The organism is Amycolatopsis sp. NPDC005003 (genome assembly GCF_053600695.1).
The window spans coordinates 1-113,881 of sequence record NZ_JBSGAI010000018.1; the positions used below are offsets into that span (position 1 = coordinate 1).

Genomic DNA, 113,881 nt, shown 5'->3' on the forward strand with positions numbered 1-113,881 from the left:
GCGCGGCCGGGGTGGCGGCGCGGCCGGGGTGGCGGCGCGGCCGGGGTGGCGGCGCGGCGGATGGGGTAGCGGCGGGCGGCGAAGATGGGCGGCGGCCGGGCGGCCTGGAGGCGCGGCCTCGCCCATGCGCCCCAAGCGCCCCAAGGCGGCCTTGGTTGCGTCTGGCGCACCGAAGGCCTCTTCGGGCGCTCGGTCAGCTCGCCCGGATGATCCCCAGCCCCAGCGGGGTGATCTCGTGGATCTGCGACTTCCCCGACCGGTTGCTGCTGATCAGCCCGCTGGCCCGCAGCACCGACGCGTGCTGGCTCGCCGTCGCCGGGGAAATGCCCGTCAGGTCCGCCAGCTCGCTCGTGTTGCACCTCGTCCTCGCGATCGTCACCAGCACCCGCGCCCTCGTTTGGCCGAGCAGCGCCGCCAGTGACGGGCCCGGCTCCGCGTCGCTGTCGAAGCGGGGGTGGCTGATCGAATACACCAGCGCCGGCGGCAGGAGGGGGTCCTTGTACGTCGTCGGCATGCCGTGGGCGAAGAACGCCGGGATCAACCTCAGCCCGCGGCCGTCGAGGTGCAGCTCCTGGTCGATCGGGAACCGCACCCGCAGCACCGGCGGCGACCACGTCACCTCCGGGTGCAACGTCGAGAGCAGCAGCTGCGGCCCGCCGCGGTCCAGGTTGGCCTGCAGCCGCTGGCGGTCACGGGCCACCGCCCGGCGCACCGTGGCCCAGTCCGGCGCCACGCACTGGCGATAGTAGTCGTGGAGGGCCGTGCCCAGCCGCCGCAGCTCGCGCTGCTCGCCGTCGCCCACCCGGCGCAGCCACGCCGGGACGTGGGTGCCCTGCGCCGCCAGCTCGGCGACGTCGGCGGCCAGCACCGGCGGGGGCGTCTCGAGCACCGCCGAGATCCCGTCGCCGATCGTGCGGGCGCCGGCCGGGGTGAGGAAGTCCGGGCAGTAGCCGTACGGCGGGACGGCGGACATCAGCAGCCGGCCGGACTGGGGGACCGCGGACCGTGATCCCCGCCGCCAGCGGCCGAAGAACGGCTCACCCTCCGGCCGCCGGATGCGGTAACTGCTCATCAGCAGCTCCCACATCGGGTCGGCGTCCTCGGCGATGGTCACCTTCGCCAGGTCCGCTTCCGTGAAGTGAATTTTCAACATCGCCCGCGACCCCCTTTCCCGGCCGAGGGTAACGGGCACCGCGGGGGCACCCGACAGGGGTCACGCGACCGCCGGAAATTCACGCACCCGGGCCGGAATTCCACACGGTTTGGCGAGCTGTCTTCACCCTCCGCAAGGGTAAAAAGCCGCGCCGTGGCAGTTCACGCTGTGTGATTGGTGCGTACGGGGGAAACGACCGGCATTCCTTGACAACACCGCCGTCTCCGGAGTTACGTCGTCGGCTGAATTCCGCGGAAAAGGAACCGGAAATCGTTCTCGGGCCACCGGTACGAATCGAGCCACGCCACCGATGAAAGAAGACGAACCCTCGTCCCGCCGTTCCGTCGCCTCCTGGAATCCCGGCAGCTGGCGGTTGCGCACCAAGATCTCCGTAGTGCTGTTGCTGCCGGTACTGGTCGCCCTGCTGCTGGCGGGTGGCCGGGTGCAGGCCGAACTCGCCCGTGCGGGCGGGCTCAGCGCCGTCCGCGACCAAATGCCGGTCGTGCAAGGGATTTCCGAACTCGCCGGGCTGGCCGACGACGAGATGATCCACGACGGCGCGGCCGCGCAGACCGCCGCGGTCGACGAAAAAGCCGCCGTCGTGCGCCACGACGCCGCATTTTCCCAGCTCAACCCGGCGCTGGCGCGGTCATTGGAAGATCAGCTCGGGAAATTGGCCGACCTGCGGCAGCAGTCCGGTTCGCCGGCCGCGAAAACCGCGGCTTACCACGACTTCAGCGTCTCGCTCAGCGAGGTGATCGGCGGTATCGCCGAGCAGGCCGGGAATGGTGGTCTCGACGCTGCCGCGGCCATCACCGAATCGTTGGTGCAGTTGAGGACCAGTCTCGCCGGTCAGCAGGCATTGGCCGGCCGGTCCGAAGGCACTTCGGTGGCGGCCGCCGAGCGCGCCGCGGCCGAGGAAACCGTACTCACCGGACAGATCCGGCGCGCGCTGCCCGCCGGCGCCGCGGCCGCCCGGTTCGCCGCGGCGACCAGTCCGGGCGCCGGCGGTGCCGAGGCGAAGCGCACGGTGCTCGGCACCATCCTCGCCGAGCAGGTGAAAACGCTTTCGGACGCGGTCGGCGCGCAGACCAACACCGCCCGGTCCGACGCCCTTCGCGACGCCGCCCTGGTGATCGCGTCGCTCCTCGGCGCCCTCGCCATCGCCCTCGCCGTGGCCCGGTCGGTGGTCGCCCCGATCCGGCGGCTGCACGCCGCCGCGCTCGACACCGCCCGGCGCCGCCTGCCCAGCACCATCGAGCGCATCCGCGAAGGCGAGGACGTCGACTGGCGGACGACCGCCCCGCTCCCGGTCGACTCCGAGGAGGAGATCGGACAGCTCGCCCGGGCCTTCGACGACATGCACCGGCAGGCGGTGCGGCTGGCCGTCGGCGAGCAGGCCGAGATGCGGATCCAGGTCAGCGAGATGTTCATGACGCTGTCCCGGCGCAGCCAGTCGCTGGTGGAGCTGCAGCTGTCGGTGATCGAGGACCTCGAAGCCGACGAACAGGACCCGCAGCGGCTGGCCGAGCTGTTCCAGATCGACCACATCGCCACCCGGCTGCGGCGCAACGGCGAAAACCTGCAGGTCCTGGCGGGTGGCCGGCCGGTGCGCCGCGACGTCGGGCCGGTCGCGACGGTCGAGCTGCTGCGGGCGGCGACGTCGGAGGTCAAGGACTACCAGCGCGTCTCGCTCGGCAACGCGCCGCGCGGGTCGGTGCAGTCCGAGGCCGCGGCGGACGTCGTGCACATCCTCGCCGAGCTGCTCGAGAACGCCATCCGGTCGTCCCCGCCGGAGGAGCGGGTGGTGCTCACCGCCGACCGCGGCTTCGACGGCGGCCTGCTGATCGAGGTCGTCGACGTCGGGCTCGGCATGACCCGCGAAGACCTCGACGCGGCGAACGCCCGGCTGGCCGCCGGGGCCTCGGTGACCCCGGAGACCACCCGCCGGATGGGCCTGTTCGTGGTGAGCAGGCTGGCCGCGTCGCACGGGATCACCGTCCGGCTGCGGCCGACGACCACGCGGACCGCGAGTGCCGGCATCACCGCCAGCGTGCACGTCCCGGGCGTGCTGATCCTGGTCGACCTGCCGCCCCGGGCCGTCCCGCCCACCCCGGCCCCGGCGGTCAACGGCTCGGCCAACGGCACCGCCCGCCACGAGCTCGAACCCCGGTGGCCCGCCGAGGAACCGCCGCCGGTGGCGGACCCGCCGACGCCGATCTTCGACCAGATGCTGTCGCACTGGTTCGCCGAAGCCCCGGCGACCCCGGCCCGGCCGGGTGCCTGGGCGACGCCGACCGACCAGGTCCGGCAGGCCGCGGAAGCCGCGGTCGGCACCCTCGACGACGTCGAGTTCACCGACTCGGGGCTGCCCGCGCGGACGCCGGGTGCGCAGCTCGCACCCGGCGCGGTCGCTCCGCGCCCGCCGCAGCCGGAGGGGTCCTTCCGCGACCCGGCCGCGGTGCGGAACAACCTTTCCCGCCACTACAGCGGCATGCGTGCGGCCCGGCACCGGGTCGCGGGCGAGCCCGGGGCGGAGCAGTGATGAGCACCCGGCAAGAAGGAGCGGAAGTGGCCGAGAGGTCCCGGAACTGGCTGGTCTCGGCGTTCACCCAAGAGGTGCCCGGCGTCGCGCACGCCGCGCTGGTCTCGGCGGACGGGCTGCTCGTGGCGGCGAACGAAACCCTGCCGCGCGACCGCGCGGACCAGCTCTCGGCGATCGCGTCCGGCCTCTCCAGCCTCGCGCTCGGCACCGCCGACCTGTTCACCGCGGGCCGGGTGGTGCAGTCGGTGATCGAGATGGAGCACGGCTTCCTGCTGCTGATGAACGTCGGCGACGGCTCGAACCTGGTGGTGCTGGCCAACCCGGGCTGCGACATCGGGCTGGTGGGCTACGAGATGACGTTGCTGGTGGACCGGGTCGGGAAGGTGGTCGAGACACCGGCTCGGCCCGCGGCCGCGCCGGGGGCGGCCCGGTGACCGAAGGCCGGCGACGCGAGGGCGGGCGGCACGCGGCGTCGCTGGCCCGCCCCTACGCCTGGACCGCCGGGCGCACCCGGCCGACGGTCGACCTGGCGGTGGAAGCCCTCGTGGAGACGACGGCGGAGGGCCGTACGGCACCCTTCAGCCCGACCAACCCCCTGGCCGTGGTGACGCAGTTCTGCCTGCACCAGCGGTCGGTGGCCGAGGTCGGCGCCCACCTGGGCGTGCCGCTCGGCGTGGCCAGGGTGCTCATCGGCGACCTGCTGATCGCCGGCCACGTGTCGATCCGCGACACGCTCACCGCGGACGCCTCCTGGGACGAACGGAACGACCTGCTCGAAAGGGTCCTCAGTGGACTACGTGCGCTCTGACAGTGCTGCCAAGAACGGTGCCTCCAAGAACGGCGCCTCTCCGGGCCGGATCACCTCGGCGAAGATCGTGGTGGCCGGCGGCTTCGGGGCCGGCAAGACGACCTTCGTCGGTGCCGTTTCGGAAATAGATCCGCTGCGGACCGAAGCCCTCATGACCACCGCGTCCGTCGGCGTGGACCGGGCCGAAGACGTGCCGGGGAAGTTCGCCACCACGGTCGCGATGGACTTCGGCCGGCTCACCCTCGCCGAAGACCTGGTGCTCTACGTCTTCGGCACGCCAGGCCAGCACCGGTTCTGGTTCATGTGGGACGACCTCGTCTGCGGTGCGGTGGCGGCGATCGTGCTGGTGGACACGCGCCGGCTGGCGGACTCCTTCGCCTCGATCGACTACTTCGAGTCGCGCGGCCTGCCGTTCCTGGTCGCCATCAACCAGTTCCAGGACACCCGCCAGCACGGGCCCGAGCAGGTGCGCGAGGCACTGAAGATCCCGGCCGCGGTGGAGGTCGTCACCTGCGACGCGCGGTCGCCGGAGTCGACCAAGCGGACCCTCATCGCCGCGGCCGAGCACGCGCTCGCCGAGCACCACGCACCCAGATCACGGAAAGCCTGAAGGAGCCCGAAAATGCCCATGGACCACGAAGACTTCGCGATGGGCAACTGGCTCGTCGTGCTCGCCTACCTCACTTCGGTGGTGGGGTGCGCCCTCGGCCTCGCCTGCACGCTGCAGGCGCGGTCCACCGACAGCCCGCGCGTCCGGTTGACCTGGCTGGCGCTCGCGGCGGTGTCGATCGGCGGCGTCGGCATCTGGGTCATGCACTTCATCGCCATGCTCGGGTTTTCCACGCCCGGCCTGCCGGTGCGCTACGACATCCTGCGCACGGCGCTGTCGGCGGTCCTGTCGGTGGCGGCGGTGTTCTGCGGGCTGCTGGTGTTCGGCGTCCGCAACCGGTTCGCGTGGCGGCGGCTGCTGCTCGGCGGCCTGCTGACCGGGCTCGCGGTGGCGGTCATGCACTACACGGGGATGTGGGCGGTGCAGGTCAAGGGCACGATCGGCTACGACCCGACGCTGGTGGTGCTGTCGGTGGTCATCGCCGTGGTCGCGGCCACCGCGGCGCTGTGGTTCACGGTCGGGCTGGACAAGCTCCTGCCCCGGCTGGCGGCGGGCCTGGTGATGGGCGCGGCGGTCACCGGCATGCACTACACGGGCATGGCGGCGGTGCGCCTGCACCTGGACCCGGGCGCCCCCGACCCGTCCGGCACGGAGGTGTTCTCGTTCCTGTTCCCGGTGTTCGTGCTGGCGGCGCTGGCGATGGCGGTCCCGATCTGCGCGGTCCTGATGGCGACGGCGAGTTCGGAGGCGCCCCGGCACACGACGGTCGCGTCCTAGTCCGCCGTGGACCTGGTGGGCACCGGGAACCGGTCGGGGCTGAAGTGGACCAGGATCGCCGTCGCCGTGGCGCAGACGACGTCCCCCGCTCTGAGTTCCCCGCCGGCGTGGAGCTTGCGGCCGTCGCGGCGGACGAGCCACCCCTCGGCGGTGAGCGGCACCGCGTACGGCGTCCCGTGGTGGTAGTCGACCGTCAGTGACGCCGTCATGCCGGGGAAGCCGGCCGCGGCGGTGGCGCGGCCGAGCACGTGGTCCAGGACCGCGGCGACCCAGCCGCCGTGCACCCGCCCGGGCGGGCCTTCGTGCGCGGCACCGAGGAGGACGTCGGCGCACACCGACTCCGGTCCCACGCGCACCCACGACAGGGGCGGTGCCAGCGGGTTCCCGGGCCCTTCCAGGGGGTTGTTGATGCTCAGGTGCCCCCCACCGTCGAGGGCGGCGAGCAGCAGCGGCTTCGCGCCGCCGGCCGCGCGGAGCGCCTCGGTGACGGCTTCGACGCGGCGGGCCGCGGCGGCGAGGTCGGCTTCGTCGTCGCGTACGCAGACGGAGGCTTCGATCAGCTCGCGGATCCGGGAGCCGAGCAGGGCGCGCCCCGGGGGTACGCCGTCGACGATCGGAAACGGATTCTCGGACATCGCGCTCCCCGGGACTGGAACTAGAACACGTTTCAGTCTAGCAGGGGGTTGGTCGGCGGTTGCGGGTTGCGTGGTGAGCCGGGCCGGTGGTGCGCCCGCCGCCGTCAGAGCTTGCCGCCTGCCACTGGGGGCATGTTCGGTGCGTCGCCTTCCGCGGCGTCCGCCTCGCGGAACAGGTGGTTCTCGACCTCGAACAGGTTGCCGCCCGCTCGCTCGACCACCGTGAGCAACGTCGACATCTGTGCTACCTCCTCCACCTGCTCCTTGAGGAACCAGTGCACGAACTGCTCGCCCAGGTAGTCCTCCTCCAGCCGGGCGGCCTTTGCCATCGCTTCGATGTCGGCGGTCACCGCGCGTTCCTGTGCCAGGGCCAGCTCGATCGCCTCGTGCACGCTCGAAAAGTCGTTGCGCACGTCGCCGGTGCCGGGGATGGCCACCGGCTCGTCGCGGTCGAGCAGGTAGCGCACCATCGCCAGCGCGTGGTTGCGCTCCTCGATCGCCTGGCGGTAGAAGCGCTTGGCCAGCCGCGGCAGGTCGCGGGCGTCGAACCAGACGGCCAGGGCGATGTACTGCTGGGCGGCGGTGAACTCGTGGCGGATCTGCGTCTGCAGCAGTTCGGCGAACTTCCGGGTCTTGGCCATGCCCCACAACCTACGACGGATCCGGGGTGCGCAGCTACGCTCGGTGCGGTGACCAGCCTGCCCGACCTGTCCGGCACCACCGCCTGCGTCACCGGCGCCTCCGGCGGCATCGGCCGCGGGATCGCGCTCCGGTTCGCCGAGGCGGGCGCGGCCGTGGCGGTGCACCACCGCCGTCCCGGGGCCGCCGATGACGTCGTCGCCGCGATCGAAGCCGCGGGCGGGCGGGCCCGCGCCTTCACCGCCGAACTCACCGACGACCAGGCCTGTCAAGCGCTGCTCGCCGCCGTCGCGGACTGGGGTGGCCGGCTCGACGCGCTGGTCAACAACGCCGGCGTCCAGCCGGTCGAAGACCTCGGCGAACTGACCGTGCGGCGCTGGCGGGCCATGCTGGATGCGACGCTGACCAGCGCGTTCTCCTGCACCCAGGCCGCGGCCCGGCTGATGGGCGACGGCGGGAGCGTCACGCACATCGCGTCGATCGAGGCGCGGCAGCCGGCGGCCGGGCACGTCCACTACAGCGCCGCCAAAGCGGCGCTGGTGATGCACGCCCGCGGCGCGGCGCTGGAGTACGGACCGCGCGCGATCCGCGTCAACACCGTGTCGCCGGGGCTGATCTCCCGGCCCGGCCTGGCAGAGGACTGGCCCGAGGGCGTCGAACGGTGGCGCCGCGCGGCACCGCTGGGCCGGCTCGGCACGCCCGCCGACGTCGGCAACGCCTGCGTGTTCCTGGCCTCCCCGCTGGCGTCCTGGATCACCGGCCACGACCTGGTCGTCGACGGCGGGGTCACGGCCCACCCGACGTGGTGACGCCGGGGTGGCCGCACGCCCACGGCCCCGGGGATTGCGTTGCGTGTCCGACCATTGTCATTGCGTGGCGCGCGGGTTTAAGCTGTCGGCAACAATAGAATGTTATCGCTAACAGGGTAGCGAAAGTTTCGAGAATTCGTCGAATTTCGGAACCGATGGCGAAAGTTTCGGTCGCCACCGGCGCACTTCTCCCTGTCTTCAGGAGGTCCTGTGAAAGCCCGGATCCGGTCATTGCTCGCCATCGCCGTGGTGGCGCTGATCGCGCTGCTCCACGCCCCCGCCGCGGAGGCCGCCCTGCCGGGCAGCTTCCGGTGGAACTCCAGCGGGGCCCTCATCGCGCCGAAGTCCGATGCCACGCACAACATCGCCGGTATCAAGGACCCGACGGTCGTCTACTCGGGCGGCAAGTACCACGTGTTCGCCAGCACCGCGAACGCCGCGGGCTACAACCTGGTTTACCTCAATTTCTCCGACTGGTCGCAGGCCGGTTCCGCCACCCAGTACTACCTGGACAAAACCGCGATCGGCGCGGGTTACCGGGCGGCGCCGCAGGTGTTCTACTTCGCGCCGCAGGGAAAGTGGTACCTCGTCTACCAGAACGGAAACGCCGCTTACTCCACGAACAGTGACATCTCGAATCCCAACGGCTGGAGCGCGCCGAAGAACTTCTACAGCGCGATGCCGGACATCATCAAGCAGAACATCGGCAACGGCTACTGGGTCGACATGTGGGTCATCTGCGACTCGGCCAACTGCTACCTGTTCTCCTCCGACGACAACGGGCACCTCTACCGGTCGCAGACCACCGTGGCGAACTTCCCCAACGGCTTCGGCAACACGGTGATCGCGATGCGGGACCCGAACAAGAACAACCTGTTCGAAGCGAGCAACGTCTACAAGATCGCCGGCCAGAACCAGTACCTGCTGCTGGTGGAGGCCATCGGCACCGACGGGCGCCGCTACTTCCGCTCCTGGACGTCGTCGAGCATCGCCGGCACCTGGAACCCGCTGGCCGCCGGCGAAAGCAACCCCTTCGCCCGGGCGAACAACGTCACCTTCCCGGCCGGGCAGTGGTCGAAGGACATCAGCCACGGCGAAATGATCCGCTCCGGCAACGACCAGACGCTGCCGATCAACCCGTGCCGGCTCCAGTACCTCTACCAGGGCAAGAACCCGAACGCGGGCGGCGACTACAACAGCCTGCCCTGGCGGCTCGGCCTGCTGACCCAGACCAACTCGAACTGCTGACGAGAGGACGGCGATGAAAACCCGACTGCTGGCCGCGGCGGCGGCATTGGCGATCGCGTTCACCGGCTCGACCGGGGTCGCGAACGCGGAGTCGAACGGCGGGGTGCGGATCATGCCGCTGGGCGACTCGATCACCCACGGCACGGGCGTGCCCGGCGGCTACCGGATCGGCCTGTGGCAGCGCCTCGCCGCCGGCCGCTACACCAACGACTTCGTCGGCTCGCAGTTCAACGGGCCCGGCAGCCTGTGGGACCACGACCACGAAGGGCACCCCGGCTGGCGCATCGACCAGATCGACGCGAACGTCACCGGCTGGCTGCGAACCTACAACCCGCGTTCGGTGCTGCTGCACATCGGCACCAACGACGTGCTGCAGAACTACAACGTCGCCGGCGCGCCCGGCCGGCTCTCCACGCTGCTCGACCACCTCACCGCCGCCGCGCCGAACGCCGACGTGTTCGTCGCCCAGCTCATCCCGATCGGGTGGGCGAGCGGGGACGCCGCCGTGCGGACGTTCAACAACGCGCTGCCCGGGATCGTGCAGAGCAAGGTGACCGCCGGCAAGCGGGTGCACCTGGTGGACCTGCACAGCGCGGTGTCCGCCGCCGACCTCCCCGACGGCGTCCACCCGAACGCCGCCGGCTACGACAAGATGGCGGCCGTCTGGTACAGCGCCCTGCGGTCGGTCCCGGGCAGCATCGGCAACCCGCGGACCGCCGTGCTCCAGGCTTCCGGTGCGGCGTGAAGGAGACAGCGATGAAACGCGTGCTCGGCGTCCTGCTGGCCCTGGTGGTCATGGTCACCGGCCTGGCCGCGCCCGCCCAGGCGGCGGCACTGACCAGGGTGACGAACTTCGGCAACAACCCGACGAACCTGAACATGTACGTCTACGTGCCCGACCGGGTCGCGGCCAGGCCGGCGCTGCTGGTGCTGGTGCACTACTGCGGCGGCTCGGCGAGCTCGATCTTCGGCTGGAACGGCAAGGACTACGTCACCGCGGCCGACCGCTACGGGTACGTCATGGTCCTGCCGGAAGCGACCCGCAGCGAGAAGTGCTTCGACGTCTCGACGCCGAACGCGTTGCGGCGCAACGGTGGTGGCGACTCGACGGGCATCATGTCGATGGTCGCCTGGGCCAAATCGCGCTACAACGTCGATCCGGCGCGGGTCGTGGTCAGCGGGTTCTCCTCCGGCGCGATGATGACGAACGTGCTGGCCGCCCAGTACCCCGACGTGTTCGCGGCGGGTTCGGCGTTCTCCGGGGTGCCCGCCGGGTGCTTCGCGACCACGAACGGCTCGCTGTGGAACAGCACCTGCTCGGGCGGGCAGTCGATCAAGACCGCGCAGCAGTGGGGTGACCTGGCCCGGTCGATGTACCCGGGCTACACCGGCCGCTACCCGCGGATGCAGCTGTGGCACGGCACCACCGACACGACGCTGTCGTACCCGAACTTCGGGGAAGAGCTCAAGCAGTGGACCAACCTGAACGGGTTGAGCCAGACCCCGGCGTTCACCGACCACCCGCAGTCGTCGTGGACGCGCACCCGGTACGGCAACACCAGTACCCAGGCCACGGTGGAGGGCGTCAGCATCGCCGGTGTCGGGCACTCCCTGCCGATGACCGGCCAGCTGGCGTACGCGATTTCGTTCCTCGGCCTCGACCGCTGAACGCCGCTGCTGGAAGAACGGCGGAAGCGGCACCCCCAGTGCCGCTTCCGCCATCTCCGGTCACCGGCAGAACGAGACTTCCGGGTAGCCCGGCCGGTCGAGGATCGGCCGCGCCCGACCGCGCAGGTGCTGGTCGAAGAACGCGTTGACGTACGCCCGGGTGATCTCGCTCGCCCGGGCCGCCGCGTTCGGGCCGCCGATGGGGACGCCGAACTCCTCGGCCAGCAGCCCGACGTCGGTGAAGGACGCGTGCTGCGTGCCCGCCACCTCGATCCACCGCTTCCACCCGGTCATCAGCGCGTAGTCCCGCTCCCACGGCACGTTCCCCGGCGCGCACTTCGGCACCTGCTCGTGGTTGACGAACAGGAACGGCCGAGCCAGGCCCGGTGCGGTGAGCGGGAGCTCGGTCGTCCCGTCGATGTCGATCCCGGCCTTGATCCGGTTGTCGGCGACCATCGCGGGGATGGTGCTCGCGCCGCCCATGGAGTGCCCGGCCATGCCGATCCGCGCCGGGTCGATCAGGCCCGGCCGGGAGCGGAGCAGCGAGTCCAGCACGAACGAGACGTCGGCGGCCCGGCCCCGTTCCAGCTTCTGCCAGAACGCCGTGTCGTGCGGAACTTCGCAGGAAGCGCAGCCGGCGAAGTGCCCGTCGGGGAAGCTCTGGCCGGCGTTCTCGTAGGTGTGGCCGATCAGTGCGACGGCGTACCCGTGACTGGCCAGGTCTTCGGCCAGCGCGCTCAGCGTGGCGCGGGGCTTGGTGTAGCCCGGTGACAGCACGACCAGCGAGAGCCCGCGTCCGGCGGGCCGGGCGTCGTCCACCGAGTTGGTCACCATCGTGGTGAGCAGGTCCGCGGGCACGTCGAGGCCGCTGTCCTTCAGCAACGCCGCCGACTCCGCCGGCGTCAGGTACTGCGTCTTCGGGCCCTTCGACGGAGCGGCCGGGTAGAAGAGCGTGACCATCAGCTCCCGGTAGGGGACCGACGGCACCCACGGGTCCGGGCGCGAAGCGTCCTTCAGGTACACCGCCGTGCTGCCCACCGGCTTGTCCCCGGTCGGGGCGGGCAGGTACGGCGTGGACGTCCGGTCGAAGGCGACCTCGGGATACTGCGCGGACGGCTGGTCCAGCAGCGGCTGCGGCTTGCCCCGCAAGTGCTGGTCGAAGAACGCCCGGACGTACGCCGCGGTGATCGCCTGGCCGCGCGCGGCCCGGGTGGTCGCGCCGAAGTCGATGCCGAGCTGCTCGCCCACCAGGCCGATGTCGGTGAACGACCGGTGCACCGTGCCGGCCACGGTGAGCCGGCGCTTCCAGCCCGTCAGCTCGGCCCAGTTCCCCGCGCCGGTGCCGGCCCGGCCGAGGAACAGGAACGGCCGGTCGAGGCCGGGGGCGGGCAGCGGCTCGTCCGGGCCGTCGAGGTCGACCCCGGCCTTGACCCGGGGATCGGCCGCCATCGCCGCGCCGGTGCCGTCGAGCCCGGCGACGCCGATCCGGTCCGCGTCGAGCAGGCCGGCCCACGGCGAGCGGGCCAGTGCGTCCAGCACGGACGACACGTCCGCGGACCCGGCGGTGTGGGCGGCCACGGCGACGAAAACGCCGTGGCTGGCCAGGTCTTCGGCCAGTGAGGTCAGCTCGGCACGCGGCCGCCCGGCCCCGGGGAACAGGACGGCCAGCGGCAGGCGGTGCCCGGCCGGCCGCGCGTCCACCACGGCGTCGGTGCGGATGCCGGCGAGCACCGACGGCGCCACCCCGGTGATGCCGTCCTGGTGGAGGACGGCCTTCGCCTCCGCCTCGGTCATGAACGGCGCCTTCGGCCCCGCCGCGGAAGCGGCGGGGTAGAAGAGCGATACCGGCAGCGAGCGGCCGTCGACCGGCAGGGCGGTGGTGCCGACAGGCCGGTCGCCGGTCGGTTTCGCCAGCGTGAGCGCCGGGTCCGCCGACGCGGACGGCGACGTCAGCGCGAGGGTGAGTGCGGTGATCACCATGAGGCTCTTGATTCTCATCCGATGAAGGTCACTTCCGGGTAAGCGGGCGAAGGCGCGGCCAGCAACGGCTGCGGACGGCAGCGCAGGTGCTGGTCGAAGAAAGCGCTTACGTAGTTCCGCGTGACGGCCAGCGCGCGGTAGGGGTCGATCGAGTCGCCGATGTCGACGCCCAGCTGCTCGGCGAGCACGCCGAGGTCGGTGAACGACGGGTGGACCGTGCCGGAGACCATGATCCAGCGCTTCCAGCCGGTCAGGTGCGTCCAGTCGGTTTCCCAGTCGTCGTACGGCCCTGGCGCGCCCGGCGTGTAGTTGTCCATGCTGCCCATGAACATGAAGGGCCGCGAGAGCCCGGACGCCGGGATCGGGACGTGGACGCTGCCGTCGAGGTCGGCGCCGGCGCGGATGCGCGGGTCGGCCAGCATGGCCTGGGTGGTGATCGCGCCGCCCGCGGAGTGGCCGGTCATGCCGATCCGCTGCGGGTCGATCAGCGCGCCCCACTTCGACGACAACAGGAAGTCGAGCACGAACGACGTGTCCTTCGACCGGACCTGCGCGAACTTCGGCCAGAAGCCGGGCTGGTCGTCGACCTCGCAGGCGGCGCAGCCGGTGACGTGCCCGTCGGGGAAGGTCGTGGCGCGGTTTTCGTAGGTGTGGTCGATCGCCGCCACGGCATATCCGCGGCTGGCGAGGTCCTCGGCCAGTGCGGTGAGGGTCACCCGCGGCTGAGTCCAGCCCGGGGACAGCACGACCAGCGGCAGGCTGTGCCACCGCCCGGCCGGCTTCGCGTCGACGACGGCGTTCGTCCGGACCGTGCTGAAGACGTCCAAGGGCAGGCCCGGGATGTTCTGCCGCTCGAGGTTGAGTTTCGACTCGAGCGGGGTCATGTACTGCTTCTTCGGCCCTCCTCCCGAGGTCGCCGGGTAGAAGACGGAGACCATCAGCTCCCGGTAGGGCACCGACGGCACCCACGGGTCGGGACGCGAGGTGTCCTTGAGGGACAGTGAAGTGACGCCGACGGGCTGGTGCCCGGTCGGGGCGGGGAGGTAGGGCGTCGTGGCCGCCGAGGCGGGCGACGCGGACAACGTGAGCGTGAGTGCGGCGGCTACCGCGAGAGTGCGCATGATTCCCCCAGTCGGAATCGTCAGGACAGGTGGCGGAGACGGCGGAAGCAGAACCAGGTGAGCAGGGCGGTCATCGCGAGGTAGAGCGTGAGTTCGAGCCATTGCAGCGGCCAGAACCGGGAGCCCGGCTGGAACGTCAGCCGCTGCTGGTAGCCGTGGGCGCCCAGCTGGGCTATGCACGCTTCCATCGTGCCGCGCTCCGGCGGGCCCGCGCCCGGCCTCGGCGCGCAGACCTGCACGAAGTCCGGCAGCGGGTCGGCCACGTTCCCGGCCGGGTCCACGGTCTCGTTCGCCAGCACCCACGCACCGGCCGGCTGCCGCATCCCGATCTCGGTGATTCCCTGATTGTCGTTGCCGGTGATGTTCGTGATGTCCTTGCCGACGATCGCGACCGTTTCGGTTTGCGGCGGCAGCAGGTACGGGCGCACGAAGTTCGGCACCAGGACCAACACGGCGGCGAGCGTGGCGAGGGTGACGGCCATCGCGGCCACCGTCCGCTTCAGCAGCATGCCCACCGCGACGCCGAGGACGAGCGCGAAAGCCGCGTAACCGATCGGGACGATGCCGCGGGCGCCGAACACCACGGGCATGATGCGTGAGAGCATCCCGCGATCGGTTTGCGTCGCCGCGAGCGCGTCGATCGGGCTCGCCCACCACGACACCGCCCAGCCGAGCAGACCGGCCGCCACCATCGCGGCGAGCAGGCCGAAGCCGAGCTTGGTGGTGAGCCACTGCTTGCGCGTGACGGTCTGGTTCCAGACGAGACTGTGCGTGCCGCTCTCCAGCTCGCGGGTGATCATCGGCACGCCCCAGAACACGCCGATCACCGCGGGCAGCAGGTACAGCACCAGGATCGTGCCGCCGAAGAGGGTGTCCTGGTCGGAGAAGTTCGTGCGCCCGACCAGGTCGGGTCCGGTGATCGCGAGCACGACGGCGATCACGATCAGGCCGGCGAACACCGACAGCGCGGGCATGCGGAACTGGCGCCAGGTCAGCCAGGTCATCGGAGGACCTCCAGGGCGGGGCGGGCGGCGGTGGGGTTGCTCATGTATTCGAGGACGAGGTCCTCCAAGCCGACCTGCGCGACCGTCCACGCGGGATCGAGGATCGGTGCCTCGGTGCGGACGAGCACCGTGGTCTGGCGGTCGGTGTGCTTCGCCGAGACGACGTGCTGATCCGCCGGGAGCGTGTCGAGGTCGCGGCGCGGCCCGGACAGCCGGTGGTGCGTGGCGAGCAGCGTCTCCACCTCGCCGATCACCCGGACCTGCGAAGCCACCAGCACGACGAGGTGGTCGCAGACCCGCTCGAGGTCGTTGACCAGGTGTGAGGACATCACGACCGACAGCCCGTGCTCGGCGACGGCCTCCATGAGGTCCTGCAGGAATTCGCGGCGGGCCAGCGGGTCCAGCGCCGCGACCGGCTCGTCGAGCAGCAGCAGTTCGGGACGCTTGGCGATGCCGATGGTGAGCGCCAGCTGGGCGCGCTGGCCGCCGGAGAGCTTGCCGGCGTGCTGCTTCGGGTCCAGGCCGAGCCGTTCGATGCGCTTCTCGGCCAGCGAGGCGTCCCAGCCGGGGTTGAGGTGGGCGCCGAGCCGCAGGTGCTCCTCGATGGACAGTCCGCTGTAGACCGGCGTGTTCTGGGCGACGTAGCCGACCTTGGCCAGCTGGTCCGGGCCGCTGCCCGGCACCCCGCCGCACACCTCGATCGTGCCGGTCGTCGGCTCCAGCATGCCGGCCGCGATGTTCAGCAGCGTCGACTTGCCGGCCCCGTTCGGCCCGACGAGCCCGGTGACGTGGCCGGCTTCGATCTCGAGCGTGCAGCCGGTAAGCGCTTGCTTGCGCTTGTACTTCTTGCCCAGTCCCTGGGCGCGCAGGACGGTCACGCTATTCCCTCTCTGGCGGAGTCGCGAAACGTGGACATCAGCAGGGCCTCGATGCTCTCTTCGTCGAGCCCGGCCTTGCGGGCCTTGCCCAGCCAGCGGCGCAGGTCCTGCCGCAGCGGGCCCATCGCGGCGAACGAGGCGCCGCCGTTCAAGGTCGCCGTCACGAACGTGCCGACGCCGGGGCGGGCCGCGACCAGGCCGTCGTGCTCCAGCTCGCGGTAGGCCTTCAGCACGGTGTTCGGGTTGATCGCGAGGCTCGCGACCACGTCCTTGACCTTCGGGAGCTGATCTCCTTCGTTCAGCAGGCCGAGGCGCAGCGCGTGTCGCACCTGCTGGACCAGCTGCTGGTACGGCGACAAGCCGGACCTCGTGTCCAGGTGGAACTCGATCATCGGCAACTCCATTTATCTAGTTACCTAGCACTATAGCTACATGACGCCTCCGGCTGCCAGTGATCTTTTTCGGCGACGGGAGTCAACCTCGCCGCGGCTGCGGCGTCTGTGGAGGCGAAGTGATCGTTTTCCTCTCCGAAGGGACTTTTTCGTGCGTCGATTTTCTGGGGGAGGCATCGTGCGCGGCGTGGTCGCCGCACTCGGTGTCTCGATGGCCGTCGCGGCGGGACCGGCGGTCGCGTCCGCGGCACCGGCCTCCATCGACAAGGTGCCGACGCCGCAGCTGAGCTGGACCGACTGCGCGGACGGTTTCCAGTGCTCGAAGGCTTCCGTGCCGCTGGACTACGACCGGCCGTCCGGCGCGAAGATCGACCTGGCGCTCATCAAGCTGCCCGCCACCGATCCGGCGCACCGGATCGGCTCGCTCTTCGTCAACTTCGGCGGCCCCGGCGCGTCCGGCCTGCAGCGGCTGCGGGAGCGCGGCAAGTGGCCGTGGCTGTTCTCCGACGAGCTGCGCGCGCGGTTCGACCTGGTCTCCTGGGACCCGCGCGGGATCGCCAACAGCACGGCGGTCCGGTGCTTCGACACCCTGGCCGAGCAGCAGGCCTTCTTCGGCTCGTTCCCGGAGATGCCGGGCGACCCGAGCGGCAACGCGGCCTTCTACGCCAAGTCGAAGGAGCTCGCCGACCGCTGCTCGGCGAAGGCGGGCCCGATCCTCGAGCACGTCTCGACCGCCAACACCGCCCGCGACCTGGAGCTGCTGCGCCGCGCGGTCGGCGACCCGAAGCTGAACTACCACGGCATTTCCTACGGGACGCAGCTCGGGGTGACCTACGCCAACCTGTTCCCGAACCGCATCCGGGCGATGGTGTTCGACGGCACCATGGACTTCGCCGGCAACTCGACCGGCCAGAACGGCAACGGCAAGAGCGTCCCGCTGGACACCCGGCAGGACGTCGCGACCGGCATCGCGCAGACCTTCGAGCAGTTCCTGCGGCTGTGCACCGAAGCCGGCCCGAAGTGCGCGTTCTCTTCGGGTGACCCGAAGGCGAAGTGGGCGGCGCTGACGGCGCGCGCCAAGCAGGCCCCGATCGTCAGCGACGGGGAGACGTGGACGTACTCCGGCATCATCAACGCGGCGGCCGACCTGTCCGACTCGCGGGGCTGGGCGGACATCGCCGCGCTGCTGCAGCGCCTGTACGACGCTCCGGCCACGCCGGCGCTCCGGTCGGCCGCGGTCAAGGGTGAGCAGTACACCTCGAACCGGACCGAGTCGTTCAACGCCATCCAGTGCTCCGACAGCGACGTGCCGACCGACCCGGCGGTCTACAGCCGGTACGCCGAGTCGGAAGACCAGCGCGTGCCGTACTTCGGGCGGATCGCGGTGCTGGACATGATGAGCTGCGCGTTCTGGCAGGCGAAGGACACCGACCGCTACACGGGTCCGTGGAACCGCCCGACGTCGGCGGAGATCCTCGTGCTGAACAACCGCTACGACCCGTCCACCCCGCTGCACGGCGCCCGCGACGGCGCCGCGGAACTGGCGCGGGCGCGCGTGTTCGTGACCGAGGGCTACGGGCACTCCTCGATGTACGTGCCGAGCACGTGCACCGAGCAGGTCAAGCGGGACTACCTGATCTCGGGGACCTTCCCCGCGGCGGGCAAGACCTGCACGATCGACGCCAGCCCCTTCGCGGGCTGATCCTGATCACGGCGGGCCGCACTGTTGACGGTGCGGCCCGCCGTGATGAAGGCGTCCCGCGGGTGCTGTACCGAGGCCAGGCTGAGGATGTCGCGGCCGAACAGCGCCTGCGTCAGCCACACCGCGAGGACCCGGACCTTGCGTTCCCAGGTGGGCACGGCGAGCACGTGGTAGCCGCGGTGCATCAGCCACGCCGGGAGTCCTTTGAGGACCAGCCGCTTGTACTGGAAGATCCCGCGGCCCAGGCCGAGTGTCGCGACGGCGCCCAGGCTGTGGTGCACGTACGGCTTCGGCTCCCGGCCGCGCAGGGTCGCGATGATGTTGCGGGCCAGCAGTTTTCCCTGCCGGTAGGCGTGCTGGGCGTTGGGTACCGTGCGCGTGCCCGGCATCGTGAGGTCGGGCACCGCGGCGGCGTCCCCGGCCGCCCAGGCGTCGGCCACGCCCGCGATCCGCAGATCCGGGCGCACGACGAGGTAACCGCGTTCGTCGACCGGGAGGTCGGTGTGCCGTCCGATGACCGGGTTGGCGCCGTTGCCCGCGGTCCAGACGATGAGTTCCGAGTCGAACTCTTCGCCGGTCGAGAGCGTCACGTGGCCGCCCTTCGCCGACGTCACCAGGGTGTTCAGGTGGACGTGGGCGCCTCGGCGTTCCAGCTCCCGCACGACCCAGCGGCCCGGCCGGTCGGTGACCTCGGGCAGGATCCGGTCCGACGCCTCGACGAGGTGGAAGCGCAGTTCGTCGCGCCGCAGTTCGGGGTAGCGCTTGAGCAACGCCGTCGCCAGCGACAGCAGCTCGCCGAAGCCTTCGACACCCGAGAAGCCTCCGCCGACGAAAGTGACGGTGAGCAGCTTCCGCCGTTGCGCGCCTTCGGGAAGGGTGGCCGCGCGGTCGAAGGCGGTCAGCAGCCGGTCCCGGATCGCGACGGCCTCTTCGACGTGCTTGAGGCCGATGGCCTGCTCGGCGATGCCCGGCACCGGCAGCGTCCGGGTGACCGCACCGGCGGTGACGACGATCAGGTCGTAGCTTTCTTCGAAAGGTTCGCCGTCGGCCGGCTGCACGGTGACGACGCGGTGGGTGTGGTCGATGGCGGTGACCTTCCCGGCGACGACCCGGGTGCGACGCAGGTGCCGCCGCAGCGACACGGCGGCGTGCCGCGCCTCGACCGAGCCGGCCACGACCTCGGGCAGGAAGGGCTGGTAGGTCAAGTAAGGCCGCGGGTCGACGAGGGTGACTTCGGCCTCGCCACGACGCAGCTTCTTCTCGAGCTTCCAGGCGGCGTAGAAACCGGCGTAACCGCCGCCGACGATCAGGATCTTGCGCATCTCGTCCTCTTTTCTCGCTTCACCCCCTGGACGAGGTGGCGGACGAGGGTGTGACCGCGATGTGCGTCACAGCAGGGCCGCGGCGAGCTGCCGGTACTCCGCAAGGGGCAGGCGGGCGTCCGGGGTGAGCACGTGCAGGGCCACGTGGTCCGCGCCGGCCTGGTGGTGTTCGTCGACCCGCTTGCGCACGGTCTCGGCGTCACCCCATGCGACCACCGCGTCCACCAGCCGGTCGCTGCCGCCGCCCGCGAAGTCCTCGTCGGTGAACCCGAGCCGGCGGAGATTGGTGGTGTAACCGCGTTTCGCCAGGTAGAAACCCAGTCCTTGGCGGGCCGTCGCGCGCGCGGTCGCCGGGTCCGCGGCCAGGACGACCTTCAGTTCCGTGGCGAGCAAGGGGCCCTCGCCGAGCGCGGTGCGGGGCGAGGTGGGTGTGCTCGGCGGTCGTGAGGAACGGATGCGCGCCGGCGCTGCGTTCCGCGGCGAGCGCGAGCATGCGCGGGCCGGTCGCGGCCAGCACGCGGCTTCCGGCGGGGACGCCGAGCGCGTCCAGTTCGTCGAAGTACGCGACCATCCGCCGGTACGGGGACAACGCCCACTGGCTCTCTTCGCGCGGGCCGTTGCCGAGGCCCAGCAGCAGCCGGCCCGGGTGCTGCTGGGTGAGTTCCCGGTGGCGCGCCGCGATCGCCGCCGCCGGGTGCACCCAGATGTTGGCGATGCCGGTCGCCACGGTGATCCGGGAGGTCGTGCCGAGCAGGGTGGCCGCCACGGCCATGATGGCGGGACCGTTGCCCAGCCAGACCGTGCCGAAGCCCGACGCGTCGAGTTCGGCCATCGTTCCGGGCAGCCGCGCGCCCTCCTGTTCGAAGAGCCGCAGCGGGCTCCAGAGGCCGATCCGTCCGAGGTCCACGGAAGCCGACCGTAGGCGTCCCGATCTTCCGTGTCCAAGGCCAATCCGCCGAAACCGGCCTGGTTGCCCGGCGCGCGCGTCGGGCAGAATCCGGGGATGGCGTACACCGTCCGGCCCCTCGGCAGCTCGACGTGGGCGGCGTTCGCGGAACTCGTCGAGCGCAACAACGGCGTGTTCGGCGGCTGCTGGTGCCTCGGGTTCCACCCGGAACGCGCGCAGCGGGGCCCGGTGCGCCGGACGATCAAGGAGGACCGCGTCCGGACCGGCGGCGCGCACGCCGCGCTGGTGTTCGGCGAGGACGGCCTCGCGCAGGGGTGGTGCCAGTACGGCAGCCCCGGGGAACTGCCCGGCATCAAGCACCGGCGCGCCTACGACAAGGCCGCGCCGCCCCGGCCGGACTGGCGGATCACCTGCTTCTTCGTCGACAAGAAGCACCGGGGCCGCGGGGTCGCCCGTGCGGCGCTGACCGGGGCGCTCGACCTGATCGCCCTGGGCGGCGGCGGGCTCGTCGAAGCCGTCTCCGAGGTGACCGCCGGCCGGGACGCGCCGGCGAGGTTCCTGTTCACCGCCACCGTGGAGCTGTTCGAGGAGGCCGGGTTCACCCGCGGCCGGCAGCTCGGCGCGCACGCGTGGATCGTGAGCCGGGTGGTCGGCTCGAAACGACGGGGGAGAGCATGACTTCCAGGCAGGACGGCGACACGTGGGACCTCGCGTCCAGCGTCGGCGCGACCGCGACGATGGCCGCGGCGGCGCGGGCGATGGCGGGCCGCTCGGATCCCGCGCGCATCGAAGACCGCTTCGCCGAGCCGCTCGTCCGGGCGGTCGGCGTCGACCTGCTCACCCGGCTGGCGAGCGGCGAAGCGACGCCCGGCGAGCTGGTCGAGCAGGTGTGGATCGACGTGGCCAAGGTGCGGACGCGGTTCTACGACGGGTTCTTCCGCGAGGCGGCCCTCCCGCAGGCCGTGATCCTGGGCGCGGGGCTGGATTCGCGCGCGTACCGGCTGCCGTGGCCCGCCGGGACCGTCGTGTACGAGATCGACCGGCCGGAGGTGCTCGAGTTCAAGACGCGCACCCTGGCCGGGCTGGGCGCCGAGCCGGCCGCCGACCGGCGGGTGGTGCCGGCCGACCTGCGCGAGGACTGGCCCGCCGCGCTGCGCGGCGCCGGCTTCGACCCGGCGCGGCCGGCCGCGTGGAGCGCCGAGGGCCTGCTGGGCTACCTGCCGCCGGACGCGCAGGACCGGCTGCTCGACACGATCACCGGGCTGAGCGCGCCGGGCAGCCGGATCGCCACCGAGAGCCGGCCGAACCCGCGCCCGGGCGAAGAGGAGAAGACGAAGGCGGGCCTGGACCGGATCTCCGGCCGCTGGCGCGAGCAGAGCTTCGACACCGACATGGCGAAGCTGCGCTATTTCGGTGAACGCAACGAAGCGGAGCCCTACCTGGCCGGCCTCGGCTGGACGCTGACCGGGAGCACGGTCCGTGACCTGCTCGCCGCGCACGGTCTCACGCCCCTGGTGGACGACGACCTGCGCATGGGCGACGTGCGGTACGTCAGCGGCGTCCTCTCCCCCTGAGGTCGCGCCCGGCTTGACAGCGGGGCCGCCCGTCTCGCACTATGCGAACAAGTGTTCGATAAGTGTTCTGGGTTCGCCCGGTGGGCGTCTCCGGTACGAGTACGTGGTGCTGGAGGTGAGCGGCGGTGGCGGTGCCGGAGGCGCTCTCGGCCATCCCCGGGGTCCGCACGGCGGCGCAGCTGCGTGCGCCGGAAGACGGTCAGCTGCTGACGGTGCTGCCCGAGCTGGCCCGCCTGCTCCCCGGCGGCGGGTTGCGGCGCGGCAGCACGGTCGCGGTGCGCGGGGCGACCTCGCTGGTACTGGCCCTCCTCGCGGAGGCGACCCGCACCGGCTCCTGGGCGGCGGTGACGGGTCTCCCGGAACTGGGCCTGGCCGCGGCGGCGGAACTCGGCGTCGACCTGGAGCGCGTCGCGCTGGTGCCGGACCCGGGAGCGGAGCTGGTGCCGGTGCTGTCGGCGTTGGTGGACGGGTTCGACCTGGTGGTCCTCGGCCCGGCTTCGGTGCCGCCGCAGACGGCCCGCCGGCTGGCGGGCCGGGTCCGCAACCGGGGGACGGTCCTGCTGACGGCGGGAGCGTGGCCGGGCGCGGACCTGGAGCTGAGGGTGTCGGGCCGCCGTTGGCACGGCCTGACCCAGGACGGCCACGGCCACCTGCGCGCCCGCGACGTGGTGGCGACGAGCCGCGGCCGAGGCGCGGCAACGCGGCCATTGTCGGTGGGGTTGCAGCTGCCGGGCCCGGAGGGCGCGCTCACCGGCGGCGGCGGGGTGCCGGGGCAGCGGCTGGCCGAGGTGGCCGGGTGAGCCCGACGGCATGCCGAGACAGCGCGGCGGGCCGGGTCGCGGGATGATCCCGCGAGTCCCGCCCCCGATCACGCGAGTTTCGTCTTTGGTCACGCTGGTTCCGCCCCGAATCACGCGAGTTCGGTTTTTCATCACGCTGGTCGCGCGGGTTCCGCCCCGAATCACGCTGGTTCCGGGCGTGAGCACGCGAATTTCGCCCCTGAGCACGCAGGTTCCGGGTTCGAGCGCCCGGGATCGGTCTCTGAGCACGCTGGTTCCGGTCTTGCCCATGAGCGCGGGGCCGGAGCTGATCGAGCGCGTTCCCGTGGGCCGCACGCTTCCCCGCCGGCGGCAGGCGCTGGTCGCCGGATGACCGATGCGCCACGGTTGCTCGTGCTGTGGTGCCCGGACTGGCCGGTCGTCGCCGCCGGGGCCGCTGCCGGGACTCCGCCCGCCGCTCCCGCCGCCGTTTTCTCCGCCAATCGCGTCGTCGCCTGCTCCGCTTCCGCGCGGCAGCACGGCGTCGGGCGGGGGATGCGGCGCCGGGACGCCCAGTCGCGGTGTCCCGGGCTCGTGGTGCACCAGCACGATCCCGATCGCGATGCCCGGCTGTTCGAACCCGTGGCCGCCGCCGTCGAGGCGCAGGCCGTCGGGGTCGAGGTCGTGCGGCCCGGGCTCGTCGCCGTGCCCGTCGACGGCGCCGCCGGCTACTTCGGCGGGGAGGCCGCCCTCGCCGAACTGCTCATCGACGAGGTCGCCGCGCACGCCGGGGTCGAATGCCAGGTCGGCGTCGCCGACGGGCTGTTCGCCGCCACCCTCGCCGCCCGTCGATCGGCGCTCGTCCCGCGGGGAAAAGCGAAGGACTTCCTCGCGCCGCTCTCGATCGCCGAGCTGAACCAGCCGGGTGACGACCGCGGGGAGCTCGTCGACCTGCTCAAGCGGCTGGGGCTGCGCACCCTCGGCGCGTTCGCGGCGCTGGCCGAACGCGACGTCGCCGGCCGCTTCCCGAAAGCCGCCGTCACCGCGCACCGCCTCGCTCGCGGCCTCTCCGAACGCCCGCCGCTGCGCCGCGCCCTGCCGCCGGACCTCGCCGTCACCGAAACCTTCGAAGAGCCGCTGAGAAGAATCGACGAAGCCGCCTTCGTCGCGAAGACCCTCGGCGAGCGCTTCTTCGCCGGCCTGGCGAACCACGGCCTCGCCTGCACGCGCTTGGCCATCGTCGCCGTCACCGAAGCCGGCGAAGAACGCGTGCGCGTCTGGCGCTGCGCCGAGCCCCTCACCGCCCGCTCGACGGCCGACCGCGTGCGGTGGCAGTGCGAAGGCTGGCTCACCGCGCGGGACCGGCCCACCGCCGGCCTCGTCCGGCTGCGCCTCGACCCCGAGGAGGTCGTCGGCGGCCAGGCGCTGCAGCTGCAGCTCGGCTCGGTCGGCCGGGACGCCGACGCCGCCGAACGCGCCGCCCGCGCCCTGGTCCGCATCCAGGGCCTGCTGGGCCCGGACGCGGTGGTCACCCCGCTGCTGGACGGCGGCCGCGGCCCGGCCGAACGCGTCCGGCTCATCCCGTGGGGCGAGCCCCGCCGCCCGCTCGCCGCGGACCGGCCGTGGCCCGGACGCCTGCCCGCGCCGTCCCCGACGGTCGTGCCGCCCCGCCCGGTGCCGGCCGAGGTGCTCGACGCGGTCGGCGACGTCGTCCGCTGCACGGAGCGCGGCGAACTCGGCTACCCGCCGTCGACGGTCGCCGTCGAAGGGGGGCCGCCACGCCGGGTCATCGGCTCGGCCGGCCCGTGGGTGGTGCACCCGGCCCTCCCCGGCCGCCGCGGCGAGCGTCCCGTCGCCCGCGTCCAGGTGGTGCTGGAAGGCGACACCGCCGCCGACGGAGACATCGCGCTGCTGCTCGTGGTCACCGTCGGCGACGCTCCACAGTGGACGGTGGAGGGCTGTTACGACTAGAGACCGGACGCCGCACGCCGTGGTGTCGTCGTGCGCCAGGACAAAAGCGGACGCGGTCGGCCGTCAAGCCGATGCCTCGCGCGCCCGCGCCCGGTACCGACCCGGCGCGTTGCCGTGGGCACGGCTGAAGGCCCTGCTGAACGCGGGAAGCGAGGTGTAACCGACCCCGGCGGCGACGCTTTCCACCGTGTCGTCGGTGTCGCGCAGCCGGACCGCGGCGAGGTCCATCCGCCACTGCGTCAGGTAGGCCCCGGGACTCTGCCCGATCGCCGCCGGGAACCTGCGGGCGAGCGTTGCGCGGGACACCGAGATCGCCGACGCCAGGGTGGTCGCGGTCCAGGGCCGGGACGGCTCACGGTGGATGTGTTCCAGCGCCTCCCGGACAACCGGATCGGCCAGCATGCCGAGCCACGTGCCGTGCTGCTCGGCGGGGCAGGTCGCCAGCCAGGCCCGCAGCACCTGGATCAGCAGGATGTCGGCGAGGCTGTTCAGCACCGCGGCCGTCGCCAGCTGCGGGTGGGCGAGTTCGCGGCCGAGCAGGCGCACCGCGTCGTCGAAACACGCCGCGCCGGCATCGGCGCGCACGTGAACCAGCGGCGGAAGCACGCGGAGCACCTGGGTGCACACCGCCGGGTCGTGGTCGTAGTGCATGGTCACCAGCCGGGTCCGCGCCGGCGCCGACCCGATCGTGACCGTCTCGCCGGACTCGCGGGCGCGAGCGGCGCCCTCCGCGTCGCAAGCCCGGGCCGTGGCATCGGGCGCGCTCGCGAGCGTGTGCACGGTCCCGGCCGCCAGCAACACGACATCGCCGGTGGTGAGCTCGCGTGGCTCCGCGCCGTCCACGAGCAGCCACGCGCTGCCGGACGTGATGGCGTGCATCGTCTCGCCGGGGCAGTCCTCCAGGCGGATCCCCCACGTGCCACCGGCCTCGATCCGGGTACCGATGGTGCCCCGGACACCGGAAACGGCGAGCACGTCAGCCAGTACGTCCATGACCTGCACGGTACGGACAACTCTCGCGGCGTGAGACAGACGGCTAACAATCTGACTCGATTAGCCATCGTTCGCCGCTTCGCCGGCCCATACGTTGGCGGTACGGCACAACTGCGAAGAGAGGGAACAATGCAATTGCGCGGAGCCACCGCACTCGTCACCGGGGCCAACCGGGACCTCGGCAGGCACTTCGCCGAGGAACTGCTGGAGCGGGGCGCGGCCAAGGTCTACGCCACGGCACGCCGGCCGGAACTGGTCGATCTTCCGGGCGTCGAGGTGCTGCCGCTGGACGTCACCGACCCCGCGTCGGTCGCGGCGGCCGCTGCCGTGGCCGGGGACGTCACCCTGCTGGTCAACAACGCCGGAGTCTCCTACGGGGTCAACCTCGTCGACGGGGAGCTGAGCAAGATCCGGGCCACCCTCGACGTCCACGTCTACGGCACCCTGGCGATGATCCGGGCGTTCGCGCCGGTGCTGGCCGGCAACGGCGGCGGCGCGATCCTCAACGTGCTGTCGAACCTGTCGTGGCTGAGCTACGACGGGAACAACGCCTACGCCGTCGCCAAGTCCGCGGAGTGGAGCCTGACGAACGGCGTCCGGCTCGAGCTGGCCGGTCAGGGCACGCTCGTCAGCGGCGTGGTCTTCGGCCCGACCGCGACCGAGACCATGCGCACGCACGCGAGCGACGCGGTGATGAACGATCCGGTGGACGTCGTCCGGACCGCGCTCGACGGGATCGAGGCTGGCACGACCGAGATCATCGCCGACCGGTTCGGCGCGGAGGCGAAGGCCGCGCTGTCCGGGCCGCCCCGCGGATTCGTCCTGGAGACGGTTCCCCACGGATAGCGGGTGGACCCGGGGCGCCGGCCGGCGGGCAACGTCCGTGACCTCATCGGACCCCGCTAGCGGGCGAGCTGGTTCCGGCCGCAGGCGGACGGCGGGGGCAGCGCGTTCTCCGGGAAATCGCGGGCCAGCGTGGTGCAGAGCCGGTGCGTGGCCTCGTCGATGTCGACCGGCCAGAGGGTGACGGTGCCGTCCGCGGCCGCGGTGGCGAGCACGTTCCCCCGGTGGCTCCACGCGCCGCCGGTGATGTCCGCCGTGGTCCCGGTCAGGGTGGCCCAGCGTTCCCAGCCGCTGACCTGCCAGATGACGAGCTTGCTGCCGCTGCCGGTGGCGAGGTACCGGCCGTCCGGGCTGAAGGTGAGCAGGTCCGCGGCGGTGGGGAGGTCGGTGAGGTGCCGGTTCCCCACGACGTCCCGGATCTCGACCGTCGTGTTGCCGTGGGCGATCGCCAGCAGGCTCCCGTTCGGGCTGTAGGCGAGCGCGCTCAGCGGTTCGGGGCCGCGCGGTACCTGTGCGACGGGTACGCCGGTCGTGGCATCCCAGATCAGGAGGGTGGTTTCGCCGGCGACGGCGACGTGGCGCTCGTCGGGGCTGTAGGCAAGGCGCATGACCGGGAGCGGTAGGTCGACGACGGTTTTTCGGCCGGCGACGTCCCAAAAGACCGTGTGGAGACCGTCCGCAAAGGAGGTGGTGACCAGGCGAGTGCCGCCGGGGCTCAACGCCACCGCGACGGCGAGTTGGTTGCCGGGCGCCGGCCGGACGATCGGTGGGGCGCCACCCGCGAGGTCGTGGATCGCCAGGCCGCGCGCGTCGAGCACGGCCAGCCGGGATCCGTCGCGGGTGAACGCGTAGCTGCCGTGGTCCGGGGGCGGGTTCGTCAGCAGGTCGTCGTGGGAACCGTCGGTCAGCCGCCACCTCTGCACCTGGGCGACGGCGGAGGCGGTCGGGGCGGCGGCGACCAACAGGCGCCGGTCGTCGCCGGCGAAGGCGACGGCCTGCCGGGGCCCGCCGGTGAGGAACGGGAGCTTCGCGAGCTCCCAGATCCGGCTGCCGGCCCGGCCCTGGGCGACCACGGTGCCCGCGGCCGCCCACACCCGGTCCGTACCTTCCTCGCTGAGCAGCGTGGGCTGCTGCGAGTCCACGTCCCAGAGCGTGATCCGGCGGTCGAAGCCGGCGACCAGCAGCGTCCGGCGGTCCAGGAAGCCCAGGCTGCCCACCGCTCCGGTGTTCGGCAGCCGGGCGACGAGCTGCTGCGTCGTGGCGTCCCAGATCTTGACCTGGCTCTCCCCGTCGGGGATCGCGAACCGCGTCCCGGCCGGGTCGACGGCGAGCGGGCGGCCGCCGACCGAACTGCCGGAAAACTGCGCCCGCGGCGTGCCGGTGGCCGCGTCCCGCAGCACCGCGCGGTCGTACCCGGTCGTCGTGAGCAGGCCTCGGCCGTCCGGGGTGTAGGCCAGGGCTGCGGCGCTTTCGGCACCGCTGTCCGCGGGGGTACGGCTGACGAGGCCGAGTGTCCTGGCGTCCCAAAAGGACAGCGCCTGGTGGGTGTCGACGGCGGCGATCCGCGTGCCGTCCGCGCTGAAGGCCACCTCGCTCAGCGCTGTCGGCCCGGTCTCGACGTCGAGGAGAAGCTTGCCGGTGTGCAGGTCCCACAGGACGAGGACACCCGGTTGCACCGTGACGAGCCGGCCACGGTCGTGGTCGAACGCCGCTTTCGTCGTGTAGTTCTGCAGGGATTCCTTCCCCTTCGGGGCCTTCAGCACGGTGACACGCTCCCGGCGGGGGATGTCCCAGACGGCGATGCCGTCGCTCTCCTGCGACGCGAGGCGAGCCCCGTCCGCCGACAGCGCCAGCGGGGTCCGGGCCGGCAGCAGGCCGTGGCTCGCCGGGCGCCCGGCGGCGCTGAGCAGGCTGCTGCGGGCCTCCGCGGTCTCGGCGGCCGCCACCGATTCGAGGCCCAGCCGGATGGCTCGGCCGCTGTCCTGGCCGGCGATGGCGTCCGCCTGGGCGGCGAACTGGCGGGAGAGGGCGAGCTGCTGCTGTTCGGTGGCGGTCTGCCGGCTGCGCCAGGCGGCCCACGCCAGGACGAGCGTGACCGCCAGCGCCAGAGCGAGCCCGGCGGCGAGCCAGCGCAGCTGGTGGGTCCGGCGCCCGGCCCGGCGTTGCGCGGCGCGCTCGGCGTCGATGCTGGCCTGCAGGAACTCCCGTTCCCGCTGCGACATGCCTGCCTGGCGGGTGGCGGCCCATTCCCTGGCCACCGCCAGCCGCGTGCCGCGGGCCAGCGCGTCCGGTTCCCGGTTCGTCTCCTCCCAGGTGGTGGCGGCCTCGGTGAGCTGCCGGTGGACGCGCAGGCCGTCGCGGTTCCCGGCCAGCCACGCGCTCAGCCGGGGCCACGCGTCGATCAGGGCTTCGTGGGTGAGTTCGACGGCGCCGTCGTCCAGGGTGATCAGCCGGGACCTCGCCAGCCGGTCGAGGACGGCCTCGACGCGGGGGTCGTCGCGGTCGAGCTCGTCGCGGCGCACCCGGCGCTTGGTGGCGCCGGTGTCCTGGCCGGGGTCGATCAGGCGCAGGAACAGCTGCTGCGCGACCACCTGTTCGGCGCCGTCGAGGGAGGAGTACTCGGCTTCGGCGGTCTGGGCCAGCGCGCCCCGGATACCGCCGGTGGCGTGGTAGCCCGACAGCGCCAGCGTGGTTCCGCGGCGCCGGCGCCAGGTTTCCCGCAGCGCGTGGGACAGCAGCGGCAGCACCCCGGGTTCGGCGTGTGCCACGGCGACCAGCTCGGTCACCAGGGCGCCTTCGACGCTGAGCCCGGCCCGGGTGGCGGGCTTGACGATGGCGTCCCGCAGCTCGGTGGCCGTCATCGGGCCGAGCAGCAGCTGCGCTTCGGCGACGGCGTCGGCCAGCCCGCGGTGTTCGGCGCAGCGGGGGTAGAAGTCGGCGCGGACGCCGATGACGACCTCCGCGGCACCGGCGGCGGCGAGCAGGGCGTCGAGGAAGGCGGTGCGTTCGGCCGGCTCGGTGCACAGGGTGAACAGTTCCTCGAACTGGTCGACCACGACGGTCGCGCCGTCGGGCCCGGCCTGGCGCAGCAGCAGCCGCAGGGTTTCCGGTTCCGCCGTCAGCTCGTCGAGGACCTGGGCCGCCGTGGTCCCGAGCAGCGGGGCGAGCTGCAGCGCGCATTCTTCGAACGGATGCGGACCGGGATCGAACAACACCACCGCCGAATCCGCGCGGCGTGGGACGAAACCGGCTCGCAACAGCGACGACTTACCGGCGCCCGAAGGCCCGAACACCGCGAGAAAGCGATGCCGGGCGAGTTTGCCGTCCAGTTCGTCGAGCACCCGCTCGCGGCCGAAGAACCGGTAGGCGTCTTCGACCCGGAACGCCCCCAGCCCGACGTATGGTGCGTCGTCCGCCGATTCCCGTTCGCCGGGCTCGCTTTCTCCGGCGGCCAGCTCCGCGGCGAGGGCGTGCCAGGCTTTCTCCCATTCCGCTGCGTCGCCGTCGCAGGCGCGGACGTACGCGAGTGTCACCGCCAGTGTCGGCAGCCGGCGGCCGCCCGCCGCGTCGGACAGCGTGCCCGCCGCATAGTGCGCACGTTGGGCCAATTCCCGGTACGTCGGACTGCCCGCCTTTTGCCGCAGATCACGCAGACCCCGCGCGAACTGCGACAACGCGTCCCCGTCCGGATCCAGCGGACGCTCCCGCCTCGGCATGCACCGCCCCCTCCCGCCCACCGCCCATTGTTCGGGCAATGGTGTTCGGAGTCCAGGGACCGACACAGAACAACCGCACCGGGCTAGACATGGTTACGGCGATGCCACCCAGGGTGAGCGGGGCGAAGTCGCCGAGCGCGGCGCGAGGGGAGGAGCGACGCGGTGGGGGGAGGACCGGCCGGGGCGATCGTCAGGGGATCGCCCCGGCCGGGGAACCAGCGGCACGCCGAACCGACATCCGGAGGACAAGACGTCGAAATTCGGGGCAGATCCGCGCCGCGGCGGAAAGCGTTCCGGCATTCTTCTGCCCGGCCGATGACCGGTGACCGGCTGCGTAGCTGAACCCCCAGAGCAGCGGCAGCCGGTCACCGCCTCCGGTCGGCTGTCTTGGAACCCTTGCGCGGGGGAAACCTGATCGCGCAGGGAACTTCGAGTACTACGCGGCGGCGCGCGGGCGCCGTCCGGCCGCGCCGCTGTGACCGAGCCGACTTCGATCAGTCCACAGTTGACACCGGCCGGCCTCCCGCCGCAGGATCGGACCACAGTATTCGTCCATGTGTTCGAACAGTAGTCGCTGGCTTCCCCACAGCGAAAGCGGTGGGAGCCGGCTTTGGCGTTCAACAACCCGAACGTGCCGTGGTCCGAAGTGGAGCGGATCGCCTCCGGGCGGCCACCCGTTCCCGGGGACGGCAACGACGCCCCGGCGTGGTCGCGCAAGCGCGAAGGCTACGCCGGGGCGCCCGCGGACCTGCGGAACCGGCGCGGCCGGGATGACGGCGGCGACCGGATCCGGGCGCCCTACGCCGAGCTGCACGTCCACTCCAACTTCAGCTTCCTCGACGGCGCGAGCCACCCCGAGACCCTCGTCGAGGAGGCCGCGCGGCTCGAGCTCGACGCACTCGTCCTCACCGACCACGACGGCATGTACGGCGCCGTGCGGTTCAACGACGCCGCGCGGGAGCTGGGGGTGCGGGTCGGGTTCGGGGCCGAACTGTCGCTCGGGCTGCCCGGGCCGCAGGCCGGTGCGCCCGACCCGGCCGGGTCGCACCTGCTCGTGCTCGCCCGGCAGCAGACCGGTTACCACCGGCTGTGCCGCGTCATCTCCCGCGCCCAGCTCGCCGGCGGCGAGAAGGGCCGGCCGGTCTACGACTTCGACGAGCTCGCCGACGAGCTGGCCGGGCACGTCGTCGTGCTCACCGGCTGCCGCAAGGGGGCCGTCCGGCAGGCGCTCGCGCACTCCGGCCCGGCCGCCGCGCGGGCCGAGCTGGCCCGGCTCGTGGACCGGTTCGGGCGGTCACACGTCGCCGTCGAGCTGATCGACCACCGGCTGCCGCGGGACGACGCCGCCAACGACCTCCTCGACGGGCTGGCCAAGGAACTGCGGCTGCCGACCGTCGTGTCCAACAACGTGCACTACGCCCGCCCGGAAGACGCCGTCGTGGCGGACGCGGTCGCCGCCGTCCGGGCGCGGCGGTCGGCCGAAGACCTCGAAGGGTGGCGGCCGCCGTCGGGGCAGGCGTTCCTGCGGTCGGGGATGGAGCAGCGGCGCCGCTTCGAGCGCCGCTACCCCGGCGCCGTCGGCCGGGCCGCCGTCCTGGGCGTGGAAGTGGCGTTCGACCTGCAGCTGGTCGCGCCGGACCTGCCGCCGTTCCCGGTCCCGGCCGGGCACGACGAGATGTCGTTCCTGACCGAGCTGACCCGGCAGGGCGCCCGGAAGCGCTACGGCACGCGGGAGGAGAACCCGAAGGCCTACGCCCAGCTCGACCACGAGCTCGCCGTCATCGGCAAGCTCGGCTTCCCCGGCTACTTCCTCGTCGTCTGGGACATCGTCCGGTTCTGCCGGGAAGCGGACATCCTGTGCCAGGGCCGCGGGTCGGCCGCGAACTCCGCGGTCTGCTACGCGCTGGAGATCTGCCACGCCGACCCGGTCAAGTGGAACCTGCTGTTCGAGCGGTTCCTCGCGCCGGAGCGGGACGGGCCGCCGGACATCGACGTCGACATCGAGTCCGGGCGCCGCGAGGAGGCCATCCAGTACGTCTACGAAAAGCACGGCCGCTTCCACGCGGCGCAGGTCGCCAACGTCATCACCTACCGGGCGCCGTCGGCGATCCGCGACGCCGCGAAGGCGCTCGGCCACAGTCCGGGACAGCAGGACGCCTACGGCAAGCTCGTGGACCGCTGGGGCGGGGTCGCCGCCACGAAGCAGCAGGCCGCCGGGGCGATCCCGGACGACGTCCTCGACCTGGCCGCGCGGCTCGAGGACTTCCCGCGCCACCTCGGCATCCACTCCGGCGGCATGGTGCTTTCGAAGCAGCCGGTGTCCGAAGTGGTCCCGGTCGAGTGGGCGACCATGAAGGACCGCAGCGTCCTGCAGTGGGACAAGGACGACTGCGCCACCGTCGGGCTGGTCAAGTTCGACCTGCTCGGCCTCGGCATGCTTTCGGCGCTGCACCACATGATCGACCTCGTCGCCGAACACCACGGATCCACAGTGGACATCGGCAAGCTCGATCTGGCCGACCCGGCGGTGTACGACATGCTCTGCGAAGCCGACGCCGTCGGCGTGTTCCAAGTGGAATCCCGCGCTCAGCTGGCCACGCTGCCGCGGCTGCGGCCCCGGGAGTTCTACGACCTCGTCGTCGAAGTCGCGCTGATCCGGCCGGGCCCGATCCAGGGCGGCTCGGTGCACCCCTACATCCGGCGCCGCCGTGGTGACGAGGAGTGGGAACACGCGCACCCGCTGCTGGCCGCGTCACTGGACCGCACCCTCGGCGTGCCGCTGTTCCAGGAGCAGGTGATGCAGATGGCGGTCGACGTCGCGAGCTTCACCCCGGCCGAGGCCGACCAGCTGCGCCGCGCCATGGGCGCCAAGCGCTCCAGCGCCAAGATGAAGGCGCTGATGGCGCGGTTCTTCCGCGGCTGCGAAGCCAACGGCCTCGACCGCGAGCTGGCCACCCGGATCTTCGAGCAGATCCACGCCTTCTCCGGCTACGGCTTCCCCGAAGCGCACTCGATGTCCTTCGCGCTGCTCGTGTACGCGTCCGCGTGGTTCAAGCGTTACTACCCGGCCGCGTTCTGCGCCGGGCTGCTGCGCGCCCAGCCGATGGGCTTCTACAGCCCGCAGTCCCTGGTCGCCGACGCCCGGCGGCACGGCGTGCGCGTCCGCGAACCCGACATCAACACCAGCCTCGCCGGCGCCACCCTCGAACCGGACGCCGGCAGCACCGGCGGCGTCGCGCTCCGGCTCGGCCTCGCCGCGGTCCGCCACTTGGGCGACGACGTCGCCGACCTGATCGTGGCCGACCGGGATGCGCACGGTCCGTACACGAGCATCGGCGACCTGACCCGCCGGGTGCAGCTGAAGAAGAACGCCGCGGAGGCGCTGGCCACGGCCGGGGCGTTCAGCGGCTTCGGCGGCGACCGGCGCCAGGACCTGTGGGCGGCCGGCGCGGCGGCGGCGACCCGGCCCGGTCACCTGCCCGGCCTCGCCCCGGGCCTCGACGCACCGGCCTTGCCGGGGATGACGCGCCTGGAGGTGACGGCGGCGGACCTGTGGGCGACGGGTGTGTCCCCGGACAGCCACCCGGTGGAGTACCTGCGTGAACTCCTGGCCGAGCGCGGGGCGATCACGGTCGCCGAGCTCATGCGGACCGCGGACGGGACGCGCGTGTGGGTCGGCGGCGCGGTCACCCACCGCCAGCGCCCCGCGACCGCGGGCGGGATCACCTTCCTCAACCTCGAAGACGAGACCGGGATGGCCAACGTCCTCGTCTCGCCCGGGCTCTGGCAGCGGCAGCGGCTCGTCGCCCGCACGAGCGCGGCGCTGCTGATCCGCGGGCTGGTCCAAGCGGGCGAAGGTGTGGTCACGCTGGTGGCCGACCGCGTCGAAAACCTCGATCTTTCGATGCGGACCGGGCCCTCGCGCGACTTCCGTTGACTTCGGGCGCCTCCGGCGCAAGTGCAGGATCTCACTGCCGTGTCGTGATCGTGGCCGAATCGGCAGGTTGCGCTTGCGGCCGGGAGGATTCCCCGGGCGTGGACTTCGCCAGCCACAAGCCGGTGAACGCGGCGCCGGCCACGGTGACGACGCCGGCCGCGACGAAGGCACTGTCAAGGCCGGCCTCGAAGGACGCGCCACCGGATTCCCGGCTGCGGACGATCGCTCCGAGCACGGCCACGCCGAGCACCGCGCCGATCTGCCGGGTGGTGCTGCTGATGCCCGAGGCGAGCCCTCCCTCCTGCGTGCTGACCGCTTGGATGGCGGCGCTGGTCAGCGGGGACATGGTCAGTGCGAAACCGATCCCGACGACGGCCAGCCGCCACCACACGTTCCCGTAGGCGGTGTCGGCGTGCGCGAAGCCCAGCGCCAGCAGCCCCAGCCCGGCCAGCGCCAGCCCGACGGTGACCACGATCCGGACGCCGTACTTGGCGGCGAGCCGGCCCGCATACGGGCTGACGACGACCATGGCGAGGGAGGCGGGCAGAGTCTGCAGCCCAGCGCGCAGGATCGAACTTCCCTGGACGTACACGAAGAACTGGGAGAAGAAGAACGCCGAGCCCATCAGGCCGAATCCCACCACGACCATGGCCGTGTTGGACACCGTGAACAGCCGCTGCCGGAACAGCCGCAGCGGCAGCATCGGTGCCGATCGACGTGCTTCGACGGCGACGAAGGCGGCGAGCAGCACCGCCGCGGCGACGAAGCTGCCCAGGATCACCGGCGAGGTCCAGCCGAGGGAACCGCCTTCGATCAGCCCGTAGGTCAGCGCGCCCACGCTCAGGACGGACAGCACCGTCCCGGGTGTGTCGATAGCCGGTGCGCTCGGATTGCGGGACTCGATCAGGATGCGCAGACCGGCCAGCAGCAGAACCGCGCCGATGGGCGCATTGACGAGGAAGATGGCCGGCCAGCCGAAGGCATCCACCAGCAGGCCACCGGCCAACGGTCCGGCGGCCAGTCCGATCCCGCTGAATCCGGCCCACAGGCCGATCGCCTTGACTCGTTCCTGTGGAACGGGATGCGCGGCAGCGAGCAGAGCCAGCGAGGCAGGGCTCAGCGCGGCGGCACCGATGCCCTGCGCCACCCGTCCGGTGATCAGCCAGCCGATCGAAGGGGCGACGGAGCACAGCACGGACGCGACGGTGAACACCGCGACCCCGGCCAGGAACACCCGTTTGCGGCCGAACCGGTCGGCGAAGACGCCGCCGGACAGCAACAGCATGGCGACCAGCAGCACGTAGGCATCGACGATCCATTGCAGACCAGTCAGCTGGGTGTGTAACCGCAGCTGCATATCGGGCAATGCCGCACTGACGATCGTACTGTCGAGCAGCACCATGAACTGACCGAGGCAGGTCACTGTCAGCAATGCCGCCCGGCTCGATCGAACACCTCCTGCCACGGGCGATCCAGCCTTCGTCGCGCTGTCGTGTGCGGCCAACGACTTTCCTCCTCGATCGCGATGGGGCGCTCTCGCCCCGCTCGATAGTTCGACTATACCGAACTATCGAATGATGAGGTATCGTCGAGGCATGCGGCCAGTACCCCAGCCCGCGCGCGAGTCGCTGACGCTCGCGCCGGTGTTGCATGCGCTAGGTGACCCCACACGCTTGGAGTTGGTGCTGCGAGCCTGGGCCAGTCCCGAGTCGACTTGTTCCGCTCTTGCCGAGGGTTTGGAAGTGCCGCCGTCGACGCTGACCAACCACTGGCGCATCCTGCGCGAGGCCGGACTGATCAGCATGACCGTCGACGGCAGGCACCGGCGGATTCGACTACGGGCCGACGATCTACGCGACCGCTTCCCGGACCTGCTTGATCCGATCCTCCGCCTCGCCGCGGCCGAGCCACCGGACAGCGGTCAGGTGTGAGGTCGTTCCTCGATGTCCGGGACGGTTCTCGCCGGTCCGCCGGACGACATTGTGATCGCTGCCCTCGTAGGAATGGCTCATGTCGATCGTGACGCTGAGGCCGACGCCGGCCAGTCCTCGCCAGGCCGGCAGCCGCATCGGCCGTGGGTCGCTCAACGCGTCGTGCAGGTAGTGCGCCAGGCTCTCGGCCGGCGACAGGCCGGGTTCGGCGAACCCGTCACGGCGGTGCAGCCAGGCCTGCTGCACCGCCGCATCGAGCAACGCCGCCCGGGTGCGCTCGGCGTCGACCACCCGCTCCTGCGGCCCGGGGGAACGCCGTCGAGCGGGACCGGACCTGTCGCGCGCACCGAGTACGGCGGACGTCACGGGAAGCGGATCCGCCGCCAAGATCGGTCGCGCGCGGCAGATGAGCCCGGGGCGAGTTTCGAACGAGTCGATCGAGGGTTCCGGCGCCGGTGCGCGTGCCGTTGATGCAGGCCGGCCCCTTGTCGGCTTCCGTTGACTTCGGGCCCCCTCGGTGGTTCGCTCCTGAGAGCGCTCCCAGTCATCCGTTCGTGCCCGACGAAGTGAGGATGGACCTTCATGACAGCTCGACGTCTGCGCTGGGCAGCGTGGCCGGTGCTCGCCGTGCTCGCCGCGGTCATCCCGGCGGCCGGTACCGCCGGGGCGGCGACGGCGCCCACGGCGACGGTCACCGTCAACGCCCGAGCCGGGCTGGCGACCATGCCGGACACCGGGATCGGCATCAACCACGCGGTCTGGGACAGCCAGCTGGGGACCGCCGAGGTGGCCGATCTCTTCGGCGCCGCCGGTGTCCGCACCATGCGCTACCCCGGTGGTTCCTACGGCGACATCTACCACTGGAAGGACAACACCGCGCCGGGCGGGTACGTGGCGCCGAACACCGATTTCGACACCTTCATGGGCGGCGTCCGGAGAGCCGGGGCCCAGCCGATCATCATCGCCAACTACGGCACCGGTACGCCGGAGGAAGCCGCGGACTGGGTGCGGTACGCCAACGTCACCAAGGGATACGGCGTCAAGTACTGGGAAATCGGCAACGAGCTGTACGGGAACGGGCACTACGGGGCGAACTGGGAAGCGGACAACCACGCGGACAAGAGCCCGGCGGCCTACGCCAACGGCGTCGTCGCCTACGCCGACGCGATGAAGGCCGTCGACCCGGGCGTCAAGATCGGTGCCGTGCTGACCACGCCGGCGAACTGGCCGGACGCCATCGTCGGCTCCGGCGACACCGCGAGCTGGAACCAGACCGTGCTGTCGATCGCGGGCCCGCACATCGACTTCGTCATCCTGCACTGGTACCCCACCGGCTCGACGGCGGCGGAAGCCCTCGCCAAACCGGAGCAGATCGACGACATGATCTACCTGACGCGCGAGCAGATCGCCCGGTACGCGGGCCCGGACGCCGGCCGGATCGGCATCTCGATGACCGAAACCAACACGCCGGTCGGCATGAACACCCAGCCCGGCGCGCTGTTCGCCGCCGACACCTACAGCTCGCTGCTGGCGAACGGCGTGTTCACGATCGACTGGTGGGACACGCACAACGGGCCGACAAAACTGTCCACTGTGGCCGGTTATCCGGACTACGGCGACGGCGGCATCCTCTCCAGCGGCACGTGCCTGGAAGGCGGCGCCTGCGAACCGCCGCTCAACACGCCGTTCGCGCCCTACTACGGCCTGAAGATGCTGAGCACCTTCGCCCACCCCGGCGACCAGTTCGTCCGCGCCGCGGCGGACGACCCGCTCGTCGGCGCGCATGCCGTCCGGCGGCCGAACGGCGACCTCGCCGTGCTGCTGCTCAACAGGGACGCCGACCAGGCCAGGACGGTGACGCTGGACTACGCGGGCTACACACCGGCGGCGGGCGCACCGCAGGTGTTCACCTTCACCAACGGCGCAACGGCCGTTTCGGAATCGGCGTCCGGGACGAGCACGTCCCAGACGCTGCCGCCGTATTCGCTCACCACGTTGGTGCTGCACCCGGCGGCCACCGCGTCCGGCGCGCCCGGAAGCCCCGGCCGCCCGACCGGGACGGCGACCGACCGCACCGCGACGATCAGCTGGCCCGCGGCCGCGCCCGGCGCCCACCCGATCGCGAAGTACGAGGTCCACCGCCAGCTGGGTGCGGTGAGCGAGCAGTGGGGCGAGACCACGGGAACGTCGTTCGACGTCGGCAACCTGGTGCCGGGCACCCGCTACACGGTCAACGTGCTGGCGCGGGACACGGCGGGCAACGTGTCCGCGGCCTCCCCACCGCTGACGTTCACCACCGGCGCACCGGCGGCGAGCAGCTGCACGGTCCGGATGACCGACGTGACCGACTGGGCGAGCGGCTTCGTCGGCGGCATCCATGTAGCGGGCACCGGCGTGACGGGGGACTGGACGCTGACATTCAGCTGGCCGACGGCGCGCCAGAAGCTCACCGGCGGCTGGAACGGCACCTGGGCCCAGAACGGCACAACGGTCACGGTGTCGTCGTCGGCCCCGCCGGCCGCGGGGGTGGACGTCGGCTTCACGGCGGACTACGGCGGGCCGAACATCTTCCCGACGGCGTTCAGGTTGAACGGCGTCCTCTGCGCGGCGGGCTGAACTGTGTGATCACGTGGCTCGGTTGGTGCGGGCCGACCAAACCCGGCGGCCGGGAACCGACCGCCGACTGAAAATCCCACCGGAGGGGACCACGGCAAAAAGACAAAAGAATGTCCTCGCCGGACGGCAGGCTCCGGGATGACCCCTCCGAGCGCTGTCTCCTCACCTTCTGGAGGTGTGCCGCTAAGTGGTCATCCCGTCGCCTGATTGAGGCCTTTCACGGCCTCGGGCGACGGGATGACCACCCCGCTCTTTTGGTGGGGCAGGCAGGCTGGGGCTCACGGGTGGCGGATCAGCTTCTCGGCCACCCACTCCGCCACACCCTCCGGATACGGGTCCGCCAGCCCGAGCACGAAGTGCCCGAAGCCCGCCTCCGCCGCCTCGGCGATCTTTCCCCGCGTTGTCTCCGGCCGCTCGTAATCCACCGGGAGGAAGATCGACCGCGTGATCTCCGCCGGGTCGCGGCCGATCTCCGTGCAGTACTTGTCCAGCAACCGGCTTCTCGCCGCCAGGTCCGAGATGTCGCCGCCGCCTGGGATGTTCCACAGGTTTGCGTGCTCTGCCACCACTCGGAGCGTTGCGCTCGCCCGGCCGCCGATCATGATCGGGGGGTGTGGGCGCTGCACCGGCCGCGGGTTGCCGAAAGCTCCCTTCAACGATACGTGCTCGCCCGCGAAGTCGAACGGCTCCGGAGATGTCCACAAGCGACGGATCACCGTGCACGCCTCCGCCAGCGCCGCGACCGCGTCGTCCTGGCTGTGGTACGGCAGGCCGTGCCCGTCGTACTCCCGCCGGGCCAAGGGGTGGCTGGGCCGGGAGCCCGCGCCGATGCCGAAGTCGAGGCGGCCGCCCGACACGATGTCGACCGTCGTGGCGATCTTCGCCAGCATCGCCGGCGGCCGGAAGCGGTTGCTGGTGACCAAAAGGCCGATGCGCATCCGCGACGTCTGCGCCGCCAGCGCCGAAAGCAGCGTCCAGCCTTCGAAGATCGGCCCGTCCGGGTCGCCGGCGATCGGCATCAGGTGGTCGAACAGCCACGCGTGCTCGATCTCCGGCACCGTGTCCGCTTCGCGCCAGACGCGCAGGATCTCGTCGTAACCGACCTGCTGCGGTGCGGTCAGGATGCCGAAGCTCATCGGCGCCGCCGCAGGGCCGGGTCGAGCAGCGACGGCGGCGTGTCGAACTTCTCCTCCGGCGCCAAGTCCACACCGGGCGCGACGACGGCGTCGATCTCGTCGAGGACGTCCGCCGGCAGCACGGTGTCGGCCGCGGCGAGCTGGGAACGCAGGTGGTCGAGCGTCCGCGGGCCGATCAGCGCGCTCGTCACGCCGGGGTGGGCGGTGACGAAGCCGAGCGCGAGCTGGATCAGGGTGAGGCCGGCGGCGTCGGCGAGCTTGGCCAGCTTCTCGACGGCGTCGAGCCGGGCCCGGTTGGCCGGGAGGTCGAGGTCGAAGCGCTGCGGGACGACCTTCGCGCGGTTGCCGCTTATTTCCCGGCCCGCGCGGACCGCGCCCGACAGCCAGCCCGAAGCCAGCGGGCTCCAGGCCAGCACGCCCATGCCGTACTCCTCGGTCACCGGCAGCACGTGGGCTTCGATGCCGCGCTGCAGGATCGAATAGCTCGGCTGCTCGGTGACGTACCGGCCGAGGTGGTGCTCGCGGGCGGCCCACTGCGCCTGGACGATGCGGTACGCCGGGAACGTCGAGGACCCGAAGTACCGGATCTTGCCCGCGCGCTGCAGGTCGGTCAGCGCGGAAAGCGCTTCCTCGTCGCTGGTCGCCGGGTCCCAGCGGTGGATCTGGTAAAGGTCGACGTGGTCGACGTCGAGGCGCCGCAGGCTGTCCTCGAGCGCGCGGACCAGCCAGCGGCGCGAGTTGCCGCGGTGGTTGCGCTCGTCGCCCATCGGCATGGTCGCCTTCGTGGCCAGCACGAGGTCGTCGCGGCGGCCGGCGATCGCCTTGCCGACCATCACCTCCGACTCGCCCTGGCCGTACATGTCGGCGGTGTCGATCAGGTTGATCCCGGCTTCGAGCGCGGCGTCGACGATGGCGGTGGCCTCGTCCTGGGAGGTGTTCCCGATGGCGCCGAAGTTCATCGCGCCGAGCGCGAGGGTGCTGACCTGGACACCGGTGCGGCCCAAGGTGCGGTACTGCATGGAAGAGTGCCTCCGTGAGAGGATGAGCAAACGGAACGTTGCTCCGCTAACGATACGGAACATCGCTCCGCTTAGCAAGGAGGGTCGGTGGGCGAGCGCAAACCCAAGCGGGCGGATGCCCGGCGCAACGAAAAGGCGCTGCTCGACGCGGCGGCCGCGGTCTTCGTCGCGTCCGGCGTGGACGCGCCGGTGCGCGACATCGCGGCGAAGGCCGGGGTCGGGATGGGCACGATCTACCGCCACTTCCCGACCAGGGCCGACCTGATCATCGCCGTCTTCCGGCACCAGGTGGACGCCTGCACCGAGGCGGGGCCGGCCCTGCTGGCTTCGAACGAATCGCCGTACGCGGCGCTGGCGCAGTGGATCGACCTGTTCGTCGACTTCCTGGTCACCAAGCACGGGCTCGCCGGGGTGCTCCAGTCCGACAACGCCGGCTTCGGGTCGCTGCACGCTTATTTCCTGGACCGGCTGGTCCCGGTGTGCGCCGAGCTGCTCGACGCGGCGGCCGCGGCGGGCGAGATCCGGGCCGAGGTGGCGCCCCTGGACCTCATGCGCGGGGTCGGCAACCTCTGCGTCGGCGCGGACGACCCCCGCTACGACGCGCGAGGGATGGTGAAGCTCCTCGTCGCGGGGCTGCGGTGCGGCACCATGGACGGATGACGGCGTGGCGGGAGTTCGAAGCGGCGGAACCGGAGTTCGCGCGGCGGGTGCGCGCGTTGTTCGACGCGCACAAGCACAAGACGATCGCGACCCTGCGGGCGGACGGCTCGCCGCGGATCTCGGGGATCGAAACGGTCTTCGAGGACGGTGAGCTGACCTTCGGGTCGATGCCGAACGCGCGCAAGGGCGCGGACCTGCGGCGTGACCCGCGGTTCGCGCTGCACAGCGCGACGGTCGACCCCGTCGAGGGCGGGGAAGCGCAGTGGCCGGGCGAGGCGAAGATCGCCGGCCGGGTGCGCACCGAGGACGGCGAGCGGTTCGTCGCCGACGTCGCCGAGGTCGTGCACACCCACCTGAACGAGGCGGCGACGCTCCTGGTCGTCGAGTGGTGGACGCCCGAAGGCGGCCTGCGCAAGGTCGAGCGCGAATAAGCCCGGTCCGTCCGGTTCCGGATCGGCCTGTCCCCACAGATTAAGTCAACTGCTTGACTTAATCGTGGATCGTCGCCATTCTCGGGACAGGGGACATTCACCAACGAGAGGCCCGTGATGACGCCAAGCCACCCCGGATCGCTGCCGCGTTTCCCGTTCGAGGCCGCCACCGCGCTGGAGCCGCCCGCCGAGTGGGCCGAGTTCCGCGAGAAGTGCCCGGTCGCGCGGGTCGCGCTGGCCAGCGGGGACGAAGCCGCCCTGATCACCCGCTACGACGACGTCAAGACGGTCCTGTCCGACCCGCGGTTCACCCGGCCGACGCCCGCGGACAACGCGGCCCGCGTCGCCGACACCGAGTCGGGCGGGGTGTTCAACAGCGAGATGGCGTCCGTGCTGCCGCAGCACGGCGAGGCGCACCTGAAGTGGCGGCGCCTGCTCGGGAAGTGGTTCACCGCCAAGCGGATGACCGCGCTGCGGCCGGGCATGGCGGCGATGGCCGAGCAGCTCATCGACGAGATGGTCGCGAAGGGGGCGCCCGGTGACCTCAAGGCGGGCCTCGCGTTCCCGCTGCCCGTCTGGGTCATCTGCGACATGCTCGGCGTGCCGGACACCGACCGCGACCGGTTCGCCCACTGGTCCGACGTCATGCTCAGCATGACCCGCTACACGCAGGCCGAGTTCGACGCGGCGCAGGCGGAGTTCGGCCGGTACATGGGTGCGCACATCGCGACCAAGCGGGCCGAGCCGGGCGAGGACATCCTCAGCGCGCTGATCGCCGAGGGTGCCGGCTGGTCCGACGCGATGCTGACCGCCACCGGCATCGGCCTGCTCATCGCCGGCCACGAGACCACCGCGAACATGATCGCCAAGATGACGGCGATGCTGCTGGCCGACCGCAGCCGCTGGGAGCAGCTGCTGGCCGACCCGTCGCTGGTGCGCACGGCGGTCGAGGAGGCGCTGCGGGCGGACGCCAACGCGGGCGTGGGCATGCAGCGCTACCTCACCGAAGAGTTCGAGGTGGGCGGCACGGTGCTGCCCGCGGGCACCACGGCGATGTGCAGCATGGCGGCGGCCAACCGCGACGAGGGCGCGTTCGAAAACGCCGCCGTGATGGACCTGACCCGCAGCCCGAACCCGCACCTGGCCTTCGGCGCCGGCGCGCACGCGTGCCTCGGGCAGCCGCTGGCGCGCACCGAGCTCCAGGTGGTGCTGGAGGTGCTGCTGCGCAAGCTGCCGACACTGGAGCTCGCGGTCCCTGCGGACGAGCTGCGCCGGGTCGAGGGCCTCGCGGTCGGCGGGCTGCGGGAACTGCCCGTCCGCTGGTGACGCGCGGGGATTTCTGCGTGGACGGCGGCCGGCCGGGCCGGGGACGCGCGGGCTCCTTGGCGACCACGGCGGGCCGGGCCGAACGCACCCGGGCGACGAGGGAGCGGATCCTGGTCGCGGCGGAACGCCTCTACGCCGAGCACGGCGTGCTGGCCGTTTCGAACCGCCAGATCAGCGAGGTGGCCGGGCAGGGCAACAACACCGCCGTCGGGTACCACTTCGGCACCCGGGCCGACGTCGTGCGGGCCATCGTGCGCAGGCACTCCGGGCCGATCGAACGGCTGCGCCACCGCCGGCTCGAAGACCTCGACGGCCGCGCGCCGCTGCGGGAGTGGCTCGGGTGCCTGGTCCACCCCACCACCGAGCACCTGGCGCGGCTGGGCACGCCCACCTGGTTCGCCCGGTTCGCCGCCCAGGTGATGACCGAACCGTCGCTGCGCGCGGTCATCGTCGAGGAAACGCTGACGTCGCCGTCGCTGGCGCGGACCATCGCGGGGCTCTACCGGTGCCTGCCCGGGCTGCCCGCGGAAGTCCGCGCCGAACGCAACGACATCACCCGCCTCGTGCTGATGCACGCGCTGGCCGAGCGGGAACGCACCCTCGCCGAAGGCGAAGGCACCCCGAGGGCTGGCTGGCGCGACACCGCCACCGCCCTCACCGACGTACTGGCCGGGCTGTGGCTCGCGCCGGTCACCGAATGACTCCGACGAAAGGAACCGCCGTGAAGGTCACCGTGGAGGAAGCCAAGTGCTGCGGCGCCGGCACCTGCGTCATGCTCGCCCCGGACGTGTTCGACCAGCGTGATGACGACGGCATCGTCATCCTGCTCGACGAGCACCCCGCCGAAGCGCTGCACGCGGCCGTCCGCGAGGCGGCGAGCGTCTGCCCGGGTGTCGCGATCTCGGTCAGCGAGGAGGCGTGATCGGCGAGGTCCTGGTCGTCGGTGCCTCGGCTGCCGGGCTCGCGACCGTGGAAGCCCTGCGCCGCAAGGGGTACGTGGGCCGGGCGACCGTGCTGGGCGCCGAACCGCACCTGCCGTACGACCGGCCGCCGCTGTCCAAGCAGGTCCTCGGCGGCAGCTGGCCGCCCGAGCGGACGCAGCTGCGCACCGCGGACGCACTGTCCGCATTGGACACCGAGTTCGTGCTCGGCGACCCGGCGGTGCGGCTGGACGCCGCCGCGCGGACCGTCCACACCGCCGCCGGGCGGACCCTCGCCGCGGACGCGGTCGTGCTCGCCACCGGGCTCCGGCCGCGCACCCTGCCCGGGCAGGACGGCCTCGGTGGTGTCCACGTGCTGCGCACCCTCGACGACGCGCTGGCCCTGCGCGCGGACCTCGCGCCGGGCAGGCGGGTGGTGGTCGTCGGGGACGGCGTGCTCGGCGCGGAGATCGCCGCCACCGTGTGCGCGGCGGGCGTGCCGGTCACCCTGGCCGGCCCCCAGGCCGCGCCGCTGGCCTACCAGTTCGGCCCACTGGCGGCCGGGCTGCTCGCCGAGCTGCACGCGAGCCGGGGCGTCGAGCTGCGGCTCGGCTCCGCGGTCACCGGGCTGGCGGCGGACGACGGCCGGGTCACCGGGGTGCGGCTGGCGACCGGCGAGGTGCTGCCCGCCGACGTCGTCGTGGTCGCCTTCGGGGCCGCGCCGGCGACGGAGTGGCTGGCGGGCAGCGGGGTGCTGTGCGACAACGGCGTCGTGTGCGACTCCCGGTGCCGGGCGGCGGAGGGCGTCTACGCCGCCGGCGACGTCGCCCGCTGGCACCACGAGGGGCTCGACGTGCTGCTGCGGCTGGAAAACCGGACCAACGCCACCGAACAGGCGGTCGCCGTCGCGGGGAACGTCCTCGGCGAAGACCGCCCGTACACGCCGGTGCCCTACTTCTGGACCAACCAGTTCGACGCCCGGATCCACGTGCACGGCACGCCGTCCGCGGCCGCCGAAGTGTCCGTTGTGGAGGGTGAGCCGGGTGCGGGCCGGTTCGTGGCCGAATACCGCGAGGACGGCCGCGTCACCGGGGTGCTCGGGTGGAACATGCCCAAGCAGGCCCGGCTTCACTCCACGGTGACGGACTTGGCCAGGTTGCGCGGCTTGTCGATGTCGTAGCCCAGTGTCAGCGCGGCGTGGTAGGCGAGCAGCTGCAGCGGGATGGTCAGCAGGACCGGGTCGAGCTCCGGCTCGGTCTTGGGCACCACGATCCGCGGGACGTCGAGCTCGCCGAAGTCGACGTCTTCGTGGGTCACCGCCAGCACCGCGCCACCCCGGGCCTTGATCTGCTGGACCGCGGCCAGGTTGCGCCCGGTCAGTTCGTCCGACGGCACGACGGCGACCGTCGGGAGCGCTTCGTCGATCAGGGCGAGCGGGCCGTGCTTGAGCTCGGAGGTCTGGTACGCCTCGGCGTGGCGGTAGGAGATCTCCTTGAACTTCTGCGCGCCTTCGCGGGCCACCGGGTAGCCGCGGACGCGGCCGACGAAGAACAGGCTCTTCGCGGCGGCGACGGTCTTGGCGTGCTCGGCGATCTCCGGCTCGAGGTCCAGGACGGCCTTGATCTGGCCGGGCAGCGCGCGGATCGCGTCGATGATCCGCTGACCGTCCGCATTGGACAGATCGCGGACCCGGCCCAGTGCCAGCGCGATCAGCGCGAACCCGACGGCCATGTTGGTCAGCGCCTTGGTCGAGGCGACCGCGATCTCCGGGCCGGCGTGCAGGTAGACGCCGCCTTCGCAGGCGCGGGCGATCGTCGACCCGACGACGTTGACCAGGCCGGCCACCCGGCCGCCCTTGCGCTTGATCTCCTCGACGGCGAAGGCGGTGTCGATCGTCTCGCCGGACTGGCTGACCGCGATGTAGAGCGTGTCGGCCTCGATGATCGGGTTGCGGTAGCGGAACTCCGACGCGGCTTCGGCGTCGGCCGGGATCCGCGCGAGTTCTTCGATCATCGTCGCGCCGATCTGGCCGACGTAGTAGGCGGACCCGCAGCCGAGGATCTTCACCCGGGCGAACCCGCGCAGCTCCCGCGGCGTCAGGTTGAGCCCGTCGAGGCGGGCGACGCCGAACCGGTCGTCGAGGCGGCCGCGGATGATCCGCTCGACGGATTCGGGCTGTTCCTGGATCTCCTTGGCCATGTAGTGCGGGTAGCCGCCCAGGTCGAGGTCCTCGGCGTCGATGTCGATCTCGGTGGCCGGCTTGGTGGTGTCGCTCTCGTCGACGGTGAAGGTGCGGTAGCCGGTGGCGAAGACGGTCGCGAACTCGCCGTCGTCGAGGTGCGCGGCCTGTGAGGTGTGCCGGACCAGCGCGGCGAGGTCGCTGGCGACGAACATCTCCCGCTCGCCGACGCCGATGATCAGGGGCGAGCCGTTGCGCGCGATGACCAGGCGGTCCGGGTGCGCGCTGTCGGTGACGGCGATCGCGTACGTGCCGGTGATCCGCGAAACCGCCTCCACGACGGCGTCTTCGAGCGTCTCGGCGGCCGAGCGCGCGATCAGGTGGGCGAGGACCTCGGTGTCGGTCTCGGAGGTGAGGGTGACGCCGGCGTCGGCGAGCTGGGCGCGCAGCGCGTCCGCGTTGTCGATGATGCCGTTGTGGACCACGCAGATCCGGCCGTCCTCGGACGTGTGCGGGTGGGCGTTGGCCTCCGACGCGGGCCCGTGCGTGGCCCAGCGCGTGTGCCCGATGCCCGCCTTGCCGGTGAGCCGCTTGGGCAGCGCGGCGGCGAGGTTGCGGACCCGGCCGACGACGCGGTGGACCTGCGGGGTGCCCTTCGCGCCGAGGACGGCGATGCCCGCGGAGTCGTACCCGCGGTACTCGAGCCGCGTCAGGCCTTCCAGGAGGATGGGGGCGGCGTTCTGGCCGCCGATGTAGCCGACGATCCCGCACATGGGGAGACCTCTTCCTAGCCGTAGATGATGCGGCGCAACTGCCGCTCGGAGAGGACGGGCGCGGCCACCAGCCGCCCGCGGAGCTCGGCGGCGATCAGGGGGAAGATCTCGGGGTTCTTCCGGCCCTGTGCCTGCAGCTCGGCGTGCCGGCGGCGCACGTAGTCCTCGGTGGGAGTCCGGTAGAAGGCCAGGACGTCGTCGACGACGCGGGCGGCGACCCCGGGTGGCAGCCCGGTGGACGCGGCCACGCGCTCGACGATGTCGGTGTCTTCCACGCCGGCCATCATGCCTCGCCGAGCCGCGAACCCCAAATTCTTGCCCGAAATCGGGCAAGTTCTAATTGGTTGGACAGTTTCCGCGGCCCCGGGCGAGGGTGGAGGGCGTGCGACAGGACGAGATTTGGGACGCCGAGACCGCCGAGCGCTACGACACCCCGGGCGAGGGCGTGTTCGCGCCGGAGGTCGTGGAGCCGATGGTTTCGCGCCTGGCCGCGCTGGCGGAGGGCGGCCGGGCCCTGGAGTTCGCGATCGGCACCGGCCGGGTCGCGATCCCGCTCGCGGAGCGGGGAGTGGACGTGGCCGGCATCGAGCTGTCCGAGCCGATGCTCGACCGGCTGCGGCGCAAGGCAGCGATCCCGGTGGTCGCCGACGACATGGCGACGACGCGGGTCGAGGGCCGGTTTTCGCTGGTCTACCTGGTGTACAACACGATCGGCAACCTGCTGACCCAGGACGAGCAGGTGGAGTGCTTCCGCAACGCGGCCCGCCACCTCGACCCGGGCGGCCGGTTCGTGATCGAGCTGGGCGTCCCGGAGCTGCGCCGGCTCCCGCCGGGCCAGGACGCGCTGGTGTTCCGGTCCGAGGCCGGGTACGCCGGGATCGACACCTACGACACCGTGCGCCAGCACCTGGTGTCCCACCACTTCACCTTCGGGTCGGGACGGCAGGCGCGGCTGAGCCGCTGCCCGCAGCGCTACATCTGGCCGGCCGAGCTGGACCTGATGGGCCGGCTGGCCGGGTTCGAGCTGGAGTCCCGCCACGCCGACTGGGTCGGCGGGGAGTTCACCGCCGAGTCGCGCTCACACGTCTCCGTCTACCGGCTGCGCTGATCGCTTCGACCAGCGGAAGCCGCACGCTCGCGTGCGGGATGATCCCCAGCTCGGCCAGCTCGGCCTTGGCGTTCGCCGCGCCCGTGCCGGCGCGCATGATCGTGTCCGTCAAGGGAATCAGGGCTTCTTGGATCGCTCGCGCCCGATCGAGGTCACCGTCGCGGACGGCGTCGATCAGCTCGGCGGTGCGGTCGGCCGCCACGTTCGCCACGACGCTGACCAGGCCCGTGGCCCCGCACGCCAGGTACGGCAGGTTGAGCTCGTCGATGCCGCAGTAGTACGCCAATGACGTCCGGGACATCACCGTCATCGCCTCGAACAGGTCGCCCTTGGCGTCCTTGACCGCCCGGATCCGGGGGTGGCCGGCCAGCTCGGTCAGGGTGGCCGGCGCCATCGCGACGCCGGTGCGCGCGGGCACGTCGTAGAGCATCACCGGCAGCTCGGTGGCGTCCGCGACCGCCACGCAGTGGGCGATCACCCCGGCCTGCGTCGGCCGGGAGTAGTAGGGGCAGACCAGCAGCAGCGCGTCGGCGCCGGCCGCCTCGGCTTCGCGGGCGCGGCGGACGCTCGCCGCCGTGTCGTAGGTGCCGACGCCGGCGATCACGCGCGCGCGGTTCCCCGCCTGTGCCGCCACGGCCCGGACCAGGCCCGCGGACTCGGCGTCGGAAAGGGTGGGGGACTCGCCGGTGGTCCCGCCGACGACGAGGCCGTCGCATCCCGTGGCCAGCAGGTGGTCGACGAGCCGGGTGAGGCCGGGTTCGCTGAGCGCGCCGCCGGGCTCCATGGGGGTCACCATCGCGACGAGGTTGGTGCCGAATTCGGTCATGTGCCGACCGTGCCCGGCCTGACTGCTGCGGTCCAGCGATGCTTTTTTGCCGGTATTGCGTAGCCTGGCTTCATGATCGAGGTGGGTGCGCTGCGGGCGCTGCGCTCGGTGGCGGCGCTCGGGACGCTGGCGCGGGCGGCCGAGGAGCTCGGGTTCACCGCGTCGGCGGTGTCGCAGCAGCTCAAACGGCTGGAGCGGCAGGTCGGCGTCCCGGTGCTGGCGCCGGCCGGCCGCGGGGTGGTGCTGACCCCGGCCGGCCAGGCGATCGCCGACTCGGCCCCGGAGGTGTTCCACGCGCTGGAGCGCTGCGCCGAAGCCGCGCAGTCGGTGTCGGAAGGCGCGCCGCGCGGCACGCTCCGGGTGGTGGCCTTCTCGACGGCGATCCGCGGCCTGCTCGCGCCGATCATTCCCCGGCTGGCGTACCCGGAGTTGCGGGTGGAGCTCACCGAGCAGGACCCCGACGAAGGGTTGCGCAGCGTCGGCGCGGGAACGGCCGACTTCGCGCTCGTCCACGACGCCGACGGGTTGCTGCCCGCGCCCCTGCCGCCGTCGCTGGTGCGGCGGTGGGTGCACACGGACGTCGGCGACGTGGTGATGAGCCGCACGCACCCGCTGGCCGGGCTCGACGCGCCGGTGGACGCGGTGGCGCTGGCGCGGGAAGCGTGGGTGACCAGCCCGCCGGGAACCGTGTGCCACCAGTGGTTCCGGCGGTTGTTCGCCGACGAGCCCGACGTGCGTCACCGGGTCGACGACTTCGCGACGCAGCTGTCGCTGGTGGCCTCGGGTCAGGTGGTGGCGTTGATCCCGCGCCTCGCGCGCCCGCCGTTGGGGGAGAACCTGATCGCGCGGCCGTTGCGGCGGCCGCCGAAGCGGGAGGTCCACGCGGTGTGGCGGCGGAGTGCCGAGGCGAGCCCGGCGATCCGGGCCGTGCTGGCCGAACTGGGGGCGGCATCGGACGCCGCTTGAGCCGCCCGGCTCGGGGTCGTCACCCCCGGAAGGCGGCTTCGGCGCTCGGATAAGTCGGGAAGAAGTCCGCAAGGCCGATCAGCCCGAGCGTCCGGCTCAGCCGGTCCGGCACCGCGGCCAGCGCGACCCCCGCCCCCGCCGCCTCGGCGAGGTTGCGGGCCGCGATGAGCGCGGACACCCCGCTGGAGTCGCAGAACGTCACCGCGCCCAGGTCCACCACCAGCACGCCGCCGGGCGCCAGGGCCAGCGAGGCCAGCCCGGCGCGGAGGCGGGGTGCGGTGGCCACGTCGAGCTCCCCTTCGACGGTCACCACCGTGCCGGCCTCGGTCGCGCGCGTCGTGACGGAAAACGGGGTGCCGGTCACGGTCGATCGCCTCCGGGAAGCGGGATGCTCAACGCCAGCAGGGCCGTGTCGTCCTCGACGCCGTCGCCGAAGCCGGCGAGCAGGCCGGTCACCGCCGTGATCACCGCGGGGGCCGTCGTCGGCGCCAGGCCGGTCAGGTGCTCCTGCAGCTGCTCTTCGCTGTAGCGGACGCGGCCCTGCGTGCGGGCTTCGGTCAGCCCGTCGGTGTACAGCAGCAGCGTGTCGCCCGGGCTCAGGAAGACGTCCTCGGCGGCGAAGCGCGCGCGGGGCAGCGCGCCCACCAGCTGGCCGCCCGGGACGGGCAGGAACGCGGACGTGCCGTCGGCGCGGATCAGCAGCGCGGGCGGGTGGCCGCCGGTGGCCAGGGTGACCGCCGCACCGTCGTCGCCGGGCCGGAGGTGGCCCTGGATGACGGTGCAGTAGCGCGGATCCGAGCCGCGGTATTCGTGGTGCAGCACCGTGTTGAGGCGGTCCAGCACGGTGGCCGGGTCCGGGTCGTGCACCGCGGCGGCGCGCAGGGTGTAGCGCGCCAGCGACGTCACCACGGCCGCGGCGGCGCCCTTCCCGGAGACGTCGCCGAGGAAGAACCCCCAGGTGTCGCCGGTCAGCGGGAACAGGTCGTAGAAGTCGCCGCCGACCTCGTCGGCCGACGCGGGGTGGTAGTAGGCCGCGACCTGCACCCCGGGCACGTCGGCCAGCGTGGGCGGCAGCAGGGTCTGCTGCAGTGTCCGCGCGAGCCGCTGCACCCGGTCGCGTTCGCGCTCGGCTTCTTCGCGCGCCCGCAGCAGTTCCTGTTCGTAGGCCCGCCGGTCGCGCGCGTCGAAGATCGTGGTGCGGATCAGCTGGGCCCGGCCGTCGGTGCCGGTCTTGACCGTCGAGGTCACCAGCACCGGCAGCCGGCTCCCGTCCGCGGTCTTCAGCTCGAAGGCGACGCCGCCGAGCTCGCCCTGCATGCGCAGGAGCGGCGCGAAGTGCGTCTCGTGGTAGATCCGGCCGCCGACGGTGAGCAGGTCGGCGAACCGGCGCCGGCCGACGACGTCTTCGCGTGCGTAGCCGAGCCAGCCGAGCAGCGTGGTGTTGATCTTCGCGATGGTGCCGTCCAGCAGCGTCGAGAGGTACCCGCAGGGAGCGTGCTCGTAGAGGTCTTCCGCGCTGTCCTCCAAAAGGGCCGAAAACTCCGGGGCGGCACTCTCCTGACCACCCGGGCCGGGGTGGTCCTCGCACATCACGGCCCGCTCACGAACGCCGTGATCGCGGCGGCCGTCGCCTCCGGCGCACTGAGCTGCGGGCAGTGCCCGGTCGCGGCGAGCGTCACGAGGGTGCTGCCGTCGATCTGCTCGTGGGTGAACCGCCCGACCTCGGGCGGGGCGATGGCGTCGTTCGCGCACTCGAGCACCAGCGTCGGCACGGAGACCTTCGCCAGGTCGGCCCGGTTGTCGGAGAGGAACGTCACCCGGGCGAAGACGCGCGCGATCGCGGGATCGGTGCGGCAGAAGCTGTTCGTCAGCTCTTCGCCGAGCTCCGGGCGGTCCGGGTTGCCCATGATCACCGGCGCCATGGTCGCCGACCAGCCCAGGTAGTTCGCCTCGAGCGCGGCGAGCAGCTCGTCGATGTCGGCCCGGCTGAACCCGCCGCGGTAGTCACCGTCGTCGAGGTAGCACGGTGACGGCGTGAGCAGCACGAGCTTGGCGAACCGGTCCGGTTCGCGGTTGGCGGCCAGCACCGCGATCATCGCGCTGACCGAGTGGCCCACCAGCACGACGTCCCGCAAGGCCAGCTCGCGGCAGAGGGCCAGGACGTCGTCGGCGTAGCCGTCGAGGCTGCCGTAGCGCTCGGGGGTCCAGGCGGACGGGTCCGACCGCCCGGCGCCGGTGTGGTCGAACAGCACCACCCGGTACCGCGGCGCGAGTTCCGGGACGACGAGGCGCCACAGGTTCTGGTCGCAGCCGAAGCCGTGCGCGAGCAGGAGGGTGGGGCCGCCTTCGCGACCGGTGACGGTCACGTTGTTCCTGGCGCGCATGCTCACCGCGCACATCCTGCCACCGACCCCGCGGCCACGCGGGCTCAGGCGGGAGACGCTCAGCGGCGCCGCTGGGCGAAGCCGTCGAGCAGGCAGTCGAGGCCGAGCTCGAAGCGGGAGTTCGCGGTGAGGTCCGGCATGTCCTCGAGCCACGCGGCGAGCGAGTCGTCGGCCATCTCGGCCGCGTGGGCCTGCAGGTCCTCGGTCGAGCCGATGGCGAACTGCTCGAGCATCACCAGCTCCCGGCTGACGCTCATCGCCGTGCCGGTGACGTAGTTGTCCAGCAGGGAGGCGTACGCGACGGCGGGTGACAGGCCCGCGCCGTCGAGGACGGTCAGCAGGAAGGCGGCCCGCCGCAGCGTCCGGGGGCCGAACGGCGGCCGGCCGTCCACGAGCTCGGCGTACCAGCGGTGCCTGCCGATCATCGCCCACAGGCTGGTCGCGAGCCCGCGCAGGTCGGCGCGCCAATCCCCGCTGGGGGCGGGTGGCACCGCGACCTCGGCCGATACCTCGTCGAGCATCAGGTCGACGAGGCCGTCCTTGTTCAGGACGTACCGGTACAGCGACATCGGTGTCGACACGCCCAGCGCGTCGGCCACCGCCCGCATGGTCAACGCGGCGACCCCGCCGGTGTCGGCGACCTCGATGGCCGCGCGCACGACCGCGGCGCGGGTCAGCGCGTTCTTCCGGCCCGGGGGCTCCGGGTGGTGCCAGATCAGGCGTGGTGGCATGCGCGGAGTGTACAGCGTACATTTCAAGTGTACGACGTACATTGCGAGGAGGAGCGCATGCGGCTCAGGGGGATCAACTACGACACCGGCTTCGGCGGCGCCGTCGGGGACCGGTCGCGCCGGGCGTTCGAGCCCGCGGTCGTGCGTCGGGAACTGGAGATCATCGCGGCGGACCTGCACTGCAATGCGGTCCGCATCAGCGGCGACGACCCGGACCGCCTCGTCGTGGCCGCGCACGCCGCGATCGACGCCGGGCTGCGCGTGTGGTTTTCGCCGTTCCCGATGGACCTCACCCCGCCGCGGCTGACGCCCTACTTCGCGGAGTGCGCCCGCCGGGCGGAGGAGATCCGGGCGCGGGACCCGGAAACCGTGCTCGTGCTCGGCTGCGAGATGTCGCTGTTCTGCGTCGGTTTCGTGCCCGGCGCCGTCCTGTTCGAGCGGCTGCGCAACGCGGCGGATCCCGCGGCCTGGGCCGGGTTCTCCCACGAGTGGGACTTCGGCACGGTGCTGGCGGACCTCGCCGCGACCGCGCGGCGGCACTTCGGCGGCCAGCTCACCTACGCGGCCGGGGACTGGGAAGAGATCGACTGGGCGGGCTTCGACTTCGCCGCCGTCAACCTGTACCGCTCGGCGGGCAACGCGGGTGACTTCGCCCGGCACGTCCGGGACCACGGAAGCCACGGGAAGCCGCTGGTGATCACGGAATTCGGCTGCTGCACCCACCGGGGCGCGGCCGACGCGGGCGGGACGGGGTGGACGATCGTCGACTTCGAGTCCGACCCGCGCGAGCTGAACGGCGACTACGTCCGCGACGAGGCCGGTCAGGCGGCGTACTTCACCGAGCTGATGGACGTCTTCGAGGCCGAAGGGGTGCACGGCGCGTTCTGGTTCACCTTCGCCGGCTACGAATGCCTGGCCCGGCCCGAGCCGCGGCGCGACCTCGACCTGGCGAGCTACGGCGTCGTCAAAGTCCTCGACGGACGGAGCGGCACGGCGTACCCGGGTCTGACGTGGGAGCCGAAGGAGGTCTTCCGCGCCGTCGCGGCCCGGTTCAGCCGGTGAGCGCTTCCTCCCGGGTGCCCGCGACGGCCAGCGCCTCGTGCAGGCCGGTCAGCCGGAGGGTGCGGCCGACCACGCCGGCTTCGGGGGCGACGACCCGGACCCGGGTGCCGGTGCCGGCCTCGCGGCGCGCCTCGAGCAGGGCCGTGATGCCGATGGAGGCCAGGAAGGACACCTCGGACAGATCGATGACCAGCAGTTCCGGCGCGTCGGCGAGAGCGGTGCTGATGCCGTCGCCGAGCACGGGGGCGCTGAGCAGGTCGACCTCGCCGGCCACGGCCAGCACGACCGCGCCGCCGGAGTGGTGGGCCGTGACGCGCAGGAGGTCCTGGGGCCGGACCTGATGGCCTTCAGCGGTCACGCTCACCCCTGGTCTGCATGCTGGGATCCCTTCTCCGTCGCCGCTCGAGTCCACTCCGGATCGGTACTACCCCGGTCGCCCGACGACGAAACATCCGGCAACGACCCGAACGCCGGTCACCCGGCGGTCGTGCCGCCCAGCGGCATCGCGGGCAGGCCGAGCTTGCGGTGGTCCCACGACCGCGTCCGGTCGACGTCGAGGCGGACGGCGACCCGCTTGGTGAGCATGAACTCGACCATCGGCCGGACCTCCTCGCTGTACGGGCCGTTGTACCGCTCCCAGACGTTGACGCCGACCGCCCACAGCGCGTCCGGGTCGTCGACGATCGTGGCGCGGCCCTCGAGGGCGACCCCGCGCAGCGCGTCGTAGGTGTCGCCGGTTTCGACCATCACGGTGACGCGGGGGTCGCGGCGCAGGTTCACGGCCTTCTGCGACTTGGCCTTGGTTTCGAACCACAGCACGCCGTCGAGCACGGCGTACCACATCGCGACGAGGTGCGGCTGGCCCGACGGGCCGACGGTGGCGAGGGTCGCGACGCGTTGCTCGTCGAGGAACCGGCCGACCTCGTCCGCGGACATGACGACCTGCGCGCGCTGGTTCACCCGTGCTCCTCCGTGAGAGATAGTCCAGAATGAGACTATGTCTCAGAGTGAACCGGAAGGCCTGGCCGTCCGCAAGAGGCGGGCGACGAACGCGCGGATCGCGGCGTCGGCGGCCCGGCTGGCGGGACGCCACGGTGTCACCGGCACGACGGTGGACCACATCGCGGCGGACGCCGAGGTCGCCCGCGCGACCTTCTTCCGCTACTACGACACCAAGGAAAGCGCCGTGGCGGCCGGGATCACCGGCCCGTGGCTGACGCTGGTCACCGCGGCGATCGCCCGGCAGCCGGCCGAGCTGACGCCGAAGGAGGCCCTGGTGGCGGCCTTCGGCGAGCTCGCGGCGGAGTTCCCGGCGCACGAGGACGCGATCCGGGAACTGGCCCGGCTCACCCGGACTTCGGCGACGCTGGCCGCGTGGACCGCGCAGGCGTACCAGCGGTACGAGCGGGCCATCGCGGAGCTGCTGGCGCCGCGGTTCCGGGACGGCGCGGAGCGGGACCCGCGCCCCCGCATGCTGGCGGCCTTGGCGATGGCGGCGGTCCGCATCTCGCTGGACGACTGGGTCGGCGGCGAGGGCGCCCTGCCGGACCTCATCGGCCGCGCGTTGGACGCGATCTCGGTGACCGGATAGGCATCTCGGGTGATTGCCGGGGCGACACGCGTGATCGGAGGGGCATCTCGCGGTCCGGCAAGGCATCTCGCGTGTCTGGAGGGGCATCACGCGGTCTGGCAAGGCATCTCGTGTGTCTGGAGGGGCATTACGCGTGTCTGGAGGGGCATCACGCGTGATTGGGGAGGCATCACGGTGATGGTCGAACCGGGTGGAGTCAGGGCAGGGGCTCGGCTCGGTAGCGCTTGATCCGGTCGGCCAGGTCCCGCGTGGCCGCGTCGCCCGGATGCCGGCCGAGCAGCCGTTCCAGCGGGGCCAGCCGGTCCTTCGGGCGGACCGAGCCCACCTGTCCCGCCAGGTCGAGCGCCTCTTCGCCGATCCGCGTGGCCTCCTCGAAATCGCCTCGCAGTGCGTGGTTCTGGGCCAGCATGATCAACGTCAACGACCGGCTTCGGGTCATGTCGGCCCCATAGCGGTCCGCCGCCTCGGTCAGCTGGGTGACCGCTTCGCCGCTGTGCCGGGCCGCCACCGCGGTGGCCAGCTCGGTGAGGACCGTGCCGCGCATCGCCGCCATGTCCGTTTCGCGGAAGAACGCCTCCCACGGCCTCGGTTCGGGCCACGACCCCGCTTCCGCGAACGCGGCCTCGGCCTCCGCCAGCCGGCTCAGGGCGGCGTGCTCGTCGCCGTCCATCGCGAACGCCCACGCCTCGTTCGCCGTGAGGATCGCCAGCGCCCGGCGGGAATCCGAACGCCGTGCGGCCGCCCGGCCCCGGGCGAACTCGGTCAGCGCGCCGTCGACGTCGTGGCGGTGCAGGTGCACGCGGCCGAGCCGGTAGCGGATGTTCGCCACCAGGCTGTCGTTGCCCGCCTCCGCCGCGATTTCCAGCGCGCGCCCGAACCGGTGGCGCGCCTGTTCGTCGCGGCCGATGTCGAACTCGGTCCAGCCGAGCAGGTTGTGCACGTCGGCCAGCACCGTGTGCAGCCTGCTCCGCAACGGATCCGGGACCGTGCCCCAGTGCAGCAGCAGGCTCGCCGTCTTGACCACCCGGACGGCGTCCCGGCAGAACCCGCCGCCCTGCCGGTAGTCCAGCGCGCGCAGGGTTCCGACGGCCGCTTCCAGCTGGGCGACGTCGGTGTCTTCGATGCTGATCGGAAGCGGGGAGCCATCGCCCATCGTCGTCACCATGACCTCACCTCGCGCAGCGTGCACGCACGTACGGTCCGTTGCCGGCGCTAGGGAAGTACCCAAGACGGGTGCGGCGGAAACGGCCGTCACCCGGCAGGGCGCAGGCGCCGGCCGATCCGAACGGCCCAGACCATGAGTAAGCGCTTTCTCAATGGCGACTTCGGGTCGGAGAAGCGCGAAAGTTTCGGGGGTTTTCACGGCTGGTTGACGCCCGCCGCGGGCGGACCTACCGTGCTGGTACCGGTTCAAGACCGCACTCCGGCCCGCGGGCTCCTCGAACGACCTCGGCAACTCGATCGAAGGAGATCGGATGACCGTGTCCCGCAGCGCCCGCCTCGCGACGGCGGCCCTGGCCCTGGTGACCTTCGTCCTGCCCGTACCCGCGGCTTCGGCCGCGAACTCCCTCACCGTGCTGGGTGCGGACGTCTCGACCGCCCAGCGGGCGCTCGACCTCGGCGCGAAGTACACCGACGCCGCCGGGGTGGCGCGCGATCCCCTCGACATCCTCAAAGGTGCCGGCGTCAACTACGTCCGCCTGCGCGTGTGGCACAACCCGCGCAGCGGCTACAACAACAAGGCCAAAGTGCTGCAGTACGCCCGTGCGGTGAAGGCCAGGGGGCTCAAGCTCCTGGTCGACTTCCACTATTCCGACACGTGGGCCGATCCCGGCACGCAGACCAAGCCCGCCGCCTGGGCGGCGCACCCCATCGGCCGGCTGCAGACCGATGTCCACGACTACACCTATGACGTCTGCTCCGGGCTCAAAGCCCAGGGCACAACACCGGACAGCGTGCAGATCGGCAACGAGATCAACGTCGGCATGCTGTGGAACGACGGAAAGGTCGTCGACAACGACTTCACGAACCTCGGCCTGCTGCTCAAGGCCGGGTACAACGCCACAAAAGCCTGCAACGGCGGCACGCAGGTGATCATCCACACCGCCGACGCCGACAGCGACGCGCACGCCCGCTGGTTCTACGACGGCATCCGGGCGCAGGGCGTCCCGTGGGACATCACCGGCCTGTCCTACTACTGTTACTGGCACGGCACGATGGCGAACCTGGCCGGTGTGGTGTCCGACGTCCGGTCGCGGTACGGCAAGCCGGTCGTGCTCGCCGAAACGGCGTACCCGTACACGACGGCCAACGACGACAGCACGCCGAACGTCATCTCGGCCGCGCAGCCGTGCGCCGGGTACCCGGCCACCCCGGCCGGGCAGGCGGCGAACTTCATCGCGGTCCAGGACACCGCCCGCGCCGCCGGTGCGATCGGGGTCTTCTACTGGGAACCCACCTGGTACGCGGTGAACGGCAACGGCTGGGATCCGGCCGACCTCGCCGGCTCGGGCAACGGCTGGGAGAACCAGGCCGTCTTCGACCGCTCCGGCCGGGTCAACCCGCAGATCCGCTGGCGAGCCTGACCGAACTGGAGAAAACGCTTTCTCACGATTCGTCGTGCGCAGCTTAACGTTAAGCAGATTGGCCGGTTTCTGTCTCGCCGCCGGTGTTCCGACCGTGTCAGCCGTGTTACCGTGAGAGCGCTCCCAGCCTGAAACTTTCCTGTCGAGTCCTGCTCCAGGAGGTCGGTGAATGAACTGGCGATTCCTCCGTGCGCTCGTGGCCGCCTTGCTCGCGGCCACCGCTGCCGTCGCCCCCGCCGCGGCCACGCCGGCGCGGGGCCCGGACGCGCCCGCCGCGAGCGGCCTGCACGTCGACGGCACCCGGATCCTCGAAGCCACCGGCTCGCCGTTCGTGATGCGCGGGGTGAACCACGCCTACGTCTGGTACCCGGGCCGGAACCGCGCCTTCGCCGACATCAAGTCCTTCGGCGCCAACACGGTCCGGGTCGTGCTCGGCAGCGGGCAGCGGTGGGGGCCGACCCCGGCCGCCGAAGTCACCGGCGTCATCGGGCTGTGCAAGCAGAACCGGCTGATCTGCGTCCTCGAAGTGCACGACACCACCGGCTACGGCGAACAAAGCGGGGCCGCCACCCTCGACCAGGCAGCGAGCTACTGGATCAGCGTCGCCGGCGCACTCAAGGGCCAGGAGAACTACGTCGTCATCAACCTGGGCAACGAGCCGTTCGGCAACGACCAGCAGGTGAGCGCCACCTGGACGGCCGCGACGGGCAACGCCGTCAAGCGGTTGCGGGCCGCCGGGCTGCAGCACCTGCTGATGGCCGACGCGCCGATGTGGGGCCAGGACTGGCAGAACGTCATGCGCGACAACGCAAGTACGATGTTCGCGGCCGACCCACAGCACAACACCGTGTTCTCCATCCACATGTACGGCGTCTACGACACCGCGGCCGAAATCAACGCGTACTTCGACGCGTTCCGCACCGCCGGGCTGCCGCTGGTCGTCGGCGAGTTCGGGAACACGCACACCGACGGCAACCCGGACGAAGACACGATCATGGCCCAGGCGCAGGCTCGTGGCCTCGGTTACCTCGGCTGGTCGTGGAGCGGCAACAGCAGCGAGGTCGCCTACCTCGACATGACGACCAACTTCGACCCGGCCGCCCTGACGCCGTGGGGCGAGCGGTTCCTCAACGGGGCCAACGGGGTCCGGCAGACCTCGAAGGAAGCCACCGTCTACGGCGGCGGCCAGGCGGACACCCAGGCCCCGTCCGTCCCGGGCACCCCGGCCGTCTCGGCCGTGACGTCGAACAGCGCCACGCTGAGCTGGGCCGCGTCGACCGACGACGTCGGCGTCACCGGCTACGACGTCCTCCGCGCGCCGGGGGCGAGCGGAGGCACCTTCGCCGTGGTCGGCTCGACCGCGACGACGTCGTACACCGACAGCGGGCTGACGGCTTCGAGCACGTACCGCTACCAGGTGCGGGCCCGGGACGCCGCGGGCAACACCTCGGCCCTGTCCGGGGTCGCGACGGCGACGACGAGCGCGGGCGGCGGGACCGGGGCGTGCAAGGTGACCTACTCGGCCTCGAACTGGGGTGGCGGCAACGGGTTCACCGCCAACGTCACCATCACGAACACGGGCACGAGCGCGGTCACCGGCTGGACGCTGGCCTTCACCTTCGCCGGCGGCCAGCAGGTGACGCCGCCCGGCTGGGGTGCCACCTTCGCCCAGTCCGGCAGTGCCGTGGCCGCCGAGAGCCTGAGCTGGAACGGCACGCTGGCGCCGAACGCCTCGACCGGCATCGGCTTCAACGGCACCCACAGCGGATCCAACCCGGCGCCGACGGCGTTCACGCTCAACGGCGGCCCCTGCGCGGCCGGCTGACCCACCATCCACTCGGGACAACCTGGAACGGAGTAGTCATGCGTGACTTCGGCAGGCGGCTCGTGCTGGCCGCCGCGGGCGTGGTGGCGGCGGGGCTGGTGCCCGCCCCGGCCGCCGGCGCGGTCGTGCCGCAGATCGACAAGCTGAACCGCGGGGTGATCAGCGTCCACGCGGCACAGGGCAACACGGTCGGCTGGCGGCTGCTCGCCGACGACCCGGCCGGGGTGGCGTTCAACGTCTACCGCGACGGCACCAGGGTGACCGCGAACCCGGTCAGCGGGCCGACGAGCTTCGTGGACGCGGGTGCGCCCGCGGGGGCCCGGTACACCGTGCGCGCGGTGGCCGGCGGGGTCGAGCGGGTGTCCGCCTTCGCCGAGGCGGACTCGCTGGCCCTGACCAGCGGCGCCGCCGCGAACACCCGGGACGTGCCGATCCAGCCGCCGGCCGGGGGCACCACCCCGGCCGGGGAGAGCTACACCTACACCGCGAACGATGCCGGCGCGGGTGACCTGGACGGCGACGGCCAGTACGAACTCGTGCTGAAGTGGGATCCCACCAACGCCAAGGACAACTCGCAGTCCGGCTACACCGGCAACGTCTACGTCGACGCCTACCGGCTCGACGGCACCCGCCTCTGGCGGATCGACCTGGGCCGCAACATCCGGGCCGGCGCGCACTACACGCAGTTCCAGGTCTTCGACTACGACGGCGACGGCAGGGCCGAGGTCGCGATGAAGACCGCGGACGGCACCCGGTCCGGCACCGGCCAGGTGATCGGCAGCGCGAGCGCCGACTACCGCAACTCGAGCGGGTACGTCCTGTCCGGCCCCGAGTTCCTGACGATGTTCAACGGGCAGACCGGTGCCGCGGTGGCCACGGTGAACTACGACCCGCCGCGCGGCACGGTGTCCTCCTGGGGTGACAGCTACGGCAACCGGGTGGACCGGTTCCTGGCCGGGACGGCCTACCTGGACGGCGCCCGGCCGAGCCTGATCATGAGCCGCGGCTACTACACGCGCACGGTGATCGCGGCCTGGGACTTCCGCGGCGGCGCGCTCACCGAGCGGTGGAAGTTCGACTCCAACTCGGCCGGCGCGCAGTACACCGGCCAGGGCAACCACCAGCTGGCCATCGCGGACGCCGACGGCGACGGCCGCGACGAGATCGTCTTCGGCGCCATGGCGATCGACGACAACGGCAGTCCACTGTGGAACACGCGGCTGGGGCACGGCGACGCCATGCACGTCGGCGACCTGATCCCGGCCCGGCCCGGGCTGGAAGAGTTCAAGGTGGACGAGGACAAGTCCAAGCCCGCCGCCTGGATGGCCGACGCGAGGACCGGGCAGATCATCTGGCAGAACGCCTCCTGCAACTGCGACAACGGGCGCGGCGTCTCGGACGACATCTACGCCGGCAGCCCCGGCGCCGAATCGTGGTCGTCCGCGGTGTCCGGGCTGCTGAACACCGGCGGCCAGAACATCGGGCGCAAGCCGTCGTCGGCGAACTTCGTCATCTGGTGGGACGGCGACGCCCAGCGCGAGCTGCTGGACGGCACGCACATCGACAAGTACGGCACCGGCGGTGACACCCGGCTGCTCACGGCGTCCGGTGTGCACGCGAACAACGGCACGAAGAACACGCCGTCGCTGCAGGCCGACCTGTTCGGCGACTGGCGCGAGGAGGTCGTCTGGCCGACCTCGGACAACCGGGCGCTGCGGATCCACTCCACCACGGACCCGACGAGCATCTCGCACGTGTCGCTGATGCAGGACCGGGCGTACCGCGAGGCCGTGGCCTGGCAGAACACGGCCTACAACCAGCCACCGCACCCGGGTTTCGCGCTGGCGGGGTGACGGGTAACCGGCCGGCACCACGAGACGGGAGGCGGCCATGGCGATCAGGCTCGGCAGCACGGTGATCAACTGCACCGACCTCGACACCATGACCCGCTTCTGGAGCGCGGCGCTGGGCCTCGAGCCGACGTCCGAGGACGACGATTTCCGCCTGCTGCGCGGCCGGTACGTCAACCTGTCGCTGCAGCGGTCCTCGACGCCGGTGCCGAGGCGCGACCAGATGCACCTGGATCTCTACGCCGACGACCAGCGGCAGGAGGTCGACCGGCTGATCGGCCTGGGCGCGCGGTTCGTGCGCCACGTCGACGACGACCCGGCCGACGACTGGGTCGTCCTGGCCGACCCGGAGGACAACCTGTTCTGCGTCTGCGTCAAACCGGCGGAGGAGGTCCGCGACCCCGGCGCGCGGGCGGGGCGGCCGGGAGCCGGTCCGGCGGCGTAGTCTCGATCCGTGCTGAAGCCGACCTCGCGGGAGCGCGGACCGTTTTCGCCGGCCCGCGACCACGTGTGCCGGGGCTACCGGCGGCGCGGAGACTTCGTGGCCCACGCGCAGGAGTTCTTGGCCGAGGGCCTGGCGGCCGGCGAGCGGGTGCTGTACGTCGCCCCGGGTGACGAGGCCGCGCTCACCGGGCAGCTGCGGGCGGACGAGCGGTGCGACGAGGGCCTGGACCGCGGGGCGGTCCAGGTCGCTTCGGTCGACGCGACCTACGCCACGGACGCCGTCGTCGATCCGGCCGGCCAGGTCGAGCGTTACGCCGCGGCGACGTCCGAAGCACTGGCGGCCGGGTTCACCGGGTTGCGCGTCGCGGCCGACGCGACGTCGCTGGTGCGCACGCCGGCTCAGGTGGACGCCTTCGCCCGCTACGAGCACCTGGTGGACCACTACATGGCCGGCCACCCGATGTCGGCGATGTGCGGCTACGACCTGGCCGAGCTCGGCGGCGACGTCGTCGCGCAGCTCGCGTGCATGCACCCCACCGCCCACGAGGGCGGGGCCCCGTTCCACCTGCACGGTCACGCGCGGGACGGCAGCGCCGCGGCGCTCGACGGGGAGCTGGACGTGGAGTCCCGCCGGCTCTGGCCGCTGGCGCTGGAGCGCGCCGGCCTGCGGGCGGAGGGAGGCACGGTCGCCATCGACGCCGCCGGGCTGGGTTTCGTCGACCACCGGAGCCTGGTCGCGCTGGCCGGCTACGCCGAGCGGCACGCCACCACGGTGGTCCTGCGGACGAAGCTGTCCACCCCGGCCCGGCTGGTCGAGCTGCTGGACCTGGCCGGGGTGCGCGTGGAGCGGGCCGCATGAGCGAGCTTGCGAGCGAATCATCCGACACTGCGCTTCCCGCTCAGGGCGCACCGAGCGTCAGCGAGGTGTGCGCATGAGCGCCGCGGGTTACGACCACGCCGCCGTCCACTACCGCGGCCACGACGAGCTGCTCGCCGTCGCCGTGCCGTTCCTGGAAGGCGGGCTGGCCGCCGGCGAGCCGACGCTGGTGTCGCTGGAGCCGGAACGCGCCGAGCTGGTGCGCGACGCCCTGCCGCCGTCCGCGCGGGTGGACTACCTGTCCACCGGTGACCTGTACGCGCGGCCCGCCGCCGCGATCAAGTCCTACCGCGAGCTGCTGGCCGGGTTCGTCGCCGGTGGCGCGGCCGGGATCCGCATCTTCGGCGAAATCCCGCAGGCCGCGATCGACACGTCCTGGGACTGGTGGGCCCGCTACGAGTCGGCGGTCAACCACGCCTACGGCGAGTTCCCGCTGCGCAGCATGTGCGCCTACGACACCGGCACGACGCCGCGGCACGTCCTCGACGACGTGGCCCGCACGCACCCCTTCGTCGCCACCCCCGGTGGGCACCACCCGAACACCGGCTACGTCGACCCGCTGTCGTTCCTGACCGACCCGCGGCCGATGACGCCGCTGCCGATCGAGAGCACGGCACCGCGCGCCGAGCTGGCGGATCCCCGGCCTTCGGACGCGCGCCGGGCGGTGCTGGCCACCGCACCGGTGGACCTGGCGGCGGCCGAGGTCGACGACCTCGTGCTGGCGGTGAGCGAGATCGTGGACAACGCGCTCCGCCACGGCCGCCCGCCGGTCCGGGTGCGGATCTGGGCGGACGCGGGCCAGATGGTGGTCTCGGTGCACGACGCGGGGCCCGGCCCGGCCGACCCGTTCGCCGGGTTGCTCCCGGCGGACCGCAGCATCGGTGGCCGGGGGTTGTGGATCGCGCACCAGATCTGCAGCGAGGTGACCCTGCACCGCGACGACACCGGCTTCACCGCCCGCCTGACGGCGGGCCGCCCATGGTGACGCGGGGAGTTCCTGGGGCGGCCGGGATCGCTTGCCTGCGCCGCACCGGCCCGCGATCGTCGTAGCCGCGAGCCGCGAGCCGCGAGCCGCGAGCCGCGAGCCGTTCAGGCGCAGCGGGGCTGTCCCGGGCAACTCCGCAGCAGCTTGACGATCGGCGCGGCCGGCACCTTCTCGTCCGGCTCCGGCATCCCCTGCGGCCACGAAATCGACAGCGCCACCGCCGAAGAATTGTTGCCGTAGTTCGTTTCCAGCAGCGTCCGGTCCGCGTTCACCGTGTTCACCAGGTCGTACGTCCCGGTCGGGACCCCGGTGATGTCCAGCCACTGGAAGTCCACGCCGTACTTGTAGTCGTCGCCGGCGCCGACCGAAATGCCCTCCAGCACCTCGAGCGCGGTGGGTTCGTGGTGGCGGCACATGTTGCCGCGCAGGGTTTCGGCGAGGTCGGCGTCCGCGCCCGTGTCGCCCGGGAGGTTCCGCAACCGGCCGGCGTCGTGCACCCGGAACCGGTCGCCGAGGCAGAAGCCGTTCTTGCGGTCGGTGACCACCGTCCTGCCCTGCCGGGAAACCAGCGCGAAGTGCTCGAAGTTCATCAGGTGCCAGTGCTGGTGGGCGAGCGCGGGCTCGTAGTACGTGAAAGCCCCGGTTTCGCGCTGCGCCGCCGCGTAACCGCCCGGGATCGAGCCGTCCGTGCCGTTGCGCAGCGCCTGCCGGACCGTCATGGTCTCCTGCTTCGTGCTGTCGCGGCGGCCGTACAGCAGCAGCGGCCCGTCGCCGACGTTCTCTTCCGCACTGGTGAACCGCAACCGGACGGCCTTCGCCGCCGAAGGCGCGACGCAGCGGCCGTTGGGCGCGGCCGGGTCGACCACCGGGCAGACGTCCCAGGCCGTGCACAGCGGGAGTTCGCCGGAACTGCCGCCGGCGCATCCCGGCGGGGCCTGGCGGAGGTCGGGGAGCAGGAGGTTCGGCGCCGCGTCGGCACGGGGAGCGGAGGCGGAAACGGTGGCCGCGAGCGCCGCGAGCGCCAGAACCGCGAATTTCTTGAGCAACAGCGGGCCGTCCTGTCCGGTATTCCGATCGGGGTCATTCTAGGGTGTCCGCAATTCCCCGGTGCGACACCGCGGCGTCACACGATCGACTGAGTCTCCGCCGTTTGTGCGGTTCCGGTGAGTAGCGTGCGGCGAACTCATCGCCCGAAAGGACCGCACCGCATGTCGACGACCACCGCAGATTTCCGTGACGCCACCGGGAGTTCCCCGGCGGTGCGAGCCGCCGGAACGGGCGGGATCACGCTGGTCTGCGGCACGCGGCCGGAGCTGATCAAGCTCGCCCCGCTGATGCGGGTGTTCGGCGACGGGTGCGCGGTCGTCTACACGGGACAGCACTACGACCGGTCGCTGTACGCGCGCATCCGCGCGGACCTGCCGCCGTCCGACCGGTTCCACGAACTCGGCGTCGGCGCCGGCCGCCGCGGCGGTCAGCTCGGCCGGACGGTCAGCGCGGTCGACGAGGTGCTGGCGGACCGGCCGGGCCGGGTGGTGGTCGTCCAGGGCGACACGACGTCCGCGCTCGCCGGCGCGCTCGCCGCCAACGCGCACGACCTGCCGCTGGTGCACGTCGAAGCCGGGCTGCGCAGCCACGACCGGGCGATGCCCGAGGAGCACAACCGCGTGCTGATCGACCACCTCGCCGACCTGTGCTGCGCGCCGACCGAGCTCAACCGCACCAACCTCCTGTCGGAGAACGTGCCGTCCGAACGGATCGCCGTCACCGGCAACACCGTGGTCGAAGCGCTGCAGGCCGCGCTCCCGGCCGCCGAAGACCGGCGGGCGGTGCTGGCGGCCCGCGGGCTGGAGCGCGACCGGTTCGTGCTGGCGACGATCCACCGCCCGGAGAACGTCGACGACCCCGGGCGGCTGGCGGTGATCCTGCGCGAGCTGGGCCGCCTGCCGCTGCCGGTGGTGTTCCCGCTGCACCCCCGCACGGCGAAGAGCATCGAGCGGTCCGGCCTGCGGCACCTGCTCGACCCGCTGGTCGAGCTGGAGCCCCAGGCGTACCCGGCCTTCCTGGCGCTGGCCGCGGAGGCGGCGGTGCTCGTGTCGGATTCCGGTGGCATCCAAGAGGAAGCGAGTGTCCTCAAGCGACCGGTGGTGGTGGTCCGGCGCAGCACCGAGCGCCCCGAGATCGCGGGCACGTTCGGGACGCGGGTGCTCCCGGGCCCGTCGATCGGCACGGAGGTCGCCCGCTGGCTCGACGACGTGGCCGCCCACCGCGACCGCCTCCGCACCCTGCCGTCACCGTACGGCGACGGATCCGCCTCCGCCCGGATCGCGACGGCGCTGGGTGCGCTCCTCGATCAGCGGGCCGGTGCGACCGCGGGCTGATCCGCCACCAGGCTCACCACGTCGTTCGCCAGCCGGACGCTCGAGTTCCAGCTCGTGACGTCCGGGTAGACGTGGGCGGTGGTGGCCAGCAGGAGGCCGGTGCCGTCCACGGTCACCGGCGGCCGCGCGGCCAGGTAGCCCAGCGGGTACACCGGTTCGACGAAGGGTGCCTTGAACACCCGCACCTCTTCGACGTCGTCCGCGCCGAGTTCCGGGTACAGCCCGCGCAGCTGGGCCGACCAGCGGGCCGCGATCGCGGCGTCGTCGTCGAGGTAGAGCTGCGAGTCGCGGTCCGTGTAGCGCATGACGTACACGAGGTGGCGGCCGTCGCAGGTGCCGGCGAGCGCGGACATCGCGACGACCCCGTCGAACTCGGTGCCCGAACGCAGCACCGGTGTCCAGTAGTGCTCGGTGACCGGCTGCCGGAGGAAGAAAACGCCGGTGACCACGCCCTGGTAGGGCAGCTCCACCCGGGGCAGCCGGGTGGCGAGCGCGTCGTCGGCGATGCGCCGCAGCAGGGGCAGCGGCACCGTGGAGACGACCTGGTCGGCGTCCAGGACCTCGCCGCCGGTCAGGGTGAGGACCGAGCGGCCGCCCGTGCTGTGCAGCCGCCGGACCGGCGTCGAGGTGCGCACGACGCCGCCGGCCCGCTCGATCGATGCCCGCAGTGCGTCGATGATCGTCTTGTAGCCGCCGTCCGGGTAGCCGCGGGTGGCGACGTTGCGCTCGCGGCCCAGCCGCTGCCACAGGTACAGCGCGGGAACGTCGCCGAAGGCCGTCCCGAACTTCGAGCCGAACATCGGCGCGAAGAGCGTTTCCCAGACGACGTCCCCGTAGAGCCCGCGCAGCCAGTCCTCGGTGCGGAGGGTGTCGAGGTCGCGGCCCTTCCCCAGCCGGCGCAGCAGCAGCGAAACCACGCCGAAGCGCACGCGGTCGGGCAGCCGCAGCGGCGAGAAGCGCAGCAGGTCGAGGGGGGAGTTGAACGGGTGGTGGCGGCCGTCGACGACCATCCCCATCGTCGTTTCGCGCCACTGCACCGCGTCCCGCAGGCCCAGCTCGCCCAGCAGCGCCAGCAGGCTCGCGTCGGACGGCATGATGCAGTGGTAGAAGCGCTCGACCCACCGGTCGCCGTCGGCGAAGAACGTGCCGAGGCCGCCGAGCTGGTCGCTGCTTTCCAGCAGGGTCACGCGGGTGCCGCGGCGGGCGAGGCGGTGGGCGGCGGCGAGGCCGCAGATGCCGCCGCCGATGACGGCGACGTGCGCGGAGTCGGGAGGGGTCACCGGGTCACAGCTTCCGGTAGGGCGCCGGGCTCAGCCGGTCGCGGACGAGCAGTTTCAGGTATTGGACGACGGTCCGCCGCAGCTTCAGCTTGCTGGGGCCCTGCTTGCGGTCGTACCGCAGGGCCAGCGGGACCTCGGTGATCACCGGGCGGCAGTGGCGGAGCTTGAGCAGCAGCTCCACCATGCAGGCGAAGCCCTGCTCCTCGATGAGCCGCTCGCCCCAGTGCGCGGAGGCGCGCGCCAGCAGCGACGCCCGGTAGGCGCGGTAGCCGCTGGTGAAGTCCCGGACGCCGTCGACGTCGAGGGCGCGGTGGAACAGCTGTGCCGCGCCGCGGGAAAGCAGCCGCCGCCCGAACGGCGCGGTCCGGTCGTCGCCGCCCGGGACGAACCGGGAGCAGATGGCGACGTCGGCGCCGGCGGTGATCTCCGCCTGCAGCGTGCGGATCAGCGCCGGGTCGTGCGTGTCGTCGGCGTCCATCACGACGACGACGTCGTCGGGGCTCGCCTCTTCCAGCGCCGCCCGGAGCCCGGACTGCACCGCGCGGCCGAGCCCGAGGTTCACCAGGTGCCGCACGACGCGGACGTCGAGCCCGCCGTAGCCGGATTCGGCCACGGCGATCGTGGCGTCGGCGGAGCCGTCGTCGACGACCCAGACGGTGATCTGCTCGGTGCGGGCCACGTCGGCGAGCCGGCGCAGCAGCGGCGGCAGGGACGCTTCTTCGTTGAACGCGGGCAGCACGACGTGCGCCCGCCCGCCGGTCCGGCCCGCACTGCGCTCCGGTTCGGACGGTTTGGCTTCATACAGTGTGGACATTGTGGCCAGGGTGGTCTCTTCGCGCGCCACGGTTCCCCTCGTCTGGTTGTCCTCGTCTTTTGCCCGTCACCCGTCCGGAATCGGGTTTGGTGGGGCCGTCGAGTCCTATTCGGCTATGTTGTGTGGTTTCTTTAGTGGCCCCGGAAGTCCCTCGGAAGGATGCGCGTCATCAGAACTACTTGGTGTTTCCAGAAATCACCGGATCGGGTCTGGGGGTCACCCCGATCGAGTGCATTTCCGAGGCTTCTCGGAAAAATTCACTCGATCGTGCCGGTGTTGCCTCGAATGGCTGAGTCGTGAAGAAAGCGAGAATGGAACCCTCATGTCAAGTAGAGGTCGAGACCGGTGACTGAACTCAGAGACACGGTCGTCACCGAAGCGGTGCCGGCCCAGCGCCGCGTCCGGCCGGGCGACCGGCCGTCCGGCGCCGTCCGGGGCCGCCCGCTGCTCGCCCGCGTCAACGCCGTGGCGGTGCTGCTCGTCGCCGTCGACGGTGCCGCCTGGCTGGCGGCGGTGCTGCGGACCGGGCCCGGCCCGGCGTGCGCGGCGGTGACCGCCGCGGCCCTCGCGGGAGCCCGGGTGGCCGGCCGCGTCCACCGCCGCCGCCTCTGGCTCTCCTGGCTGCAGGACCTCCCGCGTTCGGTCACCGCCACCGCGCTGGCGTTCGGGCTCGTCACCGGGTTCGGCCTGGTGGCCGGGATGGACGGCGACGACACGGCCCGGATGCAGGAAGTCGTGCTCTGCTTCGCCGTGCTCAGCGAAGCCGCCCGCCCGGCGGTCTTCGCGTTCGGCCGCTGGGGGCGGCGCCGGCTGCGCCGCTGCGACCGGGCCGTGGTCGTCGGGTCCGGCCGGATCGGCGGCGAACTCGTCCGCACCATGCTGGAGCACCCCGAGTTCGGGCTGCTGCCGGTCGGCGTCGCGGCGTCCGGGCCGGAGCCGGTGCCGTCCGGCCTGCCGGTCGAGCGGATCGACGGCGACCTCACCGGGGCCATCGCCCGGCTGCGCGCGGGCACGGTGGTCCTCGCCCCCGCCGACGATCGCGACGGCGCGATCGTCGACGCCGCCATCACCGCGCACCGCCTCGGGTGCGTCACCCTGGTGCTGCCGCACCTGTTCGAGCTCTGCCCGGACGGGCCCGGCGTCGACCGGCTCCGCAGCTACCCGCTGGTGTGGCTGGGCGGCGCGCCGACCCGGCGGCCGAGCTGGTGGGTCAAGCGCGCCGTCGAGACGGCGCTGGCCGCGGCCGCGCTCGTCGTCCTCGCGCCGGTGATCGCGGTCTGCGCGCTCGCGGTCGCGGTGGAGAGCGGGTTCCCGGTCTTCTTCCGGCAGGTGCGGGTCGGCATGGACGGCGGCACGTTCGTGCTCTTCAAGCTGCGCAGCGTGCGGCAGGCCGCCGTCGACGATTCGCAGACGCGCTGGTCGGTCGCCGGCGACCACCGGGTCGGCCCGGTCGGCCGCTTCCTGCGCCGGTCCTCTTTGGACGAACTGCCGCAGCTGTGGAACGTCGTGCGCGGCGACATGTCGCTGGTCGGCCCGCGCCCGGAGCGGCCGGTGTTCGTGCACGAGTTCTCCGCCGTCCACGACCTGTACTGGGCCCGGCACCGGGTGCCGACCGGGCTGACCGGGCTGGCGCAGGTGCACGGCCTGCGCGGGGACACCTCGATCGCGGACCGCGCGCGCTACGACAACTACTACATCGCGAACTGGTCGTTGTGGCTCGACGTCAAGATCATCATCCTCACGGTGGGAGAACTGCTGTGCCGAAGGCAACGCTGATGCGCCGTCGCCCGGCGGCGTCCTGGACGGCCACCGTCGTGCTGCTCGCGAGCTGCTTGGCCGGCTGCGTCGCCAGCTCGGCGCAGGAGATCGCGGCGCCGCCGCCGAAGCCGCTCGCCCCCTGCGCGTGGTGGTACGGGATCGGCCAGCCGCCGACGTCGCGGGAGATCGAGCTGGCGGCCAAGCGCTACCAGGTCGTCGTGCTCAACGCCGACCAGGGCGCGGCGATGCGGCGCCTGCACCAGCTCAACCCGCGGGTGAAGGTGCTGGTGTACAAGGACCTGTCGAGCACGCGCAACTACCCGGGCGCGGTCGACGGCGGCCAGGACGCGGTGTTCCTGCCGAGCGGCATCGGTTACGTCGCGGCGCAGGACCACCACCCGGACTGGTTCGCCCTCGACGTCCAGGGCCGGCGGATCGAGTGGCAGGGGTATCCGCGGCACTGGCAGATGACGGTGTGGAACCCGGACTACCAGCAGACCTGGACCGACGCCGTCGTCGCCGAAGTGAAGCGCGAGGGCTGGGACGGCGTGCTGGCGGACAACGACTTCAACTCGCTGAGCCACTATTCGCCCGCGGTGCTCGCGGGCACGGCGAACGTCGCGGAGACCGACCGCAAGCTCCGCGACGGCCTGGACGCGTTCCTGGCCAAGGCGGGCGACGCCCTGGCGAACGCGAACAAGCTCCTGGTGCCCAACGTGTCCGAGACGCACCTGGTGCCGGGTCGCTGGACCGCGCACTCCCGCTTCGGCGGCGCGATGGAGGAGAACTTCGGGTTCCGCGAGAACGGCGGCACCGGCGGCCTGCTGACCTTCCGCGGCAACGAGTTCCAGGAGCTGCGCGCGCAGGCCGCACTCGGCGAATCCCTGCTGCTGCTGGTGACGCGGACGCACAACGCGCGTGAAGAGCGTTCCGGCTACGCGAGCGCGGCCCTGCTCGCGGGGCCCCGCACCTGCTGGACCCGCGCGACCACCGACGACTACCGCGACCCGGAGTGGTCCACGCTGCAGGATTCCGGGCTGGGCGAGGCGGTCGACGCGGCCAGCCGGCTGGCCAACGGCGTCTGGACCCGCACGTTCAGCCACGGCTGGGTCGCGGTCAACCCGACGGCGGCCACCCAGACAGTGGTCGCCCCGGACGGCCTGGTCAAGCCCGGCGCACCCCCGTCACCCACCCCCACCCGGACTTCCACGCCCCCCTCGACCCGCACCACCACCCCGTCTTCCCCCACGACCACCCCCACCCCGGCCCCGCTCACCCTCGAAGCCGCGGACGCGGTCGTCCTGGTGGACCCGCAGCAGCTCGTGAGGCAGGGAACCTGGCGAATCACCCGCGACGGGTTCCGCATCGGCCGCCTCTGGGCCAGCTAACCACCCCGTGTCGACCCCCCAATCACGCGAGATGCCCTCCCAATCACGCGAGATACCTCGCCAATCACGCGAGATGCCTTTCCAGACACGCGAGTTCCGCCTTCGATCACGCGAGTTCCGGCCCGGATCACGCGAGTTCCGGCCCGGATCACGCGAGTTCCGGCGACCGGTGGGGCATCACCCGTGATTGGAGGGGCATCACCTGTGATTGGCGGGTCGACACGATCCGGTCAGCTGGTCGTAGAGGTCCAGGTGACGGCGGGCGCAGGCCTCCGGGCGGTAGCGGGCGTGGGCGCGCTCGGCGAGGAGCCGGCCCAGCCGGGCCGGGTCCGGTTCCGCGAACAGCGCGCGTAGCCGCGAGGCCAGGGCCGGGACGTCGCCCGGCGGGGCCAGGAACTCCGGGCCGCCCGGGACGTCGAGCATGGCCGGGACGCCGCCGGTGGCCGTCGCCAGCACCGGTTTGCCCGCGGCCATCGCCTCGGCCACCACCAGCGGCTGCTGCTCCATTGTGGACGGCAGGACCAGTGCGTCGGCCGCGGCGAGCAGGGCGGGGACGTCCGGCCGGAAGCCGAGGAACGTCACGCGCCCCGCCAGCGGTGGCTGCCGCGCGGCCCGCTCCGCCGCCGCGCGCTCCGGGCCGTCGCCGACCACCGTCAGCCGCGCGTCGGCGGGCAGCACCCCCGGCACGGACAACGCGGCCAGCAGGTCGAGCACCCCCTTGCGCTCCACCAGAAGGCCCGCGAAGACCAGGTGCCGCACCGGGCCCCGCGGCGGGGACGGCGAGGCGGCGGCGACGCAGTTGTCGACGTGCACCAGCCGCCCGGCCGGTACCCGCAGGCGACGCCGAAGGAAGGCCCCCATCACCGACGCCGGCACGACCGTCCGGTCCAGGACGCGGGCGACGACGGCGTCCGCGGCCAGCACCGTCCGCGTGTACGCCGAGGGCCCGGCCGCCCCGCGCGCACCACGGAACCACGGCTCCGCGACGTCGTCGGGCACGCCGTGGTAGGTCTGGACCAGTGCCGGCCGGGGGCCGCGGGCGAACCGCAGGCCCGCGATCGCCAGGCCCGCGCGCCGGTCCTGCGCGTGCACGACGTCGGGCCGCCACGCCCGGATCGCCGCCCGCGCCCGGGCCGCCGCCGCGAGGTCTTCCTTGTCGGACACCGCCAGTTCCTCGTGGAGGCCGTCCAGCAGCGCGGCTCCCCGCGCGGGCACCGGCCCGAAGACGCGGACGTCGTGGCCGTCGGCGGCCAGCGTCGCGGCCAGCCGGACGGTGACGTCCACCGGGCCGCCGCGGTCCTGGGTGAGCAGATAGGCGATGCGGGTCACGGGAGACGCTCCGACGGGGTGAGTTTGTCGACGAGGGTGGCGATCTGGTCGGTCATCCGGGCCCGGTCGAAGGACAGTTCCACGCGGCGGCGGCCACGTTCGCCTTCACGCCGGGCCAGCCCGGGGTCGGCGAGGCGCGCGGCGACGGCCCGGGAGAGCAGGCCGACGTCACCGGCCGGCAGCACCGCGCCCGCGTCGGCCACGCTTTGGCGCATCCCGCCGACGTCGAACGCGACGACCGGCCGCGCGCACGCCATCGCTTCCAGCGGCACCAGCGCCATGCCTTCGGCGCGCGAGGGGAGGACGACGACGTCCGCGGCGGTGTACCAGGCCGCGGGCTCGTCGGTGTGGCCCGCCCAGCGCACGGACGCGTGCCCCGCCACCGGGTGCCGCTCGCGCCAGACCGGTCCCATGGGCCCGTCGCCGGCGAAGGCGAGCTGCGCGCCCGGCAGCTGCCGCAGCACGGCCGGCCAGGCCGACAGCAGCTGGTCCTGGCCCTTGAGCTCGGCGAGCCGGCCGAGGCAGACGGCGATGGGTGCGTGTTCGGGCAGCCCGAGCCGTCGCCGCGCCGCCGTCCGGTCGCCGGGCACGAACCGGGTGGTGTCGACGCCGTTGCAGACGACGTCCGCCTCGGCGGTCACCCCGGCGGCCCGGCCGGCGGCCAGTTCGTCGTCGCTCACGCACACGACGAGGTCGGTCCACCGCGACGCGAAGCGCTCCCACGCGGCGGACGCGCGGCGCAGGGGCCCGCTCGCGGTCTCGAAGGACCAGAGGTGCGGCTGGAACACGGTGGGGCGGCGCCCGCGCACGGCCAGCCGCCCGGCGAGGCCGGCCTTGGAGCTGTGGAGGTGGACGACGTCGGGATCGAGGTCGGTCAGGAGCCGCCGCAGCCGCAGTGCTTCGGCGAGCGAGCCGGGGCCGGGCGAGCGGCCGGCGGACCAGCCGCGCAAGTCGATTCCGTGCTCGCGCGCGCGGTCGGGGAGCCAGCCGGACGGCGGGCAGGCGATGGTTACGGACCACCCGCGGTCGCGTTGGGCGATCGCGAGTTCCAGCACGACCGCGGCGACACCCGCGGTGACCGGCTGGGTGACGTGCACGAGCTTCACCGGAGGCCTCCCCGGCGCAGCTCGGCGAGCGCACTCCGCTGCAGCAGCAGTGTCGCCCCCGCGTAGCCGGCGACGAGGACCGCGGCTTCGGCGGCCACCCCCGGCAGCGAATCCCCGACCCACCGCCCGAGCACCACCGCGGGCACCGCGCCCGCCACGCAAGCCAGCGTCACCCGCAAGAACATCCCGCCCAGCTCGGCCACCGGCGGCGCCACACCCAGCCCGGCCAGCACCCGCCACGCGACCGGCACCACCAGCCACGCGGCCGTGAGCTGCCCGGCCGCAACCGCCCCGATCCCGGCGTGCGTCAGCACCACCAGACCCACCGCGAGCAGCACCAGGTGCGTCGTCTCGAGCGCCAGGTACCGCCGGACGTGCCCGGTCGCCTTCACCGCCTGGTACCAGATCTGCAGCAGGCAGATCCCCACGCCGTACCCGGCCAGCAGCACCAGTGGGCCGGCCGCGCCCGCCCACCGTTCGCCCAGCAGCACGACGTGGCCGGCGAGCACGGCGAGCGCGAGGTACAGGCCGCCGGTCACCACGAGGACCGCGCGGGTGAACCGGGTGACCGCCCCGCCGAGCGGCGCCCCTTCGCGTCGCAGCCGGGTGAACACCGGGAAGGCCACCGCGCCGAGCACGACCGCCACCATGATGTACGGCACCCAGGCGAGCCGGTACGCCAGCGAGTAGACGCCGACCGCGTCCGGCCCGAGCACGTGCCCCACCGCGAAGTAGTCCAGGTTGACCAGCAGCGCGCCGACGACCGCGGCCGGCCCGACCACGGCCACCCAGCCGAGCACTTCGCGCGCCGCCGCGGTGTCCCAGCACGGCCGGACGCCGCCGCGGGCCAGTGCGCCGAGCAGTGGTTGCGTCACCGCCGTGGCCAGGAGCCCGAGCACCAGTGACAGCGGCCCGGCGCCGCACGCGGCGAGCACGACCGTCAGCGCCGCGCCCAGCACCGCGCTCCCGCCGTCGGGCAGCAGCCGTCGCCGGAAGTCGAGCTCGCGGTGCATCAGGCCCATCTGCACGCCGCCCGCCGCCGAGAACGGCAGGCCGAGCGCGGCCAGCCGGACCAGCCCCGCGGCGTCCGGCGTGCCGAGCAACGCCGTGAGCGGGCCGGCCGCGGCCACCAGCGCGACGGCCAGCACGGTCCCCGCGCCGACGCTCAGCGTCAGCACCGTGCCCGCCGTCCGGCGCGGGTCGCGTTCGGTGCGGCCGATGACGTCGTAGACCCCGATCGACTGGACGACCTGGCCGAGGTTCACCAGCGCCACCGCGAGCGCGACGGCGCCGAGCTGTCCCTCCGTGAGGAGGGCGGCCAGCACCAGCGTGACCAGCATCTGGCTGCTCTTGCTGACGAGGTTGACCACGCCCAGCCACAGCGAGCCGCGGACCGCACGGGTCCCGAGCGTGGCCGTCACGCGGCCCTCCTCGCGGCGACCACCGCAAGGACCCACGCGGCGACCACGGCCACGCCGTCCACGGTGACCGCCGTCCGCGACCCGAACCCCGAAACCAGTGCGGAGTCCACCAGGTACAGATGCGCGAAGGGGACGGCGAGTGCGAGGACGGCCAGTCCGGCCGCGTCCCAGCTCCGGCTGCGCCACCGAAGCGCGGCCACCACGGCCATTGCCGGGACGGCGATCAGCACGTCGCCGGGCTGGTGCACCACACAGACCACGACGGCGAGCACGGTCAGCAGGTCGGCGACGGGCTCGTTCGTCTTCCGGACGAGCAGCGCGCTCGCGACGAGCACAGCGGCCAGCACCACCAGCTCGGAGGGCGTCCAGCCGGTGACGCGGAAGAGCACCGCGGCGACGTCGATGCGTTGGGCCGTCACGGAATCCACCGCGCCGTAGGCGGTGCCGCGGGCGTGGTCCAGGTTCGCGACGATCACGTCGAGGAACGGCCCGATGCCGCCACCGCGCACCACGAGCAGGACGACCACCGGCAGGCTCGCGGCCGCGGCGATGGCGGTGCCGAGCAGGGCGACCCGCCGCGAGCCGCGGGCGAACAGCAGGACGGCCAGCGGGAAGCCGTACTGGGGCTTGAGCCAGGCGAGCGCGAGGGCGGCGGCCGCCCAGCCGGGCCGGTCGCGCCGGGCGAGCAGGGCGCCGGCCGCGCCGAGCGCGATCAGCGGGTTGATCTGGCCGACGTAGAGCTGTGCCTTCCCGACCTGGCTGGTCACGAGCAGCGCCGCGACGACGGCGGTGGTGACGGCGAAGGGGACTGGGACGTACCGCCGGACGGCGTGCGCGGTCAACGCGGCGAGCGCCACGAGCAGCAGCAGGGAGAAGAGGGTGAACGCGACGGCGCCGACGCGGTAGCCGGGCAGTGCGAACGGCGCGTGCAGCAGCAGGTGGTAGGGCTGGTAGAGGTTGAAGTCCTGGCGCACCGGCCAGTGCGCGAACATCGCGGCGGGGTCGTAGGGGTTGCCGCCGGCGAAGAATTCGCGGATGGGGAAGTAGAGGGCGTCCCGGAAGTCCTGCAGCCGCTCTTCCCCGGCGACGGCGGGGGTGGGGAGCGGGACTCGCCACGAAGGGGCAGTGGCGTGCCAGGCGCTCACGGCGCCGGCGAGGGTCGCGAGGAGCAGGACGAGACGCTGCTTCGGGGACATGCCGCGGGCGAGGAGGGCGGGCCGCCGACCGGGGCCGGTGGGGTGCTCAGTGGCGGCGGAGGCGGCGTTCTGTCTCGAAACAATGCCAGCACCACCGCCGCCAGCCGGGGTGGCCCGTTCAGCGTGGCCGCGTGCCGTGCGGTGTCTGGAGCTCATGCCAGCACCACCGCCACCAGCACGGCGTCCCCCGGCAGCACGCCCACGGCCGCCGTCAGCTCGGCCTGGTGGCGCCCCGCCGTCGTCACGGCCACCACCGAGGCGCCTTCACCGTGCTCCTCCGGCAATCCCGCCGCCAGCTTGGCCGCCGCCTCGGTCAGCTCCGGTGTCACCGGCAGCACGCGCGCCGGGCGTCCGGCCGCGCGGCACAGCACCGCCAGCCGGTCCGCCGCCGACGGGTCCTCCTCCCGCAGGACCGCCACCGGGCGGTGCACCCCCGCCGCGGCCAGCGCCCGGCGCACCGGGCCCGGTCCCGCACCACCCGGCGTCAACCGGCGCAGGGCCGCCGTCGCCAGCCCGGCCGCGATCGCGGCGACCAGCGCCAGCCCGGTCACCAGGGGAACGTCCGGCGCCACGGTGACGATTTCCGGCCGCGGGTCCAGCGTCCGCAGCTTCCCGGCCGGCGCGAGGAGGTCCGCGTCGATCATCGCCTTGCCCAGCGCCGTCGCCGTCGCGCCCGCCCGGTCCGCCGACGGCGCGCGCACCGACAGCCGGGCGAGGCCGGAGGCCGGGACCAGCTCGACCGAGACGTGCCCGGCCAGCTCGTCGGGGGAGTACCCCGAAACCGGCGCCGCGGCCTGCAGCACCGACGGGCTGCGGGCCAGCTCGACCAGCGCGGGCAAGGCCAGCGACACGACCTCGCCGTACGGGGCACCGTCCGCCGCGGCGGGCCCGGCGAGCAGGCTCACCCGGCCCTGGTACTCCTCGCCGCGCGTCAGGCCGACGAGCAGCACGAGCGCTCCGGCCACCAGCGCGACCGCGACGATCCGGACAACAGATTTCATCGGGCACCTCGGAGCAGTTCGTCGTAGGACTTCATGAGCGCGTGCGGGTCGTAGTCGCGTTCGACGGCCCGGATCCCCTCGGCGGCCGCGGTTTCCCGGGCCGCCGGGTCGAACAGCAGCGTGCTCAGCGCGGCGGCCGTGGCGGCCGGGTCGGCGGGCGGCACCACGATCCCGCCGCCGCCGGAGAGCACCCCGCCGATTCCGCCGACGTCCGTCGCGACCACCGGCCGGCCGGCCGCCATCGACTCCAGCACCGCCAGCGGCAGGCCTTCCCAGTCGCTGGTCAGCACCGTGACGTCGGCCGCGGCGAGCAGGTCCGGGACGTCCGTGCGGGTGCCGAGGAACTCCACGCGGCGGCCCAGCGCCTGCGCGCGGCGCTCGAGCTCGCCGCGCCGGCTGCCGTCGCCGGCCAGCCACAGCACGGCGTCGCCGTCGACCGCGGCCCAGGCGTCGAGCAGCACGTCGTGCCGCTTCTGCGGTTCGAGCCGGGCCAGGCAGAGCGCGACCGGCGTCCGCTCCGGAACTCCCAGTGAGGCGCGGATCTCCGCGCGGCCGAACACCGGCGGGCCGGGGAACACGGCGTTGGGGATCACCACCGGACGCTCGAGCCCCGCCGCCGTCAGCCGGTCCGCGGTCGCGGTGGAGACCGCGACGACCCGAGCGGACGTGCGGCGCAGGATCCGGGCCGCGGCGGGGTAGTCCTCGTCGGCGACGCCGTGGAAGACGGTGATCGGCCGCCGCCCGGCAAGGCGCGCCACCAGGCTCGCGCCGACGTTGTGGGCCAGCACGACGTCGGGCCGGAACCGCGAAACCGCCCGGCGGGTCGCCCAGGCGGCCTTCAGCACGCCCGCCTTGCTGCGGCGGGCGAGCGGCACGGGGAACGCCGGCGTGCCGGCCGCGGCCAGCGCGTCGGCGCGGAAGCCCCCGCCGCTGGCGACGGCGGACACCCAGCCGTACTCCTCACCGCGGGCCACCATGCCGGCCACGAGCGTCTCCGCCCCGCCCGCCCCCAGCTCACTGATCACGTGCAGCACCCGCATCGGCGCTTCCCTCTCCTTCTCGGGCTTCGGTCGCGACGGCGAGCGCGGCCAGCGACCACAACGGCAGGTAGTACTGCTCGGACAGGAACGTGGAGGTGACCAGCACGGCGAGCAGGGCCGCCTGGATCGCGACCGCTTCCGTCCGCCGCGGCCCGGCACCGGCCAGCCGGACCGTCCGCTCGCTCGCCACCGCGGCGGTGCCGAGCACCCCGGCGAACAGCGCGAACCCGGGCAGGCCGAGTTCCGCGGCGACCTCGAGGTACATGTTGTGCGCCACCGGGGTCTGCTCGTCGACCTCGGCGTTGTGCGACTCGGCGGCGTAGTGCTCGCGGAACCCGCCGGGGCCGACGCCGAGCACCGGGTGCGCGGTCAGCATCCGGGCCGCCGCCTGCCAGCGCAGCTCCCGCGTGTCCACATTGGACGCGGCGATGAAGCTCTTCTCCTGCAGGGCCCGGTCCAGCTGCGGCCCGGCGAACAGCAGCGCCCCCAACCCCAGCCCGGCGACCGCCACCGCCGCGGCGGCGAGCACCCGCCACGGCAGCACCCGGCGCAGCAGCAGCCAGCCGACCGCGGCGGTCAGGCCGAGCCCGCCGCCGCGCGAGAACGTCGCCGTCGCGCCGGCCACCAGGACGATGCCCGCGACCGTCAGGACGAGCCCCCGGCCCCGGCGGTGCAGCGCCGCGAGCAGCGGGACGGCGGCGACGAGGAAGTAGGCCAGGTCGTTCGGGTCCGGCTGCGGGCCGCTGGCGCGGGCTTCGCCCTCGGCGACCAGGCTGTAGAGGGCGCCCGCCCCGGCGACGGTGGCGCCCGCGGCGGCGGCGAGCAGCAGCCACCGGATCGGGACCTCCCGGCTCGCGACGTCCGCGAGCACCGCGGTGACCACCAGGAACGGCAGCCAGCGCAGGGTGTATTCGGCGGTGAACCCGCCCGCCGCGTGCACGGACGCGGTCGCCGTAAGCACGACGGCGAGGAGCGCGAGGACGGCGTGCAGCGGGGTGGGGCGGGGTGGTTGCCGCCGCCGGATCCGCACGGCGAGCCAGGCCACGGTGAGCAGCGCGGGCGCGACCTTGCCGAGCTGGCTCTGCACGGTCGTCAGGTAGCCCTCGACCGGCGCCAAGGCGACGGTCGCGCAGGCGAGGGCCCGCAGCAGGGCGGTCTCGCGGCTCTCGCGCCGGGAAGGCCTGACGAGGAGCGTCATCTGCCGGCGTCCAACCTGGTCACCGGCCGGGTGCGCCGCACGGTCGTCCGGCGGACGTACTCCCCGGTGCCGACGACGTCGAAGTGCTCCCGCAGCGCGGAAAGCACCCAGCCGAGCCAGGCCACCTTCCGCTCGCCCGTGGCCGCCATCCCGGGGAAGAACTCCATCCCGGGCGCGTCCGCGGCGCCGAGAACGTCGGTGGGGTGCAGCAGCAGCGAAGGGGACACCCCGCGGGCGAGGCAGAGCCGCAACGCCGTCCGGAAGTACGCCCGGGCCAGCCGCGGCGAGATCGCGTGCAGCTGCAGGAGGTACGAACCGTGGATCGGCGTGCGCAGCAGCGGCATCGTCGTCACCGGGAGCTCGACCAGGGTGCGGCCCACGCACGTCTGCCAGCGATAGGCGTGCACCGGCGCCAGCACCCGCGAGACGCCGCCGAACAGCTCATCGAGCCCTTGGTCCTGGGTCTGCGCCGTGCGGTTGTGGTACCGACGGGCCAGCGGGCCGATCCACGTCGGCAGCGTGCTGGCGTCGTAGGCGTAGCCGCGTTCGGCGAGCAGCTCGACCAGGTCGCGCGTGACGCTGTAGCCGGGGCCCCGGAACCCGCTCGGCCGGGGTGCGCCCGCGGCGGTGATCGCTTCTTCGGTGCGGCTCAGCTCGTCTTCCAGGCGCTCGCGGGAGTAGCGGTGCAGCCAGGGTTCGTGGCCGAAGGAGTGGTTGGCCACTTCGTGCCCGGCCGCGGCGATCTCGGCGACCGCCTTGGCGCCGTCTTCGCGGACGACGTCGGCGCCCACCACGAAGACCGTCGTGGTCAGGCCCTGCTCGCCGAGGATCTCCAGCAGCCGCGGCACCGCGGACGGCAGGAAACTGGGCCGGTCGCGCCAGCCGGGGTCGCCGTGGGTCTTGAGGTAGGCCCACAGGTTGTCGAGGTCGACCGAGACGCTCGCGAGCGGCCGCGGGGTCACGCGGCTTCCCCGGCGAGGGCGGGCGCGGTGGCGCGCGACTGCACGCCCAGCAGCAGGACACCGCACACGACGACCGCGAGGCCGGTGGCGACCCAGGCCCCCTTCCCGGCGACGACGTGGTCGCCGAGAGCGGCGATGCCGGTGACCGACGCCAGCACGATCGTGGTCGCGTCGGCGGTGGCCACGACCGCGGCCGCGGGCCCGCGCTGCAGGGCCGCCGCCATCGACGCCTGACCGAGCACCGCGGCCGCCAGCATCAGCCAGGTCAGCGGATTTCCCGGCAGGGCAGCGAGATCGAGGTGCGCGAGGGTCCGGCTCGCGACCGCCACGACGGCGAACGCGACCCCGGACAGGACCGCGGCCGGCAGGAACGTCCCCGCCCGGCCGGCGGGGATCATGGCCAGCCCGGTGCCGAGCACGACGACCGCCAGCACGGCGACCCCGGCCGGTGGGAGGTCCGTGGCGACCGAGGCCGACGAGGACCCGGCGAGCACGACCAGCCCGGAAGCCAGCAGCACCAGCGTCATCGCCTCCCCGGTGCGGATCCGCCAGCCGAGGACGGCGACGCCGAACGCGGTCGCCAGCCCGATGGCCGACGACGACGCGGCCTGCACCAGGTACAGCGGCAGGGAAGCGCGCGCGAAGAACGCGAGCGCGAACCCGCCCACCTGGCCGGCGAACCCCAGCAGGTACAGGCGATCGGCGGCGAGCCGGGCCAGCAGGCCCAGGCCCGCACCCGGCCGGTTGCCTGCCCTTCGCGCGGCGACGCTCTGCGCGACGATCCCCACCGCGTAGAGCACCGCGGACGCCACGAGCACCGCGTAATCCACCACGAACCACTCCTCACGTCCCGCACCGCGTCCCGGGTGACTCGGCAAAGCGTAGGAACGCGGAGGTGTCTTCACTTTCGAAGGATGGGATTCCGCAATTCGTCACGCTCCGACACTGATTGGCGGGCGGGAGGCAACCCCAAAGCGTGACGCATCGCGATGTCCCGATCGACGGAACACGTTGCGTAGCAACGGTTCGGTTTGCGCCCGTGCAGCTTCAGGTCGTCGCCGGGGCCGCGCCTGGCGAGCCACCCGTTCGAGCTACCCGAACCCCGGTCAGGGGTTCGCGCACCCCACACGATCGGTGAACCGGCTGGAAGCCCCCGCGGCCCGTCAGTACGTTTCTGCCACCGAGGCGCCGGAAATGGATTGGGTGCCGCCTTCGGCAATTGTCTTATCGAGGAGAATCCATGTTGAAGAAAATCGGCTTCGTTGCCGCCGCCATGGCTGCCGGGGCATTCGTGACCGGTGGGATCGCGGCCGCCGGGACGCCGGACGAGGAGCACGGCCGCCACCACGGCTACGACCACACCGGCCAGGTCGGCCTGGTGAACCTGAACGACACCGACGCGCTGCACAACGTCCAGGGCACGCTCGGGTTGTGCCACAACAACGTCAACGTGCTCGGTGTTCAGGTGCCGGTCCAGGAATCGCTCAACGGCATCGGCGTGCCGATCCTGTCGCCGGGCGCCGGCGAGGCGGAGGGCGAGGCGCCGTACAACTGCGCGTCCGGCGGGCTCGCCGACGGCGGCACCAGCCAGGGCGACTGAAGGCTTCCGCTCCGGCGGAAGAAACGATTTCCGGAAGCGGCCACAGCGAGCAGTTCGGCCTAGTCCCGATGCACGACGTCGCCCGGGGCCGCTGACCGACCCGGTGGGAAAAAGCCGTCGCGCGGACACTCGTCCGTGCGGCGGCTTTTCGCTGCGCAAAAACGTGCCCGGTGAACGGCTGCGAGCCGGGGGCTGCTGGGAACCGGCGAGGACAGGCGTCGCCCGGCTGCGGGTTCGGCTGAGGGGTTCAGGCCTCGCCGGTTCACCAGCCGGAACCCGCCCCCGGGGTCGAGGGGAACGAGTTCCGTGTGTCCGAGCCTACGGCTTCCCCGCTATTTCCGTCGCGGTTCTTCGGGTGGTTGTGGCATGAACGAGTGTGCGAATACGGCCGGTGTTTCGTGAAACGCTTTTTCCGCGATAAACCTCGCTTACCCGATCGGGCCAATCACTGCCCGGTCAGCGGCTTGTGGCGCACACCCGATGGTGGCGCGAAGTGGAATTGATTCCTTTCTCTCAGTACGTTTTCCTCATGCGGGACGGAGAACACACACCTCGCCACCGTCCTGTCCGATGCACCTGTCAAACGAGGAGAAGAAATGCTGAAGAAGGTTGGAATCGTCGCGGCTGCCATGGCGGCCGGCGCTTTCCTGGCCGGCGGTGTCGCGGCCGCCGACACGCCGTTCGACCACGACCACCACGGTGGCCACACCGGGCAGCTCGGCCTGCTCAACCTGAACAACACCGACGTGCTGCACAACGTCAACGCCGTGCTCGGCGTGTGTGACAACAACATCAACGTGCTCGGCGTCCAGGTGCCGATCCAGAACTCGCTCAACGGCATCGGCGTGCCGATCCTGTCGCCGGGCGAGCACGAGGCCAGTGGCGAGAACCCGGAAAACTGCGCCTCGGGCGGCCTCGCCGACGGCGGCACCAGCCAGGGCCACTGAGTCCCCGCGCCACGGCCGCCCGTTGTGTGTGCGGATGCCGGCCGGGGCGCGGAGTCCGGCGCCGCGCCTGACGTCGTGCGACGTGCCCGGAACAGGGAGCGAGCTGCACACTCCGGTTCCCCGTTCCGGGCACGCAGCGACCCGGCGCCGACGCCGGCACGGGTGGGACCGGCCACCGGGCGGAGCCGGTGCGCCGGCCCCACCCGGCGCACAACCGAAAACCGTGAAAAGAAGACAGCCGCGACCGGATTCCGGTCGCGGCTGTCTTCGTGCCTAGCGGCGGCCGAGCAGTCTCGCGACGACCCCGCGGCGGCGTCTCGGCTCCGGGATGGGCGTGGTGCCCACCCGCAACACGATGTCCAGCAACGCTTCCCGGTGTTCGGTGGCGGCGCGCGTGTAGCCGGGTGACGCCGCGACGGCGCGGCGGAGGTCGTCGGGGTCGGCGGTGCCGGTGTCGAACCCGGTGACCCGGGTGACGTCGATGGGGCCTCGGCACGGTGTTTCCACGCGAAAGTTCTCCTGTGGTCGAGCGGTCCGTACCCTCGTTATCGCTCCGTTACCACCTGGGCGTTACCGCCGCCTTGTCCCTCGGTCAGGTGAGCCGGCCGACGCGCCTGGCCGGCCGCGTCCGGTCTCGTAGGATGCGACGGTGAGCTATTCGACCGACCCGCGGGCGGCGCGCAGCCGGGCGGCGATGGTCGCCGCGGCCCGGCGGTTGCTGGCGGGCGAGGGGCTCGACGCCGTCACGCACCGGCGGGTCGCCGAGGAGGCCGGGGTCGGCCGGGCCACGGTGTACCGGCACTGGCCCCGGGCCGACCAGCTCCTGCTCGACGCGATGGGCGGCGCGGACCTGCCGCTGTTCAAGGACCCGGAGCCGCCGCTGCGGCCGTGGCTGTGCGCCCAGCTGCGGCGGATGGCCGACGAGCTCGCGATCCCGGCGGTCGCCGCCGTTTCGCTCACCTTGGCGCAGTCCGCGCTGTCGGATCCGGAAGCCGCGCGCCGGCAGGAGGAGTCGGTCCGCACGATCGCGGAACGCCTGCACGCGGCCGTCCGGGCGGCGGTCGCGGCCGGCGAGCTGGTCACCGGAATCGAGCAGGCGGACCTGACGGCGCTGCTGGTCGGCCCGATCGTCTACCGCGCGACGACCCAGCGCCGCCCGGTTTCCGACGCCCTCATCGCCCGGCTCGTCGACAGCGTGGGCACTTGGCGGGACTAACCCGCGATGGTGATGGCGACCACGGCGAAGGCGAACTGCGCCACCATCGCCAGCACGCGGATCCAGTCGGTCCGCAGCAATCGCACGATGGCCGCGTGCTCGGCCGTTTCCCGGATGTGCAGCTGGATCGGCAGCTGGATCACGGCGAACGAGAGCCAGGAGGCGCTCAGCACCGCCAAGCCGCCCCACAGCGGCCACGCCGGAATGGGGCCCGCAACCAGTGCGGCGACCACCAACGCGGTCAGCAGGACCTTCGGGACCACGTAGACGATTCCGCTGCCGTGGCCCTGGGTCGTCTGGACGGCCCGGAACTCGCCGCTGCCGATGGCCGGCCACCCGGAGAAGACGGCGAAGTGCTCCATCAGGCAGCCGGCCAGGCAGTAGGCGGACAGCATTCCGTAGACGAGCAACCACGTGGACAACGACCAGCTCCTCGGCATGGCGGTCTATGAGACGGCTGTCTCATAGACCGCCATGCTGGCACTCGGCGCGCTGTGAGTCAACTGTCTCGCAGAGGGTCAGGCGCGGCTCCACTTCTGGTTCGCCTGGCCGTTGCAGGACCACAGGATCGCTCGGGTCCCGTTGGCGGTCGCGGCCCCTTCGGCGTCGAGACAGAGTCCTGATTGGACATTGCGGATCGTGCCGTCCGAGCCGAGCGTCCACTTCTGGTTGTTCTGCCCGGTGCACGAGCGGCTGAGCACCTGGGCGCCACTCGCGCCACCGTCGAGGCACTTGTCGCCGAAGACCCGGATTTCGCCGTTCTCCCAGCTGGTCCAGAGCTGGTTGGCGGCGGTCTGGCAGTCCCAGATCAGCGTGCCCGCCCCCGAGGCGGTGGAGTTGTTGTCGACGTCCAGGCAGCGGTTCGAGCCGGTGCCGCGCAGCCGCGACGTCGTGGCGGCGAGCGGGGTGCCGCCGGAGACGCGGTAGGCGGCGACGCCGTGGGCGGGCACGCTCGCGCTGATCGCGCCACTCGAGGCGGACGTGCCGCCGGTCCACAGGTCGGTCAGCGTGAACGACGTCCCGTTGAGCCCGATCTGCGCCGCGGTGGTGCTGATGGTCGTCGTCGCGCTGCCGCGGTTGAGCAGCCCGACGGCGACGGACCCGTCGGACAGCGGCTTGGCGAAGACCTCTACGTTGCCGTCGTCGCGGACCCGGCGGCCGCCGGCGCCGAGGCTGTCCTGGTCGACCGCCAGCAGGCGGGGGTTGCGCAGGACCGCGCTGATGTCCGCGGACATGGTGCGGATGTCGTTGCCCGCCATGAGCGGCGCCGCCAGCAGCGCCCAGAGGGCGAAGTGGGCGCGGGACTCGGTCAGTGACAGGCCGGGCCGCCCGACGACGAGCATGTCCGGGTCGTTCCAGTGTCCGGGCCCGGCCTGCGCGGCCAGCGGGGCGGTGACGTCGAGGACGTTGCCGACGCCCATCGGGTAGCTGTTGGTGTTGCCGTTCTGCCAGATGTCGAGCAGGTCTTCGGTGGTACGCCACAGGTCGGCGACCTGGCCCCAGTCGTACTTGTCGCCGGTGATGGCGTGGTAGCTGTTGGGGTTGATGCTGTAGACGATCGGCCGTCCGGTGCCGCGCAGGGCGTCGCGCATCAGGCCGAAGCGGCTGACCTGCTCGTCGCGGGTGCCGGCGGGGGAGCACCAGTCGTACTTGAGGTAGTCGACGCCCCAGGAGGCGAACGTGCGGGCGTCCTGGGCTTCGTGGCCCTGGCTGCCGGTCGAGCCCGGGTAGGTGCCGCCGCGCTGGGCGCAGGTGCGGTCGGTGGGCACCTGGTAGATGCCGAACTTCAGGCCGCGGGCGTGGATGTAGTCGCCGAGGGCCTTCATGCCACTGGGGAACTTCGAGGCGTTGCCGCGCAGGTTGCCCTGCGCGTCGCGGTTCGGGTCGAACCAGCAGTCGTCGACCACGACGTACTGGTAGCCCGCGTCGCGCATGCCGGAGGACACCATCGCGTCGGCGGCCTGGTGGATGGTGGACTCGGAGACGTTGCACCCGAAGCTGTTCCAGCTGTTCCAGCCCAGCGGCGGGGTCACCGCCGGGCTGCCCGGGGCGGCGACGGCGGCCGGCGGCACGGCCGTGGACAACGACAGCGCGGCGGCCGTCGCGGCGAGCAGGTGCAGGACCCGGGAACGGGTTCGAGCGGGCATCGTTGCCCCTTTCCGGACGGGGAACCGGGAGTTAGCGCTAACACTTTTGGTTTCGCTGACAGCGGTGAAACTTTCCGAAATTTTCGCTGTGGCCGACCCGGTGGCCCAGGTATGTATAGACGAAGGTTCGTACCGCGTCCAGCCTCCTTCGCGGATCATTGCCAAAGCCGCACACGCTTGATTACAGTCCCCTGTCTGGGAGCGCTCCCACTGCCACCGAGCTCGACGACGAGGAGATGGCGAATGCGGGTAAGAAGATTCCGGGCTGGACTGGTGCTGCTGGCGGTGACGGCGCTCGGGTTGACGGCGGGTTCCGTGCCCGCCGTCGCCGCCGACTACGAGCGGCTCCTCAACGGCACTTTCGCCAGTGGCACGATCGACCCCTGGTGGGCCGGGTCCGGGACCACCGGCCGCGTCACCGGCGGCGAGTTCTGCACCGACGTCACCGGCGGCACGGCCAACGGCTACGACGCCCTCGTCGGCCAGAACGGCGTCCCGTTCGAGGCGGGGCAGCAGTACACGCTGAAGTTCGACGCGCACGCGACGACCACCCAGCAGATCTCCGCCGTCGCGGGCGAGGCCGTCTCGCCCTACCGGCAGATCTCCCGCACCGACCTGACGGTCACGCCGGCGACGCAGCACTTCACCGTCACCTTCACGTCCACATTGGACTTCCCGGGCGCGGGCAACGGCCAGCTGGCCTTCTGGTTCGGCGGCCAGACCGCGAACAACACCGTCTGCCTGGACAACATCTCGCTGATCGGCGGGGTGATCCCACCCGGCGGCCTGCCGCCGACCAGCGGCATCCGGGTGAACCAGGAGAGCTACACCCCCGGCCTGCCCAAGCACGCCACGGTGATCAACAGCTCCACGACGCCGGTGACGTGGACGCTGCGCAACGCCGCCGGCACCGCGGTGGCCACCGGCCAGACCCGGCCCCGCGGCGCGGACGCCGCCTCCGGCGCGAACGTCCACGACATCGACTTCTCCGCCTACGACACCGCGGGCACCGGGTACACCCTCTCCGTCGGCTCCGAGACCAGCTTCCCGTTCGACATCTCCGCGGACGGCCTCAAGAAGCTGCGCTACGACGCACTGGCGTTCTTCTACCACCAGCGCAGCGGCATCGCCATCGACGCCCAGTACGTCGGGGCCACCTACGCGCGGCCCGCGGGCCACGTGAACGTCGCGCCGAACCAGGGCGACAACAACGTGCCCTGCCGGTCGGACCTCAACTGCGGCTACACCCTCGACGTGCGCGGCGGCTGGTACGACGCCGGTGACCACGGCAAGTACGTCGTCAACGGCGGCATCGCGACCTGGCAGCTGCTCGACGAGTACGAGCGCGCGCTGAAGCTCGGCGACGCGAGTGCGCTGGGCGACGGGAAGCTGGCCATCCCGGAGCGGGCCAACGGCGTCCCCGACATCCTCGACGAAGCCCGCTGGGAGCTCGACTTCCTGCTCTCCATGCAGGTGCCCGACGGCAAGCCGCAGGCGGGCATGGTGCACCACAAGATCCACGACGCGGCGTGGACCAGCCTGCCCACCCGGCCCGACCAGGACAGCCAGCCGCGCCGGCTCTCCCCGCCGAGCACGGCGGCCACGCTGAACATGGCCGCGGTCGCGGCGCAGGCGTCCCGGCTGTGGAAGACGATCGACCCCACCTACTCGGCGAAGCTGCTCACCGCGGCCGAGAAGGCCTACGCCGCGGCGAAGGCCGACCCGAACGTGCTCGCCGACCCGAACGACGGCACCGGCGGCGGGACGTACAGCGACAACACCGTGACCGACGAGTTCTACTGGGCGGCCGCGGAGCTGTTCGCGACGACGGCGAAGAGCGCGTACCGCACCGACGTCACCGGGTCGTCGCTCTACCGCGGCGTCAGCTTCAACACCCACGGCTTCGACTGGGGCTCGACGGGCGCGCTCGGCGACATCACCCTCGCGCTGGTGCCGACCGACCTGCCCGCGGCGGACGTCACGGCGATCAGGTCGGCGATCACCACGACGGCCGACAGCCACCTGAGCCAGATGGCGGGCATGGGCTACCCCGCGCCCTACCGGACGGCCGACGGCACCTACGAGTGGGGCTCGAACGGCCTGGTTGCCAACAACGGTGTCGTGCTGGCCCTGGCGTACGACTTCACCAAGCAGGACAAGTACCGCGACGGCGCGTTCCAGGCGATGGACTACCTGCTGGGCCGCAACCCGGCGAACTACTCCTACGTCTCCGGTCACGGTGACCAGGCCGTGCAGAACGTGCACCACCGGTTCTGGGCGCACCAGCTCGACCCGTCGCTGCCGACCGCGCCGCCCGGGGCGCTCTCCGGCGGGCCCAACAGCGGCCTGCAGGACCCGACCGCGGCCCGGCTGCTCGCCGGCTGCGCGCCCCAGCGCTGCTTCGTCGACGACATCCAGGCGTACTCGGTGAACGAGGTCGCGATCAACTGGAACTCGGCGCTGGCCTGGCTGGCGAACTGGACGGCGGAGAAGTCGCCGTCCGCGGTCGACACGACCGCCCCGGCCGCGGCGGGCAAGCCCGCCGTCTCGGCGGTGTCCGCGACCGGCGCGACGGTGACCTGGACGGCGTCCTCGGATGCCGAAAGCGGGATCAGGAACTACGACGTCGTCAGCGTGTCCGGCGCGGCTCGCAAGGTCCTCGCCACCGTCACCGGGACGTCGGCGACGCTGACCGGGCTTTCGCCGTCGACCGCCTACAGCCTGGTCGTGGTGGCCCGCAACGGGGCGGGCCTCACCGGCCCGGACTCGGCGTCGACGCAGTTCACCACGCTGCCGGACGCATCGGGCGGCGGCTGCTCGGTGACCTACACGGCGAACAGCTGGTCCGGGGGCTTCACGGCCTACGTCACGGTGACCAACACCGGGACGACGACGTGGCCGACGTGGACGCTGAAGTTCGCCTTCCCGGGGAACCAGAAGGTGACCCAGGGCTGGTCGGCGACCTGGGCGCAGTCCGGCGCGAACGTCACCGCCACGGCGATGCCGTGGAACGCTTCGGTGGCGCCGGGCAAGGCGGTCTCGATCGGCTTCAACGGCAGCTACACGGGCAGCAACGCGAGTCCCACGGCCTTCGCGGTGAACGGCAAGACGTGCGGCTGACACCCGTTCCGGTCGCTCGATCGGCGAACTGACGGAGACTCGGCTAATGTCACACCTGCGGGCAGGTGCGCCTCCTCCCCCCTCGGCGCATCTGCCCGCACTCGTCTCCTCTTGTCTCCTTCCCCACCGGCGCTCACCATGAGTGGTCCGGGGCGGAAGGAGCGGACGCCGTGGACGAGCCGGCGATCGTCGTGGAGGACCTGCGCGTCCACCGCGGCGGCGAAGAGGTGCTGCGCGACATCGGGTTCACCGTGCGTCGCGGGACGGTGACCGGCCTGCTGGGGCCGAACGGCTGCGGCAAGAGCACGCTGATGCGTTCGATCGTCGGCGTCCAGCTCGTCGCCTCCGGGCGCGTGGACGTGCTCGGCAGGCCCGCGGGCCACCCCGAGCTGCGCCGGCGGATCGGCTACGCGACCCAGGACCCGGCGATCTACGCGGACCTGACGGTGACCGAGGCCCTGCGCTACTTCGCCGCGGTGCTCGGCACGCCACCGTCGGATGTCGACCGGGTGATCACCCGGACGGGGCTGACGGCGTCGGCCCGGGTCCTGGTCGGCCGCCTCTCCGGCGGCCAGCGCGGCCGGGCCAACCTGGCCGCGGCCCTGCTCGGCACGCCCGAGCTGCTGGTGCTGGACGAGCCGACGGTCGGCTCCGACCCCGAGCTGCGCGACGAGCTCTGGAAGCTGTTCCACGACCTGGCCGCCACCGGCGTCACCCTGCTGATCTCCAGCCACGTGATGGATGAAGCCGCGCGCTGCGACGACCTCCTGCTGCTGCACCGCGGCAAGGTCCTCGCCCGCGGCACCCCGGAGGCCCTGCGCGCGCGGACCGGCGCGCCCGATCTCGAGCAGGCGTTCCTGCGCCTGATCCGGGGCCGGACGGAGGCGACGCGATGAGCGCGCTGCCCACCACCCGGCGGATCCTCACCCAGCTCCGGCACGACCCGCGCACGATCGTGCTGCTCGTCGCGGTGCCGAGCGTGCTGATGGTCCTGCTCCGGTACGTGCTCAACTCGGAGCAGCGGTTCAGCGCGGTCGCGCCGGCGTTGCTCGGGATCTTCCCGTTCACGATCATGTTCCTGCTGACCTCGGTGACGACGTTGCGCGAGCGCACGACGGGGACGTTGGAGCGCCTGATGACGCTGCCGGTCGGCAAGCTGGACCTGATCCTCGGCTACGCGCTGGCGTTCGGCCTGCTGGCCACCCTGCAGGTGGTGGTGGCGGCCGGGATCTCCCTGACCTGGCTCGGGCTGGACATCGCCGGCTCGGTCTGGGTCCTGCTGCTCGTCGTGGTGCTGGACGCGCTGCTCGGCACCGCGCTCGGGCTGTTCGTCAGCGCGTTCGCCCGCACCGAGTTCCAGGCGATCCAGTTCCTGCCGGTGTTCGTGCTGCCGCAGTTCCTGCTGTGCGGACTGTTCGTGCCGCGCGGGGACATGGGCTGGGTGCTGAACGCGGTGTCGGACGTCCTGCCGCTGTCGTACGCGGTGGACGCGCTCACCCAGGTGACCCGCTCGGCCGAGATCGACGGCACCCTGGTGCGCAACATCGGGATCATCGCGGGCTGCGTGGTCCTCGCGCTGCTGCTCGGCGCGGCGACGCTGCGGCGCCGCACGCCCTGAGCCGGTGGTGCCGGACCGCCGGGAGCTCGGTCCACTGTGGCTGGTGGCCACGACCGCGGCGCGAGCCGGAGGCGGCGAAATTCCGCGGGCCGCGGTGCCCGGTGAAACAAATCGGCGCCCGGAGCGACTCCTTCCCTCGACGCCAGTTTGCGCACGGAACGACTCGACGCGACGGGGGTGCTGCCATGGCCGGAGGTTCGCCGCCGGGTGCTCGAACGGCCGGCAGTGTCCCGCTTTACCTCGGTGTCGTCGCCAAAACGGTCGACGTGGCGCCGAACGGCATCGAAATCGGCGTGATCCGGTTCTCCGGCTGGCAGCTGTACCGGATCGGCCCGCTGCCGGGCGGCTGCACCGGGCAGGCGGCCTACCTCGTCCGCGTCGACTACGAATTCGACGTGCCGGCGCACGTGGCGCCGCCGGCCTGGGCGGAGATCGAGTTCGAATTCGACGCCGCCGAGGTGCTGGTGGTCGACGCGGTGCCCCGCGCGGGCACGGCAGTCGAGCCCGCGCACAGCGACGAGCCGACCCGGCAGCTGACCTTCGGCCGCTCCCGGCGGGTGGCCGACGCGAGCGGCACCGAGGTGGCCCTGCCCGCGGTGCGGCCGCGCGTCGACTGCTTCGGGCTGGGGAGTTCGCGGGTGCAGTGGCGGCACGCCGGGCGCGTGCCGGCCGGCACCCGCACGGCGTGGCTCGTCCTGCTGACCCCGCCGGACCGCGCCGAGCTGCCGGTGCTGGCCTGCGGGTCCTACCACGTGACCGCGGGAGGCCGCCTCGGGCTGCACGCGACCGGCCGCTCGGACGCGTTCTCCGTCCGGCTGCCGGAGGCCCCGGAACCGAACGCCCCGGACGGGGGGCTTCCGGCGGCCGCCCGCGCGCCCCGGGTGTTCGTCTCGTACGCGCACGACTCCCCGGCGCACAAGAGAGCCGTGCTGCGGTTGTGCCGGCTGCTGGCCGAAGAAGGCGTCGACGTGCGCGTCGACCGGTACGGCCTGGAACGCCGCCGCAACTGGGATCGTTGGACCACGACCCAGATCCTGCGCACCGACTACGTGATCGTGGTGGCATCGCCGGCGTACCGCGCGGTGGGCAACGGCGAGCTCATCGACGAGACGCGGCACCGCGGGATCCGCTCGGAATACGGCAGGCTGGCCGACCTGCTGCTGCGCTACCCGGCCCAGTGGACGAGAAAGCTGCTGCCGGTCGTCCTCCCGGGCCGGTCGCCCGACGAAATCCCCCTGACGTTCCTGCCCGGCAGCAGCGACCACTACCTGCTGTCCGCGTTCACCGCCGACGCGGCCGCGGAGCTGCTGCGCGTGCTGTTCACCGGCCCGGCGGGACCGGAGCCGCGCACCGCTCCCGTGGCGTGACGCGGGCCGGCGACTCCGGCGAGGCAGTGTGCGCGGCCGCCGTCACCATCCTCACCTCGCTGCGCGCAGCGGGCCGCGCTCCAAGCGCGTGGCCGTCCAGTAATTGTCTACATTTTGACTGGTTTATTGCGGGTATCAATCGTTCCGCCCCGGCTGCGCTGGTGGCTACACGAGGATGTGCTCGTGGCGGTTTGTACCCATCTTTGCCCGTGGAATAGCGGCAAGCGACGGCTGGTCGGGGATGGCCGTCGGCGCCGTGAAGATCGACTGGCATGGACGCTCGTTTCGTTGCGGCGCAGAGCGTGCAAGCGCGACGTGTCGGCGGCCTCGGGCTCGCTGGTTCCGCACTTGATCTTACCGGCGTGTCTGAGCGATCGCCCGATAAAGAGCTGAATGATCGAGTAACAAAGTGGGTGCAAAATTGGGGTTTGCCTCTCTTAAACTTGAAGTAATCTCTGCTAGCCTTGTTTGCTCCAAGTTCAGCTTGGGTCCGACACGCGAAAAGAGGGTCCGATGCCCGATGCGCACACGTTGCTCGGCTCGGCGAAGGGGACGAAGGGGCACAACCGCCGTAAATTGATCATCGAAATCATGATCAAGGCCGACCAGCAGTCGCGTATTGCCCGTCGCATGGGCATATCGGAGGCCTCCGTGTCCACGGCCGTGCGCGACCTCGCGCGAGAGGGTGTGGTCGAGATCGACCGGCGTGTCGTCCGGCTGGCCAAAACTCGTGGTGTCGCGCTGGGTATCGATCTCGGATTCCGCCGGACAGCCGTGATCGCCCGGCAGGTCGACCACGGATTCGAAGCGGTCGAACGCGAAGTGCTCAACGAGGGAGCCAACAACGGGTTTTCGCAGGTCCTGCCGGTGCTCAAGCGGGTCATTCGCGAAGTCGTCCGTCGTACCGGGCACGATCTCGGAGACGTCGTCTCCGCCGGCCTGGCGGTGCCCCGGATGATCGACCCGCACAACGGCCGGTTCGCGACCCCGGTGCTGCCGCCCTGGCTCGAGACCGATGAGCCGGCAGCCACGCTGCAGGAGTACTTCGGCGGGGTGCGCGTGGCGGTGGACAACGACGCGAATCTCGGTGCGATGGCCGAGCAGACCTACGGGCTCGAGGAGCCCCTCGAGACGGTGGTCTACGTCAAAGCCTCCACCGGAGTGGGCGCGGGTATCATGATCGGGGACAAGGTGTTGCGCGGCGAGCGCGGAATGGCGGGCGAGATCGGCCATCTGACGGTCGACCGGGACGGTGCGGTGTGCCTGTGCGGTGGCCGGGGTTGCCTCGACACCGTGGTCGGCGCAGAAGCGCTCACCGGTCAGATCCGGCGGGCCGGACGCCGGGACTACGAGCCGCCGGACTCCGTGCGGTTGCTGATCAAGCTCGCCCAGAACGGTGATGCCGCTTGCCGGCGGGTGCTCGCCGATGCCGGCCGGACACTGGGGTTCGCTCTCGCCCAGCTGTGCAACATCGTCAACCCGCGCCTGATCGTGCTCGGTGGTGACCTTTCGGGCGCCCAGGAACTGCTCGTCGACCCGTGCCTGCACGAACTGCAGCGGTACGCATTGGCCGGCTCGGTGACCGACGGCGCGCGGTTCGAGATGCGGACGAGCCAGCTCAATACGTTGGCCGAAGCCCAGGGAGCACTCATCCTGGGGCTGCGTTCCCAGCAGCAGATTCGCTCCGAAGGGGACCCGGCCGACGCCAACGAGTAAATTGAAGTTGCCGGCCACGGCAATCGGGCCGGGATGTGCAACCTCAAGTATGGAGTCGTTCAACGCCGGAAACGAGTCGGAGTCACTCCGTCGGGGTGGTGCCCGCAGTCGGCCCTGGTCTTCCTTCTCGTGCAGCCTCCAAACTCGTCCGGCTCGTAACGCGGACTACCCCTCGGTCGAACTAAAGCGCACAATCAACTACGATCCTGGCCTCCGGCTCGGGTCCGGGGGTTCCTGTCTCGTCTCCTGTTGATCAGGGGATACCGGATTTGAGGTTGTCGATCATGAAGCTGTTTCGCGTGCGTCACGTGACGCTGCCCGGTGGTCCCGTCGTGGACGACGATGCCTGCGCCGCGGACGATCGCACGTATGAGCCTCCGCTGTTCGTCGAGGTCGGACGTATACGTGAGCTGCTTCTCGGCAACTCGTCCAGCGGAAAAGCGGACTCGAACTCCCAGTATTACTGGTGACCTTCGATGATCATCGACAGCCCGGGGCTGCTCGCGGCATTCCCGACCGTCGGAGCCGCGGAACCGGTGACCACCTACGGATCCTGGCGGCCGGGAGAGTTTCGCACGGTGGACCTTCCCGCCGGCCGTCTGGTTCTGGTGGGCCAGTGTCCGGCAAGCGACCGAGTGCTCCGTGAGGACTTCCAGCGTGCACTGGACGCCGACCGGCTGGAGTGGATTGTACGGTGGCCGGGCAGCTACCTCGCTGTCGTGGTGCGCCCCGAGGATGTCACCGTGTTCGTCGACCTCGCCGGTCAGTACCCGGTCTACTACCTCTCGGCGGCCGGCCGTACGGTGCTGGGTACCCGTCCCGGCGAGACGGCCCGGTATGCCGGGCTGAGACCGGAGCCGGATGTTCTGACGCTCCTCACCGAAGTGTTCTGCCCGGGTGTACCGATCGCGGCGTCGAAGTCGCCTTATCGCGGGCTCCATCGGCTGGGGGGAGGCCAAGCTCTGCGGATCGGGCGAGACGGCCGTTGCCGCACTTGGATCTACGAAACTCTTCTCCCCGGGGCGACGTCGACGCTGGAAGAGGCGGCGCACGCTTTGCGCGCTGCCTTGGAGCAAGCTGTCCGGAGCCGGGCCGCCGCGGGAATGACGGCCGACTTCAGCGGTGGCCTGGACTCGACGTCGATCGCGTTCCTGGCTGCCCGGCACCGGAACGAGGATCTGCCCGTCTTCACATATCACCACCCGGAAGCTCCGGCGGAAGACGTCGAGCATGCGGAACGCTATCTGGAGCTCGACCGGCGGCTGCGGGCCAACTTCGTTCACGGGACGCGCAATACGCTGACCTACCAAGGCCTGGACAGTGCGTCACCGACCGACGTGCCGGACCCGGGAGCGGTCACGCATCGGCGAACGCAGCTGCGGCTGCAGTACATCGCCGATGTCGGCAGCACCGTCCACCTCAACGGGGAGGGGGCAGACGCGTTGCTCGTCGCAGCCCCTGGGTATCTCGGTGACCTCGTCCGCTGCGGGACGCTGAGAAGGTTCGGGCGCGAATGCCGTGAGCTCGCGCGCGAACGTGATGTCGCTCCGGTACGGGTACTGGCTAGGTCGGCGAAGCTCTCGGCGAGGCCGTTGCGGCGAGCGCTCAGGATGTTCGCCGAACGGCTGGAGCGGCCGCCGGACCGCCACGTCGAATGGCTGGACGCGATCGCATGGTGGCCGGGACCGGGCCGAGAAGCTGCGTGGTTGAATCCGCCGTTCCGTCGCGAATTGGCGGACTGCCTTCGGGAAGCGGCGGAGACCACGACGGTGGCGGCTCGAGTGGGTGACCTCACTGCGCTGTCCGAGGTGCGTGCCGCCGGGACAGTGCAAGGGATACTGGACCATCGCGCACGGCAGTTCGGTATCTGGCCGCAGGCGCCGTTCCTCGACAATGACGTCGTCCGGGCTTGTCTCATGCTGCCCGCATATCGCCGGGCAGACGCGAACGCGCGCAAGCCTCTGCTCGGTATGGCACTTACCGGGTTGGTGCCTGGTGAGGTGTTCGCCCGGCGTACCAAGGGAAACTACATCGGAGAAGATTATCGCGGCGTGCGGTTGGCTGCCGGCGAGCTGATGGACCGGGTGTCACGGATGCGGCTGGTCGAGTTCGGCGTGATCGATCCCGAGCCGGTCCGGGCTTCGGTGCGGCGGGCAGCGGCGGGACTGCCGGCGCCGTTTCCCGCCCTGAACCGGCTGCTGGGTGCGGATCTGTGGATGAGCGGTTTGGGGAAGGGGCGGTCATGACGGTGGTTCACGTGGCCGCCGATCATGGCGGAGGCCTGATCATGAACACGCGGGCGGGTCGCTGGTACGCCCTCAACGCCACGGCGGAGCTGATGGTCAGGGAGCTGCGGCGAACCGGCGATGTCGATGCCGTAGTGCGTGCGGTCGCGGCGATTTTTCCCGGCGTACCGGAAAGCCGGATCCGCGGCGACGCCGAAGATCTGGCGAGGCAGGTGCCGGTTCGGAAGCTGGTCTCCTTTGCCGGCTCGTCGGACTTGACGGTCAGTGAAGCACGGGTCCCGGCGGTTGCCGAGCCAGGTGTGCGTCGACGTTGGCTCCGGAGCCGGGTGTCATTGGTCTTGGCGATCTTGCTTCTGTGTCTGCCGTTCCACTGTGCTGTCCAGGCCGTCTCGACACTGCGACGACTGGGCCGGAAGCCGGCCACGGTCGGTCAAACCGCCGAAGTGCTCGCTGCGGTCGATCGCGCGGCCAGGCTTTTTCCCTGTCGGGTAGCCTGCCTTGAGCGGACACTGACCGCTGTGCTCACGTCGGCATTGTGTGGCTTCCGCCTGAACTGGGCAATCGGCGTTGCCGAGGACCCGTACCGCTTCCACGCTTGGGTCGAGGCTGAGGGCAAAGCGATCGTGCTGAACGGTGATTGCAGCTCTGCCGAATTCCGAAGAGTGCTTGTCATGTGAACACAGGAACGGCTGCGAACCTTGTGGCTCGCAGCCGTTCCCGATCCGCCCGGTCAGTGCTCCAGCAGGTCGACCAGGTAGGCCCACTGGTGCGCCGGCACCAGGATGATCACCACGATCACGGTGATCCACCAACGCAGCGGCACTGAAGGCAAATCGATGCAGCGTGCCTCCAGTGCAAAGCGGATCTTCACTTGCTCCTCCACCTCCATGGAATTTCGTGCTGAACTCGTTGGTTCGAGTCTGGCACAAGTCTCGGAGAAGCAAAGTTCGGCGTAGATCGAGATATGCGCAATCGCGGCGACGTGCTGCTGGTTCGAGGGCGACGAACCGGCTTCGGATTCAAGTTCGCGAGATTTCCGTCCGGCGCCTTGTCCGTAAATCTGAAGGAAATGATCTGGCTCTGCCCGCGGAGCGGGGTGTCGCAGTGGCTTACGGCTGACGGGGGTGAAGCCGGGCGGAGTTCCGCGGTTGCCGCACGCTTACACTCCGCGCACTCTGCCGGGGATCGTGCAGAGATGATGCCGTGGAGTTTGTAATTGAACGGCCGGGGAGGTTGCCGGCGGCTTCCCCGGTGAACTTGGGCCATGCATCCGTGGTCGTGAGGTGCCGCCTATCGCCCATGGCCGGTGGGGAGAACTGTAGCCGAGATTCACCCGTACGGGTGATGCCTGGTGTCGGCGCGTTGACCGGACTACCGCGCCGCAGCCAGCGGCGGCCGCTGACCAGGTTGTCGGAGGACGACTAACCGGGCCGGCTGTCGTAACAGATTCACGGGAGCCGACGATCTCAGTCCCACAACCGGCGTTGTCGGTGCGCGGCCAGGGGAGAGGCGAGGACGTGGCTTTGTTCGGCGGTCGGGAAAACGGGGAACTGGCCGCGTTGCAGCAGCAGCTCGGTGCTGCGCATGCCACGATCGCGGAACTGCGGGGATGGGTCACCCAGCTGCGAGGCGCGGAGACGCCCGCCCTCGAAGCCGACCTGCGGCGGCTGCGCTCGGTCGTCGAAAACGCGAAGCAGGAAAGCCTGGCGCTGAACAGCTCACTCGGTCAGCAAAAATCCGAACTGAGGGCGTGGCAGTCGAGGCTCATCGAGACGCGAGAACTGGCGTTGCTGCAAGAGGTCGGCGTCTACGAGTACGCCCATCCGCTGGACGACGCCGTCGCGTACAAGGACGAGCTGAAGCGGCTGCGTGAGCAGATCAAGCTCGAGGCCCGGGGCAACGCGGTGAGCTGTCAGGTCGACTGGGCGGTCAACGGCTCGGTCAAGGAGGGGCAGAAGCTCGGCCGGGACATGGCGAAGCTGATGCTGCGTGCCTACAACGCCGAAGCCGACAACGCCGTCCGGGTGGTCAAGCCGCATACCCGGGAGGCGGTGAAGAATCGGTTGTCGACCACGCGGGACACCATCGGCCGCCTCGGCGTCCTGATGCGGATCGCCGTCTCGGACGGCTACCACCGGCTTCGGCTCCGTGAGATCGACCTGACCGCGGATTACCTGGTGAAGGTCGAAGCCGAACGAGAGCAGGCCCGGGCGGAGCGCGAACGGCTTCGCGAAGAGGCAAAGGTGATGAAGGAGATCGAGCGGGAGCGTGCCCGGTTGGCCAAGGAACGGGCGCACTACGCCACGGCGTTGGCCAAACTCGAGGCCAAAGGGGACGTCGACGGTGTCGCGCGGACCCGGGAACAGCTGACGTCGATCGACGAGGCCATCGCCGGGGTCGAGCTGCGCGCCGCCAACATCCGGGTCGGGCACGTGTACGTGATCTCGAACATCGGTGCGTTCGGGCCGAACGTCGTCAAGATCGGTATGACGCGGCGGTCGGAACCGCGTGACCGGGTCCGCGAGCTCGGCGACGCGTCCGTGCCGTTCCGCTTCGATGTCCACGCCTTGGTCTTCTCCGAGGATGCCGTGTCACTGGAGACCGAACTGCATCGGCGGCTCAGCCACAAGCGCGTCAACCTCGTCAACATGCGGCGGGAGTTCTTCTACGCCACTCCGGCGGAAGTGAAGGAGCACCTGCTGGCCATCCGCGATGCCCATGTCCTCGAGTACACCGACACGCCCGAAGCCGTCGAGTGGCGCGCGTCCGAACCGGGTCGGCGCGACACCGGTGAGCTGGCTGTGCCCGTCGGAGCGCCGGCGCTCCCGGCCGTGCTGACGGACGCGGACGGCGATCTCTCCGACGACGGTGGTGAGTAGGGCGTGGCGCAGCCACCAGGCACCGCGGGCCGCCCGCAGGGATGGTTCACCGATCCGCTGGACGAGCGGTTGAACCGCTACTGGGATGGACGGCGCTGGACGTTCCACACCGCGGAGCCGGTCGCTCGGCCCGCAATGCCGGCGAATCCGGCACCGAGACCGGTGGAACCGGCTCCGGCCCTCCGGCCGGACATCGCGCACGCGGTGAGCAGGGTGAGCGGCCTGCTCGTCGGCTCCATGAAGGAGGTCAACCTGCTGGCCGGCCACCTCCGCCCCGAGGAGCGGGTCCTGGCGCTGACCGGGGCGCAGGGAGAGGGCTTCGGTGTACTCGCGTGCACCAGCCAACGGCTGTTGTTCCTCTTCGTCGGCATCGTGCGCAAGCAGGTTCTCGAGGTCGACTGGAATCTGGCCAAGGCCGCGGTCTACAACCGGTCGACGAAGTTCCTGGCGGTGTACACGACCCGGCCGACGAAACGTGCGGTCCCGGCCATGGCCATCCGGGTGAGCAACGCGGCCGACGCGCAGGCGATCATGGCTGCGGCGGAGGTGGCTTCGGCCGCGCCGCGGCTCGACATCTTGTGAACGGGTCGGTCAAGCGGTCAGCCAGTTCGTCTCCGCCGGAAGCGGGATGCCGTAGCGGCTCGCCTGGGTGATCGCCTCCTGGAAGGCCGTCGCCGCCGGGGCGAGGGGGCGGTGGGGGACGCGGACGATCGCGATGCTGCGTTCCGTTCGCGGGTTGCCGAGTGGCCGGTGGTGCAGGCCGGCGAATGTCATCAGGGGCAGCACCAGGCCCGGGACGGCGGACACGCCGAGCCCGGCGGCGACCAGGCCCGCCACCGCGCTGATGTTGCGGGCTTCGACGGCGTTGCGGGGCCGGGTGCCCGCCTCGGCGAACGCGCGGTCGAGGTGGCGGCGGATGCTCGTGGTGGTGTCGAAGGCGATGAACGCCTCCGCGGCCAGGTCGGTCCAGCTGACCTCCGCCGCGGCCGCGAAGGGGTGGCCCGGCGGGAACACGCAGCAGAACCGGTCGGTGGCCACCGGGGTGACGGCGAGGTCGTCGACCGGTTCGCCGGAGACCACCGTGACGGCGAGATCGACGTCGCCGTCGCGCAGGCGCTCGAGCACTTCGGCGGCGAGTGCGTCCTCTATGGACAGCCGGACGCCCGGGTGGGCGCGCTGGTACACCGACACGATCGACGGCAGCAGGATCGCCGCCAATGAAGGAAGCGTCGCGACGCGGACCCGGCCGCGCTGCCCGTCGAGGAAACCGGCGAAGTGCCGCAGGTTCGCGTCGAACGCCGCGACGGTGCTGCGCGCGATCGTGACGAACTCGCGGCCCTCGGTGGTCGGTTCGAGCCGCCGGGTCGTGCGTTCGAACAGCGCGACCCCGAGCCGGCGCTCCACTTCGAGCACCGTCCTCGACAGCGACGACTGCGCCTGCAGCAGCACCTCGGCGGCCGCGGTGAAACTGCCGGCGTCGTGCACCGCCACCACGACGCGGAGCTGCTGAACGGTCAGGTCCATGCGCATGGCGCATGAATGTATCGGATATTGATGCTTGCCGCGCGTGGCACCGGGCCGGGAAGGTGAGCGCACTCGAAGGAGGTCAAGGATGCTCGCCGCGAGTGGCTTCGTCACGATCGCCCTGTTCCTGGTGGCGGTGCTGTCCCGCCGGGTCTCGGTGCTCATCGCGCTGACCGCGCTGCCGGTGCTCGTGGCCGTGGCCACCGGGCACGGCGGCGCGCTCGGGACCCTGATCGGCGGCGGCCTGGTCAAGGTCGCGCCGGTGGCCATCATGATCACGTTCGCCGTGCTGTACTTCAGCCTGATGATCGACGCCGGGTTGTTCGACCCCGCCGTCGCGCGGGTGCTCCGGTGGGCGAAGGGCGACCCGCTGAAGATCACGGTCGGCACCGCGGTGCTCACCCTGCTGGTCGCGCTCGACGGCGACGGCGCCTCGACCTTCCTGATCACCGTGTCGGCCCTGCTGCCGATCTACGACCGGCTGGGCATGCGGCGGATCGTCCTCGCGGGCGTGGTCTGCCTGGGCGCGGGCGTGATGAACATGGTTCCGTGGGGCGGCCCGACCGCCCGTGCCATGGCCGCGCTGCACCTCGGCTCCGGGGACGTCTTCGTGCCCGCCATCCCCGCCATGGTCGCCGGCATCCTGTGGGTGCTGCTCGCCGCGGTCCTCATCGGACGGTCCGAGCGCAGGCGGCTCGGCGTCGTCGAGCTGGACGACCTGGTGCCCGCGCCGGAACCGCGCACCGGCTGGGCCCGCTTCCGGTTCTGGTTCAACGTACTGCTGACCCTGGCACTGGTCGCAGTGCTGCTCGCGCAGCTGTTCCCCCTGGAGGTCGTGTTCGTGGTCGCCTTCGTCGTCGCGGTGATCGTCAACCGGCCGAAGTGGGAGCAGCAGCAGGAGCTGTTCGCCAAGCACGGCAGCAACGTCGTGCTGGTGACCACCATGATCTTCGCCGCGGGCGTGTTCACCGGGATCCTCGGCGGCACCGGCATGATCCAGGCGATGGCGCACTGGCTCGTCGGGATCATCCCGCCCGGCGCGGGTGGGGTGCTGCCCGTCCTGGTGGCCGTCACGAGCATGCCGCTGTCGCTGGTGTTCACCCCGGACGCCTACTACTTCGGGGTGCTGCCGGTGCTGGCGGAAACCTCCGCCGCGCTCGGCGGCAGCCCCGCCGAGATCGGCACCGCGGCCATCCTCGGCCAGATGACCACCGGGTTCCCGCTGAGCCCGCTGACCGCGTCCACCTTCATCCTCGTCGGCATGAGCGGCGTCGAGCTCGGTGCGCACCAGCGGTTCGTCTTCAAGTGGGCGTTCGGCACGACGCTGGTGATGACCGCCGCGGCGCTGCTCACCGGCGCCATTTCGTTCTGACAGGGGAGAATCCGCGTGCGTACCACCAGGATCGGCAGCGGGGCGGGGTTCTCCGGTGACCGGATCGAGCCGGCCGAGGACCTGCTCCGCCGCGGGAACCTGGCCGACCTCGTGCTGGAATGCCTGGGCGAGCGGACGGTCGCGCTCGCCCAGCAGCGCAAGCTGGCCGACCCGGCGCAGGGGTACGAGCGGAGGCTGCCGGCCCGGTTCTCCCGGCTGCTGCCCCTGGCGCGGCGCGCCGGGGTGCGGATCGTGACGAACATGGGCGCCGCCAACCCCGAAGCCGCGGGCCGGGTCACCCGGGACCTGCTCGACGCGCACGGGCTCGGGGGCCGGGTCGCGGTCGTCACCGGCGACGACGTGCTCGACACGCTCGACCTCGACGCCCCGGCGTGGGAAACCGGGAAACCCCTGCGGGAACTCGGCGAGATCGTGTCGGCCAACGCCTACCTCGGCGCGGAGGCGCTGCTTCCGGCCTTGGGCGCCGACGTGGTGCTCACCGGGCGGGTGGCCGACCCGTCGCTGTTTGTCGCCCCGCTCGCGGACCGGCTGGGCTGGGACCTCGACGATCCGGCGGCGATCGCCGCCGGCACCCTCGCCGGGCACCTCCTCGAGTGCGCGGGCCAGCTCACCGGCGGCTACTTCGCCGACCCCGGCCACCAGGACGTGCCGGACCTGGCCGCGCTCGGCTTCCCGTTCGCCGACGTCGATTCCGCCGGTACCGCGCGGATCGGGAAGCTGCCCGGCACCGGCGGGCTGCTGTCCCGCGCGACCGTGCGCGAGCAGCTGCTCTACGAGATCACCGACCCGGCCGCGTACCTGACCCCCGACATCACCCTGGACGTGCGGGGCGTCTCGATCGCCGAGACCGGCCCCGACGCGGTGCGCGTGGCGGGGGCCCGCGGGACGCCCCGCCCGGACCGGCTCAAGGTGAGCGTCGGCTACCGCGCCGGGGCCAAAGTGGAGGCCGAGATCTCCTACGCCGGCCCCAACGCCGCGCGTCGCGGCGCGCTGGCCGCCGAGGTCGTCACCACCCGGCTGGCCGGCCTGCCGATCCGCGCCGAGGTGCTCGGCGGCGAGACCTGCTGCCGGCTGCGGGTGGCGGCGATCGGTCACGACCGAGACCTGCTCGACCGCGTCGGGGACGAAGTGGAGTCCCTGTACACCAACGGTCCCGCGGGCGGGGGCGGCGTGCGGGTGCACATCACCGAGGTGATCGGGATCGCCTCGACGCTCATCCCGCGCGAAGCGGTCCGCCCGTCCGTCACCTTCCTGGAGGCACCTGGTGCTGCTGCATGAACTGGCGCACTGCCGCGCGGGGGACAAGGGCGACGTGGCGACGCTGTCGGTGTTCCCGCGCGCCGACGAGGACTACCCGGCGCTGGTCCGCGTGCTCACCGCGGCCCGGGTGCGCGCGCACCTCGACGGCCACGTCACCGGCGAGGTCGTCCGGTACGAGCTGCCCGGCCTGTGCGCGCTGCACTTCGTCTGCCGCCGGGCCGCGGGCGGGGTCACGACGTCCCTGGACCTGGACACGCACGGCAAGTCGCTGAGCTCGCGCCTGCTTTCCCTCGAGGTCTGAAGTTCACAGGCGGGCGACACCGAGGTCGCGGACCACGGCCGCCAGCGCCCGGACCATCTCGTTGTCGGTGTCGGCGCGCCACACCAGGCCCCAGCGCAGGCCCGGCCAGTCGTGGATCGGCAGGTACACGATGTCGGGCCGGGCGTGGTAGCGCGCCACGTGCGCGCCGAGGTTGTGGAAGCCTTCGCCGTTCCCGACGTGGGTGAAGATGTCGTCGAGGCTCGCGATGTTCGGCGGGCGGCGGTCGATCGCCCGGCCGCTCTGCGTCCGGAACGGCGTGAACGCGTCGGCCCAGTAGTCGGGGCCTTCCGGGCCCTGCAGGATGCCGTGGTCGCCGAACACCTCCAGCGACACCGACTTCTCCGCGGCCAGCTCGTGGTCCGCCGCCAGCAGCAGCACGCTGGATTCGGTGTAGACGGTCGGGCCGACGGTCAGGTCGGGCTCCTCCACCGGCAGCCAGGCCACGAGCACGTCGATGTCGCCGTTGCGGATCGGGACGAACGCGTTGACGAACGGGTTGTGGCGGATGTGCAGGCCCCACTGCGGGTGCCGGGCCCGGAACGCCTCCCAGTACGGCCGCAGGTCGTGCGCGTTCGCCGGCAGCATGCCGACCCGCAGCACGCCGGTCTTCCCCTCGGCGGCCAGCCGGGCGCGGGCCATGCCCTCCCGCAGGGACCGGTACGCGGGCAACAGGTCCGTGCGCAGCCGCTCGCCGACCGGGGTCAGCCGCACCGACCGGCTGGTGCGCTCGAACAGCGCGGCGCCGACGCCGCGTTCCTGCTTCTTGATCGCCTGGCTCACCCGGGCCTGTGACACGTGCAGCCGTGCCGCCGTCCGGCCGAAGTGGAGCTCCTCGGCGAGCGTCAGGAATATCTCGATGTCCCGCAGTTCCAATCCGTGCCCCCAGGATCGATAAGTGCCGTGTTATGCCCAAGATGCCAGAATCGTCGTTGTTCCCGGGCGGCCCGGCCCCGATGCTCTGAGGCATGTTGCAGACGATGAATGGGGACCGGGCGACCGCGAGCCGGCTCCGGGACGTGCTGAGCCGGCACGTCGAGGTCGGGACGGTGCCCGGGCTGGTCGCGCTGGTCGGCCGCGGCGACGACGTGCACGTCGAGGCACTCGGCACGCTCCACGAGGGTGGCACCACGCCGATGGGCCGGGACACGATCTTCCGGATGGCCTCGCTGACCAAGCCGGTCACGGCGGCCGCGGTGATGCTGCTGGTCGAGGAGTGCCGGCTGCGCCTCGACGACCCGGTCGAGACGTGGCTGCCCGAGCTGGCCGGGCGCCGGGTGCTGACCCGGATCGACGCGCCGCTGGACGACACCGTCCCGGCGGCCCGCTCGATCACCGTGCGGGACCTGCTGACCCTGACCTTCGGCTTCGGCGTGGTGTTCGCGCCCTGCCCGGTCCTGGAGGCGGCGCTGGAGCTCGGCGTCGTCGGCGACGGCACGGCGAACTGGCCCACGATCGGCCAGGACGAGTGGCTGCGCCGGCTGGGCACGCTCCCGCTGATGTACCAGCCGGGGGAGCGCTGGCAGTACCACGTCGGCTCGGACGTGCTCGGCGTGCTCGTGTCGCGGGCGGCGGGGCAGCCGTTCGGCGCGTTCCTGGCCGAGCGCCTGTTCGGCCCGCTCGGCATGGTGGACACGGGTTTCCACGTGCCGGCGGACAAGATCCACCGCCTGCCGACGAGCTACGCCCACGACCCGACGACCGGTGAGCTGACGGTGTGGGACGAGGCCGGCGGCGGCAAGTACAGCCGCCCGCCGGCGTTCGAGGCGGGCGGCGACGGCCTGGTGTCCACAGTGGACGACTACCACGCGTTCCTGCGGATGCTGGCGGACGGCGGCGTGCACGGCGGACGGCGGGTGCTCTCCCGCGCGACCGTCGCGCTGATGACCATGGACCACCTCACCCCGGCCCAGAAGGTGGAGAAGGACCAGTACGGCGACCACTTCGGCCGCCACGGCGGCTACGGCTTCGGCATGGCGGTCCGCACCCACCGGCGTGACCTGGCCTCGCCGGGGCAGTTCGGCTGGGACGGCGGCCTCGGCACGACCGCCTACGCCGACCCGGCGGCGGACCTCGTCGGCATCCTGCTGACGCAGACCGCCATGGACTCGCCGGACACCCCGCGGCTGCACCAGGATTTCTGGACCGCCGCCTACCAGTCCCTGGACGGCTGACCCGGAGCCCGAGCGGCCCGGCGGGGCGCCGGGTCCCGGTGGTGCCGCACCCCCTGCGGCCGGCCGTGGCACCTAAGGTGGGCAGGGTCCGTCGTGAGCAGAGGAGTGCGCATGCAAGGAGTGGATCCCTCGGTGCCGCCCAGTGGTACCGGTTGTGCGGACTGCGACGCCGCCGATCCGCAGGGCTGGTGGTTCCACCTCCGGCGGTGTGCGGAATGCGGGCACATCGGGTGCTGTGATTCCTCGCCCGGTCAGCACGCCAGCGGGCACGCCGCCGCCAGCGGGCACCGGCTGGCGCGCAGTTTCGAGCCCGGCGAAGAGTGGTTCTGGGACTACGGCGAAGAGGTCCTCTACGAATCCGGGCCCGCCCTCGCCGCTCCCGAGCACCGGCCGTTGAGCCAGGCCGCACCGGGGCCGGCCGAGCGGGTGCCCGCCGACTGGGCCAAGCACCTGCACCGATAACCCGGTTTCTGTCTCGTTGACAACCTAGGCGGCACGCAGGGCGAGTGATATTCTGACTTGAAACGTTTCAACAATGCTGTGGAGCGTTCATGTCCGGATATCGCGTGCTGCTCGCCGTCCTGTCCGCCCTCCTCTTGCTCGCGCCCCCGGGCGTCGCCGCGCCCGACGCGGCGATCCGGGTGGACGACCTGCGCGTCGACAACGTTGTCAACCCGCTGGCCGCCGGTTCCTCCCCGACGCTGAGCTGGAAGCTCCGCTCCGAACGGCCCGGAGAACGGCAGACGGCGTACCGGATCCTCGTCGCGAGCGACCCGCGGCTCCTCGGCGAGCACCGCGCCGACGTCTGGGACAGCGGGCGGATCGCGAGCGGCGACTCCGTGGCCGTGCCCTACCGGGGGCCCGCCGGAGCCGCCGGGAAACGGAACTACTGGACCGTCGAGGTGTGGGGCACCCGCGGCGGGCCGCCCGCCAAGGCCGCGCCCGCGTGGTGGGAGACCGGGGCCGGCTGGGCCGGTGCCCGGTGGATCACGCCCGACACCGGGGACGCCTACGCCTGGCAGGACTTCGTCCTCGACGTCGACTTCACGATCAAGGCCGCGGCCGCCGGCGTGGTCTTCCGCGCCACCGGCCCCGACGACTTCCTCCTGTGGCAGGTCAACGCGGCCGAAGTGCCCGGCAAGGTCCTGCTGCGGCCGCACGTGAAGAGCCACGGGTCCTTCACCCTCCTCGGCGAGGTCGACGTCAGCCGGCTCGTCACCGTGAACACCCCGCACCACCTGCGGATCGACGTGCGGGGGAGCACCGTCGTCACCGCGATCGACGGCACCGAAGCCGACTCGCGGACCGTCGACGCCGTGCGCACCGGCACCATCGGGTTCCGGACCTCGGTCAGCCAGGGCACGCCCGAAGCCGCCGCCTACGACAACCTGAGCGTCCACGGCCTCGACGGCACCCCGCTGTTCTCCGACGACTTCTCGTCCGCTCCGGACGCCCGGTTCCCGGGAGCCGCGGTCACCGACGGCAAGCTCGAACCCCAGGGCGATCCGCTCCTGCTCGCCCAGTCGCCGGACGCGCCGCTGCTGCGGCACGAGTTCGTCCTGGACAAGCCGGTCGCGAGCGCCCGCGCGTACGTCCACGGCCTCGGCTTCTACGAACTGCACCTCAACGGCGGAAAAGTCGGCGATCAGGTGCTCACGCCGGGGAACACCCCGTACGACCGGCGCCTGCTCTACGACTCCTACGACGTCACCCAGCAGGTCCACAAAGGACTGAACGCGGCCGGCCTGTGGCTCGGCAACGGGTACGGGCCGCGCTTCAGCCAGTACGGCTTCCGCTGGACCGGCCCGAAACAGGGCATCCTCGCGCTGGCCGTCACCTTCACCGACGGGACCGGCCGGACGATCACGACCGACGGTTCCTGGCGCTGGTCGGACGGCCCGGTGACGGCCAACGACCTCTACGCCGGGGAAAGCCACGACGCCCGGCTGGCGAAACCCGGCTGGGACCGCCCGGGCTTCGACGACTCGGCCTGGCACCCGGTGCGGACCGCGGCCGCCCCGGCCGGCGAGCTCACCGGCTCCACCGCGCCGCCCATCCGGGTCGTCCGCACGCTCCGGCCGGTAGCGGTGACCCGGCCGCGGGACGGCGTGTACGTCTACGACTTCGGCGAGAACTTCGCGGGCTGGGCGCGGCTGCGGGTCGCCGGGCCGGCGGGCACGACCGTGCGGATGCGCACCGCGGAAGAGCTGACCGCCCAAGGCATGCTCGACACCGCGACCAACCGCAACGCCGCCGCCACCGACTCGTTCACCCTCGGCGCCACCCCCGGTGTCCAGGTCTACGAGCCGCGGTTCACCTACCACGGCTTCCGCTACCTCGAGCTCACCGGCTACCCGGGGACACCGGACCTCGGCAGCGTCGACGGCCGGGTCGTGCACGCCGACGTCGCCGCCACCGGGCACGTCGAGACGTCCGACCCGCTGTTGAACGCGATCTGGGCGAACAACCGGCGGGCGGTGCTGAACAACTCGATGAGCCTGCCCACCGACAACCCCGTCCGCGACGAGCGGACGCCGCCGGGCATGGACGTGCAGGCCTACCACGACGCCGCCGTCCTCGACTTCGGCATGGCAGCGTTCTACGGCAAGTACCTGCTCGACCTGCCACCCGGACGGGCGTTGCCCAGTGACGACGGAAACGCGCAGCTGCCGGACATGGGCGGCGGGTCGGTCGACCTGGCCTGGTCGCTCTACGAGCAGTACGGCGACCTCCCGCGGTTGGCCGCCGCGTACCCGTCGATGAAGGCGTTCGTGGACACGAACGCGGCCGCCCACCCCGGCCACATCTGGCCCGACGACCGCGGCTTCGGCGACTGGTGCCCACCCGACCGGAGCCCGAACGCCAACGGCGGCCAGGGAAGTCCCTCGGCGGGAGCGTGTTTCAGCGAGCGTCCGCTGGTCAACACCGCGCTGTCCTACCGGCAGGCCGAAGCCGTCGCGAAAGCCGCGCGGGCGCTGGGGAAGACCGCCGACGCGGCCCGCTTCACGGAGCTGGCGGCCGCGATCGCCGCCGCGTTCAACGCGCACTTCCTCGACGGTGCCACCTACGGCGACGGACGGCAGACGACCGGCATCCTCCCGCTGGCCTTCGGGATCGTGCCGCCGGACAAGGTGGCCGCGGTCGGCGCGAAGCTCGCCGAAACGATCCTGGTCAAGGACGGCGGCCACCTCGACACCGGAATCTTCGGCACCCGGTACCTGCCCGAAGCGCTGGCCAAGGCCGGCCGCATCGACGTCGCCCTGACCGTGCTGCGGCAGCGGACTTACCCCGGCTTCGGGTACGAAATCGGCCGCGGCGCGACGACGCCGTGGGAGCAGTGGACGTACGAGTCCGGCATGGAAACCCACGACCACGCGATGTTCGCCGGGATCAACGCCGCGTTCTACACGCAGTTCGCCGGCATCACGCCCGCGGCGCCGGGCTACGCGTCGATCGCCATCGCCCCGCAGGTGCCCGCCGGGCTCGGGCACGTCGCGGCGTCGGTCGACACCGTCCGCGGGCCGGTCGCCTCCGCGTGGACGCAGACCGGCTGCCGCTTCGACCTCACCGTCACCGTGCCGGTCAACGCGACCGCCACGGTCACCCTGCCCACCGGGCAGCGGATTCCCGTCGGCTCCGGCACGTCGAAGTTCACCGCCCGCCACTGCCCCTGACCCGAGGAGAGCCCGTGCACCGGATCCTGCTGACCGCCCTGCTGGCCGCCGGTCTCCTCGCCCCGGCCGGGGTGGCGGACGCGGCCGTCTCCTACCCGAGCCTCGCCGCGGCCTTCGACAACGCCGGCACCAGCCCGGCCGGGTCGCCGTCGGCCGCGGACCTGGACGGCTCCGGGCACAGCTTCGTCGCCGAAGACTTCACCGCGGCGGGCTGGAGCCGCGGCCGGGCCGTCACCGTCGACGGCGCGCCGCTGACGCTGCCCGCCGCCGCGCCGGGCACACCGGACAACGTGGTCGCCGACGGCCAGCGCATCCGAGGCCGGTTCGCCGGTGCGGCACTGTCGTTCCTCGTGACCAGCACCGGGGCGGCGGCCGAGGGAACCGGGACGCTCGAGTACGCCGACGGGCACGTCCGGGGCTTCCGGCTGGGCGCGCCCGACTGGATCGTCGGGCCGGGCAGCAGGCTCACCGTGGCGTTCCCGCGGTGGAACACCCCGGACGGCCCGGGTGCGGTCCCGGCCAAGCTCTACACCGTCTCCGTCCCGCTCGACCCCGGCGCCGCGGTCACCGCCGTCACCCTGCCGAAGCCGGGCCCGGGCGGCCGGCTGCACGTCTTCGCCATCGGTGCCCGGCCCACGGCCGGCCCCTGGACCGCGACCTGGGCCACGGCCACGGACGACGGACTCGCGCCCTGGCCGTGGACCGAACGCACGCTGCGCATGGTGGCGCACACCAGCCGCGGCGGCACGAGTGTGCGGATCCGGCTGGACAACGCCTACGACCCCGGGCCGCTGGTCGTCGGCCACGCGACCATCGCGGTCCGGAGCGTCGGCGCGGTTCCGGCCCGCACGCCGGTCACGCTCACCTTCGGCGGACGCCGCGAGGCCGCGCTGCCCGCCGGCGGCCAGGCGATCAGCGACCCGCTGCCGTTCTCCGTGCCCGCCGGCGCGGACCTGCTCGTGAGCCTGTACCTGAAGGGCACGGTGACCAACGCGCCGATGCACAGCGTGGCGCTGCAGGAGATGTACACCACGGCCGACGGCACCGGGGACCACACGGGCGACGGGGTCGGGTTCCCCTCCGCGGGCACGTTCGGCTTCTGGACCGTCCTGGCCGGGATCGACGTGACCGGGCCCGGCAGCACCGGCACGATCGTCGCGTTCGGCGACTCGATCACCGACGGCTGGTCGTCCACGCCGAACACGAACAGCCGCTGGCCGGACTTCCTGGCCCGGCGGCTGCCGGGCCGTGCCGTCGTGAACCAGGGCATCTCGGGCAACCGGATCCTGCAGGACGCCTTCAGCGGCTACCCCGACGGCCGCACGGCCGGCGTGAACGCGCTGGCCCGGCTGAACCACGACCTGATCAGCCAGCCCGGCGCGCGGACCGCGATCGTCCTCGAAGGCATCAACGACATCAACACCGGAGCGAGCGCCGAAGACGTCATCGCCGGCCTGAAGCAGCTCGCCGCCGAGCTGCACGCCGCGCGCATCCGGGTGCTCGCCGGCACGCTCACGCCGATCAAGGGCTGCGGCTGCAGCAGTGCCGCGCACCTGGCGGCGCGGAACCAGGTGAACGCCTTCATCCGGGACAACGGCGGGGTGTTCGACGGCCTCGCCGACTTCGACGCGGCCGTCCGCGACCCGGCCGATCCGGAGGCGATGCGGGCGGTCTACGACTCCGGCGACCACCTCCACCCGAGCGACGCGGGGTACCACGCCATGGCCGCCGCGGTCCCGCTCGACCGGCTGTGATCGTCCACTTCGGAGTGGGTGGGTGGTACCGCGGTACCACCCACCCACCGGAATTCCGCCGCCGGTACCACGGATCGCCCCGGTCGCGCTCCTAGCGTGGGACGAGACGGGCCCGAGGACGGCCCGCGGGACCACAGGGGAACGACGATGATCGAGGCACTGCAGCTCACCAAGCGGTACGGGGAGAAAACGGCGGTCGACCGCCTGGACTTCACCGTCCGGCCCGGCGCCGTCACCGGCTTCCTGGGCCCGAACGGCGCCGGCAAGTCCACCACGATGCGGCTGGTCCTCGGGCTGGACGCGCCGACCGGCGGCACCGTCCGCGTCAACGGCCGCCCCTACGCCCGGCACAGCGCCCCGCTGCAGGAGGTGGGGGCGCTGCTGGAGGCCAAGTCGATCCACCCGGGCCGGTCGGCGTTCGACCACCTGCTCGCGCAAGCCCACACGCACGGCATCCCGCGCCGGCGGGTCTCGGAGGTGATCGAGCTGGCCGGGCTGCAGCCGGTGGCGAAGAAGCGGGCCGGCGGCTTCTCCCTCGGCATGGGCCAGCGCCTGGGCATCGCCGCGGCCCTGCTCGGCGACCCGGCGACGGTGCTGCTCGACGAGCCGGTCAACGGCCTCGACCCCGAGGGCGTTCTGTGGATCCGCACCCTGCTCCGCGAGCTCGCCGCGGAGGGGCGCACGGTCTTCGTGTCCTCGCACCTGATGTCCGAGATGGCGCTGGTCGCCGAGCATCTCGTCATCGTCGGCCGCGGCCGGTTGCTCGCCGACACGACCGTCGCCGACCTGGTGCGCGAAGCCGGCGGCGACACGGTCAAGGTGGCCACCGCCGACCCCGCGCGGCTGCGCGAGGTCCTGGCCGGCCCGGGCGTCGGGATCACCGGCCAGGCCGGGGCCGGAGAACTGCACGTGACCGGCCTGTCCGCACGGGCCATCGGGCTCAAGGCCGCCGCGCACGGCATCGCGCTGTTCGAGCTCACGCCCAGGACCGTCTCGCTGGAGCAGGCCTTCATGGACCTGACGAGGGACGCCGTCGAGTACCACGGCACCGGCGTCGAGACCCTCGGGAGGGCGGCATGAGCACCGTCTCCCTGGTGGAGCTCGAGCGGCCCGCATACCGGGTGACCGGACGCCGCGTGCTGCGTTCGGAGTGGTCGAAGCTGTGGTCGCTGCGCTCCACGTGGATCACCCTCGGCCTCGCGTGCGTGTTGCTGGTGGCCATCGGCCTGATCGCCGCGGCGCAGTACACGCCCCAGCCCACTGGCGGGGACCTGGACGACGACTTCGCCAACGCCACCGCCGTCAGCCTGTCCCTGTTCGGCCTGACGTTCGCGCAGCTGGCCCTGGGTGTCCTCGGCGTGCTGGTGACCGCGGGTGAGTACTCCACCGGCACGATCCGCTCGACCTTGGCCGCGGTGCCGCGCCGGCTGCCGGTGCTGTGGGCGAAGTCGGCGGTGTTCGGCGTGGTCGCCCTGGTGCTCGGCCTCGTCGGCGTGTTCGTCACCTTCGTGATCGCCTCCGGCATGGTTTCCGGGACGCCGGCGGCGCTCACGCTGTCGTCGCCGGGCGTGGTGCGCAGCCTGCTGGGCGCGGGCCTCTACCTCGGCCTGGTCGGGGTGCTCGGGGCCGCGCTCGGCGCCCTGCTGCGGTCGGTCGCGGGCGGCATCTCGGTGCTGGTGGCGGTCCTGATGCTGATCCCCGGCCTGGTGTCGCTGCTGCCCGCGAGCTGGCAGGGCAAGATCGGCCCGTACCTGCCCGGCAACGCCGGCCAGTCCATGTACGCCCTGACCCACGAAGGCACGGCCTTGTCGCCGGCAGCAGGGTTGCTCGTGTTCCTG

103 protein-coding genes and 1 pseudogene (1 of these 104 cut by a window edge) are annotated in these 113,881 nt (G+C 72.1%); 59 read left to right on the plus strand and 45 right to left on the minus strand.

The genetic code is table 11. The features are described 5' to 3' along the window. Nucleotides 1-193: 193 nt before the first annotated feature. Nucleotides 194-1,153, minus strand: coding sequence for an ArsR/SmtB family transcription factor (locus ACWED2_RS21550; protein WP_449692257.1), 960 nt, complete (start codon nt 1,151-1,153; stop codon nt 194-196). A gap of 373 nt (nt 1,154-1,526) precedes the next feature. Here ACWED2_RS21550 and ACWED2_RS21555 point away from each other — a divergent pair, with 373 nt between their 5' ends. The 5 genes from ACWED2_RS21555 to ACWED2_RS21575 are packed head-to-tail and all read left to right on the plus strand — an operon-like array spanning nt 1,527 to nt 5,893. Continuing rightward, entirely contained in the window at nt 1,527-3,698 is a 2,172-nt protein-coding gene (locus ACWED2_RS21555; RefSeq protein ID WP_449692412.1) for a HAMP domain-containing sensor histidine kinase, read from the plus strand. Next, a complete protein-coding gene (locus ACWED2_RS21560) occupies nt 3,698-4,132 on the plus strand; it encodes a roadblock/LC7 domain-containing protein (RefSeq protein ID WP_449692259.1) in 435 nt (144 codons plus the stop codon). Before ACWED2_RS21555 ends, ACWED2_RS21560 begins: the two co-directional genes overlap by 1 nt. Beyond that, complete coding sequence (locus ACWED2_RS21565; protein WP_449692260.1) at nt 4,129-4,506, plus strand: DUF742 domain-containing protein; 378 nt, start codon at nt 4,129-4,131, stop codon at nt 4,504-4,506. Before ACWED2_RS21560 ends, ACWED2_RS21565 begins: the two co-directional genes overlap by 4 nt. Next, the gene (locus tag ACWED2_RS21570; RefSeq protein WP_449692261.1) at nt 4,487-5,116 is read left to right on the plus strand and encodes a GTP-binding protein; all 630 of its coding nucleotides are present in this window, start codon (nt 4,487-4,489) and stop codon (nt 5,114-5,116) included. Before ACWED2_RS21565 ends, ACWED2_RS21570 begins: the two co-directional genes overlap by 20 nt. Before the next feature lie 18 nt (nt 5,117-5,134). Beyond that, nucleotides 5,135-5,893 (plus strand): MHYT domain-containing protein, encoded by a 759-nt coding sequence (locus tag ACWED2_RS21575; protein WP_449692413.1) that lies wholly within the window; start codon nt 5,135-5,137, stop codon nt 5,891-5,893. Here the strand turns inward: ACWED2_RS21575 and ACWED2_RS21580 are convergent. Both ACWED2_RS21580 and ACWED2_RS21585 read right to left on the minus strand, forming a co-directional pair. Next, nucleotides 5,890-6,528, minus strand: coding sequence for a PaaI family thioesterase (locus tag ACWED2_RS21580; RefSeq protein WP_449692262.1), 639 nt, complete (start codon nt 6,526-6,528; stop codon nt 5,890-5,892). The genes ACWED2_RS21575 and ACWED2_RS21580 overlap by 4 nt on opposite strands. Before the next feature lie 104 nt (nt 6,529-6,632). Next, nucleotides 6,633-7,169 (minus strand): ferritin, encoded by a 537-nt coding sequence (locus tag ACWED2_RS21585; protein WP_449692263.1) that lies wholly within the window; start codon nt 7,167-7,169, stop codon nt 6,633-6,635. Nucleotides 7,170-7,226: 57 nt separating this feature from the next. On the opposite strand from ACWED2_RS21585, the gene ACWED2_RS21590 reads away from it, so the two are divergent. The 4 genes from ACWED2_RS21590 to ACWED2_RS21605 all read left to right on the plus strand — a co-directional run bounded on the left by ACWED2_RS21590 (nt 7,227) and on the right by ACWED2_RS21605 (nt 10,892). Next, a complete protein-coding gene (locus ACWED2_RS21590) occupies nt 7,227-7,976 on the plus strand; it encodes an SDR family NAD(P)-dependent oxidoreductase (RefSeq protein ID WP_449692414.1) in 750 nt (249 codons plus the stop codon). Between the two features lie 210 nt (nt 7,977-8,186). Continuing rightward, nucleotides 8,187-9,224, plus strand: a complete 1,038-nt coding sequence (locus ACWED2_RS21595; protein WP_449692264.1) for a non-reducing end alpha-L-arabinofuranosidase family hydrolase — start codon at nt 8,187-8,189, stop codon at nt 9,222-9,224. Nucleotides 9,225-9,237: 13 nt separating this feature from the next. Further along, nucleotides 9,238-9,969: an SGNH/GDSL hydrolase family protein gene (locus ACWED2_RS21600; RefSeq protein ID WP_449692265.1), complete on the plus strand. Its 732-nt coding sequence runs from the start codon at nt 9,238-9,240 to the stop codon at nt 9,967-9,969. A gap of 11 nt (nt 9,970-9,980) precedes the next feature. After that, the gene (locus tag ACWED2_RS21605; RefSeq protein WP_449692266.1) at nt 9,981-10,892 is read left to right on the plus strand and encodes an extracellular catalytic domain type 1 short-chain-length polyhydroxyalkanoate depolymerase; all 912 of its coding nucleotides are present in this window, start codon (nt 9,981-9,983) and stop codon (nt 10,890-10,892) included. Nucleotides 10,893-10,952: 60 nt separating this feature from the next. Here the strand turns inward: ACWED2_RS21605 and ACWED2_RS21610 are convergent, their stop codons facing one another. From ACWED2_RS21610 to ACWED2_RS21630, 5 genes are read right to left on the minus strand one after another with little or no spacing between them, the layout of a single operon-like run. After that, a complete protein-coding gene (locus tag ACWED2_RS21610) occupies nt 10,953-12,890 on the minus strand; it encodes an alpha/beta hydrolase family protein (RefSeq protein WP_449692267.1) in 1,938 nt (645 codons plus the stop codon). Next, nucleotides 12,887-13,993, minus strand: coding sequence for an alpha/beta hydrolase family protein (locus ACWED2_RS21615; protein ID WP_449692268.1), 1,107 nt, complete (start codon nt 13,991-13,993; stop codon nt 12,887-12,889). Before ACWED2_RS21615 ends, ACWED2_RS21610 begins: the two co-directional genes overlap by 4 nt. A gap of 20 nt (nt 13,994-14,013) precedes the next feature. Further along, nucleotides 14,014-14,997: a transporter gene (locus ACWED2_RS21620; protein ID WP_449692269.1), complete on the minus strand. Its 984-nt coding sequence runs from the start codon at nt 14,995-14,997 to the stop codon at nt 14,014-14,016. Then, entirely contained in the window at nt 14,994-15,875 is an 882-nt protein-coding gene (locus ACWED2_RS21625) for an ABC transporter ATP-binding protein (RefSeq protein WP_449692270.1), read from the minus strand. Before ACWED2_RS21625 ends, ACWED2_RS21620 begins: the two co-directional genes overlap by 4 nt. Further along, a complete protein-coding gene (locus tag ACWED2_RS21630; protein WP_449692271.1) occupies nt 15,872-16,267 on the minus strand; it encodes a GntR family transcriptional regulator in 396 nt (131 codons plus the stop codon). The genes ACWED2_RS21625 and ACWED2_RS21630 overlap by 4 nt, the downstream gene beginning before the upstream one ends. A 178-nt stretch (nt 16,268-16,445) precedes the next feature. Here ACWED2_RS21630 and ACWED2_RS21635 point away from each other — a divergent pair, with 178 nt between their 5' ends. Next, nucleotides 16,446-17,969 carry an alpha/beta hydrolase gene (locus tag ACWED2_RS21635; RefSeq protein ID WP_449692272.1) on the plus strand — a complete coding sequence of 508 codons (1,524 nt, stop codon included), beginning with the start codon at nt 16,446-16,448 and terminating at the stop codon, nt 17,967-17,969. Here ACWED2_RS21635 and ACWED2_RS21640 read toward each other — a convergent pair. The 3 genes and pseudogenes from ACWED2_RS21640 to ACWED2_RS21650 form a co-directional block, all read right to left on the minus strand. Beyond that, complete coding sequence (locus tag ACWED2_RS21640; RefSeq protein WP_449692273.1) at nt 17,897-19,291, minus strand: NAD(P)/FAD-dependent oxidoreductase; 1,395 nt, start codon at nt 19,289-19,291, stop codon at nt 17,897-17,899. The two genes, ACWED2_RS21635 and ACWED2_RS21640, sit on opposite strands and share 73 nt — an antisense overlap. Nucleotides 19,292-19,357: 66 nt before the next feature. Then, nucleotides 19,358-19,684, minus strand: coding sequence for a hypothetical protein (locus tag ACWED2_RS21645; RefSeq protein WP_449692421.1), 327 nt, complete (start codon nt 19,682-19,684; stop codon nt 19,358-19,360). Between the two features lie 262 nt (nt 19,685-19,946). After that, a pseudogene (locus tag ACWED2_RS21650) lies at nt 19,947-20,123 on the minus strand (LLM class F420-dependent oxidoreductase); the annotation flags it as partial. Nucleotides 20,124-20,294: 171 nt separating this feature from the next. Here ACWED2_RS21650 and ACWED2_RS21655 point away from each other — a divergent pair. The 4 genes from ACWED2_RS21655 to ACWED2_RS21670 all read left to right on the plus strand — a co-directional run bounded on the left by ACWED2_RS21655 (nt 20,295) and on the right by ACWED2_RS21670 (nt 24,501). Further along, nucleotides 20,295-20,876 carry a GNAT family N-acetyltransferase gene (locus tag ACWED2_RS21655; protein ID WP_449692274.1) on the plus strand — a complete coding sequence of 194 codons (582 nt, stop codon included), beginning with the start codon at nt 20,295-20,297 and terminating at the stop codon, nt 20,874-20,876. Continuing rightward, nucleotides 20,873-21,772 carry an SAM-dependent methyltransferase gene (locus ACWED2_RS21660; RefSeq protein WP_449692275.1) on the plus strand — a complete coding sequence of 300 codons (900 nt, stop codon included), beginning with the start codon at nt 20,873-20,875 and terminating at the stop codon, nt 21,770-21,772. The genes ACWED2_RS21655 and ACWED2_RS21660 overlap by 4 nt, the downstream gene beginning before the upstream one ends. 125 nt (nt 21,773-21,897) lie before the next feature. Further along, on the plus strand, nt 21,898-22,572 hold the full coding sequence (locus ACWED2_RS21665; protein ID WP_449692276.1) for a hypothetical protein: 675 nt from the start codon (nt 21,898-21,900) through the stop codon (nt 22,570-22,572). A gap of 348 nt (nt 22,573-22,920) precedes the next feature. Next, the gene (locus tag ACWED2_RS21670) at nt 22,921-24,501 is read left to right on the plus strand and encodes a DNA polymerase Y family protein (RefSeq protein ID WP_449692277.1); all 1,581 of its coding nucleotides are present in this window, start codon (nt 22,921-22,923) and stop codon (nt 24,499-24,501) included. Between the two features lie 63 nt (nt 24,502-24,564). On the opposite strand, the gene ACWED2_RS21675 is transcribed toward ACWED2_RS21670, so the two are convergent. Further along, a complete protein-coding gene (locus tag ACWED2_RS21675) occupies nt 24,565-25,494 on the minus strand; it encodes an AraC family transcriptional regulator (RefSeq protein ID WP_449692278.1) in 930 nt (309 codons plus the stop codon). A 129-nt stretch (nt 25,495-25,623) separates the two neighbouring features. On the opposite strand from ACWED2_RS21675, the gene ACWED2_RS21680 reads away from it, so the two are divergent. After that, on the plus strand, nt 25,624-26,340 hold the full coding sequence (locus tag ACWED2_RS21680) for an SDR family oxidoreductase (RefSeq protein WP_449692279.1): 717 nt from the start codon (nt 25,624-25,626) through the stop codon (nt 26,338-26,340). Between the two features lie 56 nt (nt 26,341-26,396). Here the strand turns inward: ACWED2_RS21680 and ACWED2_RS21685 are convergent, their stop codons facing one another. Continuing rightward, nucleotides 26,397-30,053: an nSTAND1 domain-containing NTPase gene (locus ACWED2_RS21685; protein WP_449692280.1), complete on the minus strand. Its 3,657-nt coding sequence runs from the start codon at nt 30,051-30,053 to the stop codon at nt 26,397-26,399. 610 nt (nt 30,054-30,663) lie between these two features. Here ACWED2_RS21685 and ACWED2_RS21690 point away from each other — a divergent pair. Beyond that, nucleotides 30,664-33,990: an error-prone DNA polymerase gene (locus ACWED2_RS21690; RefSeq protein WP_449692281.1), complete on the plus strand. Its 3,327-nt coding sequence runs from the start codon at nt 30,664-30,666 to the stop codon at nt 33,988-33,990. Between the two features lie 31 nt (nt 33,991-34,021). On the opposite strand, the gene ACWED2_RS21695 is transcribed toward ACWED2_RS21690, so the two are convergent. Next, nucleotides 34,022-35,494: an MFS transporter gene (locus tag ACWED2_RS21695; RefSeq protein WP_449692282.1), complete on the minus strand. Its 1,473-nt coding sequence runs from the start codon at nt 35,492-35,494 to the stop codon at nt 34,022-34,024. Nucleotides 35,495-35,585: 91 nt separating this feature from the next. Between ACWED2_RS21695 and ACWED2_RS21700 the strand changes: the two genes are divergently transcribed. Beyond that, complete coding sequence (locus ACWED2_RS21700; protein WP_449692283.1) at nt 35,586-35,921, plus strand: ArsR/SmtB family transcription factor; 336 nt, start codon at nt 35,586-35,588, stop codon at nt 35,919-35,921. Here ACWED2_RS21700 and ACWED2_RS21705 read toward each other — a convergent pair. Continuing rightward, nucleotides 35,841-36,287 carry a hypothetical protein gene (locus ACWED2_RS21705; RefSeq protein WP_449692284.1) on the minus strand — a complete coding sequence of 149 codons (447 nt, stop codon included), beginning with the start codon at nt 36,285-36,287 and terminating at the stop codon, nt 35,841-35,843. The genes ACWED2_RS21700 and ACWED2_RS21705 overlap by 81 nt on opposite strands. A gap of 216 nt (nt 36,288-36,503) precedes the next feature. On the opposite strand from ACWED2_RS21705, the gene ACWED2_RS21710 reads away from it, so the two are divergent. Continuing rightward, nucleotides 36,504-38,537: a cellulose binding domain-containing protein gene (locus ACWED2_RS21710; RefSeq protein WP_449692285.1), complete on the plus strand. Its 2,034-nt coding sequence runs from the start codon at nt 36,504-36,506 to the stop codon at nt 38,535-38,537. A 278-nt stretch (nt 38,538-38,815) separates the two neighbouring features. On the opposite strand, the gene ACWED2_RS21715 is transcribed toward ACWED2_RS21710, so the two are convergent. Together ACWED2_RS21715 and ACWED2_RS21720 are read right to left on the minus strand one after the other, a co-directional pair. Beyond that, the gene (locus ACWED2_RS21715; protein WP_449692286.1) at nt 38,816-39,673 is read right to left on the minus strand and encodes an LLM class flavin-dependent oxidoreductase; all 858 of its coding nucleotides are present in this window, start codon (nt 39,671-39,673) and stop codon (nt 38,816-38,818) included. Further along, a complete protein-coding gene (locus tag ACWED2_RS21720; RefSeq protein ID WP_449692287.1) occupies nt 39,670-40,692 on the minus strand; it encodes an aldo/keto reductase in 1,023 nt (340 codons plus the stop codon). The genes ACWED2_RS21715 and ACWED2_RS21720 overlap by 4 nt, the downstream gene beginning before the upstream one ends. An 87-nt stretch (nt 40,693-40,779) precedes the next feature. Here ACWED2_RS21720 and ACWED2_RS21725 point away from each other — a divergent pair, with 87 nt between their 5' ends. From ACWED2_RS21725 to ACWED2_RS21750, 6 genes are all read left to right on the plus strand, one after another. After that, nucleotides 40,780-41,352: a TetR/AcrR family transcriptional regulator gene (locus ACWED2_RS21725; RefSeq protein WP_449692288.1), complete on the plus strand. Its 573-nt coding sequence runs from the start codon at nt 40,780-40,782 to the stop codon at nt 41,350-41,352. Beyond that, nucleotides 41,349-41,783, plus strand: coding sequence for a pyridoxamine 5'-phosphate oxidase family protein (locus ACWED2_RS21730; protein WP_449692289.1), 435 nt, complete (start codon nt 41,349-41,351; stop codon nt 41,781-41,783). Before ACWED2_RS21725 ends, ACWED2_RS21730 begins: the two co-directional genes overlap by 4 nt. 117 nt (nt 41,784-41,900) lie before the next feature. Next, nucleotides 41,901-43,109 carry a cytochrome P450 gene (locus ACWED2_RS21735; RefSeq protein ID WP_449692415.1) on the plus strand — a complete coding sequence of 403 codons (1,209 nt, stop codon included), beginning with the start codon at nt 41,901-41,903 and terminating at the stop codon, nt 43,107-43,109. 56 nt (nt 43,110-43,165) lie between these two features. Then, complete coding sequence (locus ACWED2_RS21740) at nt 43,166-43,810, plus strand: TetR/AcrR family transcriptional regulator (protein ID WP_449692416.1); 645 nt, start codon at nt 43,166-43,168, stop codon at nt 43,808-43,810. Nucleotides 43,811-43,830: 20 nt separating this feature from the next. Continuing rightward, nucleotides 43,831-44,031, plus strand: coding sequence for a ferredoxin (locus ACWED2_RS21745; protein WP_449692290.1), 201 nt, complete (start codon nt 43,831-43,833; stop codon nt 44,029-44,031). Continuing rightward, nucleotides 44,028-45,209 (plus strand): NAD(P)/FAD-dependent oxidoreductase, encoded by a 1,182-nt coding sequence (locus tag ACWED2_RS21750; protein ID WP_449692291.1) that lies wholly within the window; start codon nt 44,028-44,030, stop codon nt 45,207-45,209. The genes ACWED2_RS21745 and ACWED2_RS21750 overlap by 4 nt, the downstream gene beginning before the upstream one ends. Here ACWED2_RS21750 and glmS read toward each other — a convergent pair. Both glmS and ACWED2_RS21760 read right to left on the minus strand, forming a co-directional pair. After that, complete coding sequence (gene glmS, locus ACWED2_RS21755; protein WP_449692292.1) at nt 45,158-46,981, minus strand: glutamine--fructose-6-phosphate transaminase (isomerizing); 1,824 nt, start codon at nt 46,979-46,981, stop codon at nt 45,158-45,160. The two genes, ACWED2_RS21750 and glmS, sit on opposite strands and share 52 nt — an antisense overlap. Before the next feature lie 14 nt (nt 46,982-46,995). Continuing rightward, entirely contained in the window at nt 46,996-47,268 is a 273-nt protein-coding gene (locus ACWED2_RS21760; RefSeq protein ID WP_449692293.1) for a hypothetical protein, read from the minus strand. A gap of 95 nt (nt 47,269-47,363) precedes the next feature. Here ACWED2_RS21760 and ACWED2_RS21765 point away from each other — a divergent pair, with 95 nt between their 5' ends. Beyond that, entirely contained in the window at nt 47,364-48,089 is a 726-nt protein-coding gene (locus tag ACWED2_RS21765) for a class I SAM-dependent DNA methyltransferase (RefSeq protein WP_449692294.1), read from the plus strand. On the opposite strand, the gene dapA is transcribed toward ACWED2_RS21765, so the two are convergent. After that, complete coding sequence (gene dapA, locus ACWED2_RS21770) at nt 48,043-48,915, minus strand: 4-hydroxy-tetrahydrodipicolinate synthase (RefSeq protein WP_449692295.1); 873 nt, start codon at nt 48,913-48,915, stop codon at nt 48,043-48,045. The two genes, ACWED2_RS21765 and dapA, sit on opposite strands and share 47 nt — an antisense overlap. A gap of 72 nt (nt 48,916-48,987) precedes the next feature. Here dapA and ACWED2_RS21775 point away from each other — a divergent pair, with 72 nt between their 5' ends. Next, the gene (locus tag ACWED2_RS21775; RefSeq protein ID WP_449692296.1) at nt 48,988-49,881 is read left to right on the plus strand and encodes a LysR substrate-binding domain-containing protein; all 894 of its coding nucleotides are present in this window, start codon (nt 48,988-48,990) and stop codon (nt 49,879-49,881) included. A gap of 19 nt (nt 49,882-49,900) precedes the next feature. Here the strand turns inward: ACWED2_RS21775 and ACWED2_RS21780 are convergent, their stop codons facing one another. The 4 genes from ACWED2_RS21780 to ACWED2_RS21795 are packed head-to-tail and all read right to left on the minus strand — an operon-like array spanning nt 49,901 to nt 52,996. Beyond that, nucleotides 49,901-50,245: an STAS domain-containing protein gene (locus ACWED2_RS21780; RefSeq protein WP_449692297.1), complete on the minus strand. Its 345-nt coding sequence runs from the start codon at nt 50,243-50,245 to the stop codon at nt 49,901-49,903. Next, on the minus strand, nt 50,242-51,471 hold the full coding sequence (locus ACWED2_RS21785; RefSeq protein WP_449692298.1) for a PP2C family protein-serine/threonine phosphatase: 1,230 nt from the start codon (nt 51,469-51,471) through the stop codon (nt 50,242-50,244). The genes ACWED2_RS21780 and ACWED2_RS21785 overlap by 4 nt, the downstream gene beginning before the upstream one ends. Then, the gene (locus ACWED2_RS21790) at nt 51,471-52,271 is read right to left on the minus strand and encodes an alpha/beta fold hydrolase (RefSeq protein WP_449692299.1); all 801 of its coding nucleotides are present in this window, start codon (nt 52,269-52,271) and stop codon (nt 51,471-51,473) included. The genes ACWED2_RS21785 and ACWED2_RS21790 overlap by 1 nt, the downstream gene beginning before the upstream one ends. A gap of 53 nt (nt 52,272-52,324) precedes the next feature. Then, nucleotides 52,325-52,996 carry a TetR/AcrR family transcriptional regulator gene (locus ACWED2_RS21795; RefSeq protein ID WP_449692300.1) on the minus strand — a complete coding sequence of 224 codons (672 nt, stop codon included), beginning with the start codon at nt 52,994-52,996 and terminating at the stop codon, nt 52,325-52,327. A gap of 57 nt (nt 52,997-53,053) precedes the next feature. Between ACWED2_RS21795 and ACWED2_RS21800 the strand changes: the two genes are divergently transcribed. Then, entirely contained in the window at nt 53,054-54,058 is a 1,005-nt protein-coding gene (locus ACWED2_RS21800) for a hypothetical protein (protein WP_449692301.1), read from the plus strand. On the opposite strand, the gene ACWED2_RS21805 is transcribed toward ACWED2_RS21800, so the two are convergent. Further along, nucleotides 54,048-54,416 (minus strand): STAS domain-containing protein, encoded by a 369-nt coding sequence (locus tag ACWED2_RS21805; protein ID WP_449692302.1) that lies wholly within the window; start codon nt 54,414-54,416, stop codon nt 54,048-54,050. The two genes, ACWED2_RS21800 and ACWED2_RS21805, sit on opposite strands and share 11 nt — an antisense overlap. A 116-nt stretch (nt 54,417-54,532) precedes the next feature. Next, nucleotides 54,533-55,018: a pyridoxamine 5'-phosphate oxidase family protein gene (locus tag ACWED2_RS21810; protein ID WP_449692303.1), complete on the minus strand. Its 486-nt coding sequence runs from the start codon at nt 55,016-55,018 to the stop codon at nt 54,533-54,535. A gap of 37 nt (nt 55,019-55,055) precedes the next feature. Here ACWED2_RS21810 and ACWED2_RS21815 point away from each other — a divergent pair, with 37 nt between their 5' ends. Then, on the plus strand, nt 55,056-55,649 hold the full coding sequence (locus ACWED2_RS21815; protein ID WP_449692304.1) for an acyl-CoA-like ligand-binding transcription factor: 594 nt from the start codon (nt 55,056-55,058) through the stop codon (nt 55,647-55,649). Between the two features lie 196 nt (nt 55,650-55,845). Here ACWED2_RS21815 and ACWED2_RS21820 read toward each other — a convergent pair whose 3' ends face one another. After that, nucleotides 55,846-56,814, minus strand: coding sequence for a hypothetical protein (locus ACWED2_RS21820; protein ID WP_449692305.1), 969 nt, complete (start codon nt 56,812-56,814; stop codon nt 55,846-55,848). A 310-nt stretch (nt 56,815-57,124) separates the two neighbouring features. Between ACWED2_RS21820 and ACWED2_RS21825 the strand changes: the two genes are divergently transcribed. The 6 genes from ACWED2_RS21825 to ACWED2_RS21850 all read left to right on the plus strand — a co-directional run bounded on the left by ACWED2_RS21825 (nt 57,125) and on the right by ACWED2_RS21850 (nt 64,215). After that, nucleotides 57,125-58,234 (plus strand): glycoside hydrolase family 53 protein, encoded by a 1,110-nt coding sequence (locus tag ACWED2_RS21825; RefSeq protein ID WP_449692306.1) that lies wholly within the window; start codon nt 57,125-57,127, stop codon nt 58,232-58,234. Nucleotides 58,235-58,403: 169 nt separating this feature from the next. Then, a complete protein-coding gene (locus ACWED2_RS21830; protein ID WP_449692307.1) occupies nt 58,404-60,059 on the plus strand; it encodes a cellulase family glycosylhydrolase in 1,656 nt (551 codons plus the stop codon). 38 nt (nt 60,060-60,097) lie between these two features. Further along, a complete protein-coding gene (locus tag ACWED2_RS21835) occupies nt 60,098-61,912 on the plus strand; it encodes a rhamnogalacturonan lyase (RefSeq protein WP_449692308.1) in 1,815 nt (604 codons plus the stop codon). Between the two features lie 37 nt (nt 61,913-61,949). Next, nucleotides 61,950-62,354 (plus strand): VOC family protein, encoded by a 405-nt coding sequence (locus ACWED2_RS21840; protein WP_449692309.1) that lies wholly within the window; start codon nt 61,950-61,952, stop codon nt 62,352-62,354. 9 nt (nt 62,355-62,363) lie between these two features. Then, a complete protein-coding gene (locus ACWED2_RS21845) occupies nt 62,364-63,212 on the plus strand; it encodes an MEDS domain-containing protein (RefSeq protein WP_449692310.1) in 849 nt (282 codons plus the stop codon). A gap of 73 nt (nt 63,213-63,285) precedes the next feature. Continuing rightward, nucleotides 63,286-64,215 (plus strand): anti-sigma factor RsbA family regulatory protein, encoded by a 930-nt coding sequence (locus ACWED2_RS21850; protein ID WP_449692311.1) that lies wholly within the window; start codon nt 63,286-63,288, stop codon nt 64,213-64,215. A 104-nt stretch (nt 64,216-64,319) separates the two neighbouring features. On the opposite strand, the gene ACWED2_RS21855 is transcribed toward ACWED2_RS21850, so the two are convergent. Next, on the minus strand, nt 64,320-65,261 hold the full coding sequence (locus tag ACWED2_RS21855) for a lysyl oxidase family protein (protein WP_449692312.1): 942 nt from the start codon (nt 65,259-65,261) through the stop codon (nt 64,320-64,322). Between the two features lie 162 nt (nt 65,262-65,423). Between ACWED2_RS21855 and wecB the strand changes: the two genes are divergently transcribed. Then, a complete protein-coding gene (gene wecB, locus ACWED2_RS21860) occupies nt 65,424-66,596 on the plus strand; it encodes a non-hydrolyzing UDP-N-acetylglucosamine 2-epimerase (protein ID WP_449692313.1) in 1,173 nt (390 codons plus the stop codon). On the opposite strand, the gene ACWED2_RS21865 is transcribed toward wecB, so the two are convergent. After that, nucleotides 66,569-67,876, minus strand: a complete 1,308-nt coding sequence (locus ACWED2_RS21865; protein WP_449692314.1) for an NAD(P)/FAD-dependent oxidoreductase — start codon at nt 67,874-67,876, stop codon at nt 66,569-66,571. The genes wecB and ACWED2_RS21865 overlap by 28 nt on opposite strands. A gap of 4 nt (nt 67,877-67,880) precedes the next feature. After that, a complete protein-coding gene (locus ACWED2_RS21870; protein WP_449692315.1) occupies nt 67,881-68,690 on the minus strand; it encodes a glycosyltransferase in 810 nt (269 codons plus the stop codon). Between the two features lie 345 nt (nt 68,691-69,035). Here ACWED2_RS21870 and ACWED2_RS21875 point away from each other — a divergent pair, with 345 nt between their 5' ends. Then, on the plus strand, nt 69,036-70,466 hold the full coding sequence (locus ACWED2_RS21875) for an exopolysaccharide biosynthesis polyprenyl glycosylphosphotransferase (RefSeq protein ID WP_449692316.1): 1,431 nt from the start codon (nt 69,036-69,038) through the stop codon (nt 70,464-70,466). Next, nucleotides 70,448-71,836, plus strand: coding sequence for a putative glycoside hydrolase family 15 protein (locus ACWED2_RS21880; protein WP_449692317.1), 1,389 nt, complete (start codon nt 70,448-70,450; stop codon nt 71,834-71,836). The genes ACWED2_RS21875 and ACWED2_RS21880 overlap by 19 nt, the downstream gene beginning before the upstream one ends. A 198-nt stretch (nt 71,837-72,034) precedes the next feature. Here ACWED2_RS21880 and ACWED2_RS21885 read toward each other — a convergent pair whose 3' ends face one another. From ACWED2_RS21885 to ACWED2_RS21925, 9 genes are all read right to left on the minus strand, one after another. Further along, nucleotides 72,035-73,165, minus strand: a complete 1,131-nt coding sequence (locus tag ACWED2_RS21885) for a glycosyltransferase family 4 protein (protein WP_449692318.1) — start codon at nt 73,163-73,165, stop codon at nt 72,035-72,037. Then, on the minus strand, nt 73,162-74,271 hold the full coding sequence (locus ACWED2_RS21890; protein WP_449692319.1) for a glycosyltransferase: 1,110 nt from the start codon (nt 74,269-74,271) through the stop codon (nt 73,162-73,164). Before ACWED2_RS21890 ends, ACWED2_RS21885 begins: the two co-directional genes overlap by 4 nt. Then, the gene (locus tag ACWED2_RS21895; RefSeq protein ID WP_449692320.1) at nt 74,268-75,692 is read right to left on the minus strand and encodes an oligosaccharide flippase family protein; all 1,425 of its coding nucleotides are present in this window, start codon (nt 75,690-75,692) and stop codon (nt 74,268-74,270) included. The genes ACWED2_RS21890 and ACWED2_RS21895 overlap by 4 nt, the downstream gene beginning before the upstream one ends. Next, the gene (locus ACWED2_RS21900) at nt 75,689-76,888 is read right to left on the minus strand and encodes a glycosyltransferase 87 family protein (protein ID WP_449692321.1); all 1,200 of its coding nucleotides are present in this window, start codon (nt 76,886-76,888) and stop codon (nt 75,689-75,691) included. Before ACWED2_RS21900 ends, ACWED2_RS21895 begins: the two co-directional genes overlap by 4 nt. A 152-nt stretch (nt 76,889-77,040) precedes the next feature. Continuing rightward, on the minus strand, nt 77,041-77,889 hold the full coding sequence (locus ACWED2_RS21905; protein ID WP_449692322.1) for a hypothetical protein: 849 nt from the start codon (nt 77,887-77,889) through the stop codon (nt 77,041-77,043). Then, nucleotides 77,886-78,929: a glycosyltransferase gene (locus ACWED2_RS21910; protein WP_449692323.1), complete on the minus strand. Its 1,044-nt coding sequence runs from the start codon at nt 78,927-78,929 to the stop codon at nt 77,886-77,888. The genes ACWED2_RS21905 and ACWED2_RS21910 overlap by 4 nt, the downstream gene beginning before the upstream one ends. Continuing rightward, a complete protein-coding gene (locus ACWED2_RS21915; RefSeq protein WP_449692324.1) occupies nt 78,904-80,127 on the minus strand; it encodes an O-antigen ligase family protein in 1,224 nt (407 codons plus the stop codon). The genes ACWED2_RS21910 and ACWED2_RS21915 overlap by 26 nt, the downstream gene beginning before the upstream one ends. Continuing rightward, entirely contained in the window at nt 80,124-81,089 is a 966-nt protein-coding gene (locus tag ACWED2_RS21920; protein WP_449692325.1) for a polysaccharide deacetylase family protein, read from the minus strand. Before ACWED2_RS21920 ends, ACWED2_RS21915 begins: the two co-directional genes overlap by 4 nt. Continuing rightward, the gene (locus tag ACWED2_RS21925; RefSeq protein ID WP_449692326.1) at nt 81,086-81,922 is read right to left on the minus strand and encodes a hypothetical protein; all 837 of its coding nucleotides are present in this window, start codon (nt 81,920-81,922) and stop codon (nt 81,086-81,088) included. Before ACWED2_RS21925 ends, ACWED2_RS21920 begins: the two co-directional genes overlap by 4 nt. Nucleotides 81,923-82,329: 407 nt before the next feature. Between ACWED2_RS21925 and ACWED2_RS21930 the strand changes: the two genes are divergently transcribed. Both ACWED2_RS21930 and ACWED2_RS21935 read left to right on the plus strand, forming a co-directional pair. Then, entirely contained in the window at nt 82,330-82,689 is a 360-nt protein-coding gene (locus ACWED2_RS21930) for a hypothetical protein (protein WP_449692327.1), read from the plus strand. Between the two features lie 596 nt (nt 82,690-83,285). Beyond that, nucleotides 83,286-83,636, plus strand: a complete 351-nt coding sequence (locus ACWED2_RS21935; protein ID WP_449692328.1) for a hypothetical protein — start codon at nt 83,286-83,288, stop codon at nt 83,634-83,636. A gap of 273 nt (nt 83,637-83,909) precedes the next feature. Here ACWED2_RS21935 and ACWED2_RS21940 read toward each other — a convergent pair whose 3' ends face one another. Continuing rightward, complete coding sequence (locus ACWED2_RS21940; RefSeq protein WP_449692329.1) at nt 83,910-84,143, minus strand: hypothetical protein; 234 nt, start codon at nt 84,141-84,143, stop codon at nt 83,910-83,912. Between the two features lie 142 nt (nt 84,144-84,285). On the opposite strand from ACWED2_RS21940, the gene ACWED2_RS21945 reads away from it, so the two are divergent. Further along, the gene (locus tag ACWED2_RS21945) at nt 84,286-84,852 is read left to right on the plus strand and encodes a TetR/AcrR family transcriptional regulator (protein WP_449692330.1); all 567 of its coding nucleotides are present in this window, start codon (nt 84,286-84,288) and stop codon (nt 84,850-84,852) included. Here the strand turns inward: ACWED2_RS21945 and ACWED2_RS21950 are convergent. Further along, nucleotides 84,849-85,274, minus strand: a complete 426-nt coding sequence (locus ACWED2_RS21950) for a hypothetical protein (protein WP_449692331.1) — start codon at nt 85,272-85,274, stop codon at nt 84,849-84,851. The genes ACWED2_RS21945 and ACWED2_RS21950 overlap by 4 nt on opposite strands. A 96-nt stretch (nt 85,275-85,370) precedes the next feature. After that, entirely contained in the window at nt 85,371-86,999 is a 1,629-nt protein-coding gene (locus tag ACWED2_RS21955) for a glycoside hydrolase family 27 protein (protein WP_449692332.1), read from the minus strand. 243 nt (nt 87,000-87,242) lie between these two features. Between ACWED2_RS21955 and ACWED2_RS21960 the strand changes: the two genes are divergently transcribed. The 8 genes from ACWED2_RS21960 (at nt 87,243) to ACWED2_RS21995 (ending at nt 97,743) form a co-directional block, all read left to right on the plus strand. Further along, nucleotides 87,243-90,119: a glycoside hydrolase family 9 protein gene (locus ACWED2_RS21960; protein WP_449692333.1), complete on the plus strand. Its 2,877-nt coding sequence runs from the start codon at nt 87,243-87,245 to the stop codon at nt 90,117-90,119. A 170-nt stretch (nt 90,120-90,289) separates the two neighbouring features. Then, nucleotides 90,290-91,015 carry an ABC transporter ATP-binding protein gene (locus ACWED2_RS21965; protein WP_449692334.1) on the plus strand — a complete coding sequence of 242 codons (726 nt, stop codon included), beginning with the start codon at nt 90,290-90,292 and terminating at the stop codon, nt 91,013-91,015. Then, nucleotides 91,012-91,737, plus strand: a complete 726-nt coding sequence (locus ACWED2_RS21970; protein WP_449692335.1) for an ABC transporter permease — start codon at nt 91,012-91,014, stop codon at nt 91,735-91,737. The genes ACWED2_RS21965 and ACWED2_RS21970 overlap by 4 nt, the downstream gene beginning before the upstream one ends. A 185-nt stretch (nt 91,738-91,922) precedes the next feature. Further along, a complete protein-coding gene (locus ACWED2_RS21975) occupies nt 91,923-93,104 on the plus strand; it encodes a toll/interleukin-1 receptor domain-containing protein (protein ID WP_449692336.1) in 1,182 nt (393 codons plus the stop codon). Nucleotides 93,105-93,617: 513 nt separating this feature from the next. Continuing rightward, complete coding sequence (locus ACWED2_RS21980; RefSeq protein ID WP_449692337.1) at nt 93,618-94,820, plus strand: ROK family protein; 1,203 nt, start codon at nt 93,618-93,620, stop codon at nt 94,818-94,820. A gap of 284 nt (nt 94,821-95,104) precedes the next feature. After that, nucleotides 95,105-95,290, plus strand: a complete 186-nt coding sequence (locus ACWED2_RS21985; protein WP_449692338.1) for a hypothetical protein — start codon at nt 95,105-95,107, stop codon at nt 95,288-95,290. Nucleotides 95,291-95,296: 6 nt separating this feature from the next. Then, the gene (locus ACWED2_RS21990; RefSeq protein WP_449692339.1) at nt 95,297-97,066 is read left to right on the plus strand and encodes an asparagine synthase-related protein; all 1,770 of its coding nucleotides are present in this window, start codon (nt 95,297-95,299) and stop codon (nt 97,064-97,066) included. Further along, nucleotides 97,063-97,743: a lasso peptide biosynthesis B2 protein gene (locus ACWED2_RS21995; protein ID WP_449692340.1), complete on the plus strand. Its 681-nt coding sequence runs from the start codon at nt 97,063-97,065 to the stop codon at nt 97,741-97,743. The genes ACWED2_RS21990 and ACWED2_RS21995 overlap by 4 nt, the downstream gene beginning before the upstream one ends. A gap of 53 nt (nt 97,744-97,796) precedes the next feature. Here ACWED2_RS21995 and ACWED2_RS22000 read toward each other — a convergent pair whose 3' ends face one another. Continuing rightward, entirely contained in the window at nt 97,797-97,955 is a 159-nt protein-coding gene (locus ACWED2_RS22000) for a hypothetical protein (protein WP_449692341.1), read from the minus strand. 628 nt (nt 97,956-98,583) lie between these two features. Between ACWED2_RS22000 and ACWED2_RS22005 the strand changes: the two genes are divergently transcribed. Together ACWED2_RS22005 and ACWED2_RS22010 are read left to right on the plus strand one after the other, a co-directional pair. After that, on the plus strand, nt 98,584-99,945 hold the full coding sequence (locus ACWED2_RS22005; RefSeq protein WP_449692342.1) for a DUF4041 domain-containing protein: 1,362 nt from the start codon (nt 98,584-98,586) through the stop codon (nt 99,943-99,945). 3 nt (nt 99,946-99,948) lie between these two features. Continuing rightward, nucleotides 99,949-100,527: a DUF2510 domain-containing protein gene (locus ACWED2_RS22010; RefSeq protein ID WP_449692343.1), complete on the plus strand. Its 579-nt coding sequence runs from the start codon at nt 99,949-99,951 to the stop codon at nt 100,525-100,527. Nucleotides 100,528-100,536: 9 nt separating this feature from the next. Here ACWED2_RS22010 and ACWED2_RS22015 read toward each other — a convergent pair whose 3' ends face one another. Continuing rightward, on the minus strand, nt 100,537-101,475 hold the full coding sequence (locus ACWED2_RS22015) for a LysR family transcriptional regulator (protein ID WP_449692344.1): 939 nt from the start codon (nt 101,473-101,475) through the stop codon (nt 100,537-100,539). Between the two features lie 82 nt (nt 101,476-101,557). On the opposite strand from ACWED2_RS22015, the gene ACWED2_RS22020 reads away from it, so the two are divergent. From ACWED2_RS22020 to ACWED2_RS22030, 3 genes are read left to right on the plus strand one after another with little or no spacing between them, the layout of a single operon-like run. Beyond that, the gene (locus ACWED2_RS22020) at nt 101,558-102,841 is read left to right on the plus strand and encodes a CitMHS family transporter (RefSeq protein WP_449692345.1); all 1,284 of its coding nucleotides are present in this window, start codon (nt 101,558-101,560) and stop codon (nt 102,839-102,841) included. Nucleotides 102,842-102,856: 15 nt separating this feature from the next. Continuing rightward, nucleotides 102,857-104,140 carry an acyclic terpene utilization AtuA family protein gene (locus tag ACWED2_RS22025; RefSeq protein ID WP_449692346.1) on the plus strand — a complete coding sequence of 428 codons (1,284 nt, stop codon included), beginning with the start codon at nt 102,857-102,859 and terminating at the stop codon, nt 104,138-104,140. Then, entirely contained in the window at nt 104,127-104,423 is a 297-nt protein-coding gene (locus tag ACWED2_RS22030; RefSeq protein WP_449692347.1) for an AtuA-related protein, read from the plus strand. The genes ACWED2_RS22025 and ACWED2_RS22030 overlap by 14 nt, the downstream gene beginning before the upstream one ends. A gap of 3 nt (nt 104,424-104,426) precedes the next feature. On the opposite strand, the gene ACWED2_RS22035 is transcribed toward ACWED2_RS22030, so the two are convergent. Beyond that, complete coding sequence (locus ACWED2_RS22035; protein ID WP_449692348.1) at nt 104,427-105,317, minus strand: LysR family transcriptional regulator; 891 nt, start codon at nt 105,315-105,317, stop codon at nt 104,427-104,429. Between the two features lie 92 nt (nt 105,318-105,409). On the opposite strand from ACWED2_RS22035, the gene ACWED2_RS22040 reads away from it, so the two are divergent. The 6 genes from ACWED2_RS22040 to ACWED2_RS22065 form a co-directional block, all read left to right on the plus strand. Next, nucleotides 105,410-106,615 (plus strand): serine hydrolase domain-containing protein, encoded by a 1,206-nt coding sequence (locus ACWED2_RS22040; protein WP_449692349.1) that lies wholly within the window; start codon nt 105,410-105,412, stop codon nt 106,613-106,615. Between the two features lie 111 nt (nt 106,616-106,726). After that, nucleotides 106,727-107,077, plus strand: a complete 351-nt coding sequence (locus ACWED2_RS22045) for a UBP-type zinc finger domain-containing protein (RefSeq protein WP_449692350.1) — start codon at nt 106,727-106,729, stop codon at nt 107,075-107,077. Nucleotides 107,078-107,166: 89 nt separating this feature from the next. After that, nucleotides 107,167-110,289 (plus strand): family 78 glycoside hydrolase catalytic domain, encoded by a 3,123-nt coding sequence (locus ACWED2_RS22050; RefSeq protein ID WP_449692351.1) that lies wholly within the window; start codon nt 107,167-107,169, stop codon nt 110,287-110,289. Nucleotides 110,290-110,303: 14 nt separating this feature from the next. Continuing rightward, the gene (locus ACWED2_RS22055) at nt 110,304-112,043 is read left to right on the plus strand and encodes an SGNH/GDSL hydrolase family protein (protein WP_449692352.1); all 1,740 of its coding nucleotides are present in this window, start codon (nt 110,304-110,306) and stop codon (nt 112,041-112,043) included. 147 nt (nt 112,044-112,190) lie between these two features. Further along, on the plus strand, nt 112,191-113,123 hold the full coding sequence (locus ACWED2_RS22060) for an ABC transporter ATP-binding protein (RefSeq protein ID WP_449692353.1): 933 nt from the start codon (nt 112,191-112,193) through the stop codon (nt 113,121-113,123). Beyond that, nucleotides 113,120-113,881, plus strand: the 5' portion of a protein-coding gene (locus ACWED2_RS22065; RefSeq protein WP_449692354.1) for an ABC transporter permease. 60 nt of this gene lie beyond the right edge of the window; 762 of the gene's 822 nt are visible here — the first part of the coding sequence; the start codon lies at nt 113,120-113,122; the stop codon falls past the right edge of the window. The genes ACWED2_RS22060 and ACWED2_RS22065 overlap by 4 nt, the downstream gene beginning before the upstream one ends.

Bases quoted from the DNA above. Each gene is read 5' to 3' on its own strand.
- ACWED2_RS21550 (WP_449692257.1), bottom strand. From the start codon at position 1,153: ATGTTGAAAATTCACTTCACGGAAGCGGACCTGGCGAAGGTGACCATC.
- ACWED2_RS21560 (WP_449692259.1), top strand. From the start codon at position 3,698: ATGAGCACCCGGCAAGAAGGAGCGGAAGTGGCCGAGAGGTCCCGGAAC.
- ACWED2_RS21575 (WP_449692413.1), top strand. From the start codon at position 5,135: ATGGACCACGAAGACTTCGCGATGGGCAACTGGCTCGTCGTGCTCGCC.
- ACWED2_RS21580 (WP_449692262.1), bottom strand. From the start codon at position 6,528: ATGTCCGAGAATCCGTTTCCGATCGTCGACGGCGTACCCCCGGGGCGC.
- ACWED2_RS21585 (WP_449692263.1), bottom strand. From the start codon at position 7,169: ATGGCCAAGACCCGGAAGTTCGCCGAACTGCTGCAGACGCAGATCCGC.
- ACWED2_RS21600 (WP_449692265.1), top strand. From the start codon at position 9,238: ATGAAAACCCGACTGCTGGCCGCGGCGGCGGCATTGGCGATCGCGTTC.
- ACWED2_RS21605 (WP_449692266.1), top strand. From the start codon at position 9,981: ATGAAACGCGTGCTCGGCGTCCTGCTGGCCCTGGTGGTCATGGTCACC.
- ACWED2_RS21610 (WP_449692267.1), bottom strand. From the start codon at position 12,890: ATGAGAATCAAGAGCCTCATGGTGATCACCGCACTCACCCTCGCGCTG.
- ACWED2_RS21615 (WP_449692268.1), bottom strand. From the start codon at position 13,993: ATGCGCACTCTCGCGGTAGCCGCCGCACTCACGCTCACGTTGTCCGCG.
- ACWED2_RS21620 (WP_449692269.1), bottom strand. From the start codon at position 14,997: ATGACCTGGCTGACCTGGCGCCAGTTCCGCATGCCCGCGCTGTCGGTG.
- ACWED2_RS21630 (WP_449692271.1), bottom strand. From the start codon at position 16,267: ATGATCGAGTTCCACCTGGACACGAGGTCCGGCTTGTCGCCGTACCAG.
- ACWED2_RS21640 (WP_449692273.1), bottom strand. From the start codon at position 19,291: ATGCGCAAGATCCTGATCGTCGGCGGCGGTTACGCCGGTTTCTACGCC.
- ACWED2_RS21655 (WP_449692274.1), top strand. From the start codon at position 20,295: ATGGCGTACACCGTCCGGCCCCTCGGCAGCTCGACGTGGGCGGCGTTC.
- ACWED2_RS21660 (WP_449692275.1), top strand. From the start codon at position 20,873: ATGACTTCCAGGCAGGACGGCGACACGTGGGACCTCGCGTCCAGCGTC.
- ACWED2_RS21670 (WP_449692277.1), top strand. From the start codon at position 22,921: ATGACCGATGCGCCACGGTTGCTCGTGCTGTGGTGCCCGGACTGGCCG.
- ACWED2_RS21675 (WP_449692278.1), bottom strand. From the start codon at position 25,494: ATGGACGTACTGGCTGACGTGCTCGCCGTTTCCGGTGTCCGGGGCACC.
- ACWED2_RS21680 (WP_449692279.1), top strand. From the start codon at position 25,624: ATGCAATTGCGCGGAGCCACCGCACTCGTCACCGGGGCCAACCGGGAC.
- ACWED2_RS21685 (WP_449692280.1), bottom strand. From the start codon at position 30,053: ATGCCGAGGCGGGAGCGTCCGCTGGATCCGGACGGGGACGCGTTGTCG.
- ACWED2_RS21700 (WP_449692283.1), top strand. From the start codon at position 35,586: ATGCGGCCAGTACCCCAGCCCGCGCGCGAGTCGCTGACGCTCGCGCCG.
- ACWED2_RS21710 (WP_449692285.1), top strand. From the start codon at position 36,504: ATGACAGCTCGACGTCTGCGCTGGGCAGCGTGGCCGGTGCTCGCCGTG.
- ACWED2_RS21715 (WP_449692286.1), bottom strand. From the start codon at position 39,673: ATGAGCTTCGGCATCCTGACCGCACCGCAGCAGGTCGGTTACGACGAG.
- ACWED2_RS21720 (WP_449692287.1), bottom strand. From the start codon at position 40,692: ATGCAGTACCGCACCTTGGGCCGCACCGGTGTCCAGGTCAGCACCCTC.
- ACWED2_RS21730 (WP_449692289.1), top strand. From the start codon at position 41,349: ATGACGGCGTGGCGGGAGTTCGAAGCGGCGGAACCGGAGTTCGCGCGG.
- ACWED2_RS21735 (WP_449692415.1), top strand. From the start codon at position 41,901: ATGACGCCAAGCCACCCCGGATCGCTGCCGCGTTTCCCGTTCGAGGCC.
- glmS (WP_449692292.1), bottom strand. From the start codon at position 46,981: ATGTGCGGGATCGTCGGCTACATCGGCGGCCAGAACGCCGCCCCCATC.
- ACWED2_RS21760 (WP_449692293.1), bottom strand. From the start codon at position 47,268: ATGATGGCCGGCGTGGAAGACACCGACATCGTCGAGCGCGTGGCCGCG.
- dapA (WP_449692295.1), bottom strand. From the start codon at position 48,915: ATGACCGAATTCGGCACCAACCTCGTCGCGATGGTGACCCCCATGGAG.
- ACWED2_RS21775 (WP_449692296.1), top strand. From the start codon at position 48,988: ATGATCGAGGTGGGTGCGCTGCGGGCGCTGCGCTCGGTGGCGGCGCTC.
- ACWED2_RS21785 (WP_449692298.1), bottom strand. From the start codon at position 51,471: ATGTGCGAGGACCACCCCGGCCCGGGTGGTCAGGAGAGTGCCGCCCCG.
- ACWED2_RS21795 (WP_449692300.1), bottom strand. From the start codon at position 52,996: ATGCCACCACGCCTGATCTGGCACCACCCGGAGCCCCCGGGCCGGAAG.
- ACWED2_RS21800 (WP_449692301.1), top strand. From the start codon at position 53,054: ATGCGGCTCAGGGGGATCAACTACGACACCGGCTTCGGCGGCGCCGTC.
- ACWED2_RS21815 (WP_449692304.1), top strand. From the start codon at position 55,056: ATGTCTCAGAGTGAACCGGAAGGCCTGGCCGTCCGCAAGAGGCGGGCG.
- ACWED2_RS21820 (WP_449692305.1), bottom strand. From the start codon at position 56,814: ATGGTGACGACGATGGGCGATGGCTCCCCGCTTCCGATCAGCATCGAA.
- ACWED2_RS21825 (WP_449692306.1), top strand. From the start codon at position 57,125: ATGACCGTGTCCCGCAGCGCCCGCCTCGCGACGGCGGCCCTGGCCCTG.
- ACWED2_RS21830 (WP_449692307.1), top strand. From the start codon at position 58,404: ATGAACTGGCGATTCCTCCGTGCGCTCGTGGCCGCCTTGCTCGCGGCC.
- ACWED2_RS21835 (WP_449692308.1), top strand. From the start codon at position 60,098: ATGCGTGACTTCGGCAGGCGGCTCGTGCTGGCCGCCGCGGGCGTGGTG.
- ACWED2_RS21840 (WP_449692309.1), top strand. From the start codon at position 61,950: ATGGCGATCAGGCTCGGCAGCACGGTGATCAACTGCACCGACCTCGAC.
- ACWED2_RS21850 (WP_449692311.1), top strand. From the start codon at position 63,286: ATGAGCGCCGCGGGTTACGACCACGCCGCCGTCCACTACCGCGGCCAC.
- wecB (WP_449692313.1), top strand. From the start codon at position 65,424: ATGTCGACGACCACCGCAGATTTCCGTGACGCCACCGGGAGTTCCCCG.
- ACWED2_RS21870 (WP_449692315.1), bottom strand. From the start codon at position 68,690: ATGTCCACACTGTATGAAGCCAAACCGTCCGAACCGGAGCGCAGTGCG.
- ACWED2_RS21900 (WP_449692321.1), bottom strand. From the start codon at position 76,888: ATGTCCCCGAAGCAGCGTCTCGTCCTGCTCCTCGCGACCCTCGCCGGC.
- ACWED2_RS21905 (WP_449692322.1), bottom strand. From the start codon at position 77,889: ATGAAATCTGTTGTCCGGATCGTCGCGGTCGCGCTGGTGGCCGGAGCG.
- ACWED2_RS21910 (WP_449692323.1), bottom strand. From the start codon at position 78,929: ATGCGGGTGCTGCACGTGATCAGTGAGCTGGGGGCGGGCGGGGCGGAG.
- ACWED2_RS21915 (WP_449692324.1), bottom strand. From the start codon at position 80,127: ATGACGCTCCTCGTCAGGCCTTCCCGGCGCGAGAGCCGCGAGACCGCC.
- ACWED2_RS21930 (WP_449692327.1), top strand. From the start codon at position 82,330: ATGTTGAAGAAAATCGGCTTCGTTGCCGCCGCCATGGCTGCCGGGGCA.
- ACWED2_RS21935 (WP_449692328.1), top strand. From the start codon at position 83,286: ATGCTGAAGAAGGTTGGAATCGTCGCGGCTGCCATGGCGGCCGGCGCT.
- ACWED2_RS21955 (WP_449692332.1), bottom strand. From the start codon at position 86,999: ATGCCCGCTCGAACCCGTTCCCGGGTCCTGCACCTGCTCGCCGCGACG.
- ACWED2_RS21960 (WP_449692333.1), top strand. From the start codon at position 87,243: ATGCGGGTAAGAAGATTCCGGGCTGGACTGGTGCTGCTGGCGGTGACG.
- ACWED2_RS21970 (WP_449692335.1), top strand. From the start codon at position 91,012: ATGAGCGCGCTGCCCACCACCCGGCGGATCCTCACCCAGCTCCGGCAC.
- ACWED2_RS21975 (WP_449692336.1), top strand. From the start codon at position 91,923: ATGGCCGGAGGTTCGCCGCCGGGTGCTCGAACGGCCGGCAGTGTCCCG.
- ACWED2_RS21980 (WP_449692337.1), top strand. From the start codon at position 93,618: ATGCCCGATGCGCACACGTTGCTCGGCTCGGCGAAGGGGACGAAGGGG.
- ACWED2_RS21985 (WP_449692338.1), top strand. From the start codon at position 95,105: ATGAAGCTGTTTCGCGTGCGTCACGTGACGCTGCCCGGTGGTCCCGTC.
- ACWED2_RS21990 (WP_449692339.1), top strand. From the start codon at position 95,297: ATGATCATCGACAGCCCGGGGCTGCTCGCGGCATTCCCGACCGTCGGA.
- ACWED2_RS21995 (WP_449692340.1), top strand. From the start codon at position 97,063: ATGACGGTGGTTCACGTGGCCGCCGATCATGGCGGAGGCCTGATCATG.
- ACWED2_RS22000 (WP_449692341.1), bottom strand. From the start codon at position 97,955: ATGGAGGTGGAGGAGCAAGTGAAGATCCGCTTTGCACTGGAGGCACGC.
- ACWED2_RS22015 (WP_449692344.1), bottom strand. From the start codon at position 101,475: ATGCGCATGGACCTGACCGTTCAGCAGCTCCGCGTCGTGGTGGCGGTG.
- ACWED2_RS22020 (WP_449692345.1), top strand. From the start codon at position 101,558: ATGCTCGCCGCGAGTGGCTTCGTCACGATCGCCCTGTTCCTGGTGGCG.
- ACWED2_RS22040 (WP_449692349.1), top strand. From the start codon at position 105,410: ATGTTGCAGACGATGAATGGGGACCGGGCGACCGCGAGCCGGCTCCGG.
- ACWED2_RS22045 (WP_449692350.1), top strand. From the start codon at position 106,727: ATGCAAGGAGTGGATCCCTCGGTGCCGCCCAGTGGTACCGGTTGTGCG.
- ACWED2_RS22050 (WP_449692351.1), top strand. From the start codon at position 107,167: ATGTCCGGATATCGCGTGCTGCTCGCCGTCCTGTCCGCCCTCCTCTTG.
- ACWED2_RS22060 (WP_449692353.1), top strand. From the start codon at position 112,191: ATGATCGAGGCACTGCAGCTCACCAAGCGGTACGGGGAGAAAACGGCG.